Genomic DNA, 115,343 nt, shown 5'->3' with positions numbered 1-115,343 from the left:
CCCACACAAACATCCCTCACTAACCATCACAAAAAGATAATAGCGAAAAGAAGGACTGCCCGAACCGAAAAGCTCAGAATCTGCTTTACAAAAGATTTGAATTGTTTTTTTGGAGCGCAAGGACAGAAGCAATTATTAAAATTTGTTCCCGTTCTCCGCTATATCCTTTCGCTGCGCTTCAGGGATGCCGCTGCGCCCGGGGCTAAACAATTGGTACTGGAAGAAGAACTCAAATCGTAACAAGTTAAGTACCGCAGCTGTCGATCTGAGCGTAGTCGAAGACTTCCGGAGCCTGATAAATTAAATGGATACCCTCTGACTACGCTACCATTGACAGATTCATATAGAAAAGTCGTCATTGCGAGGAGGTACGACGAAGCAATCTTAATGCGCACGGTAGTAGCGATCGTTTTAAGATTGCTTCGTCGGCTGAAAAAGCCTTCTCGCAATGACGATAATCTGGGGAAATTTATTGTTTTAAATTCTCCTGGAATGTATATTGATTTTTATACAATAAATTATCCCTCAGGGTGACACTAATTTAATTTCTCGGCCAGCAATTTCATTTCGATATGCGGCGAACGGTTTTCGTAAATAATACTGTGCACCGCCTTGCAAATTGGCATATCTACACTATACGCCTGGTTTTTAATATGCATACACTTAACGGCATAATAACCTTCGGCAACCATATTCATCTCCAATTGGGCAGATTTTACGGTATAACCTTTCCCTACCATGTTACCAAAGGTACGGTTGCGGCTGAACTGCGAATAGGCCGTAACCAACAAATCGCCAAGATATGCCGATTCCATAATATCCCTATTGATGGGATGAACGGCATCAACAAAGCGTTTAATCTCACGGATGGCGTTGCTGATCAACACCGCCTGAAAGTTATCTCCATAACCAATGCCATGGCAAATACCACTGGCTACAGCATAAATATTTTTTAAAACCGCAGCATATTCCGTCCCGAAAATATCGTCTGACACATTTGTTTTAATGTAACGGGTGTTTAAAAATGAAGCGAAAGTTGATGCCTTTTCTACATCGGTACAGGCTATAGTGAGGTATGATAATTTTTCTAAAGCTACTTCCTCGGCATGGCATGGTCCGCTAACCACCAAAATATCATCGTATGGGATATTATAATTTTCGTGCAAAAATTCGCCGATAATCAGATTATCTTCGGGTACGATGCCTTTTATAGCTGAAATGATTTTTTTGCCCTTTAAATCTTCGGCAGTGATGGAAGTTAAAGTATTTTTTAAAAATGCTGCCGGAACATTTAGAATTATAAATTCGGCAGATTTTATGATGGCGTTGATATCTGAAGAAATATGGTCTTCCTGAGTAAGTTTAATCTCAACAGAACTAATATAATTAGGGTTATGTTTAAATTTTTTAATGTGCGCTATGGCTGCCTCGTTGCGCATCCACCAAAAAATTTCCTTTTCAGCTAAATTATCTGCAAGCATTTTCACAATGGCAGTCGCCCAGCTTCCGCCCCCTATCATCGCTATTTTAGGTACCATATTTATAAAATAAAAATCCCGGTTTAATATTTTAAACCGGGACAATTTAATTATTTATTGTTGTTAAATATAGTCTACTTCTTAGCGTCTTTGCTAAACAATTGGTCTTTAGATGTTTTTTCTACAATCATTCCGTCTTTTAATTTATTTTGGATGGCAGAATAAGGGCCGGTAACAATTTCCTGGCCAGTTTTAACACCAGATTTAACGATAATAAACTGGTCATTTTGGATTCCGGTGGTTACCTCGGTCTTTTTAACCTTTTTAGTTTTGGCATCGTAAGCATAAATATACTGCTTCACTTTTTTATCGGTTAATTTAGATTTCTGTTTATCGGTATTTTCCTGGTTACCCTGGTTTTGACCAGCATCACCAGATTTACCGTTATCGGTAAATACCGCCTGAATCGGAATAGCTAAACCTGTTAACGATTCGCTTTCGATATCAACTGTAGCCGACATGCCCGGGCGGAAAATAGATTGTTGTTTACCCGCTAGTTCTTCATTAATTCTAATTTTTACAGAGAAATTGGTTACCTGATCTACTGAAGTAGATACTGCAGTACCAACAGCTGTTGATGAACTTGCGATTTCGGTTACTACACCTCTAAATTTTTTATCTGAGAAAGCGTCAACCTCAATCGAAGCTTTATCGCCAACTTTAACACGGGTAATGTCGTTTTCGTTAACGTCAACATTAACTTCCATTGACGACAGGTTAGAGATACGCATAATTTCTGTACCTGCCATTTGCGAAGTTCCTAAAATACGATCTCCCAATTCGATTGACAATTTTGAAACTACCCCATCAACAGGCGCATAAATTGTTGTTTTTGCTAAGTTTGCACCAGCTTCTTTAACATTTGCCCCTGTTTGTTCTAAAGTAAATTTAGCACCTACTACCCCCTCTTTCGCACTGGCTAAATTTGCTTTGGCGGTTAAATACGCTGCTTTAGCTGCATCAAATTCGGATGCAGAAATTACTTTTTTATTAAACAGTTCAACATTACGTTTATAAGTTGCCTCGGCGTTTACAAAGTTAGCCTGGTTTTGTACCAATTGTTGTTGAGCTGAAGCTACACTCGCTTTTTGCGCATTAAAGCTGGCAACTGTTCTTTCATAACCCGATTGCAAAACATCCGGACGTACCTTACAAAGCAATTGACCGGCTTTAACAATATCACCTTCTTTTACCTTTAATTCTACTACCTCTCCCGATACCTCAGAGCTTAATTTAACTTCTGTTTCTGGCTGTATTTTACCACTTGCGGTTACTGTTTCTACAACAGTTTTATCTGATGCTTTTTCTGTAGTTACTTTTTCGGTCTTACTACCACCAATAACTCCGGCCAGTTTTAATATCACTAGAAGGGCTACAATAGCAACTACGGTAATAATAATATGCTTCAGTTTCATAATTTATTGTATTTCGTTTGTTTGTATTAAAATTTGTAATGTTTTAAAGTTGAAAGCTTTTAATACTTTCTGCTTTAGTTTTTTTTAAAAAACAATCTGTTTGCCCAGGTAATAATCAATTACTTTTGCCCTGAATAAAAGATCATATTTAGCCTGTATAAAATCTATCTCCGCTTTATTTCTATTGGTTTGAGCGGTGCTATAATCTAAAGAATTTACTAAACCAACATTATAACGCTGCTCAATTACATAAAAGGCATCTTTTTGCGCCTGAAATGCATTCTGAGTTGATGAATAACGACTTTCTGCGGCCTTTAGATCATACACAGCCTGAGAGATTACCTTGCTTAAATTATTCTTGGTAAGTTGTTCCTGTACCTGTGTATTCTGATAGTTAATTTTTGCTTTTCTAACATTTGTTCTCGCCTGGAAACCATTAAAAATAGGAATAGAAAGATTTAATCCAACATATTGGTTAAAGTTATCTTCTATCTGCGAACCAAAAGCTTGTTTCCCTAAAACAGTTACAAAGTCTGGTGCAACAACAGATTCGTTAGTGGTTAAGGTTCTTCCAATTTCAGAAAATCCGTTTGGGGTAATTGAAACAACCTTACTTCTGCCGCTTGAAAAATTAGATCCTAAACCAGCTCCGATTGAAAGTCTTGGGTAATAAGACGATTTTGCAACACTAATTCCTCTTAAAGCAGCTTCTGTTCTTAACGATGCTAATTTAACATCCGGGAAACTGGTTACCGCACTGGTGAAAATGGTATTGATATCATAACTGTTCTGTAAAGAATAGTTTTCTGCAATAACCGGTGCCTTTACCTCAAACCTGTTTTCTGGTTGCATTTCCATCAATTGATTTAAAGTTAAGTAAGATACCGATAATGTATTTTGAGCATTTGTAGTATTCAACTCTGCAGTGGCCACCTGCGATTTCGCCTGCGAAATATCGGCTAAGGTTTTATTACCGGCATCTAACAAAGCCTGTTCCCTTTTTAAGGTCTGTTTAGCCACATCCAACTGTTGTTGTGAAGCCGCCAGTAAGTCTTTATTATACAGAATCTGCATGTATGAGGTTACCACCTGCAAAATTAAATCGTTTTTGATTTTCTCTACATTGGTTTGATCGGCAGCAAGCAAAAGTTTGTTCTGTCTGATCTGGTTTATTTTCTGAAAGCCATTAAAAAGATCGGCACTTGCACTTAAGCTACCATTGGCTGACGAGAATTGCTGTGAAATAAACTGATTGGTTGATGGATCGATGCTACGACCGAAGTTTTTATTATAACTTGCTGATCCGTTAAGCGTTGGTAAAAGCGCATTTTTAGATTGACTTAGCGTTTCATTGCTTAAAGCTGCACTAAATGCAGCCTGTTTGATCTGTAAATTATTTTTAAGGGTATTATCTACTGCCTGTTGGATGGTTAAAATTTGCTGTGCATTAGCCTTATTGGCAAAACTGAGCGCGATAACAAAAGCAAAACCGGTAACTAACTTCTTCTTGGTAAACATCTTCATAATTTGTTTCAAATCTATATAAACAACTTTAATAATTTCAATCTGTACAGGCATTTAGTAACTTTACCGCTAAAATGTACCTGATCAAATCACCGCTTCTGCTAAAATGGTATTATCCATCACTATTATGGAATAAATCCCGCACCGAAAAAGTTATTTATTTGACCTTTGACGATGGACCTATACCCAATGTTACAGATTTTGTATTAAAAACTTTAAAAGTCTTTAATGCTAAAGCTACATTTTTTTGCATCGGCGATAATATTGTAAAACACCCCGAAGTTTTTGAACGTGTAAAAAACGACGGACATGCCATTGGCAACCATACTTTTAATCATTTAAAAGGCTGGAAAACCGATAATGAAACCTATCTTCAAAATACACTAAAATGCCAGGAACTTACACAAACAAATCTGTTTCGTCCACCCTACGGCAGGATTAGGAAGAGCCAGATTAAAAGTCTGAAGTCCGAAGTCCGTAGTCCGAAGTCCGTATTCCAAAATCAAAAATCTGACTTAGGACTAAAGACTATCGACTCAGGACTGAACATCATAATGTGGGATGTACTCAGCGGCGATTTCGACACTCAGCTTTCGCCCGAAAAATGTTATCAAAACGTGATTAAACATACCGAAAATGGTTCTATAATTGTATTTCATGATAGTTTAAAAGCATTCGACCGGTTATCTTACGCACTTCCCAAAGTATTGGCTTATTTTACTGAAAAAGGTTTTACATTTTCAACGCTTTAGCCATAAGCTAATCTTGTGCCAAGGTTCTAAATGAAACCCAATAAACTTAAAATCAATGAATTAACACGACGTAAAATAAATAACTGTTCAAAACCGCACAAATCTGTCCGATAACGAACGGTTAATCCAGGTATTAAGATTCTATCGTTTATAACTAATATTACCTCATTAACAGCAGCCCAGATTCACATTATTTTGTGGCGAGCAGTTTTATCCTCTTTTCTTAACACGATCCTCATCAGACTGTATAACATTTGTAATTCCATTCGAATTTGTCACGTTGTCCCAAGGACTACTACGGAGAGCGTGTCAAAACGCCTTTCGAGATATTTAAACAGGTCCTTCGACAGGCTCAGGATGACAATTCTATATTTAAGGCACAGCCTCATCTTTCCTGCCAGATAGACCCTGAAATGAATTCAGTGTGATGATTATAGTATAAGCTGGTAAGAATGGAGATTTTAACTTATAAGAGGCACACATAAAACACTTCCCAATAGTATAAAACAGCCATAATTTATGTGTTTTTACGCCCTTTAATTCCCCCTTTTTTTTCGTTGTTTAGAATAATTCCAAATTGTTTAATCACCTGCCTAAATTGCGTTTAAGGGTTGTTTTTTGCTATTTTTGTTTTAACCAAAAAACTGGGTCCTATTGGCTCAGTAAACGCAAATTAATATACAAAAACAGTATTCTTTTTTGTAAAAAGCGGGTGTACATTTTGTTGCACAATCTTATAATAAAAAGAATAAAATAGCTAAGATGAGTATTTATAACGATTATATCCAGGAGATTGAAGACAGAAAAGCTCAAGGTCTTCATCCCAAACCTATTGATGGAGCAGAATTATTGAGTGAAATCATCGATCAAATTAAAAATGTAAATAATTTTAACAGAGCAGATGCTGTTAATTTTTTCATATACAACACCTTGCCGGGCACTACCGGAGCTGCCAGTGTAAAAGCAGAGTTTTTAAAAGAAATTATTTTAGGCGGAACGATCGTTGCCGAAATCACACCTGATTTTGCTTTCGAATTGTTATCGCACATGAAGGGTGGATCTTCTATCAAAGTTTTGTTAGACATTGCGCTGGCCGATAATGGCGATAAAGCCCATAAAGCTGCAGATGTACTTAAAACACAGGTTTTCTTATACGACGCAGATACCGATCGTTTAAAAGAAGCTTATAACAATGGCAATGTCATTGCTAAAGAAATATTAGAAAGTTATGCCAGGGCCGAATTTTTCACCAAACTTCCTGAAGTAGCAGAAGAAATTAAAGTGGTAACTTTTATCGCCGGTATTGGCGATATTTCTACAGATTTATTGTCGCCAGGTAACCAGGCACACTCTCGTTCAGACCGCGAATTGCATGGTAAATGTATGATTACCCCAGAGGCTCAGGAGGAAATTAAAGCATTGCAAGCGCAACACCCTGATAAAAGTGTAATGCTGGTAGCTGAAAAAGGTACCATGGGTGTAGGTTCTTCACGTATGTCGGGGGTAAACAATGTGGCACTTTGGACAGGTAAAAAATCTAGCCCTTATATTCCATTTGTAAACATCGCTCCAATTGTAGGTGGTACCAATGGTATTTCTCCAATTTTCTTAACAACAGTTGATGTAACAGGCGGTATTGGTATCGACCTTAGAAACTGGGTAAAGAAAACAGATGAAAATGGCAATGTTATCCGTAACGAAAATGACGAGCCGGTTTTAGAGCAAGTTTATTCCATAGAAACGGGTACGGTACTTACCATTAATACAAAAACTAAAAAATTATACAATGGAGATCAAGAGTTGATCGACATTTCAAAAGCGTTAACGCCGCAGAAAATGGAATTTATCAAAGCCGGTGGTTCTTATGCTATCGTTTTCGGTAAAAAAATCCAAACTTTTGCAGCTAAAACTTTAGCTATCGAACCTTCGTTGGTATTCGCCCCTGCTAAAGAGGTATCTATTGAAGGGCAAGGTTTAACGGCTGTAGAAAAAATCTTCAATAGAAATGCGGTAGGTTTAACACAGGGCAAGGTTTTACATGCCGGTTCTGACGTTCGTGTAGAAGTAAACATTGTAGGTTCTCAGGATACAACAGGTTTGATGACCGCTCAGGAATTAGAAGCAATGGCTGCTACAGTGATTTCTCCAATTGTTGATGGTGCTTATCAATCAGGTTGTCATACCGCATCTGTTTGGGACAAAAAAGCACAGGCAAACATCCCTAAACTGATGAAATTCATGAACGACTTCGGTGTGATTACTGCCCGCGACCCTAAAGGCCAATATCATTCAATGACCGATGTTATTCATAAGGTATTGAACGACATCACTATTGATGAGTGGGCAATTATTATCGGTGGTGATTCGCACACACGTATGTCTAAAGGTGTAGCTTTCGGTGCAGATTCTGGTACCGTGGCATTAGCATTGGCAACTGGTGAGGCTTCTATGCCAATCCCTGAATCGGTAAAAGTAACATTCAAAGGTCAGATGAAAGAACACATGGATTTTCGTGATGTAGTTCATGCAACACAATTACAAATGTTGCAACAGTTTGATGGCGAAAACGTATTCCAGGGCCGTATAATCGAGGTACACATTGGTACTTTATTAGCCGATCAGGCTTTTACCTTTACAGACTGGACAGCAGAGATGAAAGCAAAAGCATCTATCTGTATTTCGCAAGATGATACTTTAATCCAATCGTTAGAAATTGCTAAAAACCGTATTCAGATCATGATAGACAAAGGTATGGACAACCATAACCAGGTTTTACAAGGTTTGATCAACAAAGCAAACAAACGCATTGAAGAAATTAAAACGGGTATCAAGCCAGCTTTGATGCCAGATGACAATGCCAAATACTATGCAGAAGTAGTTATCGACCTGGATATCATCAACGAGCCAATGATTGCCGATCCGGATGTAAACAACGCTGATGTTTCTAAACGTTATACGCATGACACCATCAGAGACTTAACTTTCTATGGTGGCGATAAAAAAGTAGACCTAGGTTTCGTAGGTTCTTGTATGGTACACAAAGACGATTTGAAAATCGTTTCTCAGATGTTGAAAAACGTAGAGACACTAACCGGTAAAGTAGAGTTCAAAGCTCCATTAGTGGTTGCGGCCCCTACTTACAATATCATCGACGAACTGAAAGCAGAAGGCGATTGGGAATACCTGCAAAAATACTCCGGATTTGAGTTTAGCGATGCTTTACCTAAAGCTGCAGCGCGTACCGAATATGAGAACATTATGTACCTAGAACGCCCGGGCTGTAACCTTTGTATGGGCAACCAGGAGAAAGCGGCTAAAGGCGATACGGTAATGGCTACCTCAACCCGTTTATTCCAGGGCCGCGTGGTAGAAGATAAAGATGGTAAAAAGGGAGAGTCTTTATTGGCGTCTACACCGGTAGTGGTTCTTTCTGCTATTTTAGGTCGTATTCCAAGCATTGAGGAATATAAAGTAGCGGTAGAAGGTATCAACTTAACCAAGTTTACGCCTATTTCTACAAAACAATAAGAAACAAATAAACATATTTTTTGTTAATCAAAGCACAAAGGCTGTTCGATAATCGGATGGCCTTTTTATTTACACTAAAATTGAATAGAATGGTTTTAAATAACATAATTTGACAAATCTTAAAAATAAGTATATTAAAAATTGTTTAATTTAGTTTGTGTTGTTATTGACAATAATTTTAAAAAAAAATAAAGTATGGCTTTTGATATAGACATGATTAAAAAGGTTTATGCAAACTTTGGCAGCCGCGTTGAGGCTGCACGTAAGGTGGTTGGCAGACCTTTAACATTATCTGAAAAAATATTGTATACACACCTTTGGGATGGAGATCCTAAAACGGCGTTTAAACGTGGCTCTGACTACGTAGATTTTGCACCAGATCGCGTTGCGATGCAGGATGCAACAGCTCAAATGGCATTATTGCAATTTATGCAGGCTGGCCGCCCACAAGTGGCTGTGCCTTCTACGGTTCACTGTGATCACTTAATTACGGCTAAAGAAGGTGCTGCAATAGATTTACCGCATGCTAAAACCGAAAGTGCCGAAGTTTTTGATTTTTTATCTTCTGTATCGAACAAATACGGTATCGGTTTTTGGAAACCGGGTGCCGGTATTATTCACCAGGTAGTTTTAGAGAATTATGCATTCCCAGGTGGAATGATGATCGGAACCGACTCACACACCGTAAATGCAGGTGGTTTGGGTATGGTGGCTATTGGAGTTGGTGGTGCTGATGCCTGCGATGTAATGGCGGGTTTACCTTGGGAGCTTAAATTCCCTAAGTTAATCGGCGTTAAGTTAACAGGAAAATTAAACGGCTGGACTGCTGCTAAAGATGTGATTCTTAAAGTTGCGGGCATCCTTACGGTAAAAGGTGGTACAGGAGCAATTGTAGAATATTTTGGCGATGGCGCCACTTCAATGAGCTGTACAGGTAAAGGCACCATTTGTAACATGGGCGCCGAGATTGGCGCAACCACCTCTACTTTTGGTTATGACGAAAGTATGGAACGTTATTTACGTGCTACGGGTAGAAATGAAGTTGCTGATGAGGCAAACAAAATAAAGGAATATTTAACAGGCGATGCTGAAGTTTATGCTGACCCGGAAAATTATTTCGATCAGGTTATTGAGATCGATCTGGATACTTTAGAACCATATTTAAACGGTCCGTTTACACCAGATTTAGCCACCCCGGTTTCACAGATGAAAGTGGAGGCAGAAAAAAACGGCTGGCCATTAAAAGTAGAATGGGGTTTAATCGGTTCTTGTACCAACTCTTCTTACGAAGATTTATCAAGAGCAGCTTCAATCGCAAACCAGGCCATTGCAAAAGGTTTGGTAACCAAATCGGCTTTCGGTATCAATCCAGGTTCTGAGCAGGTACGTTATACCGCAAACCGTGATGGTTTCTTAAAAACTTTCGAAGATTTAGATGCTACGATCTTCACCAATGCCTGCGGACCATGTATTGGGATGTGGGACCGTACAGGTGCAGAGAAAGCAGAGAAAAATACAATCGTACACTCGTTTAACAGAAACTTTGCGAAACGCGCTGATGGCAACCCTAATACTTTCGCTTTCGTGGCTTCACCAGAAATGGTTGCTGCCATTGCAATTTCAGGTAATTTAGGCTTTAACCCGTTAACCGATACCTTAACAAACGATAAAGGCGAACAGGTGAAATTAGATCCACCTACCGGTTTTGAATTGCCAACAAAAGGTTTCGCTGTAGAAGATGCAGGTTATCAGGCACCGGCAGCTGATGGTTCATCCGTTCAGGTTTTGGTTTCTCCAACTTCACACCGTTTACAATTGTTAGATCCATTTACCCCTTGGGAAGGTACCGACTTAAAAGGTTTAAAACTTTTAATCAAAGCCAAAGGTAAATGTACAACAGATCATATCTCAATGGCTGGTCCATGGTTAAAATTCCGTGGTCACTTAGATAACATTTCTAACAACATGCTCATTGGTGCAGTTAACTATTTCAACGATAAAACAGATAATGTTAAAAATGAATTAACTGGCGAATACGGCCCTGTTCCTGCAACACAACGCGATTATAAAGCTGCAGGCTTAGGCTCTATTGTTGTTGGTGACGAAAACTATGGCGAAGGTTCATCACGTGAACATGCCGCTATGGAACCTCGCCATTTAGGTGTTCGTGCTGTATTGGTAAAATCTTTTGCCCGTATCCACGAAACTAACCTGAAAAAACAAGGTATGTTAGGTTTAACCTTTGCAGATAAAGATGATTACGACAAAATTTTGGAAGATGATACCATCGATATCTTAGGCTTAACAGAATTTGCTCCAGATAAACCATTAACCTTAGTATTACACCATGCTGATGGCACCCAGGAGCAATTCCCGGTTAACCACAGTTATAACGCTCAACAAATTGAGTGGTTTAAAGCTGGCGGCGCACTAAATATTATCCGCGCTGAAGCAGCGGCTAAGGCAGCGCTTTAAGTAGACTGAAGTCCAAAGTCTGAATGAACATCATATCAATCCCGTTTTGTTAAATCAGAACGGGATTTTTTATTCTACCGCTTAAAATGTGATGTCTGTTTTTCTAATCTGTCACATTGTCCAAAGGACTCCTTTGGACATGATGACAAATCTATCATTTAGGGTTAACCTCTTTATTCTTTTGGAAAGCAGTTGCAGTAGTTCCTAGGTTGGGGTTAGTCCCGCTAATGCTGCTGCTGGTTGAAAAAACCAGCATTCGCGTATATCGGGTTTAGACGGCAGAGACAGAGATACTTTTCACACAAAGATTCCCTGGATTGCCATGAGGGGAGCTTTGCTTTATTTGCAGTAAAAGAACTTTCTAGCCCCGGGCGTAGCGGCATCCCTGAAGCGAAGCGTAAGGATACAGCGGAGAACGGGAACAAACCTTAATAGCTGCCGCTGGCCTTACGCTTCAAAAAAATGTAGGTTTATATTAGTTGGCTCTTATTTCTTTGGAAAGCAGTTGCAGTAGGTCTTAGGCTGGGGTTAGTCCCGCTAATGCTGCTGCTGGTTGAAAAAACCAGCATTCGCGTATATCGGGTTTAGATGGCAGAGACAGAAGTGCTTTTCACACAAAGATTCCCTGTATTGCCATGAGGGGAGCTTTGCTTTATTTGCAGTAAAAGAACTTTCTAGCCCCGGGCGTAGCGGCATCCCTGAAGCACAGCGAAAGGATACAGCGGAGAACGGGAACAAACTTTAACAGTAGCTACTGGTCCTGCGCTTCAAGAAAAGGCTTTTATAATTAGATTGCTTCACACCATCACAAAAGCCCCTGCTTCGTTCGCAATGACGAGCTTTGTATTATTCAAACTCGTAACCGCAATTATAACAATGATGACATTTATTGGCCTTAATAGGCGTAGTTAGGGTTAAAAAGGCAAGTATAGTTGCCCAAATACTATATTTTTTATCGGTAGCCATTCCATAACCCACATTGGTAGATCCACATTTTTCACAAACTGTTTTATCTTCCGCTGATTCTTCTTCCTCAACAATTTCATCTGATGATTCAAAAGCCAAACTATTGTCTTCAGCGAGTAAAGCATTAATGGCTTCTACATCTCTTTCAAAAACAATGAGTTTTACACCGCCAATGGCCTGATTGTAAAGCGGATTTAAAGTTGCAACATTTTCATCCGCCAGGAAACAGGCAAATCCACTATCTTCCAATTTAGCTTTAATAATATTGGCTTCCATCGGATTGTAATAGGTGCTGTAAACTACTGTTCTATCGTTCATCAACCAAACATAAGAATTTGTTTACTAAAATAGTCCTCGTTTGCAACGAGGATTAGCGAGATTTGCATTGTGATGCAACAATGAGAAAATACGGCGATCAAATCGCCTTTCTCTTCCGTCCTCGTTACAAACGATGACGATGTTTCTTTGTCTATTTTTTCAGGAATTCTTTCCACCAATATCCGGAATCTTTAATGGTACGTTCCTGAGTTTTAAAATCATTATAAATTAACCCAAACCTTGCCGTAAAGCCCTCTGCCCATTCAAAATTATCCATTAATGTCCAGGCCATATAACCAGTTATGTTTATGCCCTCCTTTTTGAGCTTTAGCAGTGCATTTAAATAAAGTTTAAAATATTCAATCCGCTCAGGGTCTTCTACCCTACCGTTGCTCAATTTATCATGATATGCTGCACCATTCTCTGTGATTATGATATTTTTGATATTTGGGTAAGCAGCAAACTGTTTCACGATGTTGTAAAAACTATCAGCATTTACCTCCCAGCCCATTGCGGTATGAGGCCTTTTCCTGCTTTTGGCTTTTACTTCCCAGGCCTGAATAACCGGAATAAAGGCGTTATACTTAACCACCAAAGGAAAATAATTTTGAAGACCGATAAAGTCAAAATCGAATTTCATCCGTTCGTGAAGCCGCCAGGTACCATATTCGATCTGAAATTTTTCTAACACATCCCAATTGGCAGTAGGAAAACCCATGCCCTGTGTAGGTTCTACAAAAAGACGGTTCATTAGGCAATCAACCCGCTTTGCAGCAAGAATATCACTATCACTCTGGGTACTTGGGATTACTTCCGAACAGGAGAAAGTAGTGCCAATATTAGCCTTGCTAATTTCTGCGCGTAAAATCTTGCCCCCATCTGCCTGGGCCAGTGCTGTATGTAATACTGCTGAAAAGAAATTCCCTAATCCTGTTTTCCCCGGGGCATGAACGCCTAACATATAGCCCAAAGAAGTATAACCAAAAGGCTCATTCAATACGATCCAGTTTTTTACCTTATCGCCAAATTCTAAGGCACAGATGCTTACAAAAGCATTAAAGGCAGCGTTAATGCTAAAGCTTGTCCAGCCGCCCTCATCTTCGAGTGCCTGTGGCAAATCCCAATGGTAAAGCGTTATGTAGGGTGTTATTCCATGGGTTAAACATTCATCAATAAGATTGTGGTAAAAACGGATGCCTTCCTGGTTAATCTCTCCCCTACCTGCAGGTAAAATGCGCGACCAGGCAATAGAAAATCTAAAAACTTTAAAGCCGAGCAGTTTAACTAAAGCTATATCTTCAGTATATCGGTGATAAAAATCGCAAGCAGGATCTAATTTGTGGTTCTTTTTTATTTTTCCATTTTTTGCGGTAAAGGTATCCCAAATGGAAAGCCCTTTACCATATTGGGTGGCTGTGCCTTCTATTTGAGCCGCAGCAGTAGCCACACCCCACAAAAAATTCTGGCCAAAATCACTTGCATTAATCATTCGTTATCAATTAATTGGCATAAGTTGCGAGTTTAATATTAATAAATCATTAACAATTGAAATGATTCGAAATGAAAACATTTTTTAATATTTTTACGCTATGCGCTACTCCTCATTAATTTCTTTTCTATTGGTATTATTAAGCCTCTCTGCCTTTGGAAAATCTACCCCTCCTATTAATGATGAACTGCTAAATGCCATAAATATTACCAATACCAGTGCGTATTGCAGTGGCGATGCCGAATTTAACAATTTAGAAGCTAGCCCGAGCAATTATAATAAAGGTTTAAACTGGCCAGCCGTTGGAAAAGATGTTTGGTTTAAGTTTACGGCATCTAAATTTGATGTAAACATTTCTGTTAGTGGACAAACTAATACCAATAGTACAAACACCTTAATTGATCCATTGGTTGCCTTATATTCATTTGATGCAGCAACTGGCTTTATAACCGAACAGCCCGGCACCGTGGCCACATCAAACAACGTTAGTTCTTTATATAAAGGCGCTTTAACGGTAGGACAGGTTTATTATGTTAGGGTAAGCGCAGCGAACGATGTTACCGGTACCTTTAAACTTTGTATCGATAATTATTTTCCACCACTACGGCCAGGGCAAGATTGCGGAACATTTTCAGTGCTGTGCACAAAAGAAACATTTACCCAGTTAAATGTAACTGGCGCGGGAGCAAATAATCAAGAATCGGCCGGAACTTGCCTGGGTACAGAATCTAACTCTGCCTGGTATATGTTTAAGGCATCTGCACCTGGGGACTTTACATTTGTAATCACACCTACTGTAACCACAAACGACATTGACTGGATTTTTTACGATTTAGGCGTGAATGGAGATTGTAGTATGGTAAATGCTTCAAATGCAATCCGATGTGCATCGGGCCATGGCATAACCTGTAGCCCCACTTATTATAAAACCGGCCTGAGTATGACGGAAACCGATTTGACAGAGTCGGCTGGTTGTCCACCTGGTCAAAATGGCTTTGTAAAATACGTAGACCTGCAACAGGATCATGTTTACGCGTTACTAATAGATAATTATTCCGGAGGCAATAACGGCTTTACTTTAGAATTCGGCGGCACTGCTGATTTTGCAGGTCCAACGGCCGAAATTGATGTTCAGAAACTAAATCCATGTACCAACAGCCAGGCATATGTTTTCGAAAGCCGGTCATCGAATTTCGCCGCTTTAAAATGGTCTTTTGGTGAAGGGGCAAGCCTGGCTTCAGCCACAACCGCAGGGCCATTTACGGTAACATACAACACCCCCGGAGAGAAAGTTATAGTTTTAGAAGCCACGGGTACAAACGGGTGCAACGTGGTTACTACCCAAACTTTTATTGTAGCAAACACACCCGAAAAACCCTCAATAATGGCTTCGAATGTTAATTTATGCCAGGGGGATGTATTAAAATTATCAACCCCCTTTTTAAATTTAGCAAGCTACCACTGGTCGGGCCCGAATGGTTTTAGTTCAATAACACAAAATCCTGAAATCCCGGTAAGCGGGCCAGAAATAGTTGGGACGTACAAACTTTATGTTCAGGTAGGCGATTGTGTGAGTGAGGTAAATTCGGTTGATATTTTATCGGTCGATTTAAAACCTGAAGCAATGTTTTCGATTGAGGTTAATAACAGGTGCGAAACAAACCAGTCTTTTTCGTTGATCAATAGTTCTAAAAATTACACGAAGCTTACCTGGGATTTTGGCCCAGGCGTGAAAAGCCAGATTGACACCGATAACGATAGCAAAGTATTAACCTTTACTGATCCCGGGCCAAAAACCATCATACTGACTGTTGAAACCGATAATGGCTGCACTTCTACTTTTAAAAAAGATATTTTGGTAGAATTGAAGCCCGAAAAACCAGAAATCAGTAGGAACCAGGCTTTATTTTGTTTAAAAGACGTGATAAAATTATCTGTACCGGCACAAGCAGGTATTTCTTATACCTGGAGCGGGCCAAACAATTATACCGCAAGCACAAATGCCATTGAAATTCCGGTAACAGATTTTAATCTGGCAGGTATGTATCAGGTTGTATTGACATCGGGCACCTGTAATTCCGAACCCGCAACCATCGTTATTCCGGCAATTGCCAGAGTTCCGGTTGCTCAATTTTATACCGAACCCACATTTAATGCTAAGTTTTCTGCTCCAATACCCATAACATTTACTAACACTTCGCTTTATGGGGATTTTTATGAATGGAATTTTGGCGATGGTTTTACCTCTGCAGAACAAAACCCCACCCACGTTTATCAATCCGATGGGTTATTCAGGATTACTTTAACTGCATTTTCTAAAAACGGCTGCGAAAATTCAATTACCCAAGGCGACCTGATTATCAAAAAAAATGCATCTACATTTGTTCCAAATGCATTTTCGCCAAATGGCGATGGAATTAATGATGAACTGGTTGTTGGTGTTACAAACCTCAAGAAATATAGCATCCAGATTTACAACCGCCTGGGCAACCAGGTTTTCTTTACCAATAACATATTCGAAAACTGGAATGGTACTTTTAAAGGTAACCAGCTCCCTGTTGGCGTATATTATTATATCATATTAGGGACCAACATATCGAATAATAATGTTAAATATTCGGGTTCAATAACACTGCTCAGATAATTATCAATTACCTGGTATAATCATTTAAGGTGCTTTAACTACTGTTGTATCTTGCGCTACCATTGGTACTTTATAATTTCCGGTATCTAAACTTACTTTAGGCAATATTTTTTTAATACCTGATAAATCGGTTTTAGTTATCCCAGTATGGTATACATACAAAAATTTTAATTTTTGTAGTTTCTTTAATTGATTAATCCCTTTTGCCGTAATTTTGGTCCCAACTAAACTCAATGATTGTAACTGATCTAAATCTTTCAGCGATGCCAAACCTGCATCTGTGACCTGGGTATTATTTAAGCTTAACCTGGTTAAGTTTTTGCAATCTTTTATGGCATTTAAGGTTTGATCATTTACTTTATTATTCTCTAACTTAAGCCAAAGGAGCTGTTTTTCGATTGATTTTATCAGATCCAAAACATCTTTACCCATTGATTGTGCATTGATAAAATTGGCAGAAAGGTAATTGGTATGCTGTGCAACCGGAAATACCGTAATCCCTGCATCGGTAAACTTTTTCATTACTTTATTATCAACTGCCGAAACCTCTTCGGTTGGAATATCGCTGGCCTTGATTTGATCGGCCCCGCTTTCGCCTTTTTGCAGGCTGGCTAAAATTGTTTTTATATTTTCTGGCTGGGGAAGATCTTTAAACTTCTTTTTAAAATCGGCGCCATTATCAATCCACCATTTTAATAAGGCAATCTCATTGGTAGTAAGTTGAGGTTTTTCTTTAGGTGCCATATGGTCTTCATCACTTAATGGCAATAAAATCCGCTTCATCAGCTCACTATCGTCGGCTTTACCCTTTACCAGGGCGTGTCCATCTTCTCCGCCTTTTAAAATAAACTCTTCCTGGTCTAACCGTAGTTTGCCTTTCTGCTTTTCGCTGCCATGGCAACTATAACACCTATTTTGAAAGAGTGGCTGGATGGCATTTTGGTAAACAAAGGCTTCCTGAACATTGGGAATTGGTGGTATGGCTGCACCGCCTTTTGTGCTGCCCGATTTTAATGGTGCGGTTAAATAATCAGAACCATGGGTTAAAGAACCTCCTAAATGCCCTGTAATTGAAATAAGCACAATAAGAACCGCAGCTATTGTACCTAATATGGCATTTGATTTAACCTTTTGGTAAATAATCCACAATATAAAAGATAAAACAGCAACACTGATCCCCATCCATTGGTGATTACTCACCAGTTTACCGTCATAATCGCCACCATTGGCCAATAAATAGCCCGTAATGCAAGATACTACAGCACTTAACGCACCTAGAAGCAGCATAATAGGAATGGCTGGTTTTAGGTTGACAAACTTTGCAGCAAATGATAAGAGAATACAAATACAGCCAAGCAACAAAATTCCTATGGGAAGGTGGACAAAAACCGGGTGAAAGCGGCCAAAAAATTCTAACATCTTATTGATATCTCTTTCTTAATAAATTCATCATGTAAACATTTATTGCCCATTGATCGGCAAGGGGTTGGCGCGTATAAGGCAGGGTAGGCATATAATCAGCCGGGCCAAATTCGGTAAGAATGGTCATACGCTCGCCGTTTTTCTTTTTGCGTGCTATAATTTTATCCCACCAGGCCAGGTGTGCTTCTACCACTTTTGCCCATTCTGGTGCCCGTGGATCGTTTACCTGCGGCCCTTCGGGGTGCCCAACCCGCGAGTGGATATGTTCTGCCTTTTCTAAAATAAAATCGATGGTTTGTTTCTGATCAGATAACAAACTTTCGTGTACATTGCACCAATGCGAAATGTCTAAAGTAAATCTTAATTCAGGGTTTTTCTCCGCAAAATTTTTGGCAATATGTGCAGCAAACATCATACGGCTACGATGCGTTTCGTGATAAACCGGTATGCCAGACGATTTGCTTTTGGCCGTTGCGTAATCGATAATCTGTTTATTTTCTTCGTAAGTGAAATAATCTCTTCCGGAATGGCAATTAATGTAAACTGGTTTTTGATATGTATTGGCACAAATAGCATCTAAACTTTTTTTGAAAAATGCTAAGTGCTCAGTTATGTTCGACTGCGATCCGGCGCATAAAAACCCGATTTCCAGTTTATGTTTCTTAACCGCATCAAAAAGTTCTTTTATCGCTTTATCCTCACCTGGCCACCACACTTCAATACCTTCATATCCTTCTTTTTTGGCTGCTGCGCAAAACTCATCTCTTGTGCCGCCAAAACCCCAATCGGTTTGCATAAACAATAATTCATAGCCAGCTTTTGCTTTTACATTTCTAAGTTCGTTGGCGCTCATGTTTTGGATGGGGGCTAAAATTGATGCTGCCGTTACAACGGCTGTATTTTGTAAGAATTTTCTTCTGGTTTGGTTCATTGGTTCACTTGTTATTGGTTCATTTGTAGATTGGGCATTAGTTTATTGGTAACTCATCGGGTTAATCGGTTAATCGACTGCAGACTCCGGACTTCCGACTCCTGACTTAAGCAACAATCTCTGAGATCACCTTACCTGCCACATCAGTTAACCTAAATGGCCGTCCCTGGAAAGGATAGGTAAATTGTTCGTGATCGAAGCCCAACTGGTTTAAAATAGTGGCTTGAATATCGAAGGCATCAACTTTTCCACTTACTGCACTGTAGCCAATTTCATCTGTTTCGCCGTGCGTAAATCCTTTTTTTATACCTCCGCCGGCCATCCATATGGTAAATGCTTCAGTATGGTGATCTCTACCTTTAAAGGGGTTTTGTATGCCATTTCTGTTTTCCATCATTGGCGTACGCCCGAATTCACCACCCCAAACTACAAGGGTTTCTTCCAATAAGCCGCGTTGTTTTAAATCGAGCAATAAGGCCGTAATTGGCCTGTCAATGGTTCGGCATTTATTCTTCAGTCCGATGTTAAGCGAGTTGTTTGGATTATCGCCATGCGCATCCCATCCCCAATCGAATAACTGCACATAACGCACCCCCTTTTCTACCAGTTTACGGGCAAGCAACACATTATTGGCAAAACATGCTTTACCTGGTTGTGTACCATACATTTCGTGGATGTAGGCTGGTTCATCATTGATGTTCATCACCTCTGGTGCTGATATTTGCATGCGGTAAGCCATTTCATACTGTGCTATCCGCGATAAAATTTCAGGATCGTTATACTCCTGATATTGTTGCTCGTTGGCTTTATTAATGGCTTCGATAGACGCTTTTCTCAAATCCCGGTTCATTCCATCCGGATCTTTTATAAACAAGACCGGGTCTCCCTCACTTCTACATTGTACACCTTGATAAACAGAGGGTAAGAAACCACTTCCCCAAACACTTTTTCCGGCATCAGGGAAACTACCTCCACTGGTCAATACTACATACCCTGGTAAATTCTGGTTTTCTGATCCCAAACCGTAGGTTACCCAGCTTCCCATACTTGGCCTGCCCAATCGCGGTGAACCTGTATGTACCAACAGTTGCGCCGGGGCATGGTTAAACTGATCTGTTTTTACAGCTTTCAAAAAACTTACCTCATCTACCATGGTAGAAAAGTGTGGCAGATTATCACTCACCAAGGCACCTGATTGGCCATATCTGGCAAAATTAGCCTGTGGACCCAGCATTTTAGGCACTCCGGTTATAAAAGCAAATTTTTTCCCGGCGAGTAATGATGGAGGGCAATCCTGGCCATCCATTTTCATTAGCTCCGGTTTAAAATCAAACAACTCTAATTGAGATGGAGCACCTGCCATGTGCAAATAAATTACACTTCGTGCCTTACCAACAAGTGGTGGCGACTTTGGCAATAATGGATGTGCAGGATCGTAAGCGACCTTTGTTTGCGGACTCGAAAAAAGGTTCTCGCAGCTACCCAATAACGAACCCATTGCCAAAGCACCCAAACCCATTGCACTTTCTTTTAAAAAATGGCGTCGCGAGTGCAGGCGTGCATTTGCTTCATGTGCTTCTTTAATTAACCTATGTGCGTTTAATTCGTCTCTTGTCATAACCGGTCAAATCAATTTTTGGTAACCACTTCATCCAGATTAAGCATTGCGTTGGCTACTAGTACCATTGCTGCTTCCTCTGGCTTAAACTTCTTTTGTTTATCGCCCATAAATGCCGATACACTTGCCGAATTTTTTCTAAACTCGCCAAAAGCCTTGACATACAGTTCTTCGAATATTTTTAATCTATTTTGAGGAATCGTTTTATACAAGATCAATTCATAGCCCTTGGCAATTTTAGATCTGCTGGTACTTCCTCCTACTTTTTCCATACGTACAGCAAGTTTTCTGGCCAAATCGATATAAACACTATCATTTAAAGTTACCAGGGCCTGTAAAGGTGTATTGGTCCGGATACGGCGCGGACTACAAACCACTCTCGATGCACCATCAAAGGCAATAGCCGATGGATATGGGGCTGTTCTTTTCCAATAAGTATAAATTCCCCTGCGGTATTGTTCTTCCCCACCGCTTAGTACCCATTTAGCACCACTATAAGGCGAGAACCAAATGCCTTCAGGCTGCCAGGGCATTACAGGTGGTCCGTACATTTTATTACTTAACACCCCACAAACAGCAAGACTCTGGTCTCTAATTTGCTCAGCACTTAACCTGATCCGGGAACCCCTGGCATAAAACTTATTGAACAGATCTTTTTCTTTCAATTCATCAGTTACCTTACTATCTTGTCGGTAGGTAGCCATCATCACCAGTTCCTTCAACATTTTTTTAACGCTCCAGTTGTATTTATACATGAACTGGTAAGCCATAAAATCCAAAAGTTCCTGGTGCGTAGGAGCCATTCCCTGCGTTCCCATATCTTCTAAAGTTTCTACCAAACCGGCTCCGTATAACTGCTCCCATAGCCTGTTCACCATTGTTCTCGATACAAGAGGATTTCTTTTATCGGTAAGCCACATGGCTAAACCCATTCTGTTATCAGGTGCATTTTTAGGCATAGCAAAAGCTAAAGAATTAGGTACACCAACTTTAACTTCTTTCCCCTTCGATGTCCATGCGCCACGTTCAAACACATAGTTTTTACGCTGCATACTCAATGGATTTTCGACCATAATCGGCGTTGTTGGCACCTTTGCATTCATTAAATCAGTAAATCTTTTTTTATTGGCCAAATACTCGGGTTTACCCTTTCCAGGAAACTGTTTGGTAAAATAAAACCAATCGAAGTACACCATAAATTCGTCAGGATTTTTTACAGAAGAATTGGTATACTTTAAATACACATCCTTTACCCCGCTTTGCTTTGCAAAATCTATTTCTATATTTTCATAACCTTTAGTTTGGGCGAGTTTCCACGATTTTACAACAGGGCCGTTTGGTGAACCTAAATGTAAACTCATCATACCGTCAGGTTTACTACAATTGTAGCGCAAAATCAAGTGATCAACATGATTGAGGTCGACTGATTTTAATCTTGCTGTAGAGCTATTTTTAAAATATAATGCAATGTTATTATTACCGATTACCGAATTTACCAATTCATCGGCTGTTGTAGAGTTTATTGCCGGCTGACCCGTTTTTAAGAATAAATCAACTTCAGCCGCTCTTTCTTTACCCGCAACAGTTTTAACCCAGCTGTTTAAATGATTGAGCTCGTTTTTAAGGCTATCATTAAAATCTTTAAGTAATGGATATTCTGCAGAAACGTCTTCATCCCTCGTATTGTTAAAATACGACATGAATTTATAATACTCATCATGTTTAAAGGGATCGTATGGATGGCTATGGCATTGTACACAAGAAAAAGTTGTACTCATTAATCCTTCCCAAGTGGCATTTACCCGATCTAAAACCGCGGCCGTTCTAAATTCTTCATTATTGGTACCACCCTCATCGTTGGTTGGGGTATTTCTGCTAAAAGCCGTAGCAATATATTGGGCATCTGTTGGATTTGGAAATAAATCTCCGGCAATCTGATCAGTAATAAATCGATCGTATGGCATATCACGGTTAAACGCTTTAATCACCCAGTCGCGATAACTCCAGATGTTTCGGTTAGGATCACTCTCATAACCTTTAGTATCAGCATATCGCGCGATATCCAGCCACATCGATGCCCACCGTTCGCCAAATTTAGGCGAAGCCAACAAGCTATCAACCAGCACATTGTAGGCTGTTTGTTCATCTTTACCGTTCAAATAAAATTTGGCCAGTTTATCTGATGGGTAAGTACCGATCAGATCTAAACTTACTCGCCTTAATAAGGTAGCCTTATCAGCAGTTTTAGATGGCTCCAGTTTATTTTCTTCCAGCTTTGCAAAAATAAATTTATCCAGATCGTTGCGTACCCAATCATTATCCACATCTGGCAATTCAGTCTGTTTTACACTAACATAAGCCCAATGGTCGCCCCATTTTGCACCTTGTTTTATCCAAGCACTCAAAATATCAATTTCATCATTATTTAAAGCGGGGTGCTTATATGGCATTCTTTCTTCAGGATCGTTTGATTTTAAGCGTTTGATAAATTCACTATCCTCCGGATTACCTGGAATAATTGCGGCTTTGCCACTTTTGGTTTTAGCCAGCGCCTCTTCCCTAAACAACACACTAAAACCACCTTGTTGTTTAACCCCACCGTGACAAGAGATACATTTTTTGTTTAGAATGGGCTTAACCTGCGTGTTAAAATCGATCCGTTTCTCTGACGAAAAAAGCGAAATGGCTATTAAGGTAATTACAACCAGTATAAAGCCTGATGCAAATAATATTTTCTTTTTCAATAACATTTTGGTTAGAAGAAATTTATGCTAATTTTTAGTGCGCTTAACTTGTATACAAAGTTAAATTAAGCTAAACATTTGTCAAAAATTACAACAGAGGCGACTATCAGCCTAGATCGCTAAGATTTCGCTTCCTTTAAATCAAAGATCAAGAAAAAAATAAAACACAAAAATGTATTAACTTGCTCAAAAAATGGATTATCTTACTTTTTATTAAGAATTAATAATGGAGAAGCCCCAAGTAGGAAAGAAAAATAGTTTTGATTTTCAAAAAGCCTTTATCATTCCCAGGAATGTACTTATAAAACAGTGTACTAAAAATGAAATCATAAACAATTTATTTATTACCGATATTGGTTATTATCGTAAGGCATTGAATCACTATATAAAAAGGAGCAATGGCTCGGAACAGCATATTTTGATTTATTGCGTAGAAGGAAAGGGAAACGTAGAATTTCACGATACTAATTATCATATTGAAGCAGGTAATTTCATTATTATTCCAAAAGCAACGGCACATACTTACCAAGCTGACCCAACATTACCATGGACTATTTATTGGTTCCATTTTTCGGGAACCGGTGCTGATCAATTGGTTGCTTCGTTACAGAATTATAAAGCTTATGCAGGTTTTAGTGAAGAACGGAACATATTGTTCGATACGATTTATAACCGATTAGAAAGAGGTTTTAGCAGAGAAAATATAATTTATGCCAATTTATGTTTCCACCAATACATTGCTGAAGTTATTTATACCGACAAACATCTCGTAAACGATAAAATTATGGAGCCTGATAAAGTTGAAGAAGTTATAGATTTTATGCGGAAAAATATTGAAAAGATGCTTAGTTTAAAGGAAATGGCCCTAGCTGTTTATCTTTCACCCTCCTATTTATCGGCTATTTTTAAAAAGAAAACCGGAACCTCCCCTATCGATTATTTTAACCAGCTCAAAATTCAGAAAACAACACAATATCTGCTGTTCACCAACCTGCGGATTAACGAGATTGCCAAAAAAATCGGCATTAACGATCCTTATTATTTTAGCCGGCTCTTCTCAAGCATCATGGGCATTTCGCCAAAACAATACCGCGATAATAGGTTTAATTAAGACATTTTGGGACTGCAGTCAAACGTAATTATCTAAGAGGATTAATATTTCAAACCATTCTTTCCGAAATATAATGACCAATATCAAAATTTGCCCAAATAATTTCCCGATCCACCATGGTGAAACGTTGATAGTGATTATATATTGATGCCACCTTAAAATCTGGCTCCATAACCAGCCACCACGTTTTACTATCGGATTTTAGATCCACGCTAACTAAACAATACATCTCTTTTATCTCATCCAATGATTTTTCGAAGTTGGTATTCTCGAATCTTTTAAAAATTAAATATTGCAACTTGGCAATTATAGCGTCATAATCAGAGGCTAGTTTTTTAACAAGTTCAACTTTATCATCTATTTGCTGCTCTTGGTTTTCTGTACCAATTGATAATTCAATATTATGATAAGGATGAAGATTTGGCACTACCCCAAACCAGTTTTTATCTTTTCTGTTGTAGGTTAATCGTCCAAAAGGTTCAACAATAATGCTTTTAGAATCAGTATATACACTTTCTTCTTCTTTCCGAAGTGGGAATACCTTTAAACAAATAAACATGATCAAAACCGAAGGTCCGTAAGTAACGACAAATTCATCAATACTGAGAGACACTAACTTTCCAAATACCAATAAGTAAAGCATAAAAAATGCTATTGAAACCATAAGCGCATTATTTATAATCCTCTTTTTATTATAAACTGATTGTGCTATGCCATTAATTTTACGCATATTAAATAAAAGTGCACAGAAAGTTAAAGCGATAAATACGGCGGCGTCTTTTAGATCCAAATAAACATTAGCGCTATAATTTGAAGTAATAATTGGCAATATCTTAATGTATGCCATCATAATTCCAAAGGTTACCGGAAGACTTAGCAATAGGGTAGTTAATGTTACTTTTAATGTATAAATGAGGGCCTGTTTCATGAGAAATTGTAATTTAGAAAAGTTTTTAGCATTTTGTTAAATGTCGCCTTGCAGTCAGCTATTACCATCTAATTGGCAGTAAATATATACGATTTACAGCTTTAAACTTCCAATCATTGTCAGATGGTAACATCTGACACCACGGAATTTATTAAAAATTAATCCAAGGTCAAGCCAATTTCCTTCAGCAAAATAGCTGCATTAAAAGTCTTACATGGTCCGTGTTTTAGTAAATAATCAAACTTCATTTCGCCTTCGGTAATCTGTATATCGAAATGGAAATTACGGACGGTTTCAGGGTGATCGATAATCAGATCTGCGAGTTGTAGATCGTGTGTAGCAAAAAGTGCAGGTGTTTTTTCGGTAATCAGCTTTTGTATAAAAACTTTCGAGCCCAAATATTTATCACGGCTGTTTGTACCCCGCAGCATTTCGTCAATCAATACAAAAGTATCTTTGTCTTCAACTACATTATCTAAAATCATTTTCAGGCGGTTGAGCTCTGCCTTAAAAGTAGAGGTACTTTCGTTCAGCGAATCTTTAATCCGCATATAGGTATTGATCGAAAAAACCGACAATTGCATGGTTTTGGCACAAACCGGCGCACCGGTATAAGCCAATACCATATTAATACCCAAAGTACGTAGAAAAGTGCTTTTACCGGCCATGTTAGAGCCCGTTACAATATCTACAGTTGGTTTTGCTTCTAAATGAAAATCATTATCCACCCGAACCTGCTCGTTAATAAGCGGATGACCAATATGAGTGGCGGTTAATGCAAACTGATCGGCAAGCACCGGGAAAACCCAATCTGGCTGGTTATAGGCTGTTGTGGCTAATGAAATCAGTTCTTCAAAATCACCTAAATGGTCAAGGGCCGAAACTACATCCTTTGAAGAAGATTTATACCAAATATCTAAACTGATGCAACATTTTAAATCCCAAAGCAAAAGCGCATTCAATACACCACCAACCAGGAGATTCAGCCTGGCATCAAAATTCTGGATAATTTTAGAAAGTGCTTTAATTTCTTTGCTTACCGGGATTTTTGAATCTAATAAACCTAAGGTATAAACGCTTTTCCAGCTTTGATTCTCTGTCCATAAAATAGCACTGGCATAACCATTTAACAGATTCGAACTTCCGCCAAAGGTGTAAAAAACCTTGTTAATTTTTGAGCCCAATAAAACATTCCATCCTGTATGGATGACAAATAGAAGTGCCAATATTTTCCAAAAAGCAGTGCTAATAAGAACTGCCGCTAAAATTAAACCAACAGAAATATAAGGCACCAGCTTTACGTAAAACCTCAAAAAACTACCCTTTACAAATACCAATTGTTCACCCAATTGGTATTTAAGCTGAATTTTAATCTGCTCTATTTTATTGGGATCGTAGCCATGCAGATTAGCCCTGAAACTATAGGTTTCTGCTATCTTATCTGTTATTTCTTTTATGGCTTCCTGGCGGAGTAATATCTGATCTCTGGTCGGTTTTTCTGCAAAATTTTTAGCCAGCAGGTTATTTCCGCTTTTGGTACTACAACGGTTAATCAGTGCAAACAGCGATGCGCTACCAAAAATATCAAGATCAGAAGTATAAGGGTGCAGCTCAGATTCGAAAGCCTGACCAGGATCGTATCCGTTAGCGGTACCATTTAAAACATTCCACTCATTCTGATAAACCCATAAGAGTTGTTTTTTATAATCGATTTCGCGGTCGAGCTGGCTTTGTCTGCGGACGATAAAAACGAAGGCAATTACAGGCAGCAGTAAACAAATCTGAATTAATGTCCGCAGGCTATCGTCTGCCGATTGCAGTAGTAAAACGAAAAATAAAATTTCGGCGAGGAATAAACCAATACGCAGTAAAGAGAGTTGATCGATCCGTTTCCTGGTCTGATCTATATCTGCTGTAACCTGTTTAATTTTCTGATCGTAATCGGCTATTATTTCTGCTTGTTGTTTTAACATGATATCGCTTCGGTGTATATATTTTCGAAGGTATAAGATCGATAGATTGTCTTTTTTGTTACAATTTCTCTAAGTTTGAATCTCGAAATTCTAAAGATAGGCAAAATATTAAATGAAGATTACACTGATCGCCATTGGCAAAACAGAAGATAAATATCTAATTGAAGGAATTGATAAATACATCAACCGCTTAAAGCACTATATTAACTTTAGTTTTGTGGCTTTGCCAGATGTTAAGAATGTTAAAAACCTAAGCGAGGCCCAGCAAAAGGCAAAGGAGGCCGAACTGTTGCATAAACAAATTAACAATGGCGATGTTGTTATTTTGTTGGATGAAAAAGGAAAAAAATATTCATCAGTAGCGTTTTCCAATTATTTAAATAAACAGATGGTTGGTAGTGTGCAACATTTAATTTTTATTATTGGCGGCCCTTACGGATTTGATGATACCATTTACAGAAGGGCAAACGGGTTAATTTCGCTGTCTGATATGACCTTTTCACATCAAATGATCAGATTGTTTTTTGTAGAGCAGCTTTACCGGGGATTTAGCATTTTAAAAGGAGAACCTTATCATCACGCTTAGAGATAGACAATGTGAATGAGATATGGAAAAGGCGAATAAAAATCATCATTAAATAAAAGAAACAATGTTACTAGATAAATATAAAAGGGAATACAGATATAAAAGCAATCAGAACGGCAATAATAAATACCTGTGGATCAGCATCATTGCATCATTGGTTATTGTAGCTTTGCTTTATTATTTCTTCGATTAAATCCATAAAAAAACACCAGACAAATTGCCTGGTGTTCGCTATCATTTCGCTAAATAAAAGCTTAAACGCCTTTTTTACTGGTCATGCTTGCTTTTTTAGCTGGAGCTGAAGTTTTGGTAGTTGCTTTAGCACTTGCTGATGCCTTAGATCCTGTAGCTTTTTGTTTTTTATCTGAAGCTGCTTTTTCTTCCGATAACTTAACTTCTGCTGGTGTACCTGGTGTTTCCGGAGTTTCTTCAGTAAACAATGGCAGATCTTTTAATAAGTTATACCAAGTGATAATCTTCTTCATATCAGAAGCATAAACTTTCTCTTGATCGTGACCCGGAGCTACTTCAAGAAAGTAGGCGCGTAAATCGCCTTTCAAATCCGGAGTAGATCCTTTTGCAGAAATTTTAGCAAAAATATCTGCTAATTTAATTTCCTCATCTTCGCCATACACGGTAATATCTTCTAACGAAGCTAACTTTGTGTTGGTGATGTTGGCAACAACTTTAGTTTTTTGAGCATCTAAGCCCTCTAAAATGTAACCTACTTTATTTTGTCCAACCAGTTTAAATAAACCTGGTCTGCCAGATACGGCAACAATTCCTCTTAAATTCATATTTTTTTTGAGATATGAGATTCGAGATATGAGATATGAGAAATCACTCAGATCAAATAACTAAAACTCTTTGTTCAATTATTAAATGAGATAGAGCATCAATCAGAGAAATCAAGTCTCAAATCTAATGTCTCAAATCTCGTATCTATTTTTAATCTTCTAAAACTTCAATGTTTAAAATCTTATCCCCTTGGCGGATATCATCTACAAGGTCTACATTCTCCACAACTTTACCAAAACAAGTATGGTTACGGTCTAAGTGAGCAGTATTTGTTCTGCTGTGGCAGATAAAAAACTGTGAACCACCAGTATTGCGGCCAGCATGCGCCATAGATAAAACACCACGATCGTGATATTGATTTTCTCCGTCTAATTCGCAATCAATTTTATAACCTGGGCCACCGGTACCTGCTAAATGTGCTTTAGCCGGATCTTTTGAATTTGGACATCCGCCCTGAACCATAAAGTTAGGAATTACACGGTGAAAAGTAACACCATCATAAAAGCCCTCTTTAGCTAGTTTTTTAAAGTTTGCAACGGCTTTCGGCGCATCATTTTCGTAGAATTCTACGGTCATATCGCCTTTTTCTGTTTTTATTATTGCTTTACTCATATCAATATCGGTACTAATTTTAAATTTTATTCACCTAAAAAACAATCGTATTTTTTTAGTAGAGGGCAAAAATAACAAAATTGTATAACTTATAACATCATTAAATTTTTCTATACAGTTTAAATGCGGTATTTTAGTGTTTTAAGCATACCGATTTGATAAAGAAATATTATATCCTGCTCATTTGCCTGCTTTGCTCCCTGGGGCTAAGGGCTTCTTCTTTGTTAATTTATATGGATGAAGACCAAAAAAACCACCTTAAAGCATATGGTATTGCCTATTGGACCATCAGCAAACAACTGGAGGTAGATTGGCTCTTAAACTATCGCGGCGGCAGCTTTTTAATTAAATATAACAAAACGGTTGAGGATGAGCTTAAAATCCGTGGCGTATCGTACGAAGTAATGGCTGATGGGAAGGTGACCAACCTTTTAAACGAAATCAGCGATCCTGCGGTGAATATGGAGATGGTTAAACTGGAGAAAACACCAAAAATTGCGGTTTACTCTCCAAAAAGCAAATTACCCTGGGATGATGCCGTTACACTCGTTTTAACCTACGCCGAAATCCCGTACGATGTAATTTATGATGATGATATTTTACAGGATAAATTGAGCAAATACGACTGGCTGCACCTGCACCATGAAGATTTTACCGGGCAGTACGGGCGCTTCTGGGCCAATTTCAGGTATGCAACCTGGTACCAGGAAGATGTTAAAAACCAGGAAACCTTGGCTAAGCGCATGGGTTATAAAAAGGTTTCTGAAATGAAATTAGCCGTTGCCAAACACATTAAAGAATACTGTGTTGGTGGAGGTTTTTTGTTTGCCATGTGCTCGGGCACTGATAGTTTCGACATTGCCCTTGCTGCTGATGGGGTAGATATTTGCGCCCAAATGTTTGATGGTGATGCTGCAGATCCGAATGCACAAAGTAAACTGGATTTTAATAAAACCCTGGCCTTTCAGAATTTCAAGCTAGATAACAATCCAATGAACTACGAATTTTCAGATATCGACGCTACGCAAACCCGTACACTGAACCAAACCAACGATTACTTTACTTTATTCGATTTTTCGGCTAAATGGGATCTTGTTCCTACCATGCTTACCCAAGATCATGATAAGGTGATTAAAGGTTTTATGGGGCAAACCACAGCTTTCAGAAAGAGTTTAGTGAAAACAAGTGTAACTGTTCTGGGTGAAAATAAAGGTGCTGCAGAGGTGAGGTATTTACATGGAGAAATTGGCAAAGGTCAGTTTACTTTTTATGGCGGGCACGATCCGGAAGATTATCAGCATGCTGTAGGTGATCCGCCAACAGATCTAAATCTACATCCAAATTCCCCTGGCTATCGTTTGATCTTAAATAATGTGCTTTTTCCAGCTGCGAAAAAGAAACCACAAAAAACATAATTTTTAAGAATTTAACTTTTGGCATTATTTCTTTCCCGTTTAAAAAATTGTTAATTCTCCGCTATATTCCTGTTATGTATACAGTAAATCAGGCCTGATACCGTTACTTAACCAAATCGTATTTATACTTAATTACCGCAAAAACCACACTGAAAACCAACGCATTAGCCAGTCGTTTGTAACACACTTGATACTTTGGCACAGCTTTTGGAATTGAGACTTGTAATTAACAACGGGTTTAAGCCCGAAATTTTTAAACAAGATTCTTCTAAAAGAAAAATATTATGAAAAAGTTATTATTAAGCGCTTCAGTTTTATTATTAGCAACAGGTGCATTTGCACAAACAAAAATGACTGGTGAAACTTCGCGTTTTGGGATAAAAGCGGGTGTTAACCTTTCAAAGTTCCATGCAGGAGGCGATGATGCCGGAGCCAATAATTTTAATGATAATGCAAAAAACAATGTTGGCTTTAATGTGACCGCATTTGGTGATTTCGGTGTAGGAAATAATTTCTTTATCCAACCAGGTGTATCATTACAGAACAAGGGTAATAAATTCGAATCTGTAAATACAGCTACCGCAGGAAACAATACCATTACGACTACATCTTCTGTTAAAACCAATTTAATGGCGATTGAGGTACCTGTAAATGCAGTATTAAGAATTCCTACCGGTGATGCCGGCGCAGTTCAGATCAGTGCTGGTCCGTATATCGGTTTTAACATCTCTGGTAAAGATAAAGGAGAAAACACGGTTACAACAGTGAACAACTCCAACAATACCAGTGCTACCGTTACGACTTCTAATGATAGAGACTTAACATTTGGTAGTGCGAGTGATAAAAACTATAACAGCACAGAATTTGGTGCAAACTTTGGCTTAGCTTACCGCACAAATTCAGGATTTTTAGTAGGTGCCAATTATGGTTTAGGTTTAACAGATTTAACACCTAAAGACAGACAGGCCAATTCTAATAAATTAACTAACCGTGTATTAGGTTTCTCAGTTGGTTATTCTTTCTAAGCGAAAGGGCCTTAAAAGCAAAAGCCTTCCGGATTATTAAATCGGGAGGCTTTTTTATGTTTTATTATTTAGTCGTAAAAGTTCCAGCTTACGCCAAATTTTAATAAGGCATCTTGCATGGGGTACCTGTTTACAGTGTAATAACCTGGTTGAAATAAACCCTGATTTACAAAATCATATTTAACAAAAATATTGGCCCTTTTTAAATTTGCTTTAAAGAAGACATCAATTACTGGTTTTGAAGCCAGGTTGGTTGGATTGCGCTCATCAATATAAAACTGCGCTGTTGCAGGTGAATATAAGTAGTTTGCATATTCAGAATTGTATCTCACATCAAATCCCACATTAGCCTTTAATACTTTGAAAAAAGTATTATCAAAATAAATACTGTTATAAGTATAAAGTTCAGGCGTTCTTAACACTGCGTTTTTATCTGTTTTTTGATAAGCGATATAATTTTCCATTACAAACTTGCCAAACCTCGATTTCTTTGATACATCCAACCTGATTAAGCTAATATCAGCAGTAGCCTGTTTTGGTAAAATGGCATTTGTACCATTGGTATGGTCGGCGGCAAAATAAACGTAGTTACTGGTTAAGAAATATTTGGCTCCGGCAGTAAAACCATACTTATCATTGATATAGTTAAATGATAAATTAGCAACCTTAGTGTTCTTAAAATCGCTGTTTGTCCATTGGTAATGATTGCCATGATAGTAATTAAAAATAGCCGCTGGCGATTGGTTTTGTACATAGGCCCCCAACTCAATCCTTCCTATGGTTTTACCTAAAAGAATTTTACTTTTTGCCTCATATAAATAATCGCCTGCATTTTCACCCTGCAAAATTTGCTGTACATCTAAATTGAAATCGATATTGTTGGAGAACCGGTAGCCTGCTGCACCTAAAATGGTAATGTTTTGATAAGCAAACCTACTGCGCTCGTAATTGGTTGCATCTTGTTTTATACCAAAATATTCATGCTTGTAATAATCGTGTCTTATACCTGCATCAACCTTCAGTTCATTTTTAATAACCGAACTATTTTTTGGTCTTAAAAAGAAACTATAAATAAATTCATTTTTGATATGTTGTACATGGGTCGAATCATTCGTAAATATTGTGCTTGCAATTCCAGGAGGCAATACATGATTAACATCCGTTCCATTTTTGTAAAAATCGAAACTGTCGTTATTATACTCAAACGTATACGAAACCTTATTGGTTGGTAAAACAGCATTATTCACATTTGCAGAGGTATCTATCCTGCCTACATAATAAGTTTGCTTTAAAAAAACGGTGTTTTTACGGTACAAATTTCTTGAATCTGATAAATTTACCGGTTCTGCCTCTCTTGCAATTTTTGTATAATCTGGATCGAATAAACCTGTAGCTACTGTAGAGCCGTTCTCGTAGGCGCGCATGGTATTAAAAATTGCCGATGCCCACATATTATAACGTTTGCTTGGCGATTGGTACCATGAAAATACAGCAACATTCAAATTATCGCCGCGTTGCCTGGCGTAAAAACCTCTGGAATCGCCACGGTTAAAGTTAACCCCAACATTCCAGTTTTTTTTAACATTCTGTGTGTGGATAGCCCTAAAAAGCTGCTCTTTTTGTCCGGCACTAACAAAATACAAGCTGGTAAAAGGGGTTCTGGCCTGATAATAAATGATATCTTCAGGTGTTAAAGCATAATAATCAAGCGAATGAAATCCTGCATCAAAGCCAATTCTTTTACTAGGCTCGTATAATAATGGCCTTGCTGCCAAGCCCATATTACCATTGCTTATGGTTGGATGCAGGGGCTGCAAAAGCGGGCTATAATTCTGGATATTCGTAGTTGAAGTATCTAAAGGCAACAGCACAATACTGTCTTTAGTTAATGATAACTTGGTAAACCTGATATATTTTGCGGTAAAAACGACAGAATCCTTCCCCGAGTCTAGTTTCTTCCGAACAGAATCCAATTCCTTATTGGTACCAACACTCGTTTTTAAATCTTGTGCAAAGGCTTTGTTAATGCCTAACAGCAGTAAGAGAAAAAAACAGATTTTAACGACTTTATGCATCTTATAGTTCAGAAATTAAGCGGGTTAAAATCTCTGTCATTTTAGGCTCGGCTTTGGCTGCTGCTGCTAAAATTTCATCTAAATTAAAAGGTTGCAGATCTTCCGGGAAACCCTCATCCGTTAACACTGAGATGGCAAAAACAGGTAAACCAGCATGATTGGCCACAATAACTTCAGGCACAGTACTCATACCAACGGCATCAGCACCAATTAAACGCAGGTACTTATACTCCGCTTTGGTTTCTAAATTTGGTCCGGAAACGGCAACGTATACCCCTTTATGACAGTTAATGTCAACACCCTTAGCTATTTCCAATGCCTTAGCTATGATATCGCGTTTATATGGCTGGCTCATATCTGGAAAACGGGGGCCTAATTCGCTTTCGATTAAACCACGTAATGGATTATCTGGCTGCAGATTAATATGATCCTCTATAATCATTAAATCACCTTTTTTAAAGTCAGGATTTAACGAGCCAGCAGCATTAGATACAATTAAGTTTGCTATACCCAAACCTTTCATTACCCTAACCGGGAATGTAATCTGTTGCATGCTGTAACCTTCGTAATAATGTAGGCGCCCTTGCATGGCAATAATTTTCTTCCCGTTCAATGTTCCAAAAATCAGTTTCCCGCTATGAAATTCTAAAGTAGAAATTGGAAAATTCGGAATATTAGAATACATCAATTGATGCTCAACTTCGATTTCTTTTACCAAGCCACCCAAGCCAGTACCTAAAATAATACCTATTTCTGGCTTAAAGTTCTCTGTTTTACGTTTTATATATTCAACGGTTTCTTCTATTGCTCTTAACATAGTTTAAAATGAGTTCGTCAAAGGTAATCTTATCTTCTTCAAATAATTCAACCTCTATGGGTAAATAATATACAGGTAAATCTACCAGTAAATCTTCAAATCCGGTAGCTCTTAAACGCTTGCTATCCTTTTCTGTTGTGATAATGATTTTATCTTTTTTAGTCCCCGCCAAAAAAACCGATTTAAACTTCTTAATATCATCATTTTTAAAAGCATAATGATCCCGAAATTCTTCGTGTTTAATGGTTTTAGTATATTTTTCAAGCTCTTCTATTAAAGGAGCAGGATTTGCAATTCCTGTGAGCAGGAAAATTTCGAAATCTCTAATCGATTCGAGCTTACGGCTTTCGTTATGATATAAATGCATAAGATCGCCATACTTGAGATAAGAATGTAATACGGGTTGATTGGCATTTGGCTGCAGTTCATTTATAGCGGCCTGTTGGGCAACATGTAATAGGGGAACCGGCGATTTTGTGACCAATAATATGTCGGCCCTTTTACGTGAGGAGAAAACATCTCTTAAATTTCCCGCCGGCAACAAAAACTGTAAAGTACCCAACTTTCTAAACTCGAAAAGCACAATATTAAAACCTGCCCTTACCGCACGGTGCTGAAAGGCATCATCAAGGATAACTAAATCATGATTTTCTTTTAATTGCTTAATCCCATTTACACGGTCTTCGCAAACAGCAACAGTAACACCTGTAAATTTTTGATGGTACTGTAATGGCTCATCCCCTATCGTTTCGGCCGTTGCAGCGCCATCGGCAACAATAAAACCTTTCGTTTTCCGGCCATATCCCCTACTGAGTATGGCTATTTTATAACCGGCCAGCAACTTCACTAAATATTCTGTTGTTGGTGTTTTGCCCGATCCGCCAACGGCTAAATTACCTACACAGATTACTGGTAAATCGAACTTTACAGATCGCATCAATCCCCAATCATAAAGTTTTTTACGGAGAAGAATAGCCATTCCATAAATGATCGAAAAAGGAAGTAGTAACAGGCGTAGATAGTTCAGTAGCATATCGTGGTTTCAAAAATACTGATTATTTAAAAAAGAAAGGCATGGCTTAGGTCAATGCCCGATTAAGCAACCGTTGAGCGGATGAAATGGTTTGCAGGAAAAGGATTTAGTCTAAAGTCGGTAGTCCGGAGTCCAAAGTCAATTAACCTGTTTGAAGTTTCGAATCAGTTACCCATTTAAACACTTAGCCGATTAACCACATCGACTAACTAACAAATTTTATTCGACTATATTTTATCTTTTTTTATTATCATTGTTATCTATCAAAAACATATTTTAATGTCTCCGAACAAAAGATTAGTAGTGGGCCAAGGCCAGATTAGTGGATATATTTCTATTTTTTTAGCTGTATTGGCGCTTTTAGGTATTCTTTGTTTTCATTATCCAGAAAAGCTTACCACACCCGAATTCCGTGAAATATACACGAAAAACAGCATGGAAGCTTTAATGCTTGGTGGTGTTATTGCAGCATTCTTCTTTTCACTGTTAAGCTTAATCCTCAGTAAAAAACTAAAATGGGCCTGGCCAGGCTTTGTGCTTGGCGCTTCAGCCGTAATCTTAGGCGCTTTAAGTGTAGAAGGTAGAGATGTAGCCAAATCGGGCTGGCATTTTGGCCTTGACTGGATGATTTTAGATCTTCTATTAATGGTTGCCATTTTTGTTCCCTTAGAATTGTTTTTCCCAAAAAATAATGAGCAAACCAAATTCCATGAAGAATGGCGTACCGATTTAACTTATTTTGTAATCAGTCATCTATTTATTCAGTTTTTTGGCATTGTAACCCAAAAACCTGCCGTGTTATTTTTCGGTTGGATGGGTTTAGATAAACTGCACACCTGGGTACAGGGCCTCCCATTTATAGTCGCCCTTTTTTTGGCTTTTTTCAGTACCGATTTGTTTCAATACTGGGCACATCGCTTTTTTCATACCCGCGTGGCTCTTTGGCGTTTCCATTCCATACATCATTCTACACAAAATATGGATTGGCTGGCCGGAAGCCGTACACACTTTATCGATATATTTTTCACCAGGGCAATGACTTTTATCCCGCTTTATGTTTTGGGCTTTTCGTCAACCGTTTTCAATGTGTACATTATATTTATTGCGATACATGCAGTACTCATCCATGCCAACACCAGGGTTAATTTTGGTCCGTTAAAATACATTTTTACAACACCGCAATATCACCATTGGCACCATTGCGAAGACCCTAAATATTATGGACATAACTTCGCCTCAATATTTCCCTTTATTGATATGATGTTTGGCACCTATTATTTACCTGGCAAAGAATGGCCCGCCGGAACAGGTGTACACGAAGCTTCGTATCCGAAAGGTTTTGTTAAACAATCCATTTATCCATTTACAAAAAGCCCTTTTGATACCGATTTGAATATGGAAGAAAGAAGCGATAGATAGATGCTAATGCTCGTTTCTAACGAGCGTTAAATATTTCGTCGTTTTAAATGATGGAATCGTATAGCTATTTCTGCACTCGTTTGGAAACGAGCACAAACGAAAAACTACTGTCAGATGGTAACATCTGACAGCACATTGAAAGCTATTTCTGCACGCATTGGAACAAGCGCAAGCCATAAATAGATTGAAATAACGAGGAAAGCAAAACCGGCAAGCATGATTAATGTTAGTCGGGCTTTCCGCTAAATCTTTTGTTTTGAAGAAAAACAAAAGTATACCGCTGCAATCCCGTTTAGTCAGTAACAGTGGTGCTACTATTATAGGTTTTTGAAACTAATAGAACAAAAGATAAAATCGTAAAGCTATTCTTGTACTTATTGGGAAACGAGCGCAAACGAAAAAATGAAACTGTCAGATGGTAACATCTGACAGCACGTTAGCACATTGCACACCCAACTCGGTGCCCGCTGTGTTTTTCTCTCCATAATCGCTGTGGTTAAAGATATCAAAATGGAACAAACACCCATTTAAAATGTTATCTTAGATTTCCATCTCATTATATGCAGGCCGAAAAAGAAATTTTAATTATTGGTGGTGGATTGGCAGGTTTAACAGCGGCACTTCATCTGAATAAGGTGGGTTTAAATGTTACGTTGATCGAAAAAGATACCTATCCCCACCATAAAGTATGCGGCGAATATATTTCGAATGAGGTGCTCCCCTATTTTGCATGGCTCGGTCTGGATATTGAAAATCTTGCCCCCACGTTAATCAGCGATCTGCTTTTCACTTCCCTTTCTGGCAAAAGCATAAAAACTAAATTAGCTCTTGGCGGCTTTGGTTTAAGCAGATATACCATCGATCATTATCTCTATACCGAACTGATCAGGAGAAAGATAAACGTAATTCATGATCGTGTGGTACAGATTAACTTTGCCAACAATCAATTTACAGTAGCAACAGCAAACCACGCTTTTGTTGCAACTTACATCATTGGCGCTTATGGAAAAAGATCGTCAATTGATGTTAAGCTAAACCGGAGTTTCATTAATAAACGATCGCCCTATCTGGCAGTTAAAGCACATTACAGAGCAGATTTTCCAAATAATCTGGTTAGCCTGCATAATTTTGAAGGCGGCTATTGTGGCGTTTCTAAGGTCGAAAATGATCAACTGAATATATGTTATCTGGCCAATTATGAGCGTTTTAAAAAGCATAAAAATGTGCCTGCCTTTCAAGAAAACGTGCTCTATAAAAACAGGCATCTGAAGTCTATTTTCGAAAATGCAACCAGTTTATTCGATGCGCCATTAACCATTGGTCAGATTTCTTTCGAAGCTAAAGAACCTGTGTACAATCATATTTTAATGATTGGCGATACTGCCGGATTAATTCATCCACTTTGTGGAAATGGTATGGCCATGGCCATTCATAGTGCCAAAATTGTTTCAGAACTTTTGCATCAAAGAATGGAGGGAAAAATGAGTTCGCGCGTAGCATTGGAAAAAACTTATACCGCACACTGGAACAGGGAATTTAAAAGCCGCTTAAAAATGGGCAGCATATTATCTTCTTTGCTGAGGAACAATAAATTCGAAAGTTTAGCCATGAATGCATTGATTAAAATGCCCTTTCTGCTCCATAAAATAATTAAACAGACACATGGTAAACCGATCAAGATTTCATCATAAATGCCAATAGATACCAAATATAGAAGCACAGCCCCCGAGATTATGGATGATTTCGCTATGGAAGGTGAGATATTACGCGATGCGCTGGATAAAATAGCCAGCATTAATCAGCTCCTTGGTGGTAATAAAGTTACACTCGATGGGATTAAAAGCTTAATCAACAGCAAACCAAAAGACGAGGTTATTCGTATTACTGATATTGGTTGTGGAAATGGAGATATGTTGCGCACTTTGGCAGATTATGCAAATAAACAAGGTTTGCACTTTATTTTAAAAGGGATAGATGCCAATAAGTACACTATAAATCATGCGCAAAGTTTATCTAAAAACTACCCCAACATAACCTACTCCTGTAGCGATATTTTTGATGATTTAAGTAAAACAGAACCTTGCGACATTATGCTTTGTACTTTAACCCTACATCATTTTAAGGATGAAGAAATTATTGACCTGTTAGAGCATTTTAAAAGATCGGCTACAATGGGTATTGTAATAAACGACCTGCAAAGGAGTGCAGTAGCATATTACCTGTTTAAGGCTTTGTGTTATGTTTTCCGTTTAAACGATATGTCGAGAGAAGATGGTTTAGTATCCATTCTGCGTGGGTTTAAAAGAGCAGATTTGCTTAAGTACACCAAACAATTAAAGCTAAAATCGAGTTCAGTAAAATGGAAATGGGCTTTCCGCTACCAATGGATAATTAAAACAATATGAGCGTAACCGTAAAAGCAGTAAGTAAAGCCCTGCCCGGATTTTGGAGGTCAACAGCTGAGATTTTACCCTTTCTAGATATTTGGCTAAAAGATCAGGATGATCGCTTTATCAGAAAGGTAAAAAAGATTTTTGAAAGCGCCGCGGTAGATAAAAGATACTCGATCATGTCGCCAGAAGAGGTTTTTAGTGATTTAAGTTTTGAGGAACGAAACAACATTTATGTAAGAGAAGGGATAAAGCTCGGTGCCAAATGTTTGGAAACTGCACTCGAAAAAGCCAACTGGCAGGTTCAGGATTTAGACTACATCATTACCGTGAGCTGCACCGGTATCATGATCCCTTCTTTAGATGCTTATCTGATCAACTTACTTAAACTCCGTCAGGATATTGTACGCCTGCCGGTAACTGAAATGGGCTGTGCCGCTGGTGTATCAGGCATGATTTACGCTAAGAATTTCCTGAAAGCCAATCCCGGCAAACGCGCAGCAGTTGTTGCGGTAGAATCACCAACGGCAACCTTTCAATTAAACGATTTTTCGATGGCCAACATTGTAAGCGCAGCAATATTTGGCGATGGTGCCGCCTGTGTACTGTTAAGTTCGAATGAAGAAGATAGCGGGCCGGAGATTTTAGCCGAAGAAATGTATCATTTTTATGATGCTGAAGAGATGATGGGATTTAAACTGACCAACAAAGGACTGCAAATGGTGCTGGATGTAGCAGTTCCAGAAACCATTGCCAATCATTTTCCAGCTATTATTCATCCTTTTCTTTCCAAAAATGGCCTCGACATTAATAATATAAACCATTTAATCTTCCATCCGGGTGGAAAAAAGATTATCCAGATTGTTGAAGAATTATTTGGCCAGCTAGGCAAAAATATAGACGAAACGAAAGAAGTTTTAAGGCTTTATGGAAACATGAGCAGCGCAACAGTGCTCTATGTTTTGGAACGGATTATGGATAAAAAGCCAATGCCCGGAGAAAAAGGGTTAATGTTAAGCTTTGGTCCTGGATTTTCGGCGCAACGCATACTTTTACAATGGTAATCATTCAACTAATCACTAAATGAAAAAAGAGATCTTAGCTAAACTCCCTTACGGCAAATCTTTTCTATTTGTTGATGAGTTGTTGAAAGTTGACGAAAACGGCGTGACCGGAATATATACCTATCCTGAAAACCTTGCATTTTACGAGGGTCATTTTAAAGACCATCCGGTAACGCCCGCGGTGATCCTCACTGAAACCATGGCGCAGATTGGATTGGTCTGTTTAGGTATTTACCTATTAAAAGATATTGATCAACATATATCCATCGCCATGACCTCAAACGCTATTGACTTTTTAAAACCGGTTTATCCCGGTGAACAGGTTACGGTAACCAGTGAGAAAGTGTATTTTAGGTTTAATAAACTGAGTTGTAAAGTAAAAATGGAAAATGCAGCAGGCGAAATGGTTTGCAAAGGCAGCATTTCGGGCATGTTAATTTCGAAAGGAAATGGGTAACAGAGTCGTAATTACCGGTTTAGGGGTATGTGCGCCCAATGGCACTACCATTGATGAGTTTTCAGATGCCATAAAAAAAGGACTTTCTGGCATCAGCCATCAGCCCGATCTGGAAGCCTTAAACTTCTCTTGCCAGATAGCAGGCAAACCAGTACTTAGCGAAGAACGGATCAGCCAATATTTTACACCGCTTGAATTACGAAACCTAAACAGTACAGGAATTATATATGGTGTTATTGCTGGTTTGGATGCATGGAAAGATGCAGGCTTAACCATCGAAAATAATGAAGAGCCCGACTGGGATAGCGGTACCATTTTCGGAGCGGGCACTTCTGGTATAGATAAATTTAGATGGGCAATTAATAAAATAGATGCTCTCGAAATCAAAAAATTGGGAAGTTCTGTAGTGATACAAACCATGGCCAGCGGTATAAGCGCATTTATCAGTGGCAAGCTCGGCTTGGGTAATCAGGTGAGCACCAATTCTTCTGCCTGTGCAACAGGAGCAGAAAGCATATTGCTGGCTTACGAAAGGATTAAAACAGGTCAGGCTACAAGAATGTTAGCAGGCAGTACCAGCGATAGTGGCCCATACATTTGGGGCGGTTTTGATGCCATGAAAGTTTGCACTTTTAAACATAACCATGAACCGAAAAAAGGTAGCCGCCCTATGAGTGCAACGGCAAGTGGCTTCGTTCCTGGAAGTGGTGCAGGTGCTCTGCTATTAGAATCGCTTGAAAGCGCTGTGGCGAGGAAAGCCAAAATTTATGGCGAAGTGCTCGGAGGTCATATCAATTCTGGTGGTCAGCGGGGCTTAGGTACGATGACTGCACCAAATCCTACCGCTGTACAGCGATGTATCCAAACAGCATTGAAAAATGCGGGTATTGAAGCCCAGGAAATTGATGTGATTAATGGCCATCTTACTGCAACAACAAAAGATGCCCTTGAAATAGAAAACTGGAAAGCAGCACTACAACTACCTGCAGATGATTTTCCGTACATAAATTCTATAAAAGGTATGATTGGCCATTGTATTGCAGCATCAGGGAGTATAGAATGCGTTGCCGCGATGCTTGAGCTTTCAGAAGGGTTTATTTTTCCCAATGTTAATTGCGAAGACTTAAGCCCCGAGATTACCGCTTTAATTAATTCAAAATTTATTCCGCAAACCTTAATTCATAAACCATTTAATATCTTAGCTAAAGCCAGTTTCGGTTTTGGTGATATTAACGCCTGCATTATCTTTAAAAAATATACCCATGAATAAAGAAGAGATCATCGAAGCCTTAAAAACAATTGTTGAACCTTACAGCGATGAGGCATCAGCCTTAGCCCATATTGACGAAAACACCGATTTTATAAATGATTTAAAAATAAATTCGGCCAACCTGGTTGATATTGTTTTGGATATCGAAGAGAAATTCAATATCGAAATAGACAACGATTCGATGGCTAAAATGCTAACCGTAAAAGCCACCACCGAAATTATAGCTCAAAAACTGGAAGCGCATGCTGGGTAACGATATCGTTGATCTGGATCTGGCTAAAATCCAAAGTAACTGGCGACGTAAAAATTACCTTGATAAAATTTTCACCGCTGAAGAACAGCTCCTGATTTCATCAGCAAGAAGACCTGATGAAATGGTATGGCTGTTATGGAGTATGAAAGAATCGGCTTATAAAATTTATAACCGTAAAACCGGAATCCGGAATTTCGCCCCTAAAAGTTTAAATTGCACTATTTATCCAAACACCGATCAGATAAAAGGCACAGTAAGTATAGATAATGACACCTATTTCACTAAAAGCGATATACAGCTACAATATATTCATACCATCGCTGCCCCTGTTTATAGTAAGCTAGAAAAAATTAAAGTAATCATTTACGAATCACCAAATCATCCAAGTGATTATAAACGTACTGAACCAGGTTGTGTGAGTCACCATGGACAATATTTGGCTTTGGTGTATTAATTAAGCTTATGTTTAAAGGTTAAAGAAACAGATCTGATAAACTAAAAGAACTTATGAACTGGTATTTCATGCTTGATTTTAAATTCGCTCAATTCATTACAATTCCCGGTTTGTTCGAGGTATTTTTCTAATCCACACTTATTAACATCAAAATTCCATTTATCTATATCTGCACCCATTTGATGGAAAACAAATATTTCATCATTTGTTGAATAGGAATTTCTGCCAATTACTTGCTTTGCACTTATAGATCCAGAAATGAGTTCATTATTTAGATAAGCGTAATCATAAAATAAAAAATGCTTTTTATTTACATATTGCTCGTAATACCGAGCTTGTTTTAATGAATTAGTTTTTTTATCCAAAATCCATAGGTAAGAAACCACAAGCTTTTCAGTTGCAGAAAGATTTCCTTTAACATTAATAACAGTATTAATACTATCAGATTTAATACTTTCTTCTGTAATATTCAACTTTACCAGCTCATAGAAATGATTTGGCAATAATCCCAAACGTAATTTAATTTGAGGATTACTCCCGTAAGTTACCTTCGGGCGGCTATTTGAGTTAATCGGATTACAAGCGTAATCGATATTTAATTTTACTTTTTTACTGCTGCCAGCTACAATAAGATCTTTTAAATCAGGACAATTCAGGTTTAGCAATCCTTCATTTAACAAGATAACTTTTTCGTTATTCCGAACAACAGACTGCCTCAAAAAAACCTTCGCGTTAAAAGCATTTGGATTTAATTGCAGAAAAGATACATTCAATATTGAATCAATTATTTTTCGTTTATTAAAACTTATTTGAACATCATCTAACTGGAATGTCTTTGGGGTTAAAACTATATTTTTCTGAAGTGAATCAGTTAAAACAAAAGTGGAAGCTTCGTAAAAAGGAAAGCTTACCTTCAATGTATCACCCAATTTTGCACCGGCTTCAAAATAACCAGATGCATCACTATTACCAACATGTTTGCCGGAAATTATTATTGAAGCGCCTGTTAAAGGTTCTTTACCATCAAAAACATGCCCTGTAAGGTAAAATGATTGCGCATTAACATTACCAGAGAATATAAAAAACAAAGTCGCTAAAAAAACATTTTTAACGTTACATATAAAGTTAAACATACGATAGTTGTAAGAGGAAATAAAAAGAGCAGGGCAAATACCTGCTCCTTTCGCTTAATTATTTTCCGTGTGCTCCGTCTGAGCCTAAGGTAAGGCCAATATTATCCTGTAACCAATGATAAGCATCATCCAAAGCATTACCAACTGCTTCGAAGGCTCTGCTAAACCAGCTTCCACCATCAATTGATTTCATTTCTGTTAAAGATAATTCTTCAACCTCATATTTTTTTAGATTTTTCATATTGTAATTTTTAATTGGTTTTAGGTATGCCATTTAGGCCATTGGGTTTATTTTAGTTATTTAAAGGTTTGAGGTGGGATCTGCACCTACCACATCGGTAACAATGTCGTGCACTACATCCAAAACAAATTCTTTTATCGAATTCCACGCCCTGCCAATCCAGCTGCCTCCTTCAATAAGAGATATCTCTGAGAGGCTCATCTCCTGAACATTTAAATGCTCTAGATTTAATTTTTTCATAATTTAGATTTTATTTAATTTACCTACTCGTTAAAGGCTTTTCGGTATACGCCTTTTTGTTGCAACAGTACTAAATTACTTTTGCCCACTCTATAAAAAAAGGAGTGGATTAATTAAAATCTTCTCCTAAACAGTATCATTTCTATAAACCTATCCTTAATTTAATTTCTTAGGGCAGCTCCTCTTGTAAACTGAAGATCAAGATCTCCGAATTTAGAGAAAGTGCTAAAAACATCATCAGGAAAATGAAGCCCAAACCGTATGTAGTATTCTTTCCAAATGTTAATATCATAACCTTTTAAATGATTAAACAAGTCCTGATTGTCTTTGGCATCGCTAAAATTATTAACTGTTTGAATTTTAGGATTTGATTTAAGGTTTATGCTTAACCCACCTACTGGTTGTCTTTCGGCACTCCATCCCGTAATAATCTCACTGGTTAGCTCAATATGATTTAGCTGTGGCCAGCCCTTTGTAATATCATATATCTCTTTCGTAAACCAACGCTTTTTAAAATCAGGAGATAATAGATTTCTTTCTAATGATTTTAATAAGTGTCCCTCACATGTTATGTAAATTACACCTCCACCAATCAAAAATTTAGCGTTCTTTGACACATTAACCTTTTGATGAAGGTTGAAAATAATTTTGTAACAGTTAATGCCATCTATATAAGCCTTCTCAACTAGTTTAAAATTAAATACTTTACTAGTAATTGTATTTTTAAAGAGATAGAATGGCTGTTGCACCGCAGCTCTTATATTTATACCATATCTCAGTTTTCTTAAGCCCTGATTTTTAACTTGCAAATTATCCAGCGTTCTGGCATTAATTAAATCCAAGTAAACCAACTTGTTTGGCATATCATCTATGCGAAAATTAAATACCCCTTCAGAAAACCGTTTGTAAATTCCATCCAGCTTTAAATATTGTCTACAAAACAAAATGCCAGAGACTTCGGTTGTATCCACTCCTTTTTTTAAGCAATCCTGCAACAGTTGATCTGTAAAATTTAATGCATTAACAGAAACCTCGTTTAATGATTGCTCACTTTCCTTTAAAACAATTTTCTGTAAGCCACTTTGGGTTAATGGAGCAAAAGTGGCTATATAGCCTATACAAGTTACATATAACGTATCAACAGTCTCTCGTTTGTTTACACTGATCATAAATCTGCCAGCCTCATTTGATATTGCTAATAGATTATTATTGAAATAAACAGACGCATAAGGAATACCTTCTCCTTTTGAATTGCCAATAAACCCAGCAAAACGTTGTTCCTGAGCCTTAACCTGTAAGAAAATGAAAAGAAAAAATATTATAATTTTATACTTTTGGTAATGCATTATGATGAGTTAAATAAGCAATAAGTCCGAAGACTTATCGCTTTAATTAATTTTGAGGAAAAATTGGTCCTGATCCTCCAGGTCCTGACACAGTACCTCCAGCAATCCCCTCTAAAATTTCTTCTCCCAGATCAGAAAGAAAGGCTTTAATTTCGTCCCATCTTCTAGACAGCCAACTTCCGCCCTCAATTTTTACCAGGTCATTTTTATTAAGTTCTGTTACAGAATAATCGTTTAGTTTCATAAATATTTTTGTGTTAGATAATGGTTATGTTTTTATTTTGTTTGATGATGTGTTAATCAACCCAAACATCTTTTGAAGCAACCAATGCTGCTAAAGCAATAATACCAGCAATGATAAGCGGCCAAAAACCTCCTGTAACATTACTCATTTCTTTGGTATCCATTTCCTGAACACTAAGATTTTCTAAATTTAAATTTTTCATAATTTAGTTTTTTTATTTAATAATCTACCTACTCTTTAAAGGCTTTTCGGTTTACGCCCTTTGTTGCAACACTACTAAATTACTTTTGCCCACTCTACAAAAAAAGGAGTGGATAATTTTGCTGATAAAAAAAACCAGCATTTATATTCATTAATTCCTGAGGCTTTAAAACCGTAAAATCGGCCCTAATATTTACTTCGAATGCCTGGGTATAATAATATGTTTGTAACTGCCGGGAGTATTCTATTGGGGCACCCATTAGTTTCAATTCATCTAATACCACGTATAATCTTGAGGTTGAAATTGATAACCTTCTTGCTAAATTTTCAGGAGCACCCGTACGGCTTTCTTTTATCAGTTTATGGATAATCTTAATGCGATCGATGTATTCTAATAGTTTCATAGTAAAACTGATGAGGATTAAATGCTATCTCTTACAAACTCTAGTGCGGGTGTTATCAAACTTGGTAGGTCATCATCGCCAAATTGCTGTTTCCATAAATTGGCGTAATGGCCATTTGCCATCATCATTTCAGTATGACTCCCCTCTTCTACAACCTTTCCTTTATCTAATACAATAATCTGATCGGCTTTTCTAATCGTAGGTAACCGATGCGCAATGATGATGATTGTTTTCTTTTGCATCCTCAACAAATCTATTGTTCGTTGCACATACTGCTCCGAGGCTGAATCTAAAGAGGAAGTGGCTTCATCTAGAATTAAAATTTCAGGATTACGGTACAGTGCCCTTGCTATTGCAATCCTTTGCTTTTGTCCGCCTGACAAAGAGGCTCCATTTTCGCCTAAGTAAGTCTGAAAACCTTCTGGCAAAGCTTCAATAAAATCGATAATCCCCAGTTGTGTACAAATACTAATAATCTGTTGCATATTGGGTTCATAATCGCCAATGGCAATATTTTCGATTACATTTCCTGCAAAAAGGTCAATTTTTTGCGGCACAACGCTTAGCAAATTTCTTAAAGAGGCGTTGTTCAAATACTTAAGCGCATGATTACCGATAAAAATATTGCCTGATTGTATGGGATAAATATTTTGAAGTAATGACATTAAGGTAGACTTCCCAGATCCGCTCTCTCCTACAATTGCAGTAAAACTTCCAACCTTAATTTTTAGGTTTAAATCATCAAACACATTTACACGACTGCCATACCTAAAAGCGACATGTTCGAACCTGATATCGCCCATTAATTCTTTCGTAAGGAAAATGCTCGACGAATTTTGTTCAATCTCCAGGTCCATAATTTCGAACAAACGATCAGAGGCGATCATGGCATCCTGGATAGATTTATTTGCTCCAATTAAGGAAGTAGCCGGGCCAGTAAAATAACCAATGAGGGTATAGAAAGAAAATAATTCCCCAGGGGTAATTTCGCCATCTAAAACATAACCTGCACCCACCCAAAGCAAAATAATAGTGAGCATACGGGCAATAACCTCGGTAGATGTTCCGGAAAAAACTGAATTTAATCCTGATTTATAAATTGTTCTGAGCAGACCAATAAAATGAGTTTCTGTTTTTTCGTTGGTAAACCTTTCAAGGCCAAATCTTTTAATTGTGGCTACATTATTTAAGCCCTCAACCAATTGCGATTCCAACTCGGCCGACTCCTCCATCAACTTCCTTTGCATTTTCTTGTTTAGTTTATTGCTGATGAAATAAATCAATAAATACAATGGAATAACAGCCAACATTATTAAGGCAAGTTTCCAATAATAACTGAACATTAAAATAAAAGAGAATACAACAATAAAGCCGTTTACAACCAGGTTAATGGAAACATCGTTGATAAAAGCCCTTATTTTAACGGCATCGTTTACCCTTGAGATAATTTCGCCCACCCGCATGGTATCGAAAAACTGTTGAGGCAGTTTTAAGAGGTGTTTATAGTAGCCCAATATCAACCGGGCATCTATCTGCTGCCCCGTACGGATTGTAAAAATGGTTTTAGCCGTTCCAATAAATAATTGCAGCGCTAAAATGGCCACCATCATTAAGCTCATTAAATTAAGCAGGTTCCGATTACCTTCTACCAAAACATGGTCGGTTATTTTTTGAACAAAAACTGAGGTAGATAGTCCAAGTATGGTATAAATCAAAGCACCAAAAAGTGCCTGCGTTACAATACTTTTATGCGGTTTAATCAGGTTCCAAAAACGGCTTCTGGTATCAACCTTTTCATTGCCTTGCTTAAAATCCTCATCAGGTAACAACAGAACCAGTACGCCTGTCCATTCACTTGTAAATTCATCAATAGTTTTGCGGTGTTTTTTCCCATCACCCGGGTCCATTACTTCAATGTATTTATCGGTTACGCCATAAATAACTACATAATGCTGCAATTGTTTCTTTACCACCACATGCGCAATAGCGGGCAATGGAATTTTAGAAAGACTATCTAAACCGCCCTTTACGCCTTTTGCTTCAAACCCCAGTTTATTTGCAGCTTCTATCAAACCTAAAACATTGGTTCCTTTTTGATCGGTGCTGGCCAATTGGCGGATGCGTGCAACGGGCATTTTTAATTTATAAAACGCAGCTATAGATGCCAAACAAGCGGCGCCACAATCGGTAATATCGCGTTGTTTTATTAGTGTAGACATTAGAAGAGAGATGTGAGATTTGAGACTGGAGAACTGAAATTGGTGATTTGCGTGTTTTCGGCTTTGGTCTTTAAGCTTTTAGCTTTTAACTCCGTTTGGATTTAACCAATCATCAACTTTATCATAAAGTAATTGATACAAGTTTCGTTCTGCAATGGTAAAGTGTGCATTAAAGGTCATCCCCTTTTTTACCTGCCCTTTATAACCATTTTTTAACTTTAAATAATCCTTGTCCAGTTTACACTTTACTTTAAAATAAGGGCTTTGATTAATCAATATAATATCATCAGAAATGTCGGCTACTACACCAGCAAGCAAGCCCCATTGGTTATAGTTAAAAGCATCGATCTGAAACCTGACGGTTTGACCAGCTTTAATTAAACCGATGTCAGCAGGTTTAATATAACAAATGGCCAGCAAAGCACTATCAGGCGATATCTCGCCAATTTTCTGATTGGCGGCAATGAACGAACCCAATTGTAAACCTGATAGATTTTGCACCGTTCCGGACACTCCTGCGGTTAAATGATATAATTTCTCCTGCTCGGTTAGCTGGATTTTCTGGCCAGCGAGATCTTTTAATTCTTTTCTATACTGATTAGATTCTGTTTGCCACTGCGTTTTGTACTTTTTAGCCACCAAATTAAAATCAGAGCGCGCCTGATCGTAGTTAAACTTATATTGCTCATACTCTGCTTCGGTAACAACCTTCTTGCTATACAATGTTTCATACCTTTTATAAATTTTGTAGGCCTGTTCGCGTGCATTTAGTGCATTTTGAATCTGTTCCGCGTATTGTTGCCAGCTTGCTGCATACAGGCCGGTTTGCAATGCAGGTTGCCCTGCATTGCTTAAGTCGACCAGTTTTAGAACGAGGAGCGCATCATTTAACAATTTTTTTAATTCACCGGAACGATTATTCAAAATCACATTTTGTGTTTCAGGTATAGTAGGATCTATATTTAAAAGGAGCTGGCCTTTCTTAATTTTTTTGTTATCGGTTAAATTAATCAAGGTAATTTTCCCTGCCACTGGTGCCAGCAGTTCTGTTCTTTCGATATTACTCTGTAAAGAACCATTCCCTTTAATGCTTACTGTTGTGTAAATAAAAGGTAGTGCGGCAAAAGCAACAAGCGTGAATAATATGGTGGCAGAATAAATAATTTGTGTCCGCACCTTGGTATGGTGTAAAAAAATGATGGAATTATCTTCAAAATTGGCGTCTTCTATAAAGGGCATAATCATCAATTAGCTTGGTTAAGACCAAGTTTGCAATTATTAAATTATGTCAGAAAAAAGATACACGAAAAGGGAGATTGTAGGGATGAAAATGTTTTTGACCTTTAGAAAATAAAAAACCGATAGATGCACAAATAGGCATTATCGGCTAAAAATATTTCAATCGTATTAAGCTTTCTAAGCATTAATCTATATCACATCTAATTAAATATAGCCCTTTACTCAAATACAGTTTAAATTAATTTGAATTTTTAATAGGAATCAGCCCTCTGTTATTTCTTAAATATAATGCCTAGCCCTATAGCATAATGGCTAGGGGTAATACTTAGGGTATTTAGAATAGTGTTATTTAGACCAGAGTTAAATCCTGAAGATAAAAATATTGCTTTTTTGTGGGTTAACTCATAGGATAGCCTTAGCCCATAATTAAAAGTATTATTGCGGACTTTACCTTCATGATAACTAACAACTATCTGTTCAAAACCAGCGTAAGGTGTAAATGTTAAATTTCTTGAATTTTTATTCAAAATAAAATCGTTTGAAATATTCAAATTATAGGTAGAAAGATTGATATGTTTATCGTTACGCAGGTTCGTATTTACCTGAAATCCTAAAAATAGATTTTTATACAATCTATAATTAATGCCTACTCCAAGGCCATAATTAATGCTTTCTGAAACGTGGTAAAATTGATCTTTTATTAATACGGGAAATTTTGTCAAGCCTAATGCGGTACGCACATTATCTTTATTAAAATAGTCAAATATCCTTCTTCCAAACTGTCTCTTTATTTTTTGATTATCTAAATTAGCTATTCCATTATTACTTTTGATTGTATCAAGCGATTCACTGGATAATCTTTCCATTCGCCCATCCTTTTCGGCTTTTTGAAACAAACGACGATTATTCTCCCATTCCTCATTATTTCCGGGTTTATTAATTAATAAAACATCATCCCGATGTTGAACAATATCTTTATATGAAATCTTATCCACATTTATGCTATCGATTTCGGTTCTAATAAAATCAACTGTAGTGTGAGGTGACTCTTTTTTCAATTCGGACGAAGCGAAAGTGTGGGTTTCTTTTAAGTACCACTTCTCCCCTATTTTTTCATAAGCAACCCGATAATTTAATATTTTAAGAGGCAAAAAGCCAACCCTAACCAGGTTGTAAGTATATGTGTTTGCGGCAACAAATGCATAGGTGGCTGTATCTATGTACAATGTTGCCTGGATTTTATCATATTGCTTACTGGTATCACGTGTTGTTATATTAATTACAAATACTTTATGATTATCATACATCTCCTTACCTGCAAGTAAATAATCAAACTTCTTTTTTTTAACAATTTTATGTAGGATATAATTATTATGAGCAATATCCTGAAAATCAACTACATTGTAGTTCGATGTATGCTTCAGATACTTAAGAGTTTTATCATACAACGTATCCATTCGATTTTGCACCACAGCAACCGTGGTTTTTTCATTTGAATCGTAAGCTGGTACATAAGCTTTTATTAAAGCATCCGATTTAAAATATTCAGACTGGTTACGCCATGATTGTGTTCTCAATATTCCTTTGATAATAATAGGCTTATTGGGGTAGTTGTAAACAATTCTTTTAATTGCTTTTTTTATAATATCACCCCCTGCTCCAATTATAACTTCCTGTAATTCAGTGCTGCTTTCGGTTAATTTAACATCATAAAAATGGTTAGCTTGATATATTAAACGAATATCAAAATAGCCTACATGACTAAAGTTTATTCCAAGCGCTGTTAAAGTCTTTAATGGAGCAGTTATTTCAAAAGAACCATCATGATCTGTACGTGCATATACATTACCTACTTTTACGGTCGCTCCTGATAATTTTATGTTATTTTTTGCATCTACTACCCTACCTTTTAAAGTTACGGATTGTGTATAAGCATTGCTTGATACTAATAATAAAAGATAAATTATAAGTGTAAATTTCATATTTAACAATAAGTGATCTGAAGAATTATTTTAAAAATAGATAAAGAAGGAATTGGATATAATTTAAAATTATTTCCAATTCCTAATTAATATTAGTCAATTAGATTGGAATAATAGCTGCACCGGCTCCGGCGCCAATTAATCCTGCGGTAAACCAGTTATCGCTACCAGATACCACCTCACCATTTATGGTAACCTCGCCAGAAACAAGAGCAAGAGTGGCACCAACAACAAAACCAATTAGCGCTCCAAAAATGCCACCGCCTACAGTTTCATTTATTTCCTTAGCATCCATCTCCTGAACACCGAAGTCTTGTAATTTTAAATTTTTCATTTTAGTTTTTTTAAGTTTATTCCCTACTCTTTTAAGGCTTTTCAGGTTCCGCCTATGTTGGCCTAACATGAAACAAGTATTGGACATTAAATTTCAATCAAAAAAAAAGATACACTAAAAGGCTTTTTATAGGGATAAAAGAGATATAACATCGAAATAGTTCAATATTGAATCAAACTGGCGCCAATTAGATCTTACATTAAACTACACAGAAGGTAATACAAATATGTATTTTAAAATAGTTTATCCTTTAAGTATAAATATCGACTATAATTGTAATTGAAAACTATGAAAAAAATTATCCCAAATGCCCTGTAATTTCTTCAATTTAATTTACCCGGCAGCCAGATTAATGCGTGCAGGCAATGATGGGGCCGATTTAGGCATTAAACCGGATATAGCTATACCAGCAGATGGTACCGATTGGGTTGGCTATTTAAAGAAGTATAAAACTAAATAACAGTCATCGTTTAAGACCTACAATCTATTGGTTTGGTACAGATAAACGACCGTTTGGTGTATATTTTTTGGCTATTGAATTCAGAAATAACACTTTTAAACACATTTAATTAACTATCTAATATTACAATTATGAAAAACAAAAAATTAGAAAAAAAGACTTTGTTTGTTTTTAAGAAAAACAACCTTACCAATTTGACAAAAGAGCAAATGAGAAAAATTTATGGAGGGGAGACAACAAATGGGGCCGGAGGAGACTTGTCTACAAATCATGGGTGCGTAGAGCAAAAAACGTTAGTCACAATAAGTGATTAAAATTCTAAATAAGCCTCTCCAAACTACTGCCCGCTAATAAATACTTAATAAGATTAAAGTAAAATGCCATATTATTTAAAAAACCTTCTTTTAATAATCCTTCTAATTATAAATTTCTCGGCTAATGCGCAAAATTGTAATTGCGGAGAAAATTTCAAATTTATGGTGGAAAAAATCCAGAAAAATTATGTTGGTTATAATGACAAAATTAAACCTTCTAATCGAGGAAAATTTTCTTTTTTTACGGATAGCCTTCAAAAGGTAGCAAATAACGCAGGTGATTATCAATGTCTACCCATTTTTAGAGAATGGATTTCTTATTTTAATGATAAACATCTTAGTATTATTTATAATGATTCACATTTTAACAAAGATCAAATAAGAAAATATTATTCAAATGAAGAAAAAACGGATTGGTCTAAGGCTTCTTTGAGTGCTTATCTAGCTTCAAATTCAACTGACCAAATTGAAGGCATTTGGAATAGTTACACAGGAACTTATCAGATTGGAATTGTTAAGGATAAAAATGATACTAAAAAATTTATTGGCTTTATCATTAAAGCGGATGGAGTAAGATGGGTTGAGCAACAAATCAAACTAAAAATTACAAAAAAGGATAATCAATACTTTTTAGATTATTTTAAGGCAAGTGATCATTCGATCACACAAATACCATTTAATAAGCTGGGGGATACTTTAACTATGGGTGAAGGGATGAATGCTAAATGGTATAAAAGCTCTGTTAATATTTCACAATTATCAAATAAGAGTGCAGATAAAGATCTTCCGCCAAGCTTTAAAGTTTTAGATAATAAAACTTGTCTATTTGAAATGCCTACATATGCTTCACTAGATTATGTAACTACTGTTGATAGCCTCATTAAAGAAAATGCAAGTATCTTAAGGAAAAGTGATCATTTGATAATTGATCTTCGTAATAATTTTGGAGGTTCTATACTCGTTTACAAGAAATTAATCCCTTATTTATATACCAATCCAATTTTAACAGAGGGCGGTAGTGTACTTGCAACAGAGGATAATATCCGTGATTATTATTCAGATATCCCAACTAATGTTTCAGATAGTATGAAAAAGATATTCACTAAGAATCTAAATCTGCTAAAAAATCATGTTGGTGAAATTTATAATTTATATCCTGTGGATACCATTATCTTAGCTAAAAAACTTAGTTATCCAAAAACTGTCTCCATATTGATTAATCGCAACACATCTAGTGCTGCTGAACTTTTCCTTTTAGAAGCAAAGCAAAGTTCTAAAGTAAAGGTTTTTGGAACCAATTCTTCAGGTGCTATAGACTATCTTGAGGTTGTGCGAACAAAAATGCCTTGTGGCTTTTACACAATTGGCTATTCAGCCGCCAAATCTAATCGTTTACCAGATAATCCCTTAGATAATGTTGGGATCAAACCTGATATCGAAATACCTAATAATGTAGTCGATTGGGTAAAATTTATCAGAAATTATAAAAAGAAGTAATGTCAAACAAAAAAAATATATTTATATATCATATTATTTTTTGGCTAGGCTATATGTCATTAAGTAGTTTGATGGAATTTGCTGGAGATCCAAAAAATTATTTTTTTAGTATCCCAGATTTTATTTTCACGCAATTTCCTAATATCTGTACCTTTTATTTGAGTCTTTTAGTATATTCAAAGTATGTAAGCCCAGTTAAAATTCTGCCACTAATATCGGGGTTTATTTTGGTATATCTTTTCTCGTCTTTTAATTGGTATGTGACTGGTTATCATATAAGACCTCTCGTGCGCGCCAATGGAGACCCAACGCCTCCATTTGTTTTTTGGCGGCATTTAATGGGTACATTTTGGGTATTTATTAGATATTCGACATTAGCTTTTGGTTATTATTATGCCAGAGAAGGGATAAAATATCAAAAAAAACTACGCCTCATCGAAAAAGAAAAACATGAAGCAGAATATGCTTTTCTCCGTGCACAGATTAACCCACACTTTTTAAATAACACGCTTAATTTCTTTTTCGCAAAGTCTTTACCCTTATCAGAAGAATTGGCCAACGGGATCATGACGCTTAGTGAAATCATGCGCTATTCCCTAGAAATGGATAAAGATGATCGCATGACTTTAATAGATGAAGAAATCGAGCACATTAAAAATGTAATTAAAATTAATCAACTTCGTTTCAATAATAAGTTACAGATCGATTTTAATGTGAATGGAAATACCGATAATGTAAGACTGATTCCATTAATTCTAATTACCATTGTAGAGAATATCTTAAAACATGGCGATTGTACAGATAATTTGCATCCGGTTAAAATAGCCCTAAACATTAACGAAATTGATCATCATATCCATTTAAACACCTGGAACAAAAAGAAAAAAGGGCCTAAAGAACTCTCGAGTGGTATAGGTATGGAAAACATAAAAAAACGCCTTATTAATCATTACAATAAAGGCTTTGCTTTAAGTATTGACGAAACCGAACTCGATTATAGCCTCGAGTTAGTTTTACCTTATAATAAAGCGACCGATCATCAAGAAAAACCAAGTTCATCTGATAATTTAGGCTTTTTAGAGCATTTCAAGTTACCGCAAATTAAACCTCAACCATACGCCTAATGATTAACTGCATCATTGTTGATGACGAAGACCATGCCATTGAAGTAATACAACATTACCTTAAATCCGTTGCCGCAATACAGATCACCGCAACATTTACCAATCCGATTGATGCCCTGAGTTTTTTAAGCTGCAACCCGGTAGATCTCATTTTTCTGGATATTCATATGCCAGAGATATCGGGCATTGATTTCATCCAAACGATGAACAACAAAGATGTACAGGTGATACTTACTACTGCCTATAAAGAGTTTGCCACTGCCGGTTTTGATCTTGATGTAGTTGATTATTTAGTTAAACCTATCCCCTTGCCCCGTTTTTTACAAGCCATCAACAAGGCTCAAAAGATTATTAACACTAAAAAAGTTCATACCCCCGTGAAGCACCAGGATGACGATTATTTCATGGTTAAAACTGAGGCTAAAGGTAAAATGCTGAAAATTAATATTGCCGAAATTGACTTCGTTGAAGGCATGAAAAATTATATTGCTTTCCATCACAATGGGATTAGAACGCTTGCACTCCTAACCATGAAAGATGCAGAGGAAAGATTGCCCAAAACGCAATTTATCCGGGTGCAGAAATCGTTTATAGTGGCGCTTAATAAAATCACCTCCATTGATGGAAACAGGATTATTTTAAAAGGCATTTCTGCTGAAATATTGATAGGAGAAACTTACCGTAAAGATTTTTTAGATATGATGAAACAAAAGCTGCTTTTGTAACCAGTGTTGACAACTTTCTCGCCGCCTTATCAGTAAAGTTGTCAAATCTTATTATAAAATCTAAACTAACCATATTTCCGTGCAGTCAGATGTTACCATCTGACTGGTAATACGTAAATCTAATTAACCAGCGTTGGTTGGTAACAACCGACACCACAAAGGGCAAAAAAATGTATAAATAAATCTGTGGTTAAAAAACCTTTTACATCTTAAACCCCACACTACCCATATTTTAACCTCAATACCCTCAAAATTAACCACTACCTAAACCCATCAACACAGTCAAACGTTTGCTCTATTTTCTTTACAGAATAATAGAATTGCCTACCCCAAAAAGCATTATCTTTGTCCAAATCATAAAAAATAAAATATGCTTAAAGGATTTTTTAACGTACCCACTCCGGTAAACGAACCTATATTAAATTATGGCACAGGCAGTAAAGAACGTGCACTTTTAAAAGAAGCACTTGCAGAGGCACGCTCACACCAACAAGACATTCCGATGTATATTGGCGGCAAACAAGTTCATACCCAAAAAAAGGGGAAAGTTGTTCCACCACACGATCACCAACATATTTTAGCTCAATTTAGCATTGGCGACAAAACGCATATTACACAAGCTATTGATGCTGCTTTAGCGGCAAAAGAAGATTGGGAAAACCTAGCCTGGGAACACCGTGCTGCAATTTTCTTAAAAGCTGCCGACCTAATTGCAGGTAAATACCGTTATAAATTAAATGCTGCAACCATGCTTGGCCAAAGCAAAAATGCCTACCAGGCTGAAATTGATGCAGCATGTGAGCTTATCGATTTCTTACGTTTTAACGTAAGCTACATGGTAGATATTTACAAACAACAACCTCCTGTTTCTCCTCGTGGAAGCTGGAACCGTGTTGAACAACGCCCATTGGAAGGCTTTGTTTTCGCCCTTACTCCTTTCAACTTTACTGCAATTGCTGCTAATTTACCGGCATCGGCAGCTATGATGGGTAATGTTGTGGTTTGGAAACCTGCTGATACACAAGTTTACGCGGCTAACCTTTTAATGGAAATTTTCCGTGAAGCAGGTGTGCCTGATGGCGTAATTAACTTAGTATATGCTGATGGCCCTGAAACGGGTGAAGTGATTTTTAACCACCCGGATTTTGCAGGTATCCACTTTACAGGCTCTACAAAAGTTTTTCAGGAAATCTGGAAAACAATTGGAACAAACATCCACAAATACAAATCGTATCCGCGTATTGTTGGCGAAACCGGTGGTAAAGATTTTATCCTGGTTCACCCATCTGCACAAACAAAAGCAGCAAGTACGGCAATTGTTCGTGGTGCTTTCGAATACCAGGGACAAAAATGTTCAGCGGCGAGTCGTGTTTATATTGCAGAAAGCCTTTGGCCAGAAATTAAAGAGCAGATGTTAACTGATCTTGCCAGCTTTAAAATGGGTGGAACAGAAGATTTTGGCAACTTTATTAATGCCGTTATCGATGAGCGTTCTTTTGATAAATTGGCAAAATACATTGATCAGGCTAAAAAAGATAAAGGAGTTGAAGTTATTGCTGGTGGAAATTATGATAAGAGCAAAGGTTATTTCATCGAACCAACTGTTTTAGTGGTTGATGATCCAAAATATACAACCATGTGCGAAGAGTTGTTCGGTCCTGTTTTAACGGTCTATGTTTACGCAGATAAAAATTTCGACCAGATTTTAGAAGTAATCGATACTACCTCGCCTTATGCCTTAACTGGTGCTTTAATAGCACAAGATAGATATGCAATTGAAAAAGCAAGTCATGCGCTACGCAATTCGGCCGGTAACTTCTACATCAACGATAAGTGTACAGGTGCTGTTGTAGGTCAACAGCCATTTGGCGGCGCAAGAGGCTCCGGCACAAATGATAAAGCGGGCTCAATGATCAATTTATTGCGTTGGGTTTCTCCTCGCACCATTAAAGAGGTTTTCGAATCGCCAACTGATTACCGTTACCCATTCTTAGCAGAAGATTAATATTAAATATAAGGCCAAGCATGATTGTTTGGCCTTTTTTATGCCTAACCGGATATCCTTTTCTAACCATGAACCACAAATTTTTATTATCCCTCCTTATTGGCCTCGCCAGCTTTAACTTTTACGCTACCGCACAAAAGAAACCCAATGTAATTATCATCTATGCCGACGATTTAGGTTACGGCGACCTCAGCTGTTACGGCGCAACAAAAATTAAAACCCCAAATATCGACGCCCTGGCAAAGCAAGGGCTGCGATTTACCAATGGTCACGCAACCGCATCTACTTGTACGCCTTCGCGTTATTCTTTAATGACTGGAAGATATGCATGGCGTAAAAAAGGAACAGGTGTATTGCCAGGCGATGCTGCATTGATTATCCCAACAGATAATAGTGCTCTACCTTCAATTTTCCAGCAAGCTGGCTATAAAACAGGTCTTGTTGGCAAATGGCACTTAGGCTTGGGCAATGCAGTAGAAAAAGACTGGAACAAAGAAGTAAAGCCCGGGCCAAAAGAAGTAGGTTTTGATTATTCCTTTATTTTCCCGGCTACGGCCGATAGGGTACCAACTGTTTTTATGGAGAATCAATTGGTTGTAGGTTTAGACCCTAAAGATCCGATTACAGTTGATTATAAAAATCCAATCGGTACCGATCCAACAGGGAAAGACCATCCAGAACTGTTGAAAATGCCTGCTGAAGCCAATCATGGGCACAACCAAACCATTGTAAATGGCATTGGCCGCATTGGTTATATGCAGGGAGGCAAACTTGCCCGCTGGACCGATGAGGAGATTCCGTTTACCTTTTTAACCAAAGCAAAAAATTTTATCGAAGATCATGAACAGGAACCTTTTTTCCTCTATTATGCGTTAACAGAACCGCATGTACCACGCTTATCTGCCACTATGTTTAAAGGGAAAAGTGAATTGGGCAATCGTGGTGATGTAATTTTACAACTCGATTGGGCGGTTGGCGAAATAACAAAACAACTAAAATACCTTGGCCTTGATAAAAATACGATGATCATTTTCAGTAGCGACAATGGCCCTGTAATTATGGATGGCTACGAAGATCAAGGTTTCGAAAAATTAAACGGCCATAAACCTGCAGGTAGTTTACGCGGAGGCAAATACAGCATTTTAGAAGGCGGCACACGCGAACCTTTTATTATTTCGTGGCCCGCACAAATCAGACCGGGCGTTTCTGGAGCCTTAGTTTCACAGATTGATTTTTTGGCCTCGTTTGCCAGCTTTTTCAATGTAGAAAGCAAAAATGCAATTGACAGTAAAAATGTGTGGAGTGCTTTTACCGGAAGAGACCAAAAAGGCCGTGATTTTTTTATCGAACAGAGTAATCAACTGGCAATTGTTAAAGATAACTGGAAATATATCAGGCCATCAAAGGGAGAAGCTTTTTACAAACTTACCCATACCGATAGTGGAAACCTGCCCATAGTGCAACTGTATAATTTAAATGATGATCTGGGTGAAAAGAACAACCTTGCATTAAAATACCCGGAAAAGGTGAAAGAATTGGAAACTTTATTAAGTACTGAAGAAGCGAAAACTAGATAAAACAGATCAGTTGTTCGATTTCCCTGACCAATTCGATTTATACAACGCCTGTTAAAGATGTAAAACCAATCTTCTTTTATGCTGTTTTATATAAGTAGCTTAAAATAAGATCATGGAAAACACAAAAGATAACAATAAAAACTTGGGCAATAAAAATGCTGATAACGGTGCCGATAAAACCAATATGCCCGAGCAGCAGGTACCGCGCCACCGGAGCAACGATAACGAAAAGAAAAATAGTGTTGAAACTGAAGCAGGTAACCTCGGGAGAGATTTCGGAATGGGCGATTTTGGTTCGGAAGAAGCAAGAACAGATGCCGAGAAAGGCAATAAAGGAGAAGCAGGTAATATGCCCAATACCACAAAAAAATAAAAGCCCCCGATGTAAAATCGGGAGCTTTTCCTAACAACTAAAAAATAGCACTTATTATGGTGCTTTTATCCTACTTTAAACGCAGGAGCAACATCATCAAGACAAGTACAGGTTACTTTTAAGTCTTTAATGATTCCTGTTTTTAAACTATAAACCCAGGCATGGACTGCTAACTCCTGGCCATTGGCCCAGGCACTTTGTACAATTGATGTATTAGTTACATTTGCAGCACCCTCAATGGCATTTAATTCAACTAAGCGGTCAAAACGCTGATCGGGATCTTTGATTGTTGCCATTTCACGTTCGTGCGTACGGTATACATCGCGGATATTTCTCAACCAGTTATCAATAATTCCAACCTGTTTATTGCCCAATGCAGCTTTCACACCACCGCAGCCGTAATGACCACAAACAATTACGTGCTTAACCTTTAATACATTAATGGAATAATCCAGCACAGAAAGTAAATTCATATCGGTATGCACCACCACATTGGCGATGTTTCTATGAACAAAAATATCGCCTGGTCTGGTATTGGTGATCTGGTTTGCAGGCACACGGCTATCAGAACAACCAATCCACAATACTGGTGGGCTCTGACCTTCAGAAAGTTTATCAAAAAAGGCAGGATCACTGTCGATCGTATCTTTAACCCAGTCCTTATTGCCTTGTAACAGGCTATCGTACGTTATATCTTTCGTATCTATTGTTTTTGCGCACATAATTATAATTTATTAATATCTTCTTCTACTTTAATATTTAATTTTGGTACTGTATAATGTTTTTGGATGTTCTCCAACTTTACGATAATACCCTTGGTATAGGCATTATGTTTGTAATTATAAATCGTTTCCAGTACATCAGGATCGATATACCTGGCATTCGAACCATCAATAATTACATCTGTTTCTTTCGGAATATTCGTTAAAACTACTTGTATTGCTGCTTTGTTCAGAAAGGAAACCTCTTCTGCCAGTTTAATCCTGATGTGCTTTTTGTCGCCTTCATTTGTAATCCTGTAAAAGAAAGGGTTACGCATATTGGTACGGAGTAAATAAAAAATAGAAACCAACATACCAACAGCCACACCTTTTAGCAGATCGGTAAATAAAACTGCAAGTACCGTAACTACAAATGGCACAAACTGGTCCCATCCCTTATGGTACATGTGTTTAAATAAACTAATACGGGTTAGTTTATATCCCGTTACCAGAAGGATTGCGGCTAAACATGACAACGGAATCATGTTAATTACCCCTGGAATAAACAAAAGTGAAAGTAATAACCAGCAGCCATGAAAAATAGCCGACATTTTTGTCCTGGCACCAGCATTAACATTTGCCGAACTACGAACAATTACCGATGTCATAGGTAAACCCCCAACCATTCCACTGGTGATGTTGCCTAAACCCTGGGCGATTAATTCTCTGTTTGTTGGCGTTACACGTTTAATTGGATCTATTTTATCAACAGCCTCTATGCTTAGTAACGTTTCTAAACTTGCTACTACAGCAATAGTTGCAGCTGTAATATAAACATTTTTATTAGCCAACTGAGAGAAATCGGGCATGGTAAACAGGCCTAAAAATTCGCCGAAGCCACTTACCACTGGAATTTTCACCATCTGATCGGCACGTAGTGGATGATCAGTACCGGCAAAAAGTATAGTTCCAATAACACCTAGTGTTACTACCAATAGTGGTGCAGGTACAACCGCTAATTTTGGAAATTTAGGCCAAACAATCAGAATAGCTATCGATAATAAACTGATAACCACCGCTGCCAAACTAAAATGGCTTAATGCTGCAGTAATCGCAGAAAAAGTATTTTCGTGATCTTGCTGAAAGAATCCTTCGTCGCCACTGAAATCGGTATCAACCCCTAATGCATGTGGCAACTGCTTTAAAATCAAAATCAGTCCGATTGCTGCAAGCATCCCCTCAATTACACTCGAAGGGAAATAATTACCAATAGTTCCGGCTTTAACCAGGCCTAAAATCATTTGGAATACCCCTGCCAATACAACTGCAAGTAAAAAGGTTTGATAACTCCCTAAAGATGTTATAGCGCCTAAAACAATAACGGTTAAACCCGCTGCAGGGCCACTAACGCTCAGTTGCGATCCACTGAAAGAGGCAACCACTACCCCTCCAATAATACCAGTGATTAAACCAGCAAATAATGGTGCACCTGAGGCTAGTGCAATACCTAAACATAATGGCAAAGCCACCAAAAACACTACAATACTTGCAGGTAAATCTTTCTTTAAATTCTTTTTAAGAATATATTTCTTCACATCCGAACCTGAAAAGGCCGGGTTAAACTTTTGCATAACGATATAATTATCTAGTAAATTTTAACGAATAAATCGCGGGGGAATCTTAAAAGCGATCAAGGAACAGCATATCGTATAAATATTTAAACACAACATCGCCGCTCAAATCACTGATTGCACATAATAAAGTTACCCCAATAAAAAGACTAGATAAAGTTAGGTGGAGGTGTTGGCACCGTAGGGTGATATGGATCTACATATCTTTTGAAATGTTCGATAAAACTGCTCTTCAGAAAGAAATGGCTTGAAGAGAACTCGTAAGAAAAGATAGGATGATTAAGTTCAACGAGTTTGAAATCGGTAAATTTTGCAGTGTCTTTGGCGGTATCTTTTCCGCCTTCATGCTCTAACTCGATTTGCATGATTACAGCGTTCATAATTTCCTTATCAATACTCGTACAAAATACCGGTGCACCAGATATACCCATCTTCGCCATGAAGATGAACATGAATGAAGCAACGATTAAATACTTGTATTTCCTTAAAAACATCTAAAATCCTAATGTTGTTTTAATACTAACGGTTACAAAAATAAACGGATAATTGGTTTTTCAATACTTTAAGCTGTAAAAAAAATGTAATATAACAGATAAGCGATTGTATTCAAGATAAAAAAATTTACTGTTTAAAGATTTTTGGAAACACTGATCCAGTTATAAAATTAAATTAACCAGGGCCAAAAAGATATTGCTCCAGTTAGATTTAGTGAACAAAGCCTGATCCAAATAGCATAATTGCCTATAGGGGGATGAATGGCTTGGGTTTCTTGCACCAGCCCAGGTTAAATAAACCCGATTGTCGGGAAGAGCTTCCGATCCTTCATTGGAACTCGTACCAAAAAGCGGGACCTAACCTGCCAAAAGCCCAGAACCATTCGTTTCCTATTAAATATTATTATTTTTTATTTGGAAATGAAAGGTTAGTATTTCATAGGTGCTGTAGCCCCGCCATCCGCTTTACTTCGTTGCACTATGTGTTCGCTCCTGTCGGGTTTATTTAACAAGGGTTTGTTTCCAAAGCACCAGCCCAGGTAAATAAACCCGGTTGTCGGAAAGCGCTTCCGATCCTTCATCAGAACTCGCACCAAAAAGCGGGACCTAACCTATGTAATCTTTAGACATTTTTGTATTTTATCCTCACCCTGAATTTATTTCAGGGTCTTAATGGGCAGAAAGATGCTGACCACGTAGTAGCTACAAGGCAATTGAAAACACTATTTCTCCTTGTAAAATAAATTCAGCATGACGATCGCGACTCTAGCCCGCCATCTGCATTACTCAACATCACCTGTTGGGCTGAGATAAAATAACATCTCGTTGGCCTTGCATTACCGTTAGTAATTTTTAATTTTAAAAGCTCATAGCTTCAGCAATGGATAAAAAAATAGCATTACTCAAAGATAAAATCAACCAGGCAAACCTTGGTGGCGGGCAGGCACGAATCGACAGTCAGCATAAAAAAGGTAAACTTACGGCCCGCGAGCGCATTCATTTTTTAATGGACGAAGGGAGCTTCGAAGAAATTGGTATGATGGTTACCCACCGAAGTACTGACTTTGGCATGGAACGCGAAAAATATCTTGGCGATGGTGTAGTAACGGGCTATGGAACAATTAATGGCAGGTTAACCTATGTATTCTCTCAGGATTTCACCGTATTTGGAGGTTCACTCTCTGAAACCCATGCCGAGAAAATTTGCAAGCTTATGGATATGGCCATGAAAAATGGTGCACCACTGATCGGTTTAAATGATAGTGGCGGTGCCCGTATTCAGGAAGGGGTTGTTTCTTTGGGCGGCTATGCCGATATCTTTTATAAAAATGTACAGGCTTCGGGCGTAATTCCGCAGCTATCGGCCATTATGGGACCATGCGCAGGTGGAGCTGTATATTCGCCAGCCATTACCGATTTTATTTTGATGGTAGAAAATACTTCTTATATGTTTGTTACTGGCCCAAATGTAGTTAAAACGGTAACACACGAAGAAGTAACCTCAGAAGAATTAGGGGGTGCCAGTACACATGCTACAAAATCGGGCGTTACCCATTTTGCCTGTACCAATGAAATTGAGGCGATTAACCATGTAAAGAAATTACTGAGCTATATGCCACAAAATTGTGAGGAAATAGCCGATCATTTACCCTACGAAACAGCTGATGAAAGCCGACCAGAATTAAATACGTTTATGCCAGAAAATGCTTCGCAGCCTTATGATATACGCGAAGTGATTTCTGCCGTGACTGATGCTGACAGCTTTTTAGAAGTGCATGCGGCTTATGCTGAAAATATTGTGGTAGGCTTTGCCCGTCTTGCAGGAAGAAGTATTGGGATTGTAGCCAATCAGCCCGCTTATTTAGCAGGTGTTTTAGATAGCAACTCTTCTACCAAAGCGGCACGTTTTGTGCGCTTTTGCGACTGCTTTAATATCCCATTATTGGTATTTGAAGATGTTCCGGGATTTTTACCAGGTACAGATCAAGAGTGGAATGGTATTATCACCAATGGGGCAAAATTATTGTACGCTTTTAGCGAGGCTACTGTACCGCGCATTACTGTAATTACCAGAAAAGCTTATGGTGGCGCGTATGATGTGATGAATAGCAAACATATTGGTGCAGATATGAACTACGCCTGGCCTAGTGCAGAAATTGCTGTAATGGGCGCAAAAGGCGCCGCAGAAATTATTTTTAAAAGAGAAATTACTTCAGCAGAAAACCCTGAAGAAAAATGGCTGGAGAAAGAAAAATTATATTCAGACATCTTTGCTAATCCTTATCGTGCGGCCGAACGCGGCTTTGTTGATGAGGTGATTGAACCAGCGCAAACCCGTACAAAGTTGATAAAAGCCTTTAAGATGTTGGAAAATAAGGTGGTGAATAATCCGAGAAAGAAACATGGAAATATACCTTTGTAGAAAATAATCCACAGTCATTGGTCAATAGTTAGGTTTGTATCAATCCATAACATTAAGATTCATGGCTGAGGACTTCCGACTTAAGACTAAATGCAGATTACTCAGAAATTATCACGCACCGATATCCTCCTCATGGCTTTTTGCACAGGCCTAATTGTTGCAAATATTTATTATTGTCAACCGCTGGTGATCTTAATTGCAAAAGATTTTAACCTCACCGAAACCGATGCAGGAAAAATCACCTACCTCACGCAGATTGGCTATGCCCTGGGTCTTTTTCTTTTGGTACCGCTGGGCGATATGTTTGAGCGTAAAAAACAGATTCTTGTGATTACCGGCCTGGCCATTCTGGCGCTGCTGATCGCTGCTGTTTCGCATACCTTCTTTGTATTAGAAGTTGCTTCTGTCTTGATCGGAGGCTGTTCTATCGTCCCCCAACTGATTTTGCCCTTAGCGGCTAATTTAAGTACCGATGAGAACAGGGGAGCCAACATTGGCATGATTATGAGCGGTTTACTGGTTGGGATTTTGGCCTCAAGAGCAGTAAGCGGAAGCATTGGTTTTTGGTTAGGCTGGAGAGCCGTTTATTATATCGCGGCCGGAATTTGTGGTCTGCTTATTCTTTTAATGGCCAAACGTTTTCCGCAAAGTTATCCTGCTTTTAAAGGCAGCTACAAAGAACTCATGCGTTCAATGTTCAGTTATATCAAAACCCAACCTGCCCTAAGAGAGACTTCGATTATTAACTTCCTGGCTTTCGCCATTATTAGCGCATTCTGGACGACAATGGTGTTGTTTCTGGCTAACCCGCCCTTTAATTTGCAAACGCTGCAGATTGGATTATTTGGAATTGCTGGCGCAGCGGGTGCATTGGCGGCACCATTAGTTGGAAAGTTAAGTGATGGCAACAATCCACGTAAAAACTTAATGATTGGTTTTATATTACAAATCGTTAGTATCGCTTTGTTTTATTTTACTGGCAGCCATTTGTACCTATTTGTAATTGGCATTGTGCTTATAGACATCGGCCAGCAAGCCATACATGTAACCAACCAGACCCGAATTTACACCTTAATACCAGAGGCTAGAAACAGACTGAACACCATTTTTATGTCAGTTAGTTTTATTGGTGCCAGTTGCGGCTCAGCCTTAGGTTTGTTGCTTTGGGACCAAGGCGGATGGGCATTATTCTGTTATGGAATGACAGGTATAATCGTTCTAAATATTTTAATTTATCAGTTTTACGGAAGAAAAAACAAATAACTAATCGATAAAAATTTCATGAAATCTAAAAACGCAATCAAAACATTTTCGGCCTTACTTATTTGCCTGGCCATTTTCGGTAAAGCAAAAGCTCAAGACAGTACGAATGTAGAGCAGCCAACCGAAGTAAAATCATTAAATAAAATAAGGCTGAACCTCTTGTCTTTGCATTATGAAAGAGAACAAAAGATAGGAAAACTAACTACAGCCTACGTAGGTGCGGGTATAGCAGGAACCTTTTTGTTAGAATATAATTACAATTATAACAGTGGAAGTGACACTAAAACCTATTTTGATCTTTCACCAAACATGTATGCCGGAATCAGGAAATATTACAATTTTGAAAACAGAATAAAAAAAGGAAAAAAAACCATTAATAACGCGGCTAATTATTTTGGTCTCGATGTAGCTACATATTTTTCTCCCTTGCTTAAAGAAGGCAACATTAATCAATATAATGTGATAGATTTTGAAATCGGAATCACCCCTCAATGGGGCATCCAACGAAGTATTGGCAAAAAAACAAATTTTGAACTCTCATTAGGTCCAACTATACGCATCAATAAATATGAAACCTATTATGGTGTTGATGGTAGAATAGGCTTTAGCTTTTTATTATAACTATGGTTCAAATTGAGCAAATATTCCCTTCTCTAACCTGGCGGATCAGGCATGAGGCCATGTATCCAGAATTACCTTTTGATAGTGTAAAACTTCCCGATGATTTTGACGGCATCCATTTTGGATTGTACCTCGATCATAAGTTAACGGGAGTGGTTTCTTTATTTCATGATGGGGATATTTATCAGTTCCGTAAGCTTGCTATCCTGCCTGATACTCAAAAGGCAGGTTATGGCTCACAACTAATGGCCTATATCCTTGATTTTTGTAAAATTCAAAAAGCGACAAAACTATGGTGCAATGCACGTGTAAATGCTAAGGAATTTTATTTTAAATTTGGCTTCCACGAAACAGATAAAACCTTTTTTAAAGATGGTTACGATTTTGTGGTAATGGAAAAAGAACTTTAAATTACCAACCGTCATGCTGAATTTAGTTCAAGCATCTCATTAATCAGATCCTGAATCAAGTTCAGGATGACGAATAATTATAGAATAATATTATGGCTAAGAAAAAAGACGACGAAAAGAAAAAACATGTTGCTGTGGTAACTAAAAAATCGCTGCAGTTTCTAGAAGAATACATCAATAACCCTGCGCCTACCGGTTACGAATGGGAAGGGCAAAAACTTTGGTTAAACTATTTAAAACCATATATCGACGAACATTTTATCGATAACTACGGTACTGCTGTAGGTGTTATTAACCCTAAAGCTGCTTTTAAAGTAGTTATAGAAGCACATGCCGATGAAATTTCATGGTATGTAAATTATATTACCGCAGATGGTTTAATATATGTAATCCGCAATGGCGGTTCAGATCATCAGATTGCGCCATCAAAACGTGTGAATATTCATACTGAAAAGGGCTTGGTTAAAGCGGTATTCGGTTGGCCGGCAATCCATACCCGACATGGCGAAAAGGAACAGGCACCAGAATTAAAAAATATCTTTTTAGACTGTGGTTGTACTACAAAAGAAGAAGTAGAAAAATTGGGCATTCACGTAGGCTGTGTAATTACCTACGAAGATGAGTTTATGGTTTTGAACGACCGCTATTATGTTGGCCGTGCCTTAGATAACCGTGTGGGCGGCTTTATGATTGCCGAAGTAGCACGTTTATTAAAAGAGAACAAGAAAAAACTTCCTTTCGGCTTATATATTGTAAACTCTGTGCAGGAAGAAATCGGTTTACGCGGTGCCGAGATGATTGCCCAGCGCATTAAACCAAATGTGGCCATTATTACCGATGTAACACACGATACCACTACGCCAATGATCAACAAAAACATTCAGGGCGATTTATCGGCCGGTAAAGGTCCAGTAGTTTCGTATGCACCAGCTGTTCAAACCAATTTAAATAAATTATTAATTAAAACGGCTGAGAAAAACCATATTCCTTTCCAGCGCCAGGCATCTTCGCGTTCTACCGGAACCGATACCGATGCTTTTGCCTATTCGAATGGCGGCGTACCATCAGCATTAATTTCGCTGCCGTTACGCTATATGCATACTACCGTAGAAATGGTACACAAAGAGGATGTTGACAATGTAATCAGCTTGATTTATGAAAGCTTGTTGAACATTACAGACGGTCAGGATTTCAGAGAGTTTAAATAATGGAAAAAGTAAATCACCAAAAAATCATCATCAGCACCTTGCTAAAGGTTTTGCTAATGATTTTTATTATTTTCATTCTTAACTCCTGGCCAAACATTAAACAGAGTTTTAGTGGTAATATCCCACCATTTAGTTACTGGCTGGATCATAGTTTCAAAATAAGTAATATCATCCTCATCTTAGGATTTGGTGGTTATTTCTATTATAAAGATTTAAGCGATCAAAAAGAACTGATAGAAAAGTCGAAAAATACCAATCAGCATTAATTAATTCCCATATAAGTCAAGTTTTAAAGCTTGACTTATTTTTTTACCTGCTCGGGCAGCTACGCTAAACATCCTACCTTTTGCTCCGCATTTTATTTAAATCCCTGGGCACTACGTTTATTTTTATTAATGCTCAAAATATTTTTACATTGTTTATGTAATTTCCCCAAATAGTTTATCCTTTATTTATGAGTCCAAATAAGAAAAATATTGATCTATCCATTATTTGCGATGATCATTGGGATGTGGTATTTGACCACGTTGGCCTTGGTTTTTGGGAGTTGAGTATCGCAACTGGCATACTCCGTTCAACCCGGTCATTTAAGAAAAACTTAGGCTGTCCACCAGATGAGGTTTTAAGTTATGAAAAAGTTTTAGGCTTAATCCTACCTGAAGACCTTGACCTCGTTCAGGACGAAATTGAACTCACGGTTTCGCGAGAAAAAAAGAGTTACCACACAATATATAGAATTTGCCGGCCTGATGGAGAAATTAGGTGGATAAAAGCCGATGGAATACTATCGCAACAGGACGGCGAATGCTTAAAATTAATAGGAACAATTTTAGATGTAACCGATTTAAAGAATAAGCCTTAATCATATTAAGCCTCGTTTAGTTCAATCCATACCGGACCGTGATCGCTTGTTTTTTCCCAGCCCCTCACTTGTTTGTCTACTCCCGCAGATTTTAAGCGATCACTAACCTGAGGACTTAGTAAAAAATGATCAATTCTTAATCCCGCATCTCTACCATATGCATTCCTGAAATAATCCCAAAAGGTATATATCGTTTCTGTAGGGTATAATTTTCTGATCGCATCTGTCCAGCCTTGCGCCATTAAATTTTGAAATGCCAACCGGGTTTCGGGACGGAATAAAGCATCTTCAACCCAACGTTCTGGTTTATAAGCATCCAGCTCCGTAGGTATTACATTATAATCACCACATAAAACTACTGGCAAGTTATATTCTAACAGTTTTGCCGCGTGGGCTGTAAAACGTTCAAACCATCGTAACTTATATTCGAATTTTGGTCCTGGCGCCGGATTTCCGTTCGGAAGGTAAAGACAACCAATTATAACATTATTCACCATCGCTTCGATGTACCGGCTGTGCAAATCTTCAGGATCGCCATCCAAATTTCGTTTTAGCTCTTTTATTTCCAGGTTTCGAGCCAGTATAGCAACGCCATTCCAACTTTTTTGACCATGCCAAATGGCATTATAACCAACATCTTTAATAGCCTGCTCGGGAAACTTTTCTTGCGGTGCCTTTAGTTCCTGTAAACAAACTACATCGGGTTGGGTTTCTTCCAGCCAACGTAAAAGAACAGGTAAGCGCCCATTTATTCCGTTTACATTATAAGTTGCTATTTTCATCTGTATCAATATGTTTTAATGGTGATGAAGCAATCATGATTGATCAGAGTATAATTTTGGAAAATCATGATAATTTCATTTTATAAATCTCCGCAATAAAACTCAAAAATGAAACTAAGTATTTCAGATCTTAAAATTAAGAGTGGCTCAACAATCCTTCTAATATGTAATCTTTAACTATTTACACCGCTTTTTAAAACTAATAATAAACTAAAATGTTTAATTTTGGAGATTCATTCATGTTTGAGCGCATGTTTGAGTTTAGATATAGGGATAGGCTGTTTAGTCTATCCCTTTTTTGCTCAAATGATCTTTAGTTTTTATCCAACAATGTTTTCACTTTCTGTTGGAGATCCATAATATCAAAAGGTTTTTCAATGATGGCACTTGGTGAGCAGCCTAAATTATCCATGTTTACAGCCGAAAGCAATATAATGGGCAAATGAGCTGTTTTACGATTGTGTTTTAATTTATTGCAAATATCCCGACCATCATGTTTACCAATACGGATATCCAATAAAATAACATCTGGCAGAAAATCAGCGATTGCATCTTCCAGATCATCGGCGCTTAAAACGCCTTTAACCAGGTAATGCTCTTCCTCAAAAATTAAATTTATAATGTCGTGGATGTTCTCATCATCATCAACTATGAAGATTTTCTTAACTAGCATGTTGCTCATATGCAACAAATCTAATTTAAGTTAATTAGCCCACATGACGTATTTATACCTGAATTTACCGAATAAATGAGGAGAAAATTAGGCAGCCAAACCAGATTTATAATTTTTAAGCATCTTTTTAAGAAGTCCTCTTGCCACATGTATTTTGGTTTTAACAGTACCCAAAGGGATATCGAGCTCAGCAGCAATTTCATGATATTTATAACCTTCAAAATAACGGCAAAAACAAAAACGACAATCTTCTGGCAAGGCATTTAATGATTTTTGGATGTCCTCCATCATAAACTTTGCCGTACCACCGTTAGATGATGCGCTTGGAACCAGTTGGATGGAAGTTAAATCCTCTTCCTGCTGGATCATTTCATTTTTCCGTTTTACCTTATAATAGTGATTAAGAAAGGTGTTTTTTAGAATTGTAAAAAGCCAGGCGCGCACGTTACTTCCCATTTCAAACTTAGCCGAAAACCTAAATGCCTTCATAAAGGTGTCTTGAACTAAATCAGCTGCATCGTCTTCATCACGCGTATAGGCTAATGCACGATCAAAAAGTGGCTGTCTGTATTGATATATGTCACAATTGAAATTTAATGTTTCCATGATTCGTTTTAGGTATGATGTAAATATTCAACAAATAGTACCTTGCAATGTTATTTGTAGAAATACCCGATTTTTTACGGTTTATTTAAAACGTTGAAAAAATGCCCTAAAACGATCAAAAAATACTAAGCTACATAACCATTTCGCATAGCAAAACGAACTAAAGAAGCAGAGTTTTTTGTGCCGGTTTTACTGATCAAAGCTTCTCTTTGGCTCTCTACTGTCCGCCTGCTTAGGTACAATTTGTCTGCTATCTCTTGGTTGGTCAACCCATCTGCAATGAGTTTTAATACATTAATTTCGCGTTCAGAAAAGTTGATTTCAGTATTCATTTTTTGCGAAAGCATGTTTAACTGGGTATTAAAACGCTCTAAAATGGAGATGCATAAATTAGAGGAAAGATACCGTTTTCCCTTCATTACATGCTTTAAGCAAAACAGCAATTCATCTTCTTCGATATCTTTTGACAAGTAAGCAAAAGCGCCTGATGTAAAGGCATTTGACGCATACTTTTCATCATCTAAAATAGACAAAACAACAACTTTTATATCATATCCCCGCTCCCTAATGGTACTGGCTAAAGCTATTCCATCGAGCCTGGGCATTACAATATCTGATAAAATGATATCAGCTTTTATTCCCTTTTCCAAAAGATCCAAAACCGCTAAACCGTCTGATACTTCTGCAACAACCTTGATGCCTTCGTGTTTTTCTATAAGTGCTTTAAGTGAGGTTCGGATAATATGGTGATCATCCGCAAGAATAATGTTAATCATAACTCAAATATAACTTACGCTGTTTTAAAATTAAAAAAGGCTACTTAGGCAGCTCAATATAGAAGGTAGTTCCGATACCAATTTTGCTTTTAAACCAGATTTTTCCTTGGTGCAGCTCAACAATTGCTTTGATTATGCCCATACCAAATCCTCCCGATTCTTCGCCTTTTAAACCTGGCCTTAAAGTTTCGGGCAAATGATCAAAAAGCCCAGCCTGCAAGGCATCTGGAATCCCAACCCCATTATCGGCTACAGTAATTAAAACAGTACTTTCATGTTCCTCGGCATGTAAAGTGATATTTCCGTGATCGGCAGTAAATTTTATTGAATTTGAGATTAGATTATTGATTACCTGCATAAATTTCATACTATCCAAGTGCAGATAAATCTGTTCGGCAGAACTTGTGAATTTAATATTCTTCATTTTGCCTAGTTTTGATCGTTTGTAAAAACGAACCACATCTCTAAGTTCCCAGACTAAATCGGCACGCTCCTTGCCAATTTCTATTATCGATGATTTTAAAAACTCCCGGTTAATCATACTCCGTACCAAAAGCAGGTTACGCTCACACATATCATGAATAAACGCTAACGAGTTTATCATCTGCTCATCGCCTGTTTGGGCAACACCTTTTTTCATAGATGAGGCAGTTAATTTCATCATGGCCAGCGGTTCTTTTAAATCGTGCGCCAATACTTCCAAGGTGATATTTTTTCTGGCGTTTATTTGTTCAATATGGATTTTATTATGGCGCATTATCGTGGTATCTTCTACTGTACCCACTAAACGCTTTACTTCCCCATCGGCAACAGCAAACACAGTTACCCGCACATACTTTTCTCTATCAACAAATAGTAAACGGAATTCATATTTTTTCTCTGTACCATCTTCAAGGCATTCCTTGTAACAGGACTTTACATGTGCCAAATCTTCAGGGTGTACCCGCTTAAAAAGTAACTGTGGCTTGGCCATAATTTCATCAATGCCAAGTTCCCAAATTTTACTTATCGATTTATTGAGGTATGAAAAATTTTGCGCCGTGTAATCGAAAATAAAATACCCGTCAGCAGAACGATCCCCCAGATTACAAAAAAGTTCGTTATTTAATTCGGTCATGATTTAGTGCTTGATAACTTGTACACAAGGATAACTAAGAAGCTCCTGAGCAGTCAAATCACAAACACCATACACCGTAAAATGTTTTATATAAAAAAATTACGTAAACCTACTTTACATATAGTGGTATTTTGTCCCGTTATGTAAATATCATACACGATTCTGTAGAGATATTAACATTTTCCACACGATGTTCAAAATTATTTTGCGGATCAAAACCAACTATTGCCTAAATTGTTAAGCATAAAGGAAAGATAAAAAAGTCCTGTGAGCGGGAGATCCGCGGAGGGCAGGCACACCATAGAGAAGGCACCATTCTTCTTACCAATAGCCATCACACAGGTGGCTATTTTTATTATGTAGTAGCTATTTTAAAATCACCTTTTTACCTGTTTGAGCTGATTTTTTCGCAGCCGCTAAAATTTTGACCACAATTAAATTATTCGGCAGCGAGGATAAATCATTTGCAGGATTAATTTCTCCTTTTAAAACTGCAGATAGATAACTTAAGTGGTTTGAATAAATTGGCTTCAATGTCTTAGCCTGGTAAATTTTATAGTCGTCCTTCCCATTATTCTTTAGTCTTAACGTTTTATCATTAACGGCCTGCATGTATCCATTTACACCAAATACTTCCATATCTTTTATGCTAAAGGGCCAATTCCATGATGCTTCGATAATTCCTGTAGCTGATGGGTACTCCAATAAAATTGTTGCATCGTCATCAACATTCGGATAAACATCTTTTTTAATCTGATGGGTAACTGCGCTAACCGAGATTGGGGCTTGTCCATCCATTAACCAGGTCATTAAATTGGCACCATAACAGCCAAAATCTACCAATGCGCCTGCCCCGTTCTGATTTGGATCAGTTAACCAGCTTAAAAATTCAGCACTTACCCCAATTTCTTTTGGTCCCTGATGGCCGTCGTGCACAATTATTTTTCGCAAGGCACCAATGGTATTCGTTTCCTTTACATACTTATAAAGCTCCTGATTACTCGCATACCAGGTAGTTTCGTAATTGGTGAGTACGTGTACCTTATACTGTGCAGCTAGTGCAGCCATTCTTTCTGCCTGTTTAACTGTTATCGCCAACGGTTTTTCTACCATTACCGATATGCCGAGGGGAGCGGCAGCTTCTACTACAGCCAAATGCTCGCTTATGGCATTGTATGCCAAAACAACATCAGGTTTCTTTTTCTTTAATAAATCAGGAAGGTTCTTATAAAATAGGCTATCGGGAATTTTATAGCGGTTTTTAAACCTTTTAACCAGCTCAGGATTACTTTCGGCAATGCCAATAATGTTCACTTCAGCTTTTTGGTAACTGTTCATGATAAGATAAACATGATCGTGAGTTAGCCCTGCTATTGCCACATTTAATTTTTGCTGTGCTTTAACAGCACAAGAAATAACTAAAAAGCAAAGAATAAAGCTATTGGTGATAAAAAAGTACCTAATCAGATAAGTAGTCCTCATACGCTCATTTCTAAAATTGATATTACCAAATTAGAAATTTAAAAAGCTCTTGATGTTAATACCTAAAAATATTACAATGTTGAAGATAGGAAAATGAGATGACCAGCGGTAAGATGTAAATAAAAAGAAAAATCTAACGGGATGACTTAGCTTATTTCTATTGGCAAAAAACTTAGTTTTATTGATATAAAAATGTATCAGATCTTTTATTTCTAAGGGGGAATTCCTTATCAATTGGCTCTAACTCTTGCTGCTCTTCTGTAATTAACAGGTCGTTGTACTTTTCCAGCAGATGAATATATTTATTCATCCAGAAATACACAGAATTATTATCCGAACCGATTTGTTTACCCGGATCTGCCGTTTGATTGATGGATTCGGCATTGTACTTAGGGAAAGCTTCCGGAAATGCCGAAGAAAGATCCTGACCTAATAACTTGCCTACCTGCCAAATTACTTCGTGCCCAATTCTGTCTTGACCAAACCAGTTGTAAATTGTTCTGCGGCTTACATTAAGTTTCCTCGAAAGCTCACTGATGCCCATGCGATCTCTGCGCACTAAGCGTTCAAGAATTTCTCCTTGTTTTTGTTGTTGTGTTGTCATTGAGATAATTAATTTTTAAAAAAATGAAAAAAATAATTAAATCAGTTATCGGGGACGATTGACAATTCAAATGTAAGAATAAGTGTATAAGGTTGTATAAAAGGTGTTGATTTTTTGACATATGTCAAACTGCATTAGCGAAATACTGTGAAATACGCTCAAAATGAATGATTTTTAAGCCTACTCTTCTTAAGAAATAACGTATTACTTTAAATACAATAACCGCAGAAATTGAAATTATTTGATCAAATCCTTATATTCATCATAAAAAAGACATGGCACAGAATAAAACTACCGAAAACGATTTAAGCGTTCCAGACTTCTTAAATACCATTCCCGATGAAAATAAAAGAGCCGATTGTTTTAACCTGTCGGATATCTTAAGTTTAACCACAGGTTTTAAAGCTAAAATGTGGGGAAATGCCATTGTTGGTTTTGGAAGTTACCATTACAAATATGAAAGCGGCCGTGAAGGCGATGCACCATTGGTTGGTTTTTCTCCAAGAAAAGATGCCATAGTTTTATATCTATCTTCTCAATTTAAAGATCGTGAAGAATTGCTTTCCAAATTCGGTAAACATAAAACATCCAAAGCCTGTATCTACGTAAAAAAAATGAGTGATATCCATATCGAAGTTTTAAAAGAAATGATTATCAACGCTGTAGCCCACACAAGCAGCTTGTATCCTTAATAGAAGATGTAAAACATATGATGGAACTGGGCTACTGTAGTATGAGCGTTTTTCATTTGCCACAAATGCACAGAAATCAACATAAGATATAGGCTATCCTCCCAAGTACAGCAAAGCATCTTATTACCACTTCATATGCATCTATTCTTGCGGCTAAAAGATTGCCGCATAATCTTAATTTCTCTTAACTCCTCAATGGTTAAAACAATAATATCGAGAACTTAAAGACATTAAAAAGTTCGTTTATTAAAAAGATTATTCAGTACCTTCAGAATGACAGAAAATCATCCCTTCGTGATGTAAATAAGAAGTTACGCGATAATAATTTAAATTTTACAATATTTGATCATTCCTTATTTCGAACAAAAAACTGGAAATGATAAAAAAACTACACCTCTATTTATTAATAGCGGGCACTTGTGTTTCGCTTAATTCGGTTGCACAAGATGCAGTAAGCTACCAAACACCCCCAAAAGAAATTGCCGATTTATTACTTGCCAAACCAACACCTGGTGTAAGTATTGATGGCAAAGCAGAATGGATCTTGTTTAGCGAGCGAAACTCGTATCCTTCAGTAGAAGAACTGGCTTTACCCGAATACAGAATTGCAGGCTTACGGTTAAACCCAAATAATTACTCCCCCAGCAGGCAGACCTACATCAACAATTTCAGCTTAAAAAACATCAAATCCAACCAAACGTTTCAGGTTTCAGGATTACCAACTCCATTATACGCCAGCAACATTAGCTGGAACCCATCAGAAAATAAAATTGCCTTTACCCATACCACTCAAAAAGGAGTAGATCTTTATATTATTGATCTTGCTACAAAAAAAGCAGTCAAAACCAATAAGGCTTTTTTAAATGTGGTTTTAGGTAGTGGCCTTACGTGGTTAAACGATAATACCATTATCTACCGCACGGTAACTAAACCTGCAAGCGCTGCACCTACAAAACCGTTGATGCCCAAGGGGCCAACCATTCAACAAAATTTAGGGAAAGCTGCACCAAGCGCCACTTTTCAGGATCTGATTAAATCACCTTTTGACGAACAACTGTTCGAGTTTTTTGCAACTTCACAATTGGTAAAAAATACAGCAGGTGTAGAAACAGCCATTGGTAAACCAGCTATTTACGGTTCTACAAGTTTATCGCCTGATAAAAATTACATGATGATCGAAACCATACGCAAACCTTTTTCTTATTTGGTTACTGCCAATGGTTTTCCATCAACCGTAACCATTACTGATTTAACCGGTAAAACCATTAAGGTTGTTGCTGAACTACCTTCATCAGAGGGTACGCCATCTGGTTATGACAATACGCAAAATGTACCACGTGGTTTCGATTGGAGAGATGATGAACCTGCTACACTGGTTTGGAGTAAGCCATTGGATAGTGGTTTAATTAAAAAAGATGTTCCCTTTCATGATGCGGTTTATGCGCTAAGCGCACCTTTTACAGGCACAGAAAAAGAATTATTTAAAACACAGACCCGCTATCGTGGCGTACAATGGGGTGATGCTAACCTTGCCCTGATTATGGAAGGTTTACGTAGCAAACAAACCAATAAAGTGAGCCGTTATAACCCTACAACAGGCGAAGTAGAAGAACTATACAGCCGCAACCAAACAGATGCTTACGGCAACCCAGGTTCTCCGGTTACTACGAAAAACAAATATGGCCGGCAGGTAATTAAAACAGTTGATAATGGCACTAAACTGTTAATGAACAATATAGTAGGTTCATCAGAAAAAGGAGACTTACCTTTCTTAGCCAAATTCGACTTAACCACTAAAAAGAATGAGATTATCTGGCGCAGCGCCGAAGGAACCTTCGAATATGTAAGTGATGTAATAAATCCTGATAAACTGGTTTTGCTTACCCGTAAAGAGAGTCAGAAATTAGTACCTAACTACTTTATTAAAAACCTGATGCTTCGCATCGCCGATCAACCGATTACTAATTTCACTAATCCATATCCTTCTTTAGAAGGCATTACCAAACAGAAAATTTCTTACAAACGTGCCGATGGTGTAGATTTAACAGGCGACCTGTATTTACCTAAAGGTTACAACAAAGACAAAGACGGGCCATTACCTTCATTAATTTGGGCTTACCCACGCGAGTTTAACTCTGCAGCCGATGCCGCACAGATTCGTGGTTCGAAAGATAAATTTACTACAATTAGCTGGGCCTCTCCTATTTTCTGGGTAACCCGTGGTTATGCAGTCCTCGATAACGCAGAAATGCCAATCGTAGCCAAAGACGGTAAAAAACCTAACGATACTTTTGTAGATCAGTTACAGCTCAATGCGGAGGCAGCCATTAATAAACTGGCCGACTTAGGCGTTGGCGATAAAAAACGGATGGCCGTTGGAGGACATAGTTACGGTGCATTTATGACCGCAAACCTATTGGCTCATACTAATCTTTTTGCTGCAGGTATTGCCCGCAGCGGCGCTTATAACCGTACACTTACACCCTTTGGCTTCCAAAACGAAGAACGCACCTATTGGCAGGTACCTCAGTTGTATTACGAAATGAGCCCGTTCAGTTATGCAGATAAGATTAAAACTCCGATATTGTTAATCCATGGTGATTCTGACGATAACCCAGGCACCTTCCCTATTAATAGCGAACGTTTGTTCAATGCCATTAAAGGTGCCGGTGGTACTACCCGTTTTGTATTTTTACCTTATGAAGCACATAGCTATCGCGGCAAAGAAAACTTGTTGCATATGCTTTGGGAGCAAGACCAATGGTTAGAAAAATATGTAAAAAACAAAAAATAAATCTCTCTCTACCTTTATCGATTAAAGTGCCTCTATATGGGGCACTTTTTTTGTTTAAGGATGTTTCCTTTTCGTGGTGTCAGATATTTCTATCTGATACTATACAATAAATATTAGTTCAATCACTCAGTTTCTGTCTTTCTGATAATTATGTTTATTATAAGTCTATTGATCAGTCAGATGGTAACATCTGACAGCACATAAAGCCAGTTAAGATAATTGCCGAAAATCTTAATGTTCTTAATTTCTTAATGGCGAAGTATCTCAAACTATCCTACCTAAGTGGTTAAGACAATTCCCATTGAAATATACCATTATAAAACCTACATTTATACAATAAAATTGAACATTACTGTTATTTATTTGTTAAAGCCATTATGGACTACATAGACTATTATAAAATCCTCGATTTAAAAAAAGACGCAACGACTGAGGATATTAAAAAAGCTTATAGAAAATTAGCCCGAAAGCACCATCCCGATCTTAACCCCAACAATGAGGAAGCCAATAAAAAATTTCAGCAAATTAATGAGGCAAACGAAGTTTTAAGTGATCCGGAAAAGCGTAAGAAATATGACAAGTATGGTAAAGATTGGCAACATGCCGATCAGTTAGATGCGCAGCAACAGCAGCAAAGGCAATACCAGTCGCAAAGTGGTGGATATGGCGGTAATAGCTATTCAGGAGGTTTTGGAGGCGAAGATTTTTCTGATTTCTTTTCTTCGATGTTTGGCGGTGGCGGAGGCAGAAGCAGTAGAAATTCCCCTTTTAAAGGTCAGGATTATAATGCCGATTTGCAACTGAATCTACTCGATGCTTATACCACGCATAAACAAACCTTAACCGTAAATGGTAAACAAGTACGCATTACCATTCCGGCGGGAGTAGAAAATGGGCAGAAAATTAAACTAGCAGGTTACGGTGCACCAGGTGTTAACAATGGTCCCCCGGGAGATTTATACATTAAATTCAACATTACAGATCATCCAAAATTTAAACGAAAAGGAAACGACATCTACATCCAGGAAGAAATAGACCTATACACCGCCATTTTAGGTGGCGAAAAAATTGTAGAAAGCTTAAACGGCAAGGTCAAACTTAAAGTGCCTGAGGGGACACAGCCCGATGCTACACTACGTTTAAAAGGAAAAGGGTTTCCTCTTTATAAAAAAGATAATCAGTTTGGCGATTTATATATCAAATGGCAGGTAAAATTACCTACCAATCTAAATGTCGAACAAAAAGAACTATTCGAAAAACTTTCCAAATTCTAACCATTATGGGAACCAATCTAATACCTGTAGAAGACATCTGTGCTTACCACCACGTTGAGATCAACTTTATCCAATCGCTTGAAGATTTTGGCCTGATCCACACCACGGTTAAAAAGCAATCGCACTTTTTGCCTGTTGATGAGTTGACCAAACTGGAGCAGTATCTTCGTCTAGCACACGACCTGGAAATCAACTTAGAGGGTATTCATGCTGTTTCGCATCTGCTTAATCAATTGCAAAATATGCAGGAGGAAATAACCGCACTTCAGAACGAACTAAATTATTATAAGCAACTTAACCAACACCGTTAAACAACCGTTTGTGCAGTGTTTTGCATTAAAAGTGGAAACAAAAACACAATCTTTTTAAGATATCTTTCTTAAATTGGCAATCTAATTTAAAAAAATGAGTGATATTTCTTCAAAATTCATCGAAAAAATAAAATCATCCTACGCCCCTTCAGGCTCGTACATTTATTTAGGCGCCGGAATTTTAGACGGTCAGGTTTACAGCGAAGCTGAGGTTAATTTGTCGTTAAAAATGATGAATAGACATGGTTTAATTGCTGGAGCAACCGGAACAGGTAAAACACGTACCCTGCAATTATTGGCAGAGCAACTGTCAGATGCCAGCGTCCCTGTTTTTATGTTAGATGTTAAAGGAGATTTATCAGGTTTAAACCAGCCAGGCTCCGTTAATCCAAAAATAGAAGAAAGAGCACAACAGCTCAACAAACCCTTTTCTCCATCTGGTTTTCCGATAGAGGTTTACTCGCTCTCCGGCAAAATGGGTGCACAAATGCGGGCAACCGTGCTTGAGTTTGGTCCCACGTTATTATCGAAAGTTTTAGACCTGAACGATACCCAGGCAGGCGTAATGGCCGTAATCTTTAAATATGCCGATGATAACAAAATGCCTATTATCGATTTAAATGATTTAAAGAAACTGGTTTCTTATCTATCAGAAGGTGCCGGAGCCGCCGAAATAAAAAGCAGTTATGGCACTATTTCTACCGCTACTTCCGGTACAATATTAAGAAAGATTGTCGCTATTGAGCAGCAAGGATTAGCGGGTATGTTTGGCGAAAAATCTTTTGACATTGAAGATCTTTTCGAGCGTGTTGATGGCAAAGGAACCATAAGTTTGTTAAATATTGCAGATGTTCAAAATCAACCAGTACTGTATTCTACCTTTTTGTTAAGCTTACTGGCGGAGTTATTTAATACCATGCCCGAAGTTGGCGATTTAGACAAACCAAAACTGATTTTCTTTTTTGATGAAGCCCATTTATTGTTCAAAAATTCTTCGAAAGCATTTTTAGAGCAGATTGAAACCATTATCAGGTTAATTCGTTCAAAAGGAATTGGTGTTTTCTTCTGTACCCAGGCACCTACCGATGTACCTGAAAGTGTTTTAGGGCAATTGGGTAACCGTGTACAACATGCATTAAGGGCATTTACACCTAATGATGTAGATGCTTTGAAAAAAACAGTTAATACCTATCCAAAATCAGATTTCTACGAGATCGACAAAATATTAACTTCACTGGGAACAGGACAGGCTTTGGTTACGGTATTAAATGAAAAAGGCATACCTACAGAGGTATCTGCTACCATGCTCACCCCACCAAGAGCTGTAATGGGCCCACTTACCGCTGCAGATTTCGATCAGCTTGTTCATGCCAGTTCTAAGTATGCTAAATATAAAGACCCTATCGATCCTGAAAGTGCTTATGATATTTTAACTAAACGCATTAATGAGCAAACTGCAGCAGCAGAACAAGAAAAACAGGAAGCTGAAGCTCAAAAACAGGCCGAACAAGAAAGCAAGCCTAAACCGGGCGAAAAGAGCCTTGTTGAACAGGTAATGGGTGCAACAATAACACGCCAAATTGGTAAAGAAATTGTTCGCGGTATTTTTGGCATGCTTACAGGAAAGAAAACTCGCTCAAAAACTGGTGGTGGTTTATTTGGATTTTAAATAACTTAACTATGAAGTATCTATTTTTAGTTCTCTCGCTTATTTCATTAAATTCCTACAGTCAATATGCACTTACTCCATTTGCAGAAGTTCAGGGCACCCAATTAAGAGAAATAAAGTACGAAGATGTAACAGGCTCTCCCTATTTATTTGATTACTGGCTTAAAGGGAAAGTAACGACCAAATCGGGTAAACATTATGAAAACATGCCATTAAAATATAATGTAATGGATGATAAGCTGATTTTCAAACATGAAAACGGCAATTTGATGCATTTTGCAGAACCAGTTACAGCATTTGAACTTTTAAATCCAGAATTAAACATATCGAATAAGTACATTAATGGGTTGCCGATAGTAGATCATTTTAATAATGATTCTTATTTTGAAGTTATCTTTTCAGGACAGACTTCATTATTTAAAAAAACGAATAAAAAGATTATTGAAAGTAAACAATACGGCTCTGCAGTTATCAATAAATCTTTTAATACGACAGATAGCTATTTTATACTTAGCAATGGTGATTTTTCAAAAATTACGCCAACAAGAAAGACAATTCTGGCTTTATTCCCTTCTAAAGAACAAGAACTAAATAATTATTTAAAAAAAGAAAAGATTGATTTCAAACAAGACAGTGATTTAAAAAGGTTATTTGAATACTTAACTAAAATATAAAAATAAAACCCCTGGTTATTTATAATTAAAATTAAAATAGCATTACTATTTTCGCATTATGAATACAATATGATTAAACTAATTTATTTTAATCATATAAAATTCTCAAAATAAAATAACAATAGATGAAACCTACCCTATTAATATTGGCTGCAGGTATGGCAAGCCGTTATGGAAGTATGAAACAAATCGATGGTTTTGGTCCAAATGGCGAAACCATTATCGATTATTCAATATATGATGCAATTAACGCTGGCTTTGGCAAAGTTGTATTTATTATTAAAGAAGAGTTTGTAAATGAATTTAAAGCCATTTTCGAACCAAAACTTGCAGGAAGAATAGAAACAGAATATGTTTTCCAAAACTTCGATTTAAAACAATTTGGCATAGAAGAAGAAATATACAGAGAGAAACCCTGGGGTACTGCACATGCAATCCTTTCAGGCAGAAACGCAATTAAAGAACCATTTTGTGTAATTAACGCTGATGATTACTATGGTTTTGATGCCTTTAAAAAGATGGTCGATTTCTTAACTACAGAGGTAACAGACAGTAACTATGCTATTATCGGTTATGAGGTTGGCAAAACTTTATCAGAATTTGGTGCTGTTTCGCGTGGCGTTTGCAAAGTAGATGCAGCTGGTAATCTGGAAGAAATTGTAGAACGCACAAAAGTTTATCCTAAAGATGGCAGTATTTTTTACGAGGAAAATGGCGAAGAGTTCCCATTAGCCTATGAAACGCCTGTTTCAATGAATTTCTGGGGATTTACACCTGCGGTTTTCAAAATTACGGAAGAATTGTTCAGAGAATTTGCTGAAGCAAACAAAGATAAACCTAAGGCAGAATTCTTTATTCCATTAATTGGCGAAAACCTGGTAAAAAGTAATACAGCAACCTTTAAAGTAGTACCAACCTCAAACAAATGGTTTGGTGTTACCTATAAAGAAGACAAACCTTATGTTCAGGATAGTATTGACCAATTGGTTAAAAACGGAACATATCCAGAAAAACTATGGAGCTAAGTTTAGATTCCGAAGTTTTAAAAGCCTACGGATACGCTAAAGAAAATACAAAAATTACACAAATAGGTACGGGTTTAATTAACCGTACTTATTTGCTTTCGCCCCTATCCGAAAAGAAGAAATACATTCTTCAAAATATAAATACTTCGGTTTTTAAATCACCACAGGCCATTGCCAACAACCTGCGGGCTATTGCCGATTACCTCACCTTCACTTACCCTGAATATCTTTTTATCAAACCTGTTTCTACCACAAATAGTGAAGAAATGGCGCACATTCATCATGAATATTGGCGGATGCTTCCTTTCGTGCAAAACACCATCTCATTAGACGTTTTAGCAGATCCTAAGCAGGCATATGAAGCTGCAAAACAATTTGGCAAACTGAGTAGATTATTAGATGATTTTGATGCAAAAACACTTCAGCCTACTATCCCGGGTTTCCACGATTTAGGTTTAAGGTACGAACAGTTTACTTTGGCCCTAAGCCATGCAGAAGAAACTTTAAAAGATGAGGCAAAAGCACAAATTGAAGATGCGCTGGCACATAAATATATTTTAGATTATTATACCTCATACTCCCACAGAACGGATTTTCCAGATCGTGTAATGCACCACGATACCAAAATCAGCAATGTTTTATTAGATAATAAAACTTACGAAGGTATCTGCGTAATCGATTTGGATACCATTATGCCTGGCAAGTTTATTTCCGACCTGGGCGATATGATGCGTACTTATCTTTGTGCCTTCTCTGAAAACGAAACCGATCTGGATAAGGTGAAGATTCGTTTACCTTACTTTGAGGCCACAATAAAGGGTTACTTATCTGAAATGAAAAGTATTTTAACCAAAACAGAAAAAGAGCTGATCTTATTCTCAGGAAAATATATTATTTATATGCAGGCCCTGCGCTTCCTAACTGATTTTTTAAGCGGTGATAAATACTATCCTATTAGTTACCCCACGCAAAATTTAGACCGTACCAAGAATCAGTTTAAACTATTGCATGAAATTGCTATAAACGAAAAAGAGTTACAGGATATTATTGAACAGAATTTAATTTAGATTTTGTCGTTCGTCAACCTGATCCCATAGCTATCGGATTTATTTCAGTGGCCAAAGCTTGGTTGCACTCTGCTACCAATTGATAGTTTAATAAAAATCCTCGTCATCTCGACTGAAACGCAGTGGAATGAAGAGATCTATCTCGATAGATTTAGCTTCGCTGAACACTTCGTGGTTCTCGGCTACGCTACACCCGATAGCTATCGGGTCAGCTCGAAATGACGACCTCTATAAAACCTCGCAGATTTTTAAGACCTGCGAGGTCTAAAACACCAGCCATAAACAACAAACCCTCCTCCATAAACCCGACAGCAGCGAAAATACTTTTTTAAAACAGTTGCGCTAATACGAGGCGAAGTAACCAATAGAAAAGATGCTTCGTTCCTCAGCCTGACAGTTGTTCTTTAAAAAGATTGAAGCGAATGGCGGGACTGCTGTTTCCGAAAAGGTACAGAACCCTTGATTTTCTAATTGTTTTCAACCATAGACATATAAGTATAAGTTCTTGTTTAAACCTGCGAGGTTAGCATGAAAAGATTGCTTCTCCGAAAGGTCGGGACAGGCTGTCGGCTGAAAAAGCCTTCTCGCAATGATGATTTTGCACAAAAAAAGCGCTCCTGAACTTAATCAGAAACGCTTTTATTTTATCTCCCCAAGACTTAAGGCTCAGGAATCAGACTCAAGACTATTATTTCTTATCGTCTTCTTTTACTTCTTCAAAATCAACATCAGTAACGTTATCGCCACCACCTTGAGGCTGACCATCAGCTTGTGGTTGTTCGCCACCTTGAGGTTGCTCACCAGCTTTGTACATTTCTTCTGATGCTACGTTCCATGCAGCTTGCAATTCAGCTTGTGCTGCATCGATATCTGCAAAGTTACGTGATAAATGCGCAGCTTTTAATTTCTCTAAACCAGCTTCGATTGGTGCTTTTTTATCAGCAGATAATTTATCACCAAACTCTTTCAATTGTTTCTCGGTAGAGAAAATTAAAGCATCAGCACCATTGATTTTATCAGCTTCTTCTTTCTGCTTAGCATCGTCTGCTGCATTAGCTTCAGCTTCTTCTTTCATTTTTTTGATCTCAGCATCAGTTAAACCTGAAGATGCTTCGATACGGATTTTTTGCTCTTTACCGGTCGCTTTATCTTTAGCACTAACGTGTAAGATACCATTGGCATCAATATCAAACGATACTTCTACCTGAGGCACACCACGAGGTGCTGGTGGAATACCATCTAAAATGAAACGGCCAATTGTACGGTTCTGAGCAGCCATTGGGCGCTCACCTTGTAAAATGTGGATCTCTACTGAAGGCTGGTTATCAGCTGCCGTTGAGAAAGTTTCCGATTTTTTAGTTGGGATAGTTGTGTTAGACTCGATTAATTTAGTCATTACACCACCCATCGTTTCAATACCTAATGATAAAGGCGTAACGTCTAATAACAATACATCTTTAACATCACCAGTTAACACACCACCTTGAATAGCAGCACCGATTGCCACAACCTCATCAGGGTTAACACCTTTACTTGGCTCTTTACCGAAGAAAGCTTTAACCGCTTCCTGAATAGCAGGGATACGTGTAGAACCACCTACCAAGATAATTTCGTCGATATCGCTTGTGCTTAAACCAGCATTTTTCAAAGCAGATTTACAAGGATCGATTGTACGTTTAATCAAACTATCAGCCAATTGCTCAAATTTAGCACGAGATAATGTACGTACCAAGTGTTTAGGGCCACTAGCATCAGCAGTAATGTATGGTAAGTTAATTTCAGTAGAAGTTGTGCTTGATAACTCAATTTTAGCTTTCTCAGCAGCCTCTTTTAAACGTTGTAAAGCCATTGGATCTTTAGCTAAATCCATGCTGTTTTCAGCTTTGAATTCGCTCGTTAACCAATCAATAATAATGTGGTCAAAGTCATCACCACCTAAGTGTGTATCACCATCAGTAGATTTTACTTCAAAAACGCCATCACCCAATTCTAAAACAGAAACGTCATGCGTACCACCACCACAGTCAAAAACAACGATTTTCATGTCTTTGTGTGCTTTATCCAAACCATAAGCTAAAGCAGCTGCTGTAGGCTCATTAATGATACGTTTTACAGTTAAACCTGCAATCTCGCCAGCTTCTTTAGTAGCTTGACGTTGTGCATCGTTAAAATAAGCTGGTACAGTAATTACCGCTTCAGTTACTTCCTGACCCAAGAAATCTTCAGCAGTTTTTTTCATTTTCTGTAAAATCATCGCAGAAATCTCTTGTGGAGTATATTTTCTGTCGTCGATTTCAACACGTGGTGTATTGTTATCACCTTTAACTACTTTATATGGTACACGTCCAGCTTCTTTCGCACTTTCGTCGTAGCTGTTACCCATAAAGCGTTTAATCGAATATATCGTTTTTGTTGGGTTGGTTATAGCCTGACGTTTAGCAGGCTCGCCAACCTTACGCTCACCGTTTTCTGCAAAAGCAACAATAGACGGTGTAGTACGTTTACCCTCACTGTTTGCGATAACTACAGGCTCGTTGCCCTCCATTACGCTCACGCAAGAGTTTGTTGTTCCTAAGTCTATTCCAATAATTTTTCCCATTGTATTTGTATTTTCTCTTTTTAAAGTATTATAATTTCTACTCCTGTTAAACAATGCTTGTGCCAATTGGGTTTTGGCAGATAATACCGGTAAAAGACTGATAAAATGTAAAAAAAGAGGCAATAGTTTACTGACAGCATGACAGAATAAGCTGAAAGGCTAAAGCTTTAAAGACTAAAGCAAAGTGTAAATTCCCTAAAATGATTTGAAAATGACAGTCAGCAGTACTTCGGAAGCAGCAGTCCCGCTAACCGCTTTACTTCGTTTCACTCGTGTTCGCTATTATCGGGTTTATTAAACAGCTTTTTTTTGCGCTTGGGTGATAAAAACACAAGCAGAGATAAGGAGTGATTATCTAAATCCCCTCAAAGTTTTATATCTTTAAATGACAATTAATCGGTGCAATCATTAAATCTGTGTAATCCAATCTATAATGCAATTAGCAGCTCAAATCGTAATTGGCTTAGTAGCCTTCATCCACATCTATATCCTTTGGTTAGAAATGTTTGCCTGGACCACAAGAGCGCCAAAGGTTTTTAAAACGATCCCAAAAGATTTATTTGTGCCGACAAAAACATTGGCAGCAAACCAGGGATTATACAATGGGTTTTTAGCCGCAGGTTTAATTTGGTCGTTATGCATAACCGATCATCACTGGAAATTTTATGTGGCCGTATTCTTTTTAACCTGTGTTATTATCGCTGGCATTTATGGTGCAGCCACAGCAAGTAAAAAAATTCTTTACGTACAATCAATTCCAGCTTTAATAGCACTGATTTTATTGCATCTGTAAGTTGCATTCTATTGGTTGGTGTCGCACCAACCGACATGCCATAACATTATATGCACAAGCTATCCGTTCTCCTTATCTTGTTTACGCTGCTCGGTTTTAAACCCAGGGCCAATAACAAAATAAGTGCAGACAGAATTAAGGGTGCATTAGCCTTCTGTAAGAAAAATAAGATGGATACCACAATCGCCATTATGGTTGATATGAGTATCCATTCAGGTAAAAACAGAATTTTTGTTTACGATTTTAAGCAAAAAGAAATCACCATCGAGGGGCTTTGTGCCCATGGTGTTGGTGGCGGAAGTACCCCAACAAAACCGGTTTTCAGCAATAAAGAAGGGAGTTATTGTACTTCATTAGGTAAATACAAAGTTAAAGGCCGCTCATACAGCAATTGGGGGATTAATGTGCATTATAAAATGTACGGTTTAGAAAAAACAAATAGTAATGCTTTTAAACGGATTGTGGTTTTACATTCCTACGCGCCAGTTCCCAACCAGGAAATTTACCCCCATACTTTATTCGGACAAAGTGCTGGCTGTCCCGTTTTGTCAGACGGTACCATGCGAAAGATTGATGCGTTGCTCAAAACCAAGAAAAAACCGGTACTGCTTTGGATTTATGAATAAGTGTTAAATTAATAAAAGCGGTCGTAACCCTGAACTTGCTTCAAGGTCTGGTTAACAAGGAGGATCGATACAATTGATCAGTGTCTTACCCAACGAAAACGCGCCATCTGTTTTTATAATGTATAATGGATGCTGAAATAAATTCAGCATGACGGCCATATTAGAAAATCTACAACTCCAACAATCTTTCCAAATGATGGTAACCAATTCCAAAATATTCTTTACTGGCTTTAATTTTTTGTAAAATTTCCGCCTTCCGCTCTGCGCCAAGCCCTTTGCCCTTCACCCCAACCACAAGCACATTTTTAGGTGTATGCGCATCCGAAATAAATTCGAAAACTTTGGTTTTATATCCGAAGTATTCTAAGATCAAGGCGCGGATCCCATCGGTAACCATTTCTGCCTGGCGTTCTAAAAAGATACCATATTTAGTTAAAAACGACACATCATTCTTCACTTTATTTTGCTCTATTTCCCTGCGAATCTGTTTGTGGCAACAAGGTGCAACAACAATCAGTTCGGCATTGGCTTTAATTCCTTTAAAAATGGCGTCATCGGTAGCGGTATCACAGGCATGGAGGGCAATTAACAAATTTACATGCTCAGCATTATAATCCTCAATCGTTCCCTGAACAAAATTCAATCTACCGAAAGCAGATTTAACAGCAACCTGATTACACAAATCAACCATATCCTGGCGATATTCTACGCCTACAACTTCAGTTTCCAATTTTAAAACCGAATGCAGGTAATCGTAGAGTGCAAAAGTTAGATAACCTTTACCAGAGCCCATATCAGCCACCTTTTTAATGGTTCCTTCTGGCAGCTCTTTAATCAAAGAACTTAAAATTTCGATATAATGGTTAATCTGGCGGAATTTATCCTGCGCATTCTTGAATACCTTTCCTTCTGCATCGGTGATTTTCAGTTCTGTCAAATATGACTTCGCATCAGGTTTAATCAACCTGGCTTTTTCTTTATCATGGTTGGCCGACGGCGCTGCTGCACTTGATGCTTTGCTTTCCCTAAAAACAACCTTACCATTGTTCAGTTCCTCCAAAATCAGATCCTTTTCGGTGGTAAACAAAGTACCGATTTTAAAACCTTTATTCAGATAATTACCAATCAAATCTATTGCTTCATCAACTACATAGTTTTTTACCACATCGCGGGTTTTATAGCGATAGGTAAAGGCCAGTTTATCTTCACGTTTAATCACAACCTTGCGGATAAGAATCTGCTTTAGTGCTTCTTCTTCACCTTTATAGTTCCCTAAAGATACCTTTACAAAACTTGCTGTATTTAGGCTTTCTTTTAAAGCTGCAGTAAATTGTTCTATATATTCTGACACTGGCATTGATAAATTTTAACGACAAAGATAATCAAGTTTATCCGGAGCAGAACATATCCATAATAATGTAACAATAGAGCGACCGTTTTAAGGGTTATTTGATTAAAAACGGCTAATCGGGTGCTCACGTAATACGATTTAGAAATACAAATGGGCAATATTATCTATATTGATTCCAAAATAGTCGGACACTTCTATTTCAAAAAAATAAACTTTAGATTAGAGTATATAAAAATAGCTAACCACAATTCATGAGTGACTTTCAGATAAAAAAATCGCCTACCGTTTATGATGCCATTATTGTTGGCTCAGGTGCGGGTGGTGGAATGGCTGCATATGTACTGGCACATGCAGGTCAAAAGGTTTTAATGCTCGAAGCTGGTCAAAATTTCGATCCGCGATTAGATTCACATCAATTAAAATGGCCTTGGGAATCTCCCCGTCGCGGCGCCAGTACAACGCGTCCATTTGGAGATTTTGATGCTTCTTATGGAGGATGGGAATTAGAAGGCGAGCCTTATACCCAGAAAAACAAAAGCGAATTCGAATGGTTCCGTTCACGGATGCTCGGTGGGCGTACCAATCACTGGGGACGAATTTCTTTGCGGATGGGTCCGGACGATTTTAAACCTAAAGATGGCTTAACCGATGCCTGGCCCATTACCTACGCGGATGTAAAACCGTTCTACGATAAAGTTGACCGTATGATCGGTATTTATGGAACGGCAGAGGGTTTAGAAAATGAACCAGACGGAATCTTTATGAAACCGCCAAAACCGAGATTAAACGAACTTTTCATCAAAAAAGGTGCAGAAAAAGCTGGTGTAAAGGTAATTACCGGCCGTGGATCTGTACTTACCGAAGCCTTACCCAATAACAACGACCGTGCACCTTGTTTTTACTGTGGTCAGTGCGGAAGAAGCTGCAAGGTTTATGGCGATTTTTCTTCGTCTTCATGTTTGGTAAACCCTGCCGTAAAAACAGGAAACCTGACTGTGATTACCGATGCCATGGTGCGCGAAGTAATTACCGATAAAGACGGTACTGCAAAAGGCGTTTCGTACGTAAACCGAAAAGACCTGCAAGAATATCAGGTAAATGGCAAACTGGTTATTTTAGGTGCCAGTGCCTGCGAATCGGCCCGCATATTGTTGAATTCAAAATCAACTTCTCACCCAAACGGCCTGGCCAATAGCAGTGGCGTGGTTGGAAAATATCTGCACGATTCTACCGGAGCAAGTGTTTCGGGTTTTCTCCCCCAGTTAATGGACAGAAAACGTTATAATGAAGATGGTTTGGGCAGTGTACATATCTATTCGCCTTGGTGGTTGGATAACCGTAAACTAAACTTCCCGCGTGGTTACCACATCGAATATTGGGGTGGCATGGGGATGCCTGCATATGGTTTTGGCGGCGGCGTAGCCCAAATGAACGGAATGGTACCTGGCAGAGATGGCAAAATGAAAGAAGCCGGAGGTTACGGAAAATCGCTAAAGGATGATTACCGCCGTTTCTATGGAACTGGTGTCGGAATGGCTGGTCGCGGAACGGCAATAGCCAGAGAAGACAATTATTGTGAAATTGACCCCAATACAGTAGATAAATATGGTATTCCAGTTTTAAGGTTTAACTATAAATGGGCTAAAGATGAAATTCTGCAGGCTAAACATATGCAAGAAACCTTCCTTTCCATCATGAAAGAAATGGGTGCAGTGGTTACTTCCGAAATTCAGGGCGCAGATACCAATTACGGTTTACTCAACCCCGGAAAAATTATCCATGAAGTTGGAACCATCCGCATGGGCGACGATCCTAAAAAATCAGCATTGAATAAATACTGCCAGGCGCACGACTGTAAAAACCTGTTTGTGGTTGATGCTGGTCCATTTGTTCAACAAGGTGATAAAAATGCCACCTGGACTATCCTGGCCCTATCTATGCGTACTGCTGAATATATTTTAGCTCAAAAGAAAAAACAAAACATTTAAAGAATTACCATATGAATAGACGTGATTCCATAAAAGCATTAGGTTTAACAGCTGTTAGTACTGCGGTACTGTTAGAAGCCTGTAAACAGCCTGAAACAAAAACCGAAGTAGCCGCACCAGAAGAAACTGCAAAAGAAGCCGGAAGAGAACAATGGGAAATAGACCGTGATAAGAAATTAAAAGCGGAAACCTTTTTCACTAAACACGAAATGGCTACCATTACTATTCTTGCCGATATTATCATTCCTAAAGATGATGTATCGGGCAGTGCATCTGATGCCAAAGTGCCGGAGTTTATCGAATTTATTGTAAAAGATATTCCGGAACATAAAGTACCGATGCGTGGCGGCCTGAAATGGCTGGATATATACAGCTTTAATAAATTCCAAAAATCATTTGTTGAGGCATCCGAGGATCAACAAATTTCAATTGTAGATGAAATTGCATACCCTAAAAAAGCGAGACCGGAAATGCAGGTGGGTGTAACCTTTTTCAATAGAATGAGAAATTTAACTGCATCAGGTTTTTACACTACAGAAATTGGCGTAAAAGATATTGGTTATGTGGGTAATGCACCAAACCAGTGGGCCGGTGTTCCAGCAGATGTGCTGAAACAGTACGGAATGGAGAATGTGAAGATATAGCTTCTCAAAAAAAATCGTCATCTCGACTGGAGCATAGCGAAATGGAGAGATCTATAATAGATTTCTCGACTGCGCTGCACTCCGCTCGAAATGACGATATAATATTATTTGCATTATCGGTACGTCGCTTCTGTTACAAAGTTCCTGAAACAAGTTCAGGGTGACGACGATATTTTATTCCACTATCAAAATCAAACCTTTTCCTTTTTCAAGAGGAACCGATTTTCCATCAGGATAACTTCCAGAAGTTTGAAACTTATCAATTGCAGGAGCTGTTATTTTTACTTTACCGGCATCTAAACCTAACTTGGCCCAGTCGATGGTTAAATTAACCTTTACATCCCCCTCTGCCCAGCTTGCTAATGCAATCATTGTTTTACCTTTTTGTTTGTAAACAGTTGCCAGCACTTTTGCATTATCGGTTTTAACCGGACAGTTTTCACTCCAGTAACCGATCATCTCAGATCCTTTTATTCCGAAATTGTCCCAAGCTCTCCATAATGGTTTTGGATCACTTTTGTCAGACCAGCCCAAGCGACTTGTCATGCCATAAATCATACCACGCCAAGGGTTTCCATCATCCTGTAACATCTCTCCCATTAATCCAAAAGGAATTCCGCTTACTTCTGTTAAAAAGAAATCGGGATTGTTTTTCTGGTAATCGAAGTATTCGCCAAACCATAAACGGTTCAAATAAGGGAAATGCTCCAGATATAAAATGGCACTATTGTTAAAACCATCACTTTTGTTGTACTGATTTGCTGAGTGCAGGTCGATAATACCCGGGTGGCTATCCTGTGTCAATACACGTTTTATACGTTTCATGGTTACGCGGTCAAATGCCACATCATCCAAGTATACCCCATCAATCCCAACGTTGTTTACCAACCAGTTCATTCCTTCTACGTAATAGTTGTGCCAACGGTTCATTCCGCTGTTAATTACAGCAGCATCTTTAATTTCGGGTACAAACCAGGCGGCAATATAATTAGAATCTAAATGCTCCTGTAACCAGCTAAATCCTCCCCCTTTACCCGGAGAATATACTTCAGTTCCCAAACTTCTTAAAGCTGGCCACTCGTAAGTATGGTTGGAAAGCTCGCGAACCGTATTATAAATTTTAACTTTTAAACCTTTAGAATGTGCACTACCGATATAATCTTTCATCTTTTTCCATTCGATAAATGGATAGTTGATCCAGGGGTTGATCGGTGTGGCATGGTGAATGTTCACTACTGTTGCGCCTTTAGCTTTGATCGTATCTAAATCACCATATTTATGGTAAAAACGGTTTTCCCATTGAAAATCGGTGTTAAGCAAATGAAAAGGCGTGATCAGTAAATTGAAATTGTAGTATAACACATCACCCTTTTTCATTCTTCTTGCACCGGTAAAATTGTCGGCAAGCATCGAACTGCCTTTAACATTGATCTGGATACCACCTTTATCTCCATTACCCCACGATTTAGGTAATAATAAAGGCTTCTGAAGATAGAAATTAGTATTAAGCGGGCGAACATAGTTTTCATCTCTTAAGTTGTAATACAGGCCCGCATTTACGTTCCCGATCCAAACAGCATCCTGGTTTTTATTGGCCACATCCCATTTCCACTTTACGGTATCTGGTCTAACGCCACCCTTTTCACCTAAGCCCATCAAATATTTTGTCGAATTCTTATCAAAAGGGATATGAAAATCGACATTACTAAACTCCACATCCTTTAAAGCAGTTACCTTAACTACATAATGTACATAGCCATCAAACTCCAAAGCACCTTCCAAATCCATTTTCAGGTTTTCTGAAGTGTTGGTTGCTTTCCATTTTACTGTTCCAGCTTCTTTACTCGTGATCTGGAAATCACTTGGAACAAATTTCTCCTGCGTTTTCGGCGTATTAAAAAAGTGAAAGTGAATAGGCTCTGCCAAAATGTTATTGGGTTTTTCGCTGTAAGCCGTCATCTCTGCGTTGAAGAACGTTTGAATCTGCTTAGGGAAACCATCAGTATTAATTTCGAACTTTCTACCTAAAAGCGAGATTACATTGCCCTCAACAGTTAGCGGTGTGTAAGGAGCAACAACTGTATTTGCTTGTGCCAAAGTAGAATTTAACCAGGTTAAGCGGGTCTGTTTATCTGGGGTTCCTACACCCGCATCGGCTAAAACTTCGTTACCTACCGTAATTTTGGCATCGATTACTTTAGATTTCCCATTGGCTTTGACCGTAAATTTTCCGGCATAAATGCCTGCAACTGTATTTTTAGGGATGTTAACCGTAATCCACATTGGCTGAATTTTCCCAGAGGTCACATTTACGGTTTCAACCAAAGGTTTGTTATCGTAACTCGTTCCATTGGTATTTAAGCAATTGATATATTTTGAAGAGATTACTTTTCCGGCTTCATTTTTTAAATCTCCGAAGCTAACCACAACATTCTTGAGATCTTTCAAAGCAAATACGCCTAATTGAAAAGCATAGTTTTCGCCTTTACCAGCCGAGCCTGTAAAAGTATTTGCAGCACCTTTTTGTACCCAACGATAAGGTAAATCGTTCTGCATTTTGATTGGAAACATTCTATCTTCTGGAAAAACGATAAAAGCTTCTGCTGCATATTTGGTCTTTATTGCAGCGGTTTCTTTGCCAGTGGCAATTACTTCCATTGGATAAAAAGAATTGAAAGTATCGATCGACTGGATCTCGACAACAGAAGCATTCACTTTAACCTGCTTAGCCGCTATTAACCATGCCTGGTCAGCCTGTTTGGGCTTTAAGTAAACGCCTTTCGGATAATTACTTCTTCCCTCATTTTTATAAGCGAGGTAGTAAACATAATATTTTCCAGCTCCAGGTGCTTCGAAATAAACATCAGCACTTTCTCTTGTCAGTTTATCTGTACCCACAACCGAAACCATTTTACCATTGGCATCTTGTACGAGGATTCCTTTTAATTCCGGATGTTCATCCCTCCGGCGCCAATCAATTTTAGCATGGGCAATTTTGCCTGTACCAGCAAACTGCACAACAACTCTATGGTTGCCTAACGAATCAGGGTTCCAGGCATTGTTACCATTGGTATATTTTAGCGTTTGTGCATTAAGAGATAGCTGTCCGAAAAGACAGAGTAATAGAAAAAGCCTAAATTTCATTTCAAATTTGTTTGAGGCTAATTTATAGATAGCTAGCTGAAATAATGCTATGTAATAAAAAAATGAGACAAACGTTTGCTTGATTTGGTTCATTGGTTCATTGGTTCATTGATCAATAGTTCAATGGTGCTGATCATGTGCCTAATCGAATGATGCCAAAAGTAATGCTACTCAAATAACTATTATCTGACAGCAAAAAAATCTTGCAGACTATTGCAATTGCATAGGTTCATAGTGGTGTCAGATGTTCCCATCTGACACAAAAAATTAATCAATTTCCACAAATCACTTATAAACCTTCGGTATCCATCAGATGGTAACATCTGACGGCACGAAAATTCTATGCTTTTAATAATATACAAAAAGTCAGATGGCAACATCTGACAGCACAAAACGGCACAAAAAAAGTCCTGCTCTTTCGAACAGGACTTTTTTGATCTTAAGGTGAATAAAATTATTCTCCTTTTGGTTCTTCAGTAGCAGGAGCTTCTTCAGCAGGAGCAACTTCTTCGGCAACTTCAGCTTTCGCTTCAGCAGCTTTAGGTGCAGCAGTAGCTTTACTTCTACCACGACGAGTTGTTTTCTTCTCTTCTTTAACCTCTGCATCTTTACCGTAAACTGTATTGTAGTCTACCAATTCAATTAAAGCCATTTCAGCGTTATCACCTAAACGGTTGTTTAATTTAATGATACGAGTGTAACCACCTGGACGGTTTGCAACTTTCTCAGCAATTTCGCGGAATAAGATTGTTACTACTTCTTTATCTTGTAAGTAAGCAAATACTGTACGACGTGAGTGAGTAGTATCATTTTTTGATTTAGTGATAATTGGCTCAACATAAGTACGTAAAGCTTTAGCTTTAGCTAAAGTTGTTGTAATTCTTTTGTGCAAAATAAGTGATGAAGCCATGTTAGCTAACATCGCCTTTCTGTGGCTTGCGGTTCTACCTAAGTGGTTTACTTTTTTACCGTGTCTCATTGTTTTTTAATTGAGTGTATACCGTCTCGTTGCAATTAAGCTGAGGGAATTATACACTGTGAAAAATTATTTATTTTTCTAAGTCCCCTTTAAGGGATTTAGGGATTACTCTTCGTCTAATTTAAATTTAGACAGGTTCATACCAAATGATAAACCTTTTGATTTTACTAATTCCTGGATCTCTGTTAAAGATTTTTTACCGAAGTTTCTGAATTTTAACATATCAGCAACATCGTAAGAAACTAAATCAGCTAAAGTACGGATATCAGCAGCTTTTAAGCAGTTTAATGCCCTAACTGAAAGATCCATATCTACTAACTCAGTTTTAAGGATTTTACGCATGTGTAAAATTTCCTCATCAACTTCTTTAGTTTCTTCTTTAGCTTGAGATTCTAATACTAAATTCTCATCAGAGAATAACATAAAGTGTTGGATAAGGATCTTAGCCGCTTCTTTTAATGCTTCTTCTGGATGAATTGAACCGTCAGTAGAGATATCTAAAACCAATTTTTCATAATCCGTTTTTTGCTCAACACGAAAGTTTTCGATCGTGTATTTTACATTTTTCATTGGAGTATAAATCGAATCGATTGCGATTACACCTACAACAGCATCAGCAACTTTATTTTCTTCAGCAGGTACATAACCACGTCCTTTATTGATGGTTAATTCCACTTCCAAAGTAACAGATTTATCCATGTTGCAAATTACATGCTCCGGGTTTAAAACTGTAAAGTTGTTAGAGAATTTAGTGATATCACCAGCTTTAAACTGATCTTGACCATTAACGATGATGAAAACTTTTTCAGAATCACCTGAATCACCTGTTTTCTTAAAACGAACTTGTTTTAAGTTTAAGATAATGTCAGTTAAATCTTCTACAACACCTTTCATGGTAGAAAACTCGTGAGAAACGCCTGAAAAACGAATAGTAGTAATAGCATAACCTTCTAATGAAGAAAGTAAAATTCTTCTTAAGGCATTACCAATTGTTACACCGAAACCGGGCTCTAAAGGACGAAATTCAAATGTGCCATCGAAATCAGTTGATTTCTGCATGATCACTTTGTCTGGTTTCTGAAATGCTAAAATTGCCATTTATAATTTTTTAAATTCGTTATTGAATATATAGTAATATGAAAAAAGTTAATTACCCTTTTGAGGTAATTAACTAGCTCATTTATTACTTTGAGTACAACTCGATGATTAAGTTTTCCTTGATGTTCTCAGGAATCTCATCACGTTGAGGGTAGGTTAAGAATTTACCAGTTAATTCACTGGCGTTCCATTCTAACCAAGCAAACTTATTAATAGTTCTACCTGCAACTGAGTTACTAATTGATTCTAAAGATTTAGATTTTTCACGAACAGCAACCACATCACCAGCTTTTAACTGATATGAAGGGATATTTACAACTTCACCATTCACGGTAACGTGTTTATGGCTAACTAACTGGCGTGCACCAGAACGGGTTGTTGAAATACCTAAACGGTAAACTGTGTTATCTAAACGTGCTTCTAATAACTGAAGTAAGTTATCACCGGTAATACCAGCACGAGAAGATGCTTTTTTAAACAAGTTACTGAATTGTTTTTCTAATACACCATAAGTATATTTTACTTTTTGTTTCTCCATTAACTGGATAGCATATTCAGATTGTTTTCCTCTTCTTTTTGATGAGCCATGTTGCCCAGGAGGATAATTTTTTCTGTCTAACACCTTATCAGGACCGAAGATTGGTTCTCTGAATTTACGGGCGATTTTTGATTTTGGGCCTGTATATCTTGCCATTTTTTTTCTGTTTTAAAGTATCATCCAACCTGAAGCTGGAGATTCTTAGCTTTAAAATTAATTAAACTCTTCTCTTTTTAGGAGGACGACATCCGTTGTGAGGAAGTGGAGTAATATCTTTAATAGATGTTACTTCGATACCTGCTACTTGCAAAGTTCTGATTGCAGATTCACGACCTGAACCCGGACCTTTTACAAATACTTCAACTTTACGTAAACCTAAATCAAACGCAACTTTACCACAATCTGAAGCTGCTTGACCAGCTGCATATGGTGTGTTCTTTTTAGAACCTTTAAAGCCCATTTTACCAGCAGAAGACCATGAAATAGTCTGTCCGTTGTTGTTTGTTAAGGTAACGATAATGTTGTTGAAGGTAGCATTGATATGTGCCTGACCAACAGGCTCAATTACAACGATACGTTTTTTTGTTACTTTTTTACTCTTAGCCATTTTATCTTTTAGATTTTAGATATGAGACTTGAGGTATGAGACTTTCTCTACCCCGATACTCAGTATCCTACTTTTTATCTTTTATTCCAGATCTGAGCAGATTTTAAAGACATGGTGCGCACATCTAAAATCTCATATCTCATATCTATCTATTACTTAGTAGCTTTTTTCTTGTTAGCAACTGTTTTTCTCTTACCCTTACGAGTACGTGAGTTGTTTTTAGTACGCTGACCACGAGAAGGTAAACCTTTTCTGTGACGTAAACCACGGTAACAACCAATATCCATTAAACGTTTGATGTTTAACTGAACTTCTGAGCGTAAAGCACCTTCTACTTTAATCTCATCGTTGATCATTGTACGGATTGCTGATAACTCATCATCAGACCAGTCTTGTACTTTTTTATTTAAATCGATACCTGCCGTAGTTAAAATACGTTGAGCAGTTGTTCTACCAATTCCGTAGATATAGGTTAAACCGATCTCACCTCTTTTGTTTCTTGGTAAATCAATACCTGAAATCCTTGCCATATTTATTTATTTTTTAAGTAATTCCGAACGGCGGGCCACCGTTGTGCGGTTCATTACAATATTCTTAATTACCCTTGACGTTGCTTGTATTTAGGATTTTTCTTGTTGATTACGTAAAGTTTACCTTTACGGCGAATAATCTTACAATCAGCGCTACGTTTTTTAATTGATGATCTAACTTTCATTTTATTTATATCTATAAGTGATGCGACCTTTTGTTAAATCATACGGCGACATCTCTAATTTTACTTTGTCACCAGGAAGAATCTTGATGTAGTGCATCCTCATCTTTCCTGAAATGTGCGCAATAATCTCATGCCCGTTCTCGAGTTCTACCCGGAACATCGCATTGGATAATGCTTCTCTTATTACTCCGTCTTGTTCAATTGAGGCTTGTTTAGCCATATTTTATTGATTGTTACTTAATTAGCTGCTTCTAAACAGGGTTGCAAAATTAAATAAAAAATTTTAATTATTTATTTTTTTTGTTGTAAAACTTCTTCTATTATAGAAAACGTCGATAAAACATCTGCTTTGCCCTTTTTTACGGCTACTGTGTGTTCAAAATGTGCCGATGGTTTATTGTCTTTACTGGTTACCGTCCATCCATCGTTATGGAATTTAACACCGGCTACGCCTGCATTGATCATGGGTTCTATCGCAATTACCATTCCTTCTTCAAGTTTTGGTCCTGCACCACGTTTCCCATAATTCGGAACTTCTGGTTTCTCATGAAGTTTTACACCAACACCATGTCCTACAAGCTCTCTTACTACACCAAATCCATTAGCTTCTGCATACTGTTGAACAGCGAAACCGATATCACCGATCCGCATACCAACAACAGCTTTTTCTATACCCAGTTCCAGGCAACGTTTAGTAACCTCAACTAATTTCTGTTTTTCGGCATCAATCTCCCCGATAGAGAAGGTATAAGCCGAATCGCCAAAATAATTGTTTTTAATCACCCCACAATCAACTGAAATTAAGTCGCCCTCCTGGATTACGTATTCGCTTGGAAAACCGTGAACAACCTGTTCATTTGGCGAAATACATAAAGAATTAGGGAAACCATTGTAGTTTAAAAATGCCGGAATCGCTCCGTGGTCACTTATAAACTCGTAGGCTAGTTTATCTAATTGGATAGTAGTCATGCCTGCTTTTATCACCTTGGCCACTTCGGCTAAAGTTTTAGAAACAAGCATGGAACTTTCTCTTATTAACTCGATCTCCTCAAGAGATTTGTAATAAATTTTAGACATCCGTTACACTACAACGCTGCGTTGCTACTTGCAGCAGGAACACCTGTTCTGCCAGTAACTCTACCCGTTTTCATCAAACCATCATAATGGCGCATCAATAAATAACTTTCGATCTGCTGTAAAGTATCCAATACAACACCAACCAAAATCAATAAAGAAGTACCACCGAAGAAGTGTGCAAACTCTTGTTTAATGCCGAACTTAACCGCTAATGAAGGTAAAATAGCAATGATCGCTAAAAATACCGCACCTGGGAAAGTGATTTTAGAAATTACATCATCAATAAAAGTTGATGTTGCAAAACCCGGTTTAACACCTGGGATAAAACCACCGTTTTTCTTCATATCATCACTCATTTGAGTTGGATTAACTGTAATTGCAGTATAGAAGAAAGTAAATGCGATAATTAAAAATGCGAACGTTAAGCTATAAGCCAACGAAGTTGTGTTGCTGAACTGGATTAACCAAGAACCTTGTAATGAAGGAACAAACTGCATTAAAGCACCCGGAATAAACATTAACGCTTGAGCAAAAATGATCGGCATAACACCTGCAGCATTTACCTTTAAAGGAATGTACTGACGAACACCACCAAACTGGCGGTTACCAACAATTTTCTTTGCGTACTGTACAGGTACTTTACGTACACCTTGAACAATTAAAATGGTAAACATTACCACTGCAAATAATGCAACGATCTCTAAAACCAATGCAACCGGGCCTCCACCTTCACTAGATGAGCCTACACGCGCACTAAATTCTTGAGAAATTGCAACTGGTAAACGGGCAATAATACCAACCATAATGATTAGTGACGTACCGTTACCAATACCTTTATCAGTAATTTTTTCACCTAACCACATTACAAATAATGTACCTGCCGTTAATACAAACGTAGATAACACTAAGAATAAAGTGTTTGGCAATAAAATAGCTTCTGCAGGAACTTGCGTTTTAACGTAACCAACAGATTGAACGATTGTGATCGCTACCGTTAGGTAACGCGTAATCTGGTTCATTTTCTTTCTACCACTTTCGCCCTCTTTCTGCATTTTTTGGAAAGAAGGAACAGCAATACCCAATAGTTGCACCACAATCGATGCAGAGATATAAGGCATTACCCCCAATGCTAAAATAGACACACGAGAGAAAGAACCTCCGGCAAACATATCTAGTAAGCCTAAGATTCCTGATTTTTCGTTATTGCCTAAAGCAGTTGGATCTACACCTGGTAAAACCACGTGAGATACGAAACGGTATACCAAAAGAATTAAGAGCGTAAACAATATACGCTCTTTTAATTCCTGAATTTTCCAGATATTACTTAAAGTAGTAAATAGCTTCTTCATTTAATAATTACAATTTTACAATAGAACCACCTGCGGCTTCAATAGCTTTTTGTGCGGTTGCAGAGAACGCATGTGCTGTAATTTCTAGCTTAGCTTTAACTTCACCACGACCTAAAATTTTAACTAAGTCATTTTTAGAAGCTAAACCATGTGCTTGTAAAGCAGCGAAATCGATAGTTGTTAAGCTGTGTTTTTCAGCTAAAGCTTGCAAAACATCTAAGTTTACACCAACATATTCTGTACGGTTAATTGGTTTGAAACCAACTTTAGGCACACGACGTTGTAAAGGCATTTGACCACCTTCGAAACCGATTTTGGTTTTGTGACCTGAACGGGAACCCGCACCTTTGTGACCACGAGTTGAAGTACCGCCACGACCAGAACCTGTACCACGACCAATTCTTTTGCTGTTTTTTGTAGAACCTACTGCAGGTTTTAAATTACTTAAATTCATTTTTTTGAATTTGTGTTGCCCTTCGCTTTCACTAAACAGGTACAACGATTAAACATACATAAAGGTAGTACCGGCTTTTACCCATACTACCTTTAAAACTTTTACTAGATTGCTTCGATTGCTACCAAATGGTTCACTTTGCGAACCATACCGATAATCTGCGGAGTAGCTTCAACCTCAACACTTTGGTTCATTTTAGATAAACCCAAAGCCTGAACGGTTCTTTTTTGGCGCTCGCTTCTGTCGATAACGCTTTTTACTTGTGTTATTTTGATCTTAGCCATGATATTATCCGTTAAATACTTTGTTTAAATCTATACCACGAGTTTGAGCTACTGTATAAGCATCACGCATTTTAGTTAACGCATCAACAGTTGCTTTTACCACGTTGTGTGGGTTAGATGATCCTTTAGATTTTGCCAATACGTTATGCACGCCAGCACTCTCTAATACAGCACGCATCGCACCACCAGCAATTACTCCGGTACCTACTGCAGCTGGTTTGATTAAAACGAAACCACCTGAAAATTTACCGATTTGCTCGTGAGGAACAGTGCCATTTAAAATTGGAACTTTTACCAAGTTCTTTTTAGCATCATCCACACCTTTAGCAATTGCTTCAGTTACCTCTTTCGCTTTACCTAAACCGAAACCAACAACACCGTTTTCATCACCTACAACAACAATTGCTGAGAAGCTGAAAGTACGGCCACCTTTGGTTACTTTGGCAACACGTTGTATACTAACCAAACGATCCTTTAATTCGATATCGGTGGTTTTTACTCTTTTTATATTAATAGTTGACATCTTACTTTTTCTTCAGATTAAAATACTAAACCAGCTTCGCGGGCACCCTCTGCCAACGATTTTACACGACCGTGGTATAAATAGCCATTTCTATCGAAAACAACTTCTTTAACACCTGCAGCGATTGCTTTTTCGGCAACTAATTTACCTACTGCTACCGACTGATCGCTTTTGTTTCCAGTACCAGTAAAATCTTTCGATAATGATGATGCTGATGCTATTGTTTTACCGGTTACATCGTTAATTACCTGCGCATAAATCCCTTTATTGCTTCTATATACAGATAACCTTGGACGTTCTTCCGAACCGGTAAGTCTTTTTCTGATCCCTTTTTTAATACGATCTCTTCTTGATAATTTTTTACCTGCCATGATTACTATTTTTTAGATGCTGATTTACCTGCTTTTCTTCTTAACACTTCACCTACAAACTTGATACCTTTACCTTTATATGGCTCTGGTGCACGTAACGAACGGATTTTCGCTGCTACCTGACCGATCAATTGTTTGTCAATACTTTCTAAAACGATTTTAGGAGTCTGACCTTTTTCTGAAGATGTAGTTACTTTAATCTCTTCTGGCAATTGGAATACATAGTGGTGAGAATAACCTAAAACCAGATCCAGTGTGTTACCTTGGTTTGTAGCACGGTAACCAACACCTACTAATTCTTGAGTTAATTTATAACCTTCTGTAACACCAACAACCATGTTGTTAAGCAATGAGCGATATAAACCGTGTAATGCTTTGTGTTTCTTTTGTTCTGAAGGACGTTGAACTGTTAAAATTCCGTCTTCCTGACTTACAGTGATATCTGAATCTACTGCTTGTGTTAATTCACCTTTAGGACCTTTTACAGTTACTACGTTATCTTTTGATACGGTAATTGTAACACCTGCAGGGATTGTAATTGGGGCTTTTCCTATTCTTGACATTGTGCTGTTCTCCTAATATTAATAAACGTGACACAATACCTCACCACCAATGTTTAATTTGGCTGCTTCTTTATCGGTCATTACACCTTTAGAAGTAGATAAGATTGCGATACCTAAACCGTTTAATACTCTTGGCATATTTTCAACACCAGCATAGTTTCTCAAACCTGGTTTACTTACTCGCACTAATGTACGAATAGCAGGAACTTTAGTAATTGGATTGTACTTCAAAGCAATTTTAATAGTGCCTTGAACTGTAGTATCTTCAAACTTGTAGTTCGCGATGTAACCTTTGTCAAAAAGAACTTTAGTAATTTCTTTTTTAAGGTTTGATGCAGGAATTTCTACAACACGGTGGTTGGCCTTAATGGCATTCCTTACTCTTGTTAAATAATCTGCTATTGGATCTGTATTCATTTTTTATTGTTTTTGATAGTGGTTTCCTTCTGCTACCCAGCTGTGGGACCTGCTACCGGTTAAAATTCTTTTTTAGCATAGAAATAAGTATCAAGTAATAAGATACAAGTATCAAGTCCGATATGGTCCTGATACTTGCTACTCTATACTTGATACTCAGTACTAGTACTTTATATTACCAAGATGCTTTTTTAACACCTGGTATTTTACCGTCTAGTGCCATCTGGCGGAACGTTACCCTTGAAATACCAAAGGTACGCATATATCCACGAGGGCGACCAGTTAATTTACAACGGTTGTGTAAACGTACTGGAGATGAGTTTTTAGGTAATTTATCTAAACCCTCGAAATCTCCTGCAGCTTTTAATACTGCACGTTTTTCAGCGTATCTAGCTACCAATTTTTGGCGCTTAACTTCGCGTGCTTTTACACCTTCTTTTGCCATTATTCTGCTGTTTTTTGATTTTTAAATGGTAATCCGAATTGTTTCAATAACTCAAGCGCTTCAACGTCAGATTTTGCCGAAGTTACGAAAGTTATATCCATACCTAAAATTTTATTGATTTTATCGATATTAATCTCAGGGAAGATGATTTGCTCAGTAACGCCTAATGTATAGTTACCTTTTCCATCAAATCCTTTATCATTAATACCTTTGAAATCGCGGATACGAGGCAAAGCTACAGAGATCAAACGATCTAAGAACTCGTACATGTTGTTATCGCGCAACGTAACACGTACACCTACTGGCATGCCTTTACGTAATTTAAAGTTAGAGATATCTTTCTTTGAATTAGCCGGAACCGCTTGCTGACCAGTAATGGTAGTCAACTCAACGATAGTGGTATCCATAATCTTTTTATCTGTAACAGAAAAACGACCAACACCCTGATTGATACAGATTTTTTCCAATTTAGGAACCTGCATTACAGTTTTGTACTGAAATTTTTCTTTTAATGCATTTACAACTTCTTCTTTGTATTTGCTTTTTAATCTTGGTGTAGCCATTATTTAATCTCCTCTCCTGAAATTTTAGCAACTCTAACTAATTTACCATCTGCGTTAAGTTTACGACCTACGCGGGTAGCTTTACCAGATTTTGGATCAACCAACATCAAGTTAGAAATGTGAAGAGCAGCTTCTTTTTTAATAATACCACCGTTTGGATTAGCAGCATTTGGTTTAGTATGTTTAGATACTAAGTTAATGCCTTCCACAATGGCTCTGTTTTTATCTATAAGTACTGAAAGTACTTTTCCTTGTTGACCTTTTGAATCGCCAGCAATGACTTTAACTAAATCTCCTGTGCGGATTTTAAGTTTTGATGGTGTATTTACTTTGTTTCCCATTTTATAATACCTCCGGTGCTAATGATACAATTTTCATGAATTGTTTTTCACGTAGTTCTCTCGCAACCGGGCCAAAGATACGTGTACCTCTTGGCTCATCCTGTGCGTTCAATAATACAGCAGCATTATCGTCAAAACGGATATAAGAACCATCTTTACGACGGATTTCTTTTTTAGTTCTTACAACAACTGCTTTAGAAACTGTACCTTTTTTAATGTTACCTGAAGGTAACGCGCTTTTTACGGTAACAACTACTTTATCACCAATTGAAGCATAACGTTTGCCGGTTCCACCTAGCACACGAATTACCAATACTTCTTTTGCGCCGCTGTTATCAGCAACGTTTAATCTCGATTCCTGTTGTACCATCTTATTTAGCTCTTTCTAAAATTTGTACCAATCTCCAGTTCTTGTTTTTACTCAAAGGACGAGTTTCCATAATCAATACTGTATCACCGATACCGCATTCGTTTTTCTCGTCGTGAGCCATAAATTTGGTAGTTTTCTTTACGAACTTACCATAAATCGGGTGTTTTACTTTACGTTCCACGCTCACTACAACAGATTTATCCATCTTGTTGCTTACCACTAACCCGGTTCTTGTTTTTCTTAATTGTCTTTCCATGTCGACTCTCAAATTATTTAGTTTCAGTAGCTGACTCAGTGTTTTTCACTTTAGTCAACTCAGTGTTTAAACGGGCTATGTCTTTCCTTACTTTTGCAATGCGTGAAGGATTTTCGATAGCTGAAATAGTGTGAGCGAACTTCAATTTTGATAAGTTCTCTTTTTCTTCCGCAATCTTAGCTACTAATTCTTCTTTTGAAAGCCCTGTGATTTCTGAATTTTTCATTTTTCTTTTTCTTTTACGTTGAGTGTAGCGGTTATAATAAACAAGTATTTACAACATTCACCTCAACACTTTACTATGCTTCTACGTAATCTCTACGTACTACGAATTTGGTTTGGATCGGTAATTTCTGAGCTGCTAAACGCAATGCTTCTTTAGCAACTTCTAAAGGCACACCTTCAGCTTCGAAAATTACGCGTCCTGGTCTTACAACTGCTACCCAATACTCAGGAGCACCTTTACCTTTACCCATACGTACCTCAGCAGGTTTTTTAGTTACCGGTTTGTCCGGGAAGATCCTGATCCATACTTGGCCTTCACGTTTCATGAAACGAGTTACGGCAATACGGGCAGCCTCTATCTGACGACTTGTGATCCAAGTAGCTTCTAGAGATTTGATACCGAAAGATCCGAATGCTAACTCAGCTCCACGAGAAGCTAAACCCTTCATTCTGCCTTTTTGCATCTTCCTGAACTTCGTTCTTTTTGGCTGTAACATTTTATTTTGTTCTAATCGTTAAACGATGTTAATAAATCAATTATTTACGAGGACCTCTGTTAGCGCCTGCGCCACCACCTCTGTTTGCACCACTCTGGCCTGGACCACGACCACCGCCTTGGTTTCCACCACGTCTGTCGTTACCACCGCCACGGTTATCTCTTCCACCACCACGGTTATCTCTTCCACCGAAAGCTGGTTTATCTGATTGGCCTTTTGGACCGTTGTTTGCTGCACCAATGTTTGGAGACAAATCACGTTTTCCATAAACCTCACCTTTACAGATCCAAACTTTAACACCTATTTTACCATAAGTAGTTAAGGCTTCAGCTAAAGCGTAGTCGATATCAGCACGGAATGTATGCAAAGGCACTCTTCCTTCTTTATACTGCTCAGTACGTGCCATCTCAGCACCACCTAAACGACCAGAAGTCATGATTTTGATACCTTCAGCACCCATACGCATGGTTGATGCGATAGAAGATTTCATTGCTCTACGGAATGAGATCCTTGCTTCTAATTGTTTTGCAACACCTTCTGCAACTAATTGTGCATCAAGTTCTGGGCGTTTAATTTCGAAGATGTTAATTTGAATTTCCTTTTTAGTTAATTTCTTTAACTCTTCTTTAATTTTATCAACCTCAGCACCTGCTTTACCGATTACGATACCTGGACGAGCTGTGTGGATAGTTACCGTGATACGTTTTAACGTACGCTCGATTACTACTTTTGCAACACCGCCTTTAGCGATACGGGCAGAAAGGTATTTTCTTATTTTCTCATCTTCAACTAATTTATCGGAGTAGTTGTTGCCACCGAACCAGTTAGAATCCCATCCTTTGATGATACCTAACCTGTTACCTATTGGATTTGCTTTTTGTCCCATTTCCTAAAATTAGTTTTGAGTTGTTTCTGTACTTTTACTATCTACAATCAGCGTTACGTGGTTAGAACGTTTACGAATTCTATATCCACGGCCTTGAGGAGCTGGACGTAAGCGTTTTAACTGACGGCCACCATCAACCATAACTGTTTTTACAAAAAGTTGGTTTTCTTCAGGGCGAGCACCTTCATTTTTAGATTCCCAGTTTTTGATAGCAGATAATAATAATTTCTCAACTCTTATTGCTGCTTCTTTATTGGTAAACTTTAAAATGCTTAATGCTTTTTCTACACGTTCACCTCTGATAAGATCTACAACCAAACGCATCTTACGCGGTGAGGTTGGACAATTGTTTAATTTTGCTATTGCTTCCATTGTCTAATTATTTTTTCTTTTCAGCGTGTCCTCTGAATGTTCTGGTTGGAGCAAATTCTCCCAACTTGTGACCAACCATGTTTTCTGTTACGTACACAGGGATAAATTTATTTCCGTTGTGTACAGCAAATGTATGATTCACGAAATCTGGTGATATCATTGATCTGCGAGACCAAGTTTTGATTACAGACTTTTTGCCTGAATCATTCATAGAGTTTACTTTTTTCTCTACGTTATGGTCAATATAAGGTCCTTTTTTTATCGAACGAGCCATTATTTCTTCCTTCTCTCTATGATGTAACGATTAGAATATTTTTTAAGTTCTCTGGTTTTAAAGCCTTTAGCTAAAACGCCATTTCTTGAACGTGGGTGACCACCTGATGATCTACCTTCACCACCACCCATTGGGTGATCGACAGGGTTCATCGCTACCGGTCTAGTTCTCGGACGACGGCCCAACCAACGTTTACGACCAGCTTTACCTAATACTTCGTTTGCGTGATCTGAGTTAGATACAGCACCGATAGTAGCCAGACAAGTAGTCAGGATTAAACGGGTTTCGCCTGAAGGCATTTTTAAAGTAGCATATTTACCATCGCGGGCAGCTAATTGTGCGTAAGCACCTGCACTACGAGCTAATTGTGCTCCTTTTCCAGGGTGAATCTCCACGTTGTGGATGATAGAACCTAATGGAATGTTCGATAATTTTAAAGTGTTACCTACTTCTGGTGTTGCTTTATCGCCCGATAATAATACCGAACCAACTTGCAATCCTTCAGGAGCGATGATATAACGCTTCTCGCCATCTGCATAATGTAATAATGCGATGCGGGCAGTACGGTTTGGATCGTATTCAACAGTAGCTACTGTTGCAGGAATATCGAATTTATCGCGTTTGAAGTCGATTAAACGATATGATTTTTTGTGACCACCGCCCATGTAGCGCATAGTCATTTTTCCTGTGTTGTTACGTCCACCAGACTTTTTTGATGATACAACCAATGATTTTTCGGGCTTGGTTGCTGTAATCTCCGTAAAACTAGCACCAACTCTGAAGCGGGTACCTGGAGTAACTGGTTTAAATTTTCTTAAGCCCATAGTTATAATGAATTATTAAATTAAAGGGTTGCGTAATAATCTATTGTTTCGCCGTCTTTTAACGTTACGATTGCTTTTTTGTATTTCGGGCTACGGCCAGATACAAAACCTGCTTTAGTGTAACGAGATTTAGCTTTTCCATCAACAACCATGGTGTTAACTGCAACGATGGTTACACCGTACAATTTCTCAATTGCTTGTTTAATCTGGATTTTGTTAGCCTTGTGGTTAACGCTAAATGTGAAACGGTTAGATTTTTCAGTTAAAGCTGAAGCTTTTTCGGTTAATATTGGTTTTTTTAAAATTTCCATATTATTTGGCAAACGCCTCCTCCAAAGTTTTAACAGAATCAGCAGTTAACACAAGTACACCAGCGTTTAATACATCATAAGTATTTAAATCTGCTGCCGAGATTACTTTAGTTTTCTGAATGTTTCTGCTTGATAAATAGATATTATTATTTTGTGCAGGTAAAACCAATAAAGTTTTTTGAGTACCTACGTTTAACGCAGCCAATAAACTTGTATAGTTTTTAGTTTTAGCTGTATCGAAGTTGAAATCTTCTAAAACCACCACGTTGTTGTCTTTTGCTTTATAAGCCAAAGCAGATTTACGTGCTAATGATTTTAATTTCTTGTTCAATTTAAAGCTATAATCACGTGGCTGAGGACCGAAAACACGACCACCACCGTTAAATAACGGAGATTTAATGCTACCAGCACGGGCACCACCTGTACCTTTTTGTTTGTATAGTTTACGAGTTGAACCAGCAATCTCATTACGTTGTTTAGATTTGTGAGTACCTTGACGTTGGTTAGCCAAATACTGTTTTACATCTAAATAAATCGCGTGGTCGTTAGGCTCGATACCAAATACCGATTCAGGAAGTTGCACCTTGGCACCTGTTTCTTTACCTGAAATGTTTAATACTTTAACTTCCATCTGATTACTTGTCTAAGATTACGTAAGAACCTTTAGCTCCTGGAATGGAACCACTAACTACTAATAAGTTTTGCTCAGCATAAACTTTCAAAACCTGTAAGTTCTGAACTTTTACCCTGTCTCCACCTGTTCTTCCAGCCATGCGCATTCCTTTGAATACACGTGAAGGGAATGATGATGCTCCCAATGAACCTGGGGCACGTAAACGGTTATGCTGACCGTGAGTCTGCATACCAACACCGGCAAATCCGTGGCGTTTTACAACACCTTGAAAACCTTTACCTTTTGAGGTACCTACAACATCAACAAAATCGCCTTCTGCGAATGCCTCAACGGTTACTACATCACCTAAATTAAGTGAAGTTGTAAACGAATCGAATTCTACCAGCTTGCGTTTCGGAGTTGTGTTTGCTTTCGCGAAATGGCCTTTTAACGGTTGAGTTGTGTTTTTCTCTTTTTTCTCATCGTAACCCAGTTGGATTGATGAATACCCGTCTTTTTCTTCGGTCTTTACTTGTGTAACTACACAAGGCCCAGCCTCGATTACCGTACAAGGAATGTTTCTTCCTTCGGCATCAAAGATACTGGTCATTCCTACTTTTTTTCCAATAATTCCTGACATTTTATCTTTTCTTTTTAACACCCATCGAAGCAGTAGGGCTTCGTTCAAGGTGGTTGTACATCCCCCGAAAGGGACGGCAAAGATAGACAAGAATTATTAATTTTCAAATAGTTAGCCAAATATTTTTTCAAATAAATTGCTGATATGATGGGATTTAACTAAAAAAGAGATGTTAATGTGCCAAACCACCATTTAAACTGATGGTTATGATCGCTAAAATGATCATTCCAATGAGTACATAGAGGTAATCGCGCTCAATTAAAAAGCTAAAAATAGCGAAAACAATGCGGGCTATCGGCGTAAAAATCAACATCAGGATACCAAACTGCACGATGGCGTCGCCCTGAAAACTAGATACTCCCCTAAATATAGCCACTATGGATGAAAACTTGTTTAGTTCGGGTTTAAAAACTTTATAGTCGGTAATTGCGCCCTTGTTATGGATCAGGAAAATAGCACCGCCTATTAATACAATGCTCATCGAAATAATTACGCCTGCACGCAGAAGTGTAGCCAGAATTACCTGAATATCCTTATCGTTTAGGTTTTCTTTTCCTGTTGTATCCATTATAATCCGCTTATTCCTTTATATATCATCTGCAGTGCTAAAAAGGCAACTACAATGGCAAATACAATTTTAAGTTTATCGGTTTTGGCCCTCAGCAAAACTTTCGAGCCAACTGTTGCCCCTGTTAAAACGCCGATACACACTGGCATGGCAATACCAGGGTCGATCTGGCCACGGTGCAAATAAACCACTGCACTGGCCGCTGCCGTAACCCCCATCATAAAATTACTGGTAGTGGTTGATACCTTAAAGGGCAAACGCATAATATTATCCATTGCAATTACCTTCAGTGCCCCACTCCCAATACCAAGCAAACCCGATAATGTTCCGGCAAATAGCATCATTAAAAAACCTCCGGGAACATGTTTTACTGCATATGGATGATCTACCCCTTTATCAGGATAAGATCCGTTAAGCTTAAAAAAATTGGCCCATTTATCAGTATTGTCTAAAGTAGTATGATCTACTTTTTTCTTCAAAGTCATGATGGCCGAAAAAATGAGGATGCAGCCAAAAAGAATAGCAATATAGTTGGCGTTGAGGTAAACGGCCACAATTGCTCCACAAACCGCTCCTATTGTAGTCGCGATTTCTAAAAACATACCTATACGGATATTCGTAATCCCTTCTTTAACATAGGCTGCCGCAGAACCTGAAGAGGTAGCAATAACAGAAACAATGGATGCACCTATAGCATAATGAATATCTACACCCAAAGCCAGGGTAAGTAAGGGAATAATAATTACCCCTCCACCTAAACCTGTTAGTGAACCCAATAGTCCGGCTAAAAAAGCACCTAATAAAACGATAATGGTAAACAGCAATACCGACATGCGGGCAAATATAATGCACTGTTTTTGGCTAAACGAAGGATTGAGGGAATAAAATAAAGTCTATATGTTATATGGATAAATAGAATTTTGAAGGAGCGAATGATGGAGTAGGTGAGTTTTACCGGGAGAATAACAGGCGAATGCCCATCAATAATTGATTCATTCAAAATTCAATAGTTCTTTCATTCCATAATTACTTATGAAGCTTACTTTCCTTATTCAAATCAACACCCCGAAAACTTTCAAGCAGTTCGAAAGCAATTTGCCGAACAGTTTCAGGAATTGGATTAATGGCCGATTTATTACCTTTTGCATCTTTTACTGTCCAGCCCGAAGTATTGAGCACCAAAGGCTCACTATTGGCTAATGATTTAATTATTTTAGCTCTTGTAAAAGCAACCCCGTCCGAATCGACAATTATTTTTTTATTGTTCCACCAGTTTTCTTGTGTTACTGCTTTTAAAGCAGACCGGTCTAGCCTGCCAGCATATCCCCAGCCCTTTCCTTCACGATGCATCAATTTCAATAATCCGATAAAATTAGTGAGGCTTTTGGAATTGTAAATTTCCGAACTGCAGTACATATCGAGGTGATTTAATTTAAGCTGACTCAACAATGCTTTTGCTTGATCGGAGTTATGGAAAATCACGACGGTTTTTTCGGCGATGGATAAAATAACAGCATCATCTCCCTTATCGTACTCATCACAAAGAATTTCTATTTCTTTTAAGTGTTGCTGCAAAAGCGAAACCCGTTCAGGTTTATTCAGAATGGTCTTCATCCCTAATTATTACTTGCCTAATCGCTTAATCATTTCCGCACTCAAATCCCTACCATCATTTAAACGGTTCGCGAAGAATGATTTGGCAGCTTCGAAATGCTCTTTGTACCCTTTTAAATCACCATAACCGATAATCGATGCCCATTCGTGCACAGCGGTATGGAATTCCAAATCGTCGCCACGGATAGATTTATCATATAAAGCAGTACTAATTGATTCCTCTAGCATCGCTTCATTCTTGAAAAGGTATTCGGCAATGCCCAGCCTCAATTTAAAAGGAGGCGTTTGGCAGATCAGGTTATCGTAAGGATTTACACCCATCTTATACCAGGCATATACCATGCTCAGCAAACTCAAATGCGAATTTGGTTTCTGTTTATGGCTGGCGTCTGATAGGCTGAATTCTTTCATGATGTTATCATCCAGCAGTAAAAGCGCACGACTTTCATGAAAAACAAAATCGCGGGCCGCATAGATCTTTTCCCTAAACTCCGCTTCATTTTCACAGATCATGAGCTTAAACAGTTCAGATTCTGCCTGCGCATAATATTTTACCTGTTTCTG

117 protein-coding genes (1 of these 117 cut by a window edge) are annotated in these 115,343 nt (G+C 37.8%); 44 read left to right on the top strand and 73 right to left on the bottom strand.

Annotated features, from left to right (window positions below):
• Positions 1 to 536 precede the first annotated feature (536 nt).
• The 3 genes from AC07VK_RS10780 to AC07VK_RS10770 form a co-directional block, all read right to left on the bottom strand.
• Complete coding sequence (locus AC07VK_RS10780) at positions 537 to 1,538, bottom strand: NAD(P)H-dependent glycerol-3-phosphate dehydrogenase (RefSeq protein WP_492960340.1); 1,002 nt, start codon at positions 1,536 to 1,538, stop codon at positions 537 to 539.
• Positions 1,539 to 1,612: 74 nt separating this feature from the next.
• The gene (locus AC07VK_RS10775) at positions 1,613 to 2,953 is read right to left on the bottom strand and encodes an efflux RND transporter periplasmic adaptor subunit (protein ID WP_492960338.1); all 1,341 of its coding nucleotides are present in this window, start codon (positions 2,951 to 2,953) and stop codon (positions 1,613 to 1,615) included.
• A gap of 84 nt (positions 2,954 to 3,037) precedes the next feature.
• The gene (locus AC07VK_RS10770; RefSeq protein WP_492953994.1) at positions 3,038 to 4,531 is read right to left on the bottom strand and encodes a TolC family protein; all 1,494 of its coding nucleotides are present in this window, start codon (positions 4,529 to 4,531) and stop codon (positions 3,038 to 3,040) included.
• Positions 4,532 to 4,551: 20 nt separating this feature from the next.
• On the opposite strand from AC07VK_RS10770, the gene AC07VK_RS10765 reads away from it, so the two are divergent.
• The 3 genes from AC07VK_RS10765 to AC07VK_RS10755 all read left to right on the top strand — a co-directional run bounded on the left by AC07VK_RS10765 (position 4,552) and on the right by AC07VK_RS10755 (position 11,232).
• Positions 4,552 to 5,229, top strand: coding sequence for a polysaccharide deacetylase family protein (locus AC07VK_RS10765; RefSeq protein ID WP_492960334.1), 678 nt, complete (start codon positions 4,552 to 4,554; stop codon positions 5,227 to 5,229).
• A 762-nt stretch (positions 5,230 to 5,991) separates the two neighbouring features.
• Entirely contained in the window at positions 5,992 to 8,757 is a 2,766-nt protein-coding gene (locus AC07VK_RS10760) for a bifunctional aconitate hydratase 2/2-methylisocitrate dehydratase (RefSeq protein WP_492960332.1), read from the top strand.
• A gap of 195 nt (positions 8,758 to 8,952) precedes the next feature.
• The gene (locus AC07VK_RS10755; RefSeq protein WP_492953997.1) at positions 8,953 to 11,232 is read left to right on the top strand and encodes an aconitate hydratase; all 2,280 of its coding nucleotides are present in this window, start codon (positions 8,953 to 8,955) and stop codon (positions 11,230 to 11,232) included.
• A gap of 846 nt (positions 11,233 to 12,078) precedes the next feature.
• On the opposite strand, the gene AC07VK_RS10750 is transcribed toward AC07VK_RS10755, so the two are convergent.
• Positions 12,079 to 12,516, bottom strand: a complete 438-nt coding sequence (locus AC07VK_RS10750) for a putative signal transducing protein (RefSeq protein WP_492960330.1) — start codon at positions 12,514 to 12,516, stop codon at positions 12,079 to 12,081.
• A gap of 151 nt (positions 12,517 to 12,667) precedes the next feature.
• Positions 12,668 to 14,005, bottom strand: a complete 1,338-nt coding sequence (locus AC07VK_RS10745; protein WP_492953999.1) for a GH1 family beta-glucosidase — start codon at positions 14,003 to 14,005, stop codon at positions 12,668 to 12,670.
• A gap of 100 nt (positions 14,006 to 14,105) precedes the next feature.
• Here AC07VK_RS10745 and AC07VK_RS10740 point away from each other — a divergent pair, with 100 nt between their 5' ends.
• Positions 14,106 to 16,649 (top strand): PKD domain-containing protein, encoded by a 2,544-nt coding sequence (locus AC07VK_RS10740; RefSeq protein ID WP_492960328.1) that lies wholly within the window; start codon positions 14,106 to 14,108, stop codon positions 16,647 to 16,649.
• Between the two features lie 24 nt (positions 16,650 to 16,673).
• Here AC07VK_RS10740 and AC07VK_RS10735 read toward each other — a convergent pair whose 3' ends face one another.
• The 4 genes from AC07VK_RS10735 to AC07VK_RS10720 form a co-directional block, all read right to left on the bottom strand.
• Entirely contained in the window at positions 16,674 to 18,068 is a 1,395-nt protein-coding gene (locus AC07VK_RS10735; protein WP_492960326.1) for a c-type cytochrome domain-containing protein, read from the bottom strand.
• A gap of 1 nt (position 18,069) precedes the next feature.
• On the bottom strand, positions 18,070 to 19,002 hold the full coding sequence (locus tag AC07VK_RS10730) for a sugar phosphate isomerase/epimerase family protein (protein WP_492960324.1): 933 nt from the start codon (positions 19,000 to 19,002) through the stop codon (positions 18,070 to 18,072).
• A 106-nt stretch (positions 19,003 to 19,108) separates the two neighbouring features.
• Entirely contained in the window at positions 19,109 to 20,620 is a 1,512-nt protein-coding gene (locus AC07VK_RS10725) for a DUF1501 domain-containing protein (RefSeq protein WP_492960322.1), read from the bottom strand.
• Positions 20,621 to 20,631: 11 nt separating this feature from the next.
• Entirely contained in the window at positions 20,632 to 23,370 is a 2,739-nt protein-coding gene (locus AC07VK_RS10720; RefSeq protein ID WP_492960320.1) for a DUF1553 domain-containing protein, read from the bottom strand.
• Between the two features lie 220 nt (positions 23,371 to 23,590).
• Here AC07VK_RS10720 and AC07VK_RS10715 point away from each other — a divergent pair, with 220 nt between their 5' ends.
• Positions 23,591 to 24,475, top strand: a complete 885-nt coding sequence (locus AC07VK_RS10715) for an AraC family transcriptional regulator (protein ID WP_492954005.1) — start codon at positions 23,591 to 23,593, stop codon at positions 24,473 to 24,475.
• 49 nt (positions 24,476 to 24,524) lie between these two features.
• On the opposite strand, the gene AC07VK_RS10710 is transcribed toward AC07VK_RS10715, so the two are convergent.
• Positions 24,525 to 25,403 (bottom strand): hypothetical protein, encoded by an 879-nt coding sequence (locus tag AC07VK_RS10710; protein ID WP_492960318.1) that lies wholly within the window; start codon positions 25,401 to 25,403, stop codon positions 24,525 to 24,527.
• A gap of 158 nt (positions 25,404 to 25,561) precedes the next feature.
• Entirely contained in the window at positions 25,562 to 27,376 is a 1,815-nt protein-coding gene (locus tag AC07VK_RS10705; protein WP_492960316.1) for a MutS-related protein, read from the bottom strand.
• Positions 27,377 to 27,488: 112 nt separating this feature from the next.
• Here AC07VK_RS10705 and rlmH point away from each other — a divergent pair, with 112 nt between their 5' ends.
• Together rlmH and AC07VK_RS10695 are read left to right on the top strand one after the other, a co-directional pair.
• Positions 27,489 to 27,962 (top strand): 23S rRNA (pseudouridine(1915)-N(3))-methyltransferase RlmH, encoded by a 474-nt coding sequence (gene rlmH, locus AC07VK_RS10700; protein WP_492960314.1) that lies wholly within the window; start codon positions 27,489 to 27,491, stop codon positions 27,960 to 27,962.
• Positions 27,963 to 28,026: 64 nt separating this feature from the next.
• Positions 28,027 to 28,155: a hypothetical protein gene (locus AC07VK_RS10695; protein WP_255352031.1), complete on the top strand. Its 129-nt coding sequence runs from the start codon at positions 28,027 to 28,029 to the stop codon at positions 28,153 to 28,155.
• Positions 28,156 to 28,216: 61 nt separating this feature from the next.
• Here AC07VK_RS10695 and AC07VK_RS10690 read toward each other — a convergent pair whose 3' ends face one another.
• Together AC07VK_RS10690 and AC07VK_RS10685 are read right to left on the bottom strand one after the other, a co-directional pair.
• On the bottom strand, positions 28,217 to 28,759 hold the full coding sequence (locus tag AC07VK_RS10690; protein WP_057932097.1) for a DUF5606 family protein: 543 nt from the start codon (positions 28,757 to 28,759) through the stop codon (positions 28,217 to 28,219).
• Positions 28,760 to 28,910: 151 nt separating this feature from the next.
• A complete protein-coding gene (locus AC07VK_RS10685) occupies positions 28,911 to 29,372 on the bottom strand; it encodes a peptidylprolyl isomerase (RefSeq protein WP_086547682.1) in 462 nt (153 codons plus the stop codon).
• Positions 29,373 to 29,605: 233 nt separating this feature from the next.
• Between AC07VK_RS10685 and AC07VK_RS10680 the strand changes: the two genes are divergently transcribed.
• Together AC07VK_RS10680 and AC07VK_RS10675 are read left to right on the top strand one after the other, a co-directional pair.
• A complete protein-coding gene (locus tag AC07VK_RS10680; RefSeq protein ID WP_492954219.1) occupies positions 29,606 to 30,787 on the top strand; it encodes an asparagine synthetase B in 1,182 nt (393 codons plus the stop codon).
• Positions 30,788 to 31,071: 284 nt separating this feature from the next.
• On the top strand, positions 31,072 to 31,812 hold the full coding sequence (locus AC07VK_RS10675) for a porin family protein (protein WP_492954009.1): 741 nt from the start codon (positions 31,072 to 31,074) through the stop codon (positions 31,810 to 31,812).
• Positions 31,813 to 31,880: 68 nt separating this feature from the next.
• On the opposite strand, the gene AC07VK_RS10670 is transcribed toward AC07VK_RS10675, so the two are convergent.
• Genes AC07VK_RS10670 through lpxK form a run of 3 tightly spaced genes read right to left on the bottom strand, consistent with a single transcriptional unit; the run spans position 31,881 to position 35,737 of the window.
• Complete coding sequence (locus AC07VK_RS10670) at positions 31,881 to 33,887, bottom strand: putative porin (protein WP_492960312.1); 2,007 nt, start codon at positions 33,885 to 33,887, stop codon at positions 31,881 to 31,883.
• A gap of 1 nt (position 33,888) precedes the next feature.
• Entirely contained in the window at positions 33,889 to 34,704 is an 816-nt protein-coding gene (locus AC07VK_RS10665) for a purine-nucleoside phosphorylase (protein WP_492954011.1), read from the bottom strand.
• On the bottom strand, positions 34,676 to 35,737 hold the full coding sequence (lpxK, locus tag AC07VK_RS10660) for a tetraacyldisaccharide 4'-kinase (RefSeq protein WP_492960310.1): 1,062 nt from the start codon (positions 35,735 to 35,737) through the stop codon (positions 34,676 to 34,678). The genes AC07VK_RS10665 and lpxK overlap by 29 nt, the downstream gene beginning before the upstream one ends.
• A 279-nt stretch (positions 35,738 to 36,016) precedes the next feature.
• On the opposite strand from lpxK, the gene AC07VK_RS10655 reads away from it, so the two are divergent.
• The 8 genes from AC07VK_RS10655 (at position 36,017) to AC07VK_RS10620 (ending at position 43,044) form a co-directional block, all read left to right on the top strand.
• A complete protein-coding gene (locus AC07VK_RS10655; RefSeq protein WP_492960309.1) occupies positions 36,017 to 37,156 on the top strand; it encodes a sterol desaturase family protein in 1,140 nt (379 codons plus the stop codon).
• Between the two features lie 560 nt (positions 37,157 to 37,716).
• Positions 37,717 to 38,847: an NAD(P)/FAD-dependent oxidoreductase gene (locus AC07VK_RS10650; RefSeq protein ID WP_492960307.1), complete on the top strand. Its 1,131-nt coding sequence runs from the start codon at positions 37,717 to 37,719 to the stop codon at positions 38,845 to 38,847.
• Positions 38,848 to 39,561, top strand: coding sequence for a methyltransferase domain-containing protein (locus tag AC07VK_RS10645; RefSeq protein ID WP_492960305.1), 714 nt, complete (start codon positions 38,848 to 38,850; stop codon positions 39,559 to 39,561).
• Positions 39,558 to 40,610: a type III polyketide synthase gene (locus AC07VK_RS10640; protein ID WP_492960303.1), complete on the top strand. Its 1,053-nt coding sequence runs from the start codon at positions 39,558 to 39,560 to the stop codon at positions 40,608 to 40,610. Before AC07VK_RS10645 ends, AC07VK_RS10640 begins: the two co-directional genes overlap by 4 nt.
• A 19-nt stretch (positions 40,611 to 40,629) precedes the next feature.
• Entirely contained in the window at positions 40,630 to 41,067 is a 438-nt protein-coding gene (locus AC07VK_RS10635; protein WP_492960301.1) for a 3-hydroxyacyl-ACP dehydratase FabZ family protein, read from the top strand.
• A complete protein-coding gene (locus AC07VK_RS10630) occupies positions 41,060 to 42,337 on the top strand; it encodes a beta-ketoacyl-[acyl-carrier-protein] synthase family protein (RefSeq protein WP_492960299.1) in 1,278 nt (425 codons plus the stop codon). Before AC07VK_RS10635 ends, AC07VK_RS10630 begins: the two co-directional genes overlap by 8 nt.
• Complete coding sequence (locus AC07VK_RS10625; RefSeq protein ID WP_492960297.1) at positions 42,330 to 42,590, top strand: acyl carrier protein; 261 nt, start codon at positions 42,330 to 42,332, stop codon at positions 42,588 to 42,590. The genes AC07VK_RS10630 and AC07VK_RS10625 overlap by 8 nt, the downstream gene beginning before the upstream one ends.
• Positions 42,580 to 43,044, top strand: coding sequence for a 4'-phosphopantetheinyl transferase family protein (locus tag AC07VK_RS10620; protein WP_492960295.1), 465 nt, complete (start codon positions 42,580 to 42,582; stop codon positions 43,042 to 43,044). Before AC07VK_RS10625 ends, AC07VK_RS10620 begins: the two co-directional genes overlap by 11 nt.
• A gap of 41 nt (positions 43,045 to 43,085) precedes the next feature.
• Here AC07VK_RS10620 and AC07VK_RS10615 read toward each other — a convergent pair whose 3' ends face one another.
• From AC07VK_RS10615 to AC07VK_RS10565, 11 genes are all read right to left on the bottom strand, one after another.
• Positions 43,086 to 44,177: a peptidase associated/transthyretin-like domain-containing protein gene (locus AC07VK_RS10615; RefSeq protein WP_492960293.1), complete on the bottom strand. Its 1,092-nt coding sequence runs from the start codon at positions 44,175 to 44,177 to the stop codon at positions 43,086 to 43,088.
• Between the two features lie 58 nt (positions 44,178 to 44,235).
• Positions 44,236 to 44,418: a hypothetical protein gene (locus AC07VK_RS10610; protein WP_121283822.1), complete on the bottom strand. Its 183-nt coding sequence runs from the start codon at positions 44,416 to 44,418 to the stop codon at positions 44,236 to 44,238.
• 60 nt (positions 44,419 to 44,478) lie between these two features.
• The gene (locus tag AC07VK_RS10605) at positions 44,479 to 44,658 is read right to left on the bottom strand and encodes a hypothetical protein (protein ID WP_492954022.1); all 180 of its coding nucleotides are present in this window, start codon (positions 44,656 to 44,658) and stop codon (positions 44,479 to 44,481) included.
• 161 nt (positions 44,659 to 44,819) lie between these two features.
• Positions 44,820 to 46,004, bottom strand: coding sequence for a peptidase associated/transthyretin-like domain-containing protein (locus tag AC07VK_RS10600; protein ID WP_492960291.1), 1,185 nt, complete (start codon positions 46,002 to 46,004; stop codon positions 44,820 to 44,822).
• Between the two features lie 46 nt (positions 46,005 to 46,050).
• Positions 46,051 to 46,248, bottom strand: a complete 198-nt coding sequence (locus AC07VK_RS10595) for a hypothetical protein (protein ID WP_492954024.1) — start codon at positions 46,246 to 46,248, stop codon at positions 46,051 to 46,053.
• 52 nt (positions 46,249 to 46,300) lie between these two features.
• Positions 46,301 to 46,450, bottom strand: coding sequence for a class IIb bacteriocin, lactobin A/cerein 7B family (locus tag AC07VK_RS10590; protein WP_492954025.1), 150 nt, complete (start codon positions 46,448 to 46,450; stop codon positions 46,301 to 46,303).
• 94 nt (positions 46,451 to 46,544) lie between these two features.
• Positions 46,545 to 46,853 (bottom strand): hypothetical protein, encoded by a 309-nt coding sequence (locus AC07VK_RS10585; protein WP_492954026.1) that lies wholly within the window; start codon positions 46,851 to 46,853, stop codon positions 46,545 to 46,547.
• Positions 46,854 to 46,870: 17 nt separating this feature from the next.
• Positions 46,871 to 49,072: a peptidase domain-containing ABC transporter gene (locus AC07VK_RS10580; RefSeq protein ID WP_492960290.1), complete on the bottom strand. Its 2,202-nt coding sequence runs from the start codon at positions 49,070 to 49,072 to the stop codon at positions 46,871 to 46,873.
• 78 nt (positions 49,073 to 49,150) lie between these two features.
• Positions 49,151 to 50,311, bottom strand: coding sequence for an HlyD family secretion protein (locus tag AC07VK_RS10575; RefSeq protein ID WP_492960288.1), 1,161 nt, complete (start codon positions 50,309 to 50,311; stop codon positions 49,151 to 49,153).
• A gap of 272 nt (positions 50,312 to 50,583) precedes the next feature.
• On the bottom strand, positions 50,584 to 52,293 hold the full coding sequence (locus tag AC07VK_RS10570; protein ID WP_492960286.1) for a peptidase associated/transthyretin-like domain-containing protein: 1,710 nt from the start codon (positions 52,291 to 52,293) through the stop codon (positions 50,584 to 50,586).
• A gap of 100 nt (positions 52,294 to 52,393) precedes the next feature.
• Complete coding sequence (locus AC07VK_RS10565) at positions 52,394 to 52,627, bottom strand: hypothetical protein (protein WP_492960285.1); 234 nt, start codon at positions 52,625 to 52,627, stop codon at positions 52,394 to 52,396.
• Positions 52,628 to 52,934: 307 nt separating this feature from the next.
• Between AC07VK_RS10565 and AC07VK_RS10560 the strand changes: the two genes are divergently transcribed.
• From AC07VK_RS10560 to AC07VK_RS10525, 8 genes are all read left to right on the top strand, one after another.
• Positions 52,935 to 53,087 (top strand): hypothetical protein, encoded by a 153-nt coding sequence (locus AC07VK_RS10560; protein WP_492960283.1) that lies wholly within the window; start codon positions 52,935 to 52,937, stop codon positions 53,085 to 53,087.
• A 131-nt stretch (positions 53,088 to 53,218) separates the two neighbouring features.
• On the top strand, positions 53,219 to 53,401 hold the full coding sequence (locus tag AC07VK_RS10555) for a hypothetical protein (RefSeq protein WP_492954032.1): 183 nt from the start codon (positions 53,219 to 53,221) through the stop codon (positions 53,399 to 53,401).
• 63 nt (positions 53,402 to 53,464) lie between these two features.
• A complete protein-coding gene (locus tag AC07VK_RS10550) occupies positions 53,465 to 54,898 on the top strand; it encodes a S41 family peptidase (RefSeq protein ID WP_492954033.1) in 1,434 nt (477 codons plus the stop codon).
• Between the two features lie 338 nt (positions 54,899 to 55,236).
• Complete coding sequence (locus tag AC07VK_RS10545; protein WP_492960281.1) at positions 55,237 to 56,022, top strand: sensor histidine kinase; 786 nt, start codon at positions 55,237 to 55,239, stop codon at positions 56,020 to 56,022.
• The gene (locus tag AC07VK_RS10540; protein WP_492960279.1) at positions 56,022 to 56,747 is read left to right on the top strand and encodes a LytR/AlgR family response regulator transcription factor; all 726 of its coding nucleotides are present in this window, start codon (positions 56,022 to 56,024) and stop codon (positions 56,745 to 56,747) included. The genes AC07VK_RS10545 and AC07VK_RS10540 overlap by 1 nt, the downstream gene beginning before the upstream one ends.
• Positions 56,748 to 57,117: 370 nt before the next feature.
• Positions 57,118 to 58,752, top strand: a complete 1,635-nt coding sequence (gene pruA, locus AC07VK_RS10535) for an L-glutamate gamma-semialdehyde dehydrogenase (RefSeq protein WP_492960277.1) — start codon at positions 57,118 to 57,120, stop codon at positions 58,750 to 58,752.
• Positions 58,753 to 58,820: 68 nt separating this feature from the next.
• Positions 58,821 to 60,329, top strand: coding sequence for a sulfatase family protein (locus tag AC07VK_RS10530; protein ID WP_492960275.1), 1,509 nt, complete (start codon positions 58,821 to 58,823; stop codon positions 60,327 to 60,329).
• Positions 60,330 to 60,441: 112 nt separating this feature from the next.
• A complete protein-coding gene (locus tag AC07VK_RS10525) occupies positions 60,442 to 60,702 on the top strand; it encodes a hypothetical protein (protein WP_492960273.1) in 261 nt (86 codons plus the stop codon).
• 65 nt (positions 60,703 to 60,767) lie between these two features.
• Here AC07VK_RS10525 and can read toward each other — a convergent pair whose 3' ends face one another.
• The 3 genes from can to AC07VK_RS10510 all read right to left on the bottom strand — a co-directional run bounded on the left by can (position 60,768) and on the right by AC07VK_RS10510 (position 63,528).
• Positions 60,768 to 61,424, bottom strand: coding sequence for a carbonate dehydratase (can, locus tag AC07VK_RS10520; protein ID WP_426326018.1), 657 nt, complete (start codon positions 61,422 to 61,424; stop codon positions 60,768 to 60,770).
• Positions 61,425 to 61,426: 2 nt separating this feature from the next.
• The gene (locus AC07VK_RS10515) at positions 61,427 to 63,034 is read right to left on the bottom strand and encodes a SulP family inorganic anion transporter (protein WP_492960271.1); all 1,608 of its coding nucleotides are present in this window, start codon (positions 63,032 to 63,034) and stop codon (positions 61,427 to 61,429) included.
• Positions 63,035 to 63,183: 149 nt separating this feature from the next.
• Positions 63,184 to 63,528 (bottom strand): hypothetical protein, encoded by a 345-nt coding sequence (locus AC07VK_RS10510; protein WP_167296971.1) that lies wholly within the window; start codon positions 63,526 to 63,528, stop codon positions 63,184 to 63,186.
• 880 nt (positions 63,529 to 64,408) lie between these two features.
• Here AC07VK_RS10510 and AC07VK_RS10505 point away from each other — a divergent pair.
• From AC07VK_RS10505 to AC07VK_RS10475, 7 genes are all read left to right on the top strand, one after another.
• Complete coding sequence (locus AC07VK_RS10505; RefSeq protein WP_492960269.1) at positions 64,409 to 65,950, top strand: acyl-CoA carboxylase subunit beta; 1,542 nt, start codon at positions 64,409 to 64,411, stop codon at positions 65,948 to 65,950.
• Between the two features lie 90 nt (positions 65,951 to 66,040).
• Positions 66,041 to 67,213: an MFS transporter gene (locus AC07VK_RS10500; RefSeq protein ID WP_492960267.1), complete on the top strand. Its 1,173-nt coding sequence runs from the start codon at positions 66,041 to 66,043 to the stop codon at positions 67,211 to 67,213.
• 18 nt (positions 67,214 to 67,231) lie between these two features.
• The gene (locus AC07VK_RS10495) at positions 67,232 to 67,834 is read left to right on the top strand and encodes a hypothetical protein (protein WP_492954042.1); all 603 of its coding nucleotides are present in this window, start codon (positions 67,232 to 67,234) and stop codon (positions 67,832 to 67,834) included.
• 2 nt (positions 67,835 to 67,836) lie between these two features.
• A complete protein-coding gene (locus AC07VK_RS10490; RefSeq protein ID WP_492954043.1) occupies positions 67,837 to 68,244 on the top strand; it encodes a GNAT family N-acetyltransferase in 408 nt (135 codons plus the stop codon).
• Positions 68,245 to 68,336: 92 nt separating this feature from the next.
• Positions 68,337 to 69,452, top strand: a complete 1,116-nt coding sequence (locus AC07VK_RS10485; protein ID WP_057932128.1) for a M42 family metallopeptidase — start codon at positions 68,337 to 68,339, stop codon at positions 69,450 to 69,452.
• Positions 69,452 to 69,718 (top strand): hypothetical protein, encoded by a 267-nt coding sequence (locus tag AC07VK_RS10480; RefSeq protein ID WP_492960265.1) that lies wholly within the window; start codon positions 69,452 to 69,454, stop codon positions 69,716 to 69,718. Before AC07VK_RS10485 ends, AC07VK_RS10480 begins: the two co-directional genes overlap by 1 nt.
• A 188-nt stretch (positions 69,719 to 69,906) precedes the next feature.
• Positions 69,907 to 70,314: a PAS domain-containing protein gene (locus AC07VK_RS10475; protein WP_492954045.1), complete on the top strand. Its 408-nt coding sequence runs from the start codon at positions 69,907 to 69,909 to the stop codon at positions 70,312 to 70,314.
• A 5-nt stretch (positions 70,315 to 70,319) separates the two neighbouring features.
• Here AC07VK_RS10475 and xth read toward each other — a convergent pair whose 3' ends face one another.
• The 7 genes from xth to AC07VK_RS10440 all read right to left on the bottom strand — a co-directional run bounded on the left by xth (position 70,320) and on the right by AC07VK_RS10440 (position 76,354).
• Positions 70,320 to 71,096: an exodeoxyribonuclease III gene (xth, locus tag AC07VK_RS10470; protein WP_492954046.1), complete on the bottom strand. Its 777-nt coding sequence runs from the start codon at positions 71,094 to 71,096 to the stop codon at positions 70,320 to 70,322.
• 313 nt (positions 71,097 to 71,409) lie between these two features.
• Complete coding sequence (locus AC07VK_RS10465; RefSeq protein WP_492960263.1) at positions 71,410 to 71,778, bottom strand: response regulator; 369 nt, start codon at positions 71,776 to 71,778, stop codon at positions 71,410 to 71,412.
• Between the two features lie 78 nt (positions 71,779 to 71,856).
• The gene (locus tag AC07VK_RS10460; protein ID WP_492954048.1) at positions 71,857 to 72,375 is read right to left on the bottom strand and encodes an RNA polymerase sigma factor; all 519 of its coding nucleotides are present in this window, start codon (positions 72,373 to 72,375) and stop codon (positions 71,857 to 71,859) included.
• 125 nt (positions 72,376 to 72,500) lie between these two features.
• Positions 72,501 to 73,151, bottom strand: coding sequence for a response regulator (locus AC07VK_RS10455; protein ID WP_492954049.1), 651 nt, complete (start codon positions 73,149 to 73,151; stop codon positions 72,501 to 72,503).
• Between the two features lie 40 nt (positions 73,152 to 73,191).
• Positions 73,192 to 74,268, bottom strand: coding sequence for a PAS domain-containing sensor histidine kinase (locus AC07VK_RS10450; RefSeq protein ID WP_492960260.1), 1,077 nt, complete (start codon positions 74,266 to 74,268; stop codon positions 73,192 to 73,194).
• Positions 74,269 to 74,634: 366 nt separating this feature from the next.
• The gene (locus AC07VK_RS10445; protein WP_492960259.1) at positions 74,635 to 75,750 is read right to left on the bottom strand and encodes a Gfo/Idh/MocA family protein; all 1,116 of its coding nucleotides are present in this window, start codon (positions 75,748 to 75,750) and stop codon (positions 74,635 to 74,637) included.
• A 178-nt stretch (positions 75,751 to 75,928) separates the two neighbouring features.
• Positions 75,929 to 76,354 (bottom strand): helix-turn-helix domain-containing protein, encoded by a 426-nt coding sequence (locus AC07VK_RS10440; protein ID WP_492954052.1) that lies wholly within the window; start codon positions 76,352 to 76,354, stop codon positions 75,929 to 75,931.
• 275 nt (positions 76,355 to 76,629) lie between these two features.
• Between AC07VK_RS10440 and AC07VK_RS10435 the strand changes: the two genes are divergently transcribed.
• The 8 genes from AC07VK_RS10435 (at position 76,630) to AC07VK_RS10400 (ending at position 85,860) form a co-directional block, all read left to right on the top strand.
• The gene (locus AC07VK_RS10435; protein WP_492960257.1) at positions 76,630 to 77,046 is read left to right on the top strand and encodes a DUF1801 domain-containing protein; all 417 of its coding nucleotides are present in this window, start codon (positions 76,630 to 76,632) and stop codon (positions 77,044 to 77,046) included.
• A gap of 376 nt (positions 77,047 to 77,422) precedes the next feature.
• Positions 77,423 to 79,840, top strand: a complete 2,418-nt coding sequence (locus AC07VK_RS10430; protein WP_492960255.1) for an alpha/beta hydrolase family protein — start codon at positions 77,423 to 77,425, stop codon at positions 79,838 to 79,840.
• Between the two features lie 377 nt (positions 79,841 to 80,217).
• Complete coding sequence (locus AC07VK_RS10425; protein ID WP_492954055.1) at positions 80,218 to 81,114, top strand: DnaJ C-terminal domain-containing protein; 897 nt, start codon at positions 80,218 to 80,220, stop codon at positions 81,112 to 81,114.
• A 5-nt stretch (positions 81,115 to 81,119) separates the two neighbouring features.
• Entirely contained in the window at positions 81,120 to 81,425 is a 306-nt protein-coding gene (locus AC07VK_RS10420) for a chaperone modulator CbpM (protein ID WP_492954056.1), read from the top strand.
• 94 nt (positions 81,426 to 81,519) lie between these two features.
• Positions 81,520 to 83,094 (top strand): helicase HerA-like domain-containing protein, encoded by a 1,575-nt coding sequence (locus AC07VK_RS10415; RefSeq protein ID WP_492954057.1) that lies wholly within the window; start codon positions 81,520 to 81,522, stop codon positions 83,092 to 83,094.
• 11 nt (positions 83,095 to 83,105) lie between these two features.
• Positions 83,106 to 83,768 carry a hypothetical protein gene (locus AC07VK_RS10410; protein WP_492954058.1) on the top strand — a complete coding sequence of 221 codons (663 nt, stop codon included), beginning with the start codon at positions 83,106 to 83,108 and terminating at the stop codon, positions 83,766 to 83,768.
• A gap of 125 nt (positions 83,769 to 83,893) precedes the next feature.
• Positions 83,894 to 84,793, top strand: a complete 900-nt coding sequence (locus tag AC07VK_RS10405) for a nucleotidyltransferase family protein (RefSeq protein ID WP_492960254.1) — start codon at positions 83,894 to 83,896, stop codon at positions 84,791 to 84,793.
• Positions 84,784 to 85,860: a phosphotransferase enzyme family protein gene (locus AC07VK_RS10400; protein ID WP_492960252.1), complete on the top strand. Its 1,077-nt coding sequence runs from the start codon at positions 84,784 to 84,786 to the stop codon at positions 85,858 to 85,860. The genes AC07VK_RS10405 and AC07VK_RS10400 overlap by 10 nt, the downstream gene beginning before the upstream one ends.
• 688 nt (positions 85,861 to 86,548) lie before the next feature.
• Here the strand turns inward: AC07VK_RS10400 and dnaK are convergent.
• A complete protein-coding gene (gene dnaK, locus AC07VK_RS10395) occupies positions 86,549 to 88,459 on the bottom strand; it encodes a molecular chaperone DnaK (RefSeq protein WP_057932249.1) in 1,911 nt (636 codons plus the stop codon).
• Positions 88,460 to 88,892: 433 nt separating this feature from the next.
• Between dnaK and AC07VK_RS10390 the strand changes: the two genes are divergently transcribed.
• Both AC07VK_RS10390 and AC07VK_RS10385 read left to right on the top strand, forming a co-directional pair.
• Positions 88,893 to 89,252 carry a DUF1304 domain-containing protein gene (locus AC07VK_RS10390; RefSeq protein ID WP_492954061.1) on the top strand — a complete coding sequence of 120 codons (360 nt, stop codon included), beginning with the start codon at positions 88,893 to 88,895 and terminating at the stop codon, positions 89,250 to 89,252.
• Between the two features lie 50 nt (positions 89,253 to 89,302).
• Positions 89,303 to 89,878, top strand: coding sequence for a murein L,D-transpeptidase catalytic domain-containing protein (locus AC07VK_RS10385; protein WP_492960250.1), 576 nt, complete (start codon positions 89,303 to 89,305; stop codon positions 89,876 to 89,878).
• A gap of 169 nt (positions 89,879 to 90,047) precedes the next feature.
• Here the strand turns inward: AC07VK_RS10385 and AC07VK_RS10380 are convergent, their stop codons facing one another.
• Positions 90,048 to 91,235, bottom strand: coding sequence for a class I SAM-dependent methyltransferase (locus AC07VK_RS10380; protein ID WP_493053013.1), 1,188 nt, complete (start codon positions 91,233 to 91,235; stop codon positions 90,048 to 90,050).
• A gap of 245 nt (positions 91,236 to 91,480) precedes the next feature.
• Here AC07VK_RS10380 and AC07VK_RS10375 point away from each other — a divergent pair, with 245 nt between their 5' ends.
• Together AC07VK_RS10375 and AC07VK_RS10370 are read left to right on the top strand one after the other, a co-directional pair.
• Positions 91,481 to 93,217 carry a GMC family oxidoreductase gene (locus AC07VK_RS10375; protein WP_492954064.1) on the top strand — a complete coding sequence of 579 codons (1,737 nt, stop codon included), beginning with the start codon at positions 91,481 to 91,483 and terminating at the stop codon, positions 93,215 to 93,217.
• 11 nt (positions 93,218 to 93,228) lie between these two features.
• Positions 93,229 to 93,861: a gluconate 2-dehydrogenase subunit 3 family protein gene (locus AC07VK_RS10370; protein WP_492960246.1), complete on the top strand. Its 633-nt coding sequence runs from the start codon at positions 93,229 to 93,231 to the stop codon at positions 93,859 to 93,861.
• Positions 93,862 to 94,035: 174 nt separating this feature from the next.
• Here the strand turns inward: AC07VK_RS10370 and AC07VK_RS10365 are convergent, their stop codons facing one another.
• From AC07VK_RS10365 to AC07VK_RS10200, 34 genes are all read right to left on the bottom strand, one after another.
• Positions 94,036 to 97,005, bottom strand: coding sequence for a glycoside hydrolase domain-containing protein (locus tag AC07VK_RS10365; protein ID WP_492960244.1), 2,970 nt, complete (start codon positions 97,003 to 97,005; stop codon positions 94,036 to 94,038).
• Between the two features lie 454 nt (positions 97,006 to 97,459).
• Positions 97,460 to 97,984, bottom strand: coding sequence for a 50S ribosomal protein L17 (rplQ, locus tag AC07VK_RS10360; RefSeq protein WP_029278659.1), 525 nt, complete (start codon positions 97,982 to 97,984; stop codon positions 97,460 to 97,462).
• A gap of 105 nt (positions 97,985 to 98,089) precedes the next feature.
• Positions 98,090 to 99,082, bottom strand: coding sequence for a DNA-directed RNA polymerase subunit alpha (locus AC07VK_RS10355; RefSeq protein ID WP_025145205.1), 993 nt, complete (start codon positions 99,080 to 99,082; stop codon positions 98,090 to 98,092).
• 85 nt (positions 99,083 to 99,167) lie between these two features.
• Positions 99,168 to 99,776, bottom strand: coding sequence for a 30S ribosomal protein S4 (gene rpsD / locus AC07VK_RS10350; protein WP_029282720.1), 609 nt, complete (start codon positions 99,774 to 99,776; stop codon positions 99,168 to 99,170).
• 61 nt (positions 99,777 to 99,837) lie between these two features.
• Entirely contained in the window at positions 99,838 to 100,227 is a 390-nt protein-coding gene (gene rpsK / locus AC07VK_RS10345; protein WP_010599885.1) for a 30S ribosomal protein S11, read from the bottom strand.
• A gap of 152 nt (positions 100,228 to 100,379) precedes the next feature.
• On the bottom strand, positions 100,380 to 100,757 hold the full coding sequence (gene rpsM / locus AC07VK_RS10340) for a 30S ribosomal protein S13 (RefSeq protein WP_010599886.1): 378 nt from the start codon (positions 100,755 to 100,757) through the stop codon (positions 100,380 to 100,382).
• A gap of 68 nt (positions 100,758 to 100,825) precedes the next feature.
• The gene (gene rpmJ / locus AC07VK_RS10335) at positions 100,826 to 100,942 is read right to left on the bottom strand and encodes a 50S ribosomal protein L36 (RefSeq protein WP_010599887.1); all 117 of its coding nucleotides are present in this window, start codon (positions 100,940 to 100,942) and stop codon (positions 100,826 to 100,828) included.
• 1 nt (position 100,943) lies between these two features.
• Positions 100,944 to 101,162, bottom strand: a complete 219-nt coding sequence (infA, locus tag AC07VK_RS10330; protein WP_010599888.1) for a translation initiation factor IF-1 — start codon at positions 101,160 to 101,162, stop codon at positions 100,944 to 100,946.
• A gap of 71 nt (positions 101,163 to 101,233) precedes the next feature.
• On the bottom strand, positions 101,234 to 102,019 hold the full coding sequence (gene map / locus AC07VK_RS10325; protein WP_230149484.1) for a type I methionyl aminopeptidase: 786 nt from the start codon (positions 102,017 to 102,019) through the stop codon (positions 101,234 to 101,236).
• 8 nt (positions 102,020 to 102,027) lie between these two features.
• The gene (secY, locus tag AC07VK_RS10320) at positions 102,028 to 103,368 is read right to left on the bottom strand and encodes a preprotein translocase subunit SecY (protein ID WP_029278656.1); all 1,341 of its coding nucleotides are present in this window, start codon (positions 103,366 to 103,368) and stop codon (positions 102,028 to 102,030) included.
• Between the two features lie 7 nt (positions 103,369 to 103,375).
• Positions 103,376 to 103,822 carry a 50S ribosomal protein L15 gene (gene rplO / locus AC07VK_RS10315; RefSeq protein ID WP_025145210.1) on the bottom strand — a complete coding sequence of 149 codons (447 nt, stop codon included), beginning with the start codon at positions 103,820 to 103,822 and terminating at the stop codon, positions 103,376 to 103,378.
• Between the two features lie 104 nt (positions 103,823 to 103,926).
• Positions 103,927 to 104,106, bottom strand: coding sequence for a 50S ribosomal protein L30 (rpmD, locus tag AC07VK_RS10310; protein ID WP_010599892.1), 180 nt, complete (start codon positions 104,104 to 104,106; stop codon positions 103,927 to 103,929).
• 4 nt (positions 104,107 to 104,110) lie between these two features.
• A complete protein-coding gene (rpsE, locus tag AC07VK_RS10305; protein ID WP_010599893.1) occupies positions 104,111 to 104,629 on the bottom strand; it encodes a 30S ribosomal protein S5 in 519 nt (172 codons plus the stop codon).
• 17 nt (positions 104,630 to 104,646) lie between these two features.
• Entirely contained in the window at positions 104,647 to 105,000 is a 354-nt protein-coding gene (rplR, locus tag AC07VK_RS10300) for a 50S ribosomal protein L18 (protein ID WP_029278655.1), read from the bottom strand.
• 5 nt (positions 105,001 to 105,005) lie between these two features.
• Positions 105,006 to 105,563, bottom strand: coding sequence for a 50S ribosomal protein L6 (gene rplF, locus AC07VK_RS10295; RefSeq protein ID WP_492954068.1), 558 nt, complete (start codon positions 105,561 to 105,563; stop codon positions 105,006 to 105,008).
• 18 nt (positions 105,564 to 105,581) lie between these two features.
• Entirely contained in the window at positions 105,582 to 105,980 is a 399-nt protein-coding gene (gene rpsH / locus AC07VK_RS10290; RefSeq protein ID WP_010599896.1) for a 30S ribosomal protein S8, read from the bottom strand.
• 175 nt (positions 105,981 to 106,155) lie between these two features.
• The gene (gene rpsN / locus AC07VK_RS10285; RefSeq protein ID WP_025145214.1) at positions 106,156 to 106,425 is read right to left on the bottom strand and encodes a 30S ribosomal protein S14; all 270 of its coding nucleotides are present in this window, start codon (positions 106,423 to 106,425) and stop codon (positions 106,156 to 106,158) included.
• The gene (gene rplE, locus AC07VK_RS10280; RefSeq protein ID WP_086547740.1) at positions 106,425 to 106,991 is read right to left on the bottom strand and encodes a 50S ribosomal protein L5; all 567 of its coding nucleotides are present in this window, start codon (positions 106,989 to 106,991) and stop codon (positions 106,425 to 106,427) included. The genes rpsN and rplE overlap by 1 nt, the downstream gene beginning before the upstream one ends.
• The gene (rplX, locus tag AC07VK_RS10275) at positions 106,988 to 107,329 is read right to left on the bottom strand and encodes a 50S ribosomal protein L24 (RefSeq protein WP_029278653.1); all 342 of its coding nucleotides are present in this window, start codon (positions 107,327 to 107,329) and stop codon (positions 106,988 to 106,990) included. The genes rplE and rplX overlap by 4 nt, the downstream gene beginning before the upstream one ends.
• A 1-nt stretch (position 107,330) precedes the next feature.
• Positions 107,331 to 107,699: a 50S ribosomal protein L14 gene (gene rplN, locus AC07VK_RS10270; RefSeq protein WP_010599900.1), complete on the bottom strand. Its 369-nt coding sequence runs from the start codon at positions 107,697 to 107,699 to the stop codon at positions 107,331 to 107,333.
• 1 nt (position 107,700) lies between these two features.
• Positions 107,701 to 107,955: a 30S ribosomal protein S17 gene (rpsQ, locus tag AC07VK_RS10265; RefSeq protein WP_010599901.1), complete on the bottom strand. Its 255-nt coding sequence runs from the start codon at positions 107,953 to 107,955 to the stop codon at positions 107,701 to 107,703.
• Between the two features lie 13 nt (positions 107,956 to 107,968).
• Positions 107,969 to 108,181 (bottom strand): 50S ribosomal protein L29, encoded by a 213-nt coding sequence (rpmC, locus tag AC07VK_RS10260; protein ID WP_025145217.1) that lies wholly within the window; start codon positions 108,179 to 108,181, stop codon positions 107,969 to 107,971.
• A gap of 73 nt (positions 108,182 to 108,254) precedes the next feature.
• Complete coding sequence (rplP, locus tag AC07VK_RS10255) at positions 108,255 to 108,677, bottom strand: 50S ribosomal protein L16 (protein WP_010599903.1); 423 nt, start codon at positions 108,675 to 108,677, stop codon at positions 108,255 to 108,257.
• 40 nt (positions 108,678 to 108,717) lie between these two features.
• The gene (gene rpsC / locus AC07VK_RS10250; RefSeq protein ID WP_492960241.1) at positions 108,718 to 109,563 is read right to left on the bottom strand and encodes a 30S ribosomal protein S3; all 846 of its coding nucleotides are present in this window, start codon (positions 109,561 to 109,563) and stop codon (positions 108,718 to 108,720) included.
• A gap of 9 nt (positions 109,564 to 109,572) precedes the next feature.
• Entirely contained in the window at positions 109,573 to 109,935 is a 363-nt protein-coding gene (gene rplV / locus AC07VK_RS10245) for a 50S ribosomal protein L22 (protein ID WP_029278650.1), read from the bottom strand.
• A gap of 7 nt (positions 109,936 to 109,942) precedes the next feature.
• Entirely contained in the window at positions 109,943 to 110,209 is a 267-nt protein-coding gene (rpsS, locus tag AC07VK_RS10240) for a 30S ribosomal protein S19 (protein WP_010599906.1), read from the bottom strand.
• Positions 110,209 to 111,033: a 50S ribosomal protein L2 gene (rplB, locus tag AC07VK_RS10235; protein WP_492954069.1), complete on the bottom strand. Its 825-nt coding sequence runs from the start codon at positions 111,031 to 111,033 to the stop codon at positions 110,209 to 110,211. The genes rpsS and rplB overlap by 1 nt, the downstream gene beginning before the upstream one ends.
• Before the next feature lie 20 nt (positions 111,034 to 111,053).
• A complete protein-coding gene (gene rplW / locus AC07VK_RS10230; RefSeq protein ID WP_029278648.1) occupies positions 111,054 to 111,344 on the bottom strand; it encodes a 50S ribosomal protein L23 in 291 nt (96 codons plus the stop codon).
• Between the two features lies 1 nt (position 111,345).
• Positions 111,346 to 111,975 (bottom strand): 50S ribosomal protein L4, encoded by a 630-nt coding sequence (rplD, locus tag AC07VK_RS10225; protein ID WP_029278647.1) that lies wholly within the window; start codon positions 111,973 to 111,975, stop codon positions 111,346 to 111,348.
• A 4-nt stretch (positions 111,976 to 111,979) separates the two neighbouring features.
• A complete protein-coding gene (gene rplC / locus AC07VK_RS10220; protein WP_492954070.1) occupies positions 111,980 to 112,597 on the bottom strand; it encodes a 50S ribosomal protein L3 in 618 nt (205 codons plus the stop codon).
• Between the two features lie 172 nt (positions 112,598 to 112,769).
• On the bottom strand, positions 112,770 to 113,165 hold the full coding sequence (locus tag AC07VK_RS10215; RefSeq protein ID WP_492960239.1) for a DUF1634 domain-containing protein: 396 nt from the start codon (positions 113,163 to 113,165) through the stop codon (positions 112,770 to 112,772).
• Positions 113,165 to 113,998 (bottom strand): sulfite exporter TauE/SafE family protein, encoded by an 834-nt coding sequence (locus tag AC07VK_RS10210; protein ID WP_492954072.1) that lies wholly within the window; start codon positions 113,996 to 113,998, stop codon positions 113,165 to 113,167. Before AC07VK_RS10210 ends, AC07VK_RS10215 begins: the two co-directional genes overlap by 1 nt.
• A 193-nt stretch (positions 113,999 to 114,191) precedes the next feature.
• A complete protein-coding gene (locus tag AC07VK_RS10205) occupies positions 114,192 to 114,779 on the bottom strand; it encodes a hypothetical protein (RefSeq protein WP_492954073.1) in 588 nt (195 codons plus the stop codon).
• A 9-nt stretch (positions 114,780 to 114,788) separates the two neighbouring features.
• A protein-coding gene (locus AC07VK_RS10200) for a prephenate dehydrogenase/arogenate dehydrogenase family protein (RefSeq protein WP_492960237.1) crosses the window boundary here: on the bottom strand, positions 114,789 to 115,343 show its end. 702 nt of this gene lie beyond the right edge of the window; 555 of the gene's 1,257 nt are visible here — the last part of the coding sequence; the start codon falls outside the window, past its right edge; the stop codon is at positions 114,789 to 114,791.

Source organism: Pedobacter sp. GW821-FHT01D05, from assembly GCF_059422505.1.
This window is presented reverse-complemented; position numbering and strand designations above follow the sequence as displayed.

Bases quoted from the DNA above. Each gene is read 5' to 3' on its own strand.
- AC07VK_RS10780 (WP_492960340.1), bottom strand. From the start codon at position 1,538: ATGGTACCTAAAATAGCGATGATAGGGGGCGGAAGCTGGGCGACTGCC.
- AC07VK_RS10775 (WP_492960338.1), bottom strand. From the start codon at position 2,953: ATGAAACTGAAGCATATTATTATTACCGTAGTTGCTATTGTAGCCCTT.
- AC07VK_RS10770 (WP_492953994.1), bottom strand. From the start codon at position 4,531: ATGCCTGTACAGATTGAAATTATTAAAGTTGTTTATATAGATTTGAAA.
- AC07VK_RS10765 (WP_492960334.1), top strand. From the start codon at position 4,552: ATGTACCTGATCAAATCACCGCTTCTGCTAAAATGGTATTATCCATCA.
- AC07VK_RS10760 (WP_492960332.1), top strand. From the start codon at position 5,992: ATGAGTATTTATAACGATTATATCCAGGAGATTGAAGACAGAAAAGCT.
- AC07VK_RS10755 (WP_492953997.1), top strand. From the start codon at position 8,953: ATGGCTTTTGATATAGACATGATTAAAAAGGTTTATGCAAACTTTGGC.
- AC07VK_RS10750 (WP_492960330.1), bottom strand. From the start codon at position 12,516: ATGAACGATAGAACAGTAGTTTACAGCACCTATTACAATCCGATGGAA.
- AC07VK_RS10745 (WP_492953999.1), bottom strand. From the start codon at position 14,005: ATGATTAATGCAAGTGATTTTGGCCAGAATTTTTTGTGGGGTGTGGCT.
- AC07VK_RS10740 (WP_492960328.1), top strand. From the start codon at position 14,106: ATGCGCTACTCCTCATTAATTTCTTTTCTATTGGTATTATTAAGCCTC.
- AC07VK_RS10735 (WP_492960326.1), bottom strand. From the start codon at position 18,068: ATGTTAGAATTTTTTGGCCGCTTTCACCCGGTTTTTGTCCACCTTCCC.
- AC07VK_RS10730 (WP_492960324.1), bottom strand. From the start codon at position 19,002: ATGAACCAAACCAGAAGAAAATTCTTACAAAATACAGCCGTTGTAACG.
- AC07VK_RS10725 (WP_492960322.1), bottom strand. From the start codon at position 20,620: ATGACAAGAGACGAATTAAACGCACATAGGTTAATTAAAGAAGCACAT.
- AC07VK_RS10720 (WP_492960320.1), bottom strand. From the start codon at position 23,370: ATGTTATTGAAAAAGAAAATATTATTTGCATCAGGCTTTATACTGGTT.
- AC07VK_RS10715 (WP_492954005.1), top strand. From the start codon at position 23,591: ATGGAGAAGCCCCAAGTAGGAAAGAAAAATAGTTTTGATTTTCAAAAA.
- AC07VK_RS10710 (WP_492960318.1), bottom strand. From the start codon at position 25,403: ATGAAACAGGCCCTCATTTATACATTAAAAGTAACATTAACTACCCTA.
- AC07VK_RS10705 (WP_492960316.1), bottom strand. From the start codon at position 27,376: ATGTTAAAACAACAAGCAGAAATAATAGCCGATTACGATCAGAAAATT.
- rlmH (WP_492960314.1), top strand. From the start codon at position 27,489: ATGAAGATTACACTGATCGCCATTGGCAAAACAGAAGATAAATATCTA.
- AC07VK_RS10695 (WP_255352031.1), top strand. From the start codon at position 28,027: ATGTTACTAGATAAATATAAAAGGGAATACAGATATAAAAGCAATCAG.
- AC07VK_RS10690 (WP_057932097.1), bottom strand. From the start codon at position 28,759: ATGAATTTAAGAGGAATTGTTGCCGTATCTGGCAGACCAGGTTTATTT.
- AC07VK_RS10685 (WP_086547682.1), bottom strand. From the start codon at position 29,372: ATGAGTAAAGCAATAATAAAAACAGAAAAAGGCGATATGACCGTAGAA.
- AC07VK_RS10680 (WP_492954219.1), top strand. From the start codon at position 29,606: ATGGATGAAGACCAAAAAAACCACCTTAAAGCATATGGTATTGCCTAT.
- AC07VK_RS10675 (WP_492954009.1), top strand. From the start codon at position 31,072: ATGAAAAAGTTATTATTAAGCGCTTCAGTTTTATTATTAGCAACAGGT.
- AC07VK_RS10670 (WP_492960312.1), bottom strand. From the start codon at position 33,887: ATGCATAAAGTCGTTAAAATCTGTTTTTTTCTCTTACTGCTGTTAGGC.
- AC07VK_RS10665 (WP_492954011.1), bottom strand. From the start codon at position 34,704: ATGTTAAGAGCAATAGAAGAAACCGTTGAATATATAAAACGTAAAACA.
- lpxK (WP_492960310.1), bottom strand. From the start codon at position 35,737: ATGCTACTGAACTATCTACGCCTGTTACTACTTCCTTTTTCGATCATT.
- AC07VK_RS10655 (WP_492960309.1), top strand. From the start codon at position 36,017: ATGTCTCCGAACAAAAGATTAGTAGTGGGCCAAGGCCAGATTAGTGGA.
- AC07VK_RS10650 (WP_492960307.1), top strand. From the start codon at position 37,717: ATGCAGGCCGAAAAAGAAATTTTAATTATTGGTGGTGGATTGGCAGGT.
- AC07VK_RS10645 (WP_492960305.1), top strand. From the start codon at position 38,848: ATGCCAATAGATACCAAATATAGAAGCACAGCCCCCGAGATTATGGAT.
- AC07VK_RS10640 (WP_492960303.1), top strand. From the start codon at position 39,558: ATGAGCGTAACCGTAAAAGCAGTAAGTAAAGCCCTGCCCGGATTTTGG.
- AC07VK_RS10635 (WP_492960301.1), top strand. From the start codon at position 40,630: ATGAAAAAAGAGATCTTAGCTAAACTCCCTTACGGCAAATCTTTTCTA.
- AC07VK_RS10630 (WP_492960299.1), top strand. From the start codon at position 41,060: ATGGGTAACAGAGTCGTAATTACCGGTTTAGGGGTATGTGCGCCCAAT.
- AC07VK_RS10625 (WP_492960297.1), top strand. From the start codon at position 42,330: ATGAATAAAGAAGAGATCATCGAAGCCTTAAAAACAATTGTTGAACCT.
- AC07VK_RS10620 (WP_492960295.1), top strand. From the start codon at position 42,580: ATGCTGGGTAACGATATCGTTGATCTGGATCTGGCTAAAATCCAAAGT.
- AC07VK_RS10615 (WP_492960293.1), bottom strand. From the start codon at position 44,177: ATGTTTAACTTTATATGTAACGTTAAAAATGTTTTTTTAGCGACTTTG.
- AC07VK_RS10610 (WP_121283822.1), bottom strand. From the start codon at position 44,418: ATGAAAAATCTAAAAAAATATGAGGTTGAAGAATTATCTTTAACAGAA.
- AC07VK_RS10605 (WP_492954022.1), bottom strand. From the start codon at position 44,658: ATGAAAAAATTAAATCTAGAGCATTTAAATGTTCAGGAGATGAGCCTC.
- AC07VK_RS10600 (WP_492960291.1), bottom strand. From the start codon at position 46,004: ATGCATTACCAAAAGTATAAAATTATAATATTTTTTCTTTTCATTTTC.
- AC07VK_RS10595 (WP_492954024.1), bottom strand. From the start codon at position 46,248: ATGAAACTAAACGATTATTCTGTAACAGAACTTAATAAAAATGACCTG.
- AC07VK_RS10590 (WP_492954025.1), bottom strand. From the start codon at position 46,450: ATGAAAAATTTAAATTTAGAAAATCTTAGTGTTCAGGAAATGGATACC.
- AC07VK_RS10585 (WP_492954026.1), bottom strand. From the start codon at position 46,853: ATGAAACTATTAGAATACATCGATCGCATTAAGATTATCCATAAACTG.
- AC07VK_RS10580 (WP_492960290.1), bottom strand. From the start codon at position 49,072: ATGTCTACACTAATAAAACAACGCGATATTACCGATTGTGGCGCCGCT.
- AC07VK_RS10575 (WP_492960288.1), bottom strand. From the start codon at position 50,311: ATGCCCTTTATAGAAGACGCCAATTTTGAAGATAATTCCATCATTTTT.
- AC07VK_RS10570 (WP_492960286.1), bottom strand. From the start codon at position 52,293: ATGAAATTTACACTTATAATTTATCTTTTATTATTAGTATCAAGCAAT.
- AC07VK_RS10565 (WP_492960285.1), bottom strand. From the start codon at position 52,627: ATGAAAAATTTAAAATTACAAGACTTCGGTGTTCAGGAGATGGATGCT.
- AC07VK_RS10560 (WP_492960283.1), top strand. From the start codon at position 52,935: ATGCCCTGTAATTTCTTCAATTTAATTTACCCGGCAGCCAGATTAATG.
- AC07VK_RS10555 (WP_492954032.1), top strand. From the start codon at position 53,219: ATGAAAAACAAAAAATTAGAAAAAAAGACTTTGTTTGTTTTTAAGAAA.
- AC07VK_RS10550 (WP_492954033.1), top strand. From the start codon at position 53,465: ATGCCATATTATTTAAAAAACCTTCTTTTAATAATCCTTCTAATTATA.
- AC07VK_RS10545 (WP_492960281.1), top strand. From the start codon at position 55,237: ATGGGTACATTTTGGGTATTTATTAGATATTCGACATTAGCTTTTGGT.
- AC07VK_RS10540 (WP_492960279.1), top strand. From the start codon at position 56,022: ATGATTAACTGCATCATTGTTGATGACGAAGACCATGCCATTGAAGTA.
- pruA (WP_492960277.1), top strand. From the start codon at position 57,118: ATGCTTAAAGGATTTTTTAACGTACCCACTCCGGTAAACGAACCTATA.
- AC07VK_RS10530 (WP_492960275.1), top strand. From the start codon at position 58,821: ATGAACCACAAATTTTTATTATCCCTCCTTATTGGCCTCGCCAGCTTT.
- AC07VK_RS10525 (WP_492960273.1), top strand. From the start codon at position 60,442: ATGGAAAACACAAAAGATAACAATAAAAACTTGGGCAATAAAAATGCT.
- can (WP_426326018.1), bottom strand. From the start codon at position 61,424: ATGTGCGCAAAAACAATAGATACGAAAGATATAACGTACGATAGCCTG.
- AC07VK_RS10515 (WP_492960271.1), bottom strand. From the start codon at position 63,034: ATGCAAAAGTTTAACCCGGCCTTTTCAGGTTCGGATGTGAAGAAATAT.
- AC07VK_RS10510 (WP_167296971.1), bottom strand. From the start codon at position 63,528: ATGTTTTTAAGGAAATACAAGTATTTAATCGTTGCTTCATTCATGTTC.
- AC07VK_RS10505 (WP_492960269.1), top strand. From the start codon at position 64,409: ATGGATAAAAAAATAGCATTACTCAAAGATAAAATCAACCAGGCAAAC.
- AC07VK_RS10500 (WP_492960267.1), top strand. From the start codon at position 66,041: ATGCAGATTACTCAGAAATTATCACGCACCGATATCCTCCTCATGGCT.
- AC07VK_RS10495 (WP_492954042.1), top strand. From the start codon at position 67,232: ATGAAATCTAAAAACGCAATCAAAACATTTTCGGCCTTACTTATTTGC.
- AC07VK_RS10490 (WP_492954043.1), top strand. From the start codon at position 67,837: ATGGTTCAAATTGAGCAAATATTCCCTTCTCTAACCTGGCGGATCAGG.
- AC07VK_RS10485 (WP_057932128.1), top strand. From the start codon at position 68,337: ATGGCTAAGAAAAAAGACGACGAAAAGAAAAAACATGTTGCTGTGGTA.
- AC07VK_RS10480 (WP_492960265.1), top strand. From the start codon at position 69,452: ATGGAAAAAGTAAATCACCAAAAAATCATCATCAGCACCTTGCTAAAG.
- AC07VK_RS10475 (WP_492954045.1), top strand. From the start codon at position 69,907: ATGAGTCCAAATAAGAAAAATATTGATCTATCCATTATTTGCGATGAT.
- xth (WP_492954046.1), bottom strand. From the start codon at position 71,096: ATGAAAATAGCAACTTATAATGTAAACGGAATAAATGGGCGCTTACCT.
- AC07VK_RS10465 (WP_492960263.1), bottom strand. From the start codon at position 71,778: ATGAGCAACATGCTAGTTAAGAAAATCTTCATAGTTGATGATGATGAG.
- AC07VK_RS10460 (WP_492954048.1), bottom strand. From the start codon at position 72,375: ATGGAAACATTAAATTTCAATTGTGACATATATCAATACAGACAGCCA.
- AC07VK_RS10455 (WP_492954049.1), bottom strand. From the start codon at position 73,151: ATGATTAACATTATTCTTGCGGATGATCACCATATTATCCGAACCTCA.
- AC07VK_RS10450 (WP_492960260.1), bottom strand. From the start codon at position 74,268: ATGACCGAATTAAATAACGAACTTTTTTGTAATCTGGGGGATCGTTCT.
- AC07VK_RS10445 (WP_492960259.1), bottom strand. From the start codon at position 75,750: ATGAGGACTACTTATCTGATTAGGTACTTTTTTATCACCAATAGCTTT.
- AC07VK_RS10440 (WP_492954052.1), bottom strand. From the start codon at position 76,354: ATGACAACACAACAACAAAAACAAGGAGAAATTCTTGAACGCTTAGTG.
- AC07VK_RS10435 (WP_492960257.1), top strand. From the start codon at position 76,630: ATGGCACAGAATAAAACTACCGAAAACGATTTAAGCGTTCCAGACTTC.
- AC07VK_RS10430 (WP_492960255.1), top strand. From the start codon at position 77,423: ATGATAAAAAAACTACACCTCTATTTATTAATAGCGGGCACTTGTGTT.
- AC07VK_RS10425 (WP_492954055.1), top strand. From the start codon at position 80,218: ATGGACTACATAGACTATTATAAAATCCTCGATTTAAAAAAAGACGCA.
- AC07VK_RS10420 (WP_492954056.1), top strand. From the start codon at position 81,120: ATGGGAACCAATCTAATACCTGTAGAAGACATCTGTGCTTACCACCAC.
- AC07VK_RS10415 (WP_492954057.1), top strand. From the start codon at position 81,520: ATGAGTGATATTTCTTCAAAATTCATCGAAAAAATAAAATCATCCTAC.
- AC07VK_RS10410 (WP_492954058.1), top strand. From the start codon at position 83,106: ATGAAGTATCTATTTTTAGTTCTCTCGCTTATTTCATTAAATTCCTAC.
- AC07VK_RS10405 (WP_492960254.1), top strand. From the start codon at position 83,894: ATGAAACCTACCCTATTAATATTGGCTGCAGGTATGGCAAGCCGTTAT.
- AC07VK_RS10400 (WP_492960252.1), top strand. From the start codon at position 84,784: ATGGAGCTAAGTTTAGATTCCGAAGTTTTAAAAGCCTACGGATACGCT.
- dnaK (WP_057932249.1), bottom strand. From the start codon at position 88,459: ATGGGAAAAATTATTGGAATAGACTTAGGAACAACAAACTCTTGCGTG.
- AC07VK_RS10390 (WP_492954061.1), top strand. From the start codon at position 88,893: ATGCAATTAGCAGCTCAAATCGTAATTGGCTTAGTAGCCTTCATCCAC.
- AC07VK_RS10385 (WP_492960250.1), top strand. From the start codon at position 89,303: ATGCACAAGCTATCCGTTCTCCTTATCTTGTTTACGCTGCTCGGTTTT.
- AC07VK_RS10380 (WP_493053013.1), bottom strand. From the start codon at position 91,235: ATGCCAGTGTCAGAATATATAGAACAATTTACTGCAGCTTTAAAAGAA.
- AC07VK_RS10375 (WP_492954064.1), top strand. From the start codon at position 91,481: ATGAGTGACTTTCAGATAAAAAAATCGCCTACCGTTTATGATGCCATT.
- AC07VK_RS10370 (WP_492960246.1), top strand. From the start codon at position 93,229: ATGAATAGACGTGATTCCATAAAAGCATTAGGTTTAACAGCTGTTAGT.
- AC07VK_RS10365 (WP_492960244.1), bottom strand. From the start codon at position 97,005: ATGAAATTTAGGCTTTTTCTATTACTCTGTCTTTTCGGACAGCTATCT.
- rplQ (WP_029278659.1), bottom strand. From the start codon at position 97,984: ATGAGACACGGTAAAAAAGTAAACCACTTAGGTAGAACCGCAAGCCAC.
- AC07VK_RS10355 (WP_025145205.1), bottom strand. From the start codon at position 99,082: ATGGCAATTTTAGCATTTCAGAAACCAGACAAAGTGATCATGCAGAAA.
- rpsD (WP_029282720.1), bottom strand. From the start codon at position 99,776: ATGGCAAGATATACAGGCCCAAAATCAAAAATCGCCCGTAAATTCAGA.
- rpsK (WP_010599885.1), bottom strand. From the start codon at position 100,227: ATGGCTAAGAGTAAAAAAGTAACAAAAAAACGTATCGTTGTAATTGAG.
- rpsM (WP_010599886.1), bottom strand. From the start codon at position 100,757: ATGGCAAGGATTTCAGGTATTGATTTACCAAGAAACAAAAGAGGTGAG.
- rpmJ (WP_010599887.1), bottom strand. From the start codon at position 100,942: ATGAAAGTTAGATCATCAATTAAAAAACGTAGCGCTGATTGTAAGATT.
- infA (WP_010599888.1), bottom strand. From the start codon at position 101,162: ATGGCTAAACAAGCCTCAATTGAACAAGACGGAGTAATAAGAGAAGCA.
- map (WP_230149484.1), bottom strand. From the start codon at position 102,019: ATGTCTAAAATTTATTACAAATCTCTTGAGGAGATCGAGTTAATAAGA.
- secY (WP_029278656.1), bottom strand. From the start codon at position 103,368: ATGAAGAAGCTATTTACTACTTTAAGTAATATCTGGAAAATTCAGGAA.
- rplO (WP_025145210.1), bottom strand. From the start codon at position 103,822: ATGAATTTAAGTAATTTAAAACCTGCAGTAGGTTCTACAAAAAACAGC.
- rpmD (WP_010599892.1), bottom strand. From the start codon at position 104,106: ATGGCTAAGATCAAAATAACACAAGTAAAAAGCGTTATCGACAGAAGC.
- rpsE (WP_010599893.1), bottom strand. From the start codon at position 104,629: ATGTCAACTATTAATATAAAAAGAGTAAAAACCACCGATATCGAATTA.
- rplR (WP_029278655.1), bottom strand. From the start codon at position 105,000: ATGGCAGGTAAAAAATTATCAAGAAGAGATCGTATTAAAAAAGGGATC.
- rplF (WP_492954068.1), bottom strand. From the start codon at position 105,563: ATGTCAAGAATAGGAAAAGCCCCAATTACAATCCCTGCAGGTGTTACA.
- rpsH (WP_010599896.1), bottom strand. From the start codon at position 105,980: ATGAATACAGATCCAATAGCAGATTATTTAACAAGAGTAAGGAATGCC.
- rpsN (WP_025145214.1), bottom strand. From the start codon at position 106,425: ATGGCAAAAGAAGGTGTAAAAGCACGCGAAGTTAAGCGCCAAAAATTG.
- rplX (WP_029278653.1), bottom strand. From the start codon at position 107,329: ATGGGAAACAAAGTAAATACACCATCAAAACTTAAAATCCGCACAGGA.
- rplN (WP_010599900.1), bottom strand. From the start codon at position 107,699: ATGGTACAACAGGAATCGAGATTAAACGTTGCTGATAACAGCGGCGCA.
- rpsQ (WP_010599901.1), bottom strand. From the start codon at position 107,955: ATGGAAAGACAATTAAGAAAAACAAGAACCGGGTTAGTGGTAAGCAAC.
- rpmC (WP_025145217.1), bottom strand. From the start codon at position 108,181: ATGAAAAATTCAGAAATCACAGGGCTTTCAAAAGAAGAATTAGTAGCT.
- rplP (WP_010599903.1), bottom strand. From the start codon at position 108,677: ATGTTACAGCCAAAAAGAACGAAGTTCAGGAAGATGCAAAAAGGCAGA.
- rpsC (WP_492960241.1), bottom strand. From the start codon at position 109,563: ATGGGACAAAAAGCAAATCCAATAGGTAACAGGTTAGGTATCATCAAA.
- rplV (WP_029278650.1), bottom strand. From the start codon at position 109,935: ATGGAAGCAATAGCAAAATTAAACAATTGTCCAACCTCACCGCGTAAG.
- rpsS (WP_010599906.1), bottom strand. From the start codon at position 110,209: ATGGCTCGTTCGATAAAAAAAGGACCTTATATTGACCATAACGTAGAG.
- rplB (WP_492954069.1), bottom strand. From the start codon at position 111,033: ATGGGCTTAAGAAAATTTAAACCAGTTACTCCAGGTACCCGCTTCAGA.
- rplW (WP_029278648.1), bottom strand. From the start codon at position 111,344: ATGGAAATTTTAAAAAAACCAATATTAACCGAAAAAGCTTCAGCTTTA.
- rplD (WP_029278647.1), bottom strand. From the start codon at position 111,975: ATGGAAGTTAAAGTATTAAACATTTCAGGTAAAGAAACAGGTGCCAAG.
- rplC (WP_492954070.1), bottom strand. From the start codon at position 112,597: ATGTCAGGAATTATTGGAAAAAAAGTAGGAATGACCAGTATCTTTGAT.
- AC07VK_RS10215 (WP_492960239.1), bottom strand. From the start codon at position 113,165: ATGGATACAACAGGAAAAGAAAACCTAAACGATAAGGATATTCAGGTA.
- AC07VK_RS10210 (WP_492954072.1), bottom strand. From the start codon at position 113,998: ATGTCGGTATTGCTGTTTACCATTATCGTTTTATTAGGTGCTTTTTTA.
- AC07VK_RS10205 (WP_492954073.1), bottom strand. From the start codon at position 114,779: ATGAAGACCATTCTGAATAAACCTGAACGGGTTTCGCTTTTGCAGCAA.